This is a genomic window from Corallococcus exercitus, assembly GCF_042231735.1.
GTDB classification, from domain to species: domain Bacteria; phylum Myxococcota; class Myxococcia; order Myxococcales; family Myxococcaceae; genus Corallococcus; species Corallococcus exercitus_B.
On the sequence record NZ_CP102577.1, the window covers coordinates 7,074,320 to 7,187,373 of the forward strand.

General features: G+C 71.3%; 101 protein-coding genes (2 of these 101 running past the window's edge). 60 read left to right on the forward strand and 41 right to left on the reverse strand.

The features are described 5' to 3' along the window. The 7 genes from NR792_RS28360 to NR792_RS28390 all read right to left on the reverse strand — a co-directional run. Positions 1 to 37 carry the start of a sugar phosphate isomerase/epimerase family protein gene (locus NR792_RS28360; protein ID WP_375755824.1) on the reverse strand. The gene continues 815 nt to the left of window position 1, outside the view, so only the first 37 of its 852 coding nucleotides appear in the window; its start codon is at positions 35 to 37; the stop codon falls past the left edge of the window. Between the two features lie 3 nt (positions 38 to 40). Next, entirely contained in the window at positions 41 to 1,516 is a 1,476-nt protein-coding gene (locus NR792_RS28365; protein ID WP_375755825.1) for a YcaO-like family protein, read from the reverse strand. Then, complete coding sequence (locus NR792_RS28370) at positions 1,513 to 2,346, reverse strand: hypothetical protein (RefSeq protein WP_375755826.1); 834 nt, start codon at positions 2,344 to 2,346, stop codon at positions 1,513 to 1,515. The genes NR792_RS28365 and NR792_RS28370 overlap by 4 nt, the downstream gene beginning before the upstream one ends. Beyond that, positions 2,337 to 3,371, reverse strand: a complete 1,035-nt coding sequence (locus NR792_RS28375; protein ID WP_375755827.1) for a Gfo/Idh/MocA family protein — start codon at positions 3,369 to 3,371, stop codon at positions 2,337 to 2,339. The genes NR792_RS28370 and NR792_RS28375 overlap by 10 nt, the downstream gene beginning before the upstream one ends. 43 nt (positions 3,372 to 3,414) lie before the next feature. Further along, entirely contained in the window at positions 3,415 to 4,347 is a 933-nt protein-coding gene (locus tag NR792_RS28380) for a hypothetical protein (RefSeq protein WP_375755828.1), read from the reverse strand. Positions 4,348 to 4,351: 4 nt separating this feature from the next. Next, positions 4,352 to 5,578 (reverse strand): inositol-3-phosphate synthase, encoded by a 1,227-nt coding sequence (locus tag NR792_RS28385; RefSeq protein ID WP_375755829.1) that lies wholly within the window; start codon positions 5,576 to 5,578, stop codon positions 4,352 to 4,354. A 200-nt stretch (positions 5,579 to 5,778) separates the two neighbouring features. After that, complete coding sequence (locus tag NR792_RS28390) at positions 5,779 to 7,221, reverse strand: MATE family efflux transporter (protein WP_375755830.1); 1,443 nt, start codon at positions 7,219 to 7,221, stop codon at positions 5,779 to 5,781. Positions 7,222 to 7,309: 88 nt separating this feature from the next. Here NR792_RS28390 and NR792_RS28395 point away from each other — a divergent pair, with 88 nt between their 5' ends. Beyond that, on the forward strand, positions 7,310 to 8,503 hold the full coding sequence (locus NR792_RS28395) for a glycosyltransferase (protein ID WP_375755831.1): 1,194 nt from the start codon (positions 7,310 to 7,312) through the stop codon (positions 8,501 to 8,503). Here the strand turns inward: NR792_RS28395 and NR792_RS28400 are convergent. Further along, entirely contained in the window at positions 8,434 to 9,657 is a 1,224-nt protein-coding gene (locus tag NR792_RS28400; RefSeq protein ID WP_375755832.1) for a glycosyltransferase family 4 protein, read from the reverse strand. The two genes, NR792_RS28395 and NR792_RS28400, sit on opposite strands and share 70 nt — an antisense overlap. A gap of 185 nt (positions 9,658 to 9,842) precedes the next feature. Between NR792_RS28400 and NR792_RS28405 the strand changes: the two genes are divergently transcribed. After that, entirely contained in the window at positions 9,843 to 10,238 is a 396-nt protein-coding gene (locus tag NR792_RS28405; protein ID WP_375755833.1) for a phage holin family protein, read from the forward strand. 36 nt (positions 10,239 to 10,274) lie between these two features. After that, positions 10,275 to 11,087, forward strand: coding sequence for a hypothetical protein (locus NR792_RS28410; protein WP_375755834.1), 813 nt, complete (start codon positions 10,275 to 10,277; stop codon positions 11,085 to 11,087). Here NR792_RS28410 and NR792_RS28415 read toward each other — a convergent pair whose 3' ends face one another. After that, complete coding sequence (locus NR792_RS28415; protein WP_375755835.1) at positions 11,088 to 12,134, reverse strand: pirin family protein; 1,047 nt, start codon at positions 12,132 to 12,134, stop codon at positions 11,088 to 11,090. A gap of 254 nt (positions 12,135 to 12,388) precedes the next feature. Here NR792_RS28415 and NR792_RS28420 point away from each other — a divergent pair, with 254 nt between their 5' ends. The 7 genes from NR792_RS28420 (at position 12,389) to NR792_RS28450 (ending at position 18,612) form a co-directional block, all read left to right on the forward strand. Then, complete coding sequence (locus tag NR792_RS28420) at positions 12,389 to 13,396, forward strand: hypothetical protein (RefSeq protein ID WP_375755836.1); 1,008 nt, start codon at positions 12,389 to 12,391, stop codon at positions 13,394 to 13,396. 69 nt (positions 13,397 to 13,465) lie between these two features. Beyond that, positions 13,466 to 14,461, forward strand: a complete 996-nt coding sequence (locus NR792_RS28425) for a hypothetical protein (RefSeq protein ID WP_375755837.1) — start codon at positions 13,466 to 13,468, stop codon at positions 14,459 to 14,461. Positions 14,462 to 14,530: 69 nt separating this feature from the next. Beyond that, the gene (locus NR792_RS28430; protein ID WP_375755838.1) at positions 14,531 to 15,448 is read left to right on the forward strand and encodes a hypothetical protein; all 918 of its coding nucleotides are present in this window, start codon (positions 14,531 to 14,533) and stop codon (positions 15,446 to 15,448) included. A 64-nt stretch (positions 15,449 to 15,512) separates the two neighbouring features. After that, positions 15,513 to 16,505 carry a hypothetical protein gene (locus tag NR792_RS28435; RefSeq protein ID WP_375755839.1) on the forward strand — a complete coding sequence of 331 codons (993 nt, stop codon included), beginning with the start codon at positions 15,513 to 15,515 and terminating at the stop codon, positions 16,503 to 16,505. Further along, the gene (locus tag NR792_RS28440) at positions 16,502 to 17,188 is read left to right on the forward strand and encodes a hypothetical protein (RefSeq protein ID WP_375755840.1); all 687 of its coding nucleotides are present in this window, start codon (positions 16,502 to 16,504) and stop codon (positions 17,186 to 17,188) included. Before NR792_RS28435 ends, NR792_RS28440 begins: the two co-directional genes overlap by 4 nt. Positions 17,189 to 17,200: 12 nt before the next feature. Beyond that, complete coding sequence (locus NR792_RS28445; RefSeq protein WP_375755841.1) at positions 17,201 to 17,605, forward strand: hypothetical protein; 405 nt, start codon at positions 17,201 to 17,203, stop codon at positions 17,603 to 17,605. 2 nt (positions 17,606 to 17,607) lie between these two features. Further along, a complete protein-coding gene (locus NR792_RS28450) occupies positions 17,608 to 18,612 on the forward strand; it encodes a hypothetical protein (RefSeq protein WP_375755842.1) in 1,005 nt (334 codons plus the stop codon). Here NR792_RS28450 and NR792_RS28455 read toward each other — a convergent pair. Further along, positions 18,609 to 18,995, reverse strand: coding sequence for a serine/threonine protein kinase (locus NR792_RS28455; protein WP_171413405.1), 387 nt, complete (start codon positions 18,993 to 18,995; stop codon positions 18,609 to 18,611). The genes NR792_RS28450 and NR792_RS28455 overlap by 4 nt on opposite strands. Before the next feature lie 286 nt (positions 18,996 to 19,281). Between NR792_RS28455 and NR792_RS28460 the strand changes: the two genes are divergently transcribed. After that, a complete protein-coding gene (locus NR792_RS28460; protein ID WP_375755843.1) occupies positions 19,282 to 20,760 on the forward strand; it encodes an ATP-binding protein in 1,479 nt (492 codons plus the stop codon). 102 nt (positions 20,761 to 20,862) lie between these two features. Then, a complete protein-coding gene (locus tag NR792_RS28465; RefSeq protein WP_375755844.1) occupies positions 20,863 to 21,474 on the forward strand; it encodes a hypothetical protein in 612 nt (203 codons plus the stop codon). 8 nt (positions 21,475 to 21,482) lie between these two features. On the opposite strand, the gene NR792_RS28470 is transcribed toward NR792_RS28465, so the two are convergent. After that, positions 21,483 to 21,848 (reverse strand): response regulator, encoded by a 366-nt coding sequence (locus tag NR792_RS28470; protein ID WP_375755845.1) that lies wholly within the window; start codon positions 21,846 to 21,848, stop codon positions 21,483 to 21,485. A gap of 77 nt (positions 21,849 to 21,925) precedes the next feature. Further along, on the reverse strand, positions 21,926 to 22,309 hold the full coding sequence (locus tag NR792_RS28475) for a helix-turn-helix domain-containing protein (RefSeq protein ID WP_375755846.1): 384 nt from the start codon (positions 22,307 to 22,309) through the stop codon (positions 21,926 to 21,928). Between the two features lie 205 nt (positions 22,310 to 22,514). Between NR792_RS28475 and NR792_RS28480 the strand changes: the two genes are divergently transcribed. From NR792_RS28480 to NR792_RS28490, 3 genes are all read left to right on the forward strand, one after another. Further along, positions 22,515 to 24,185, forward strand: coding sequence for a GDSL-type esterase/lipase family protein (locus NR792_RS28480; protein ID WP_375755847.1), 1,671 nt, complete (start codon positions 22,515 to 22,517; stop codon positions 24,183 to 24,185). Further along, the gene (locus NR792_RS28485; RefSeq protein ID WP_375755848.1) at positions 24,182 to 26,524 is read left to right on the forward strand and encodes a serine hydrolase; all 2,343 of its coding nucleotides are present in this window, start codon (positions 24,182 to 24,184) and stop codon (positions 26,522 to 26,524) included. The genes NR792_RS28480 and NR792_RS28485 overlap by 4 nt, the downstream gene beginning before the upstream one ends. A 768-nt stretch (positions 26,525 to 27,292) precedes the next feature. Continuing rightward, positions 27,293 to 28,183 (forward strand): YIP1 family protein, encoded by an 891-nt coding sequence (locus tag NR792_RS28490; RefSeq protein ID WP_375755849.1) that lies wholly within the window; start codon positions 27,293 to 27,295, stop codon positions 28,181 to 28,183. Between the two features lie 30 nt (positions 28,184 to 28,213). Here NR792_RS28490 and NR792_RS28495 read toward each other — a convergent pair whose 3' ends face one another. Further along, complete coding sequence (locus tag NR792_RS28495; RefSeq protein WP_375755850.1) at positions 28,214 to 29,281, reverse strand: hypothetical protein; 1,068 nt, start codon at positions 29,279 to 29,281, stop codon at positions 28,214 to 28,216. A 271-nt stretch (positions 29,282 to 29,552) separates the two neighbouring features. Here NR792_RS28495 and NR792_RS28500 point away from each other — a divergent pair, with 271 nt between their 5' ends. The 4 genes from NR792_RS28500 (at position 29,553) to NR792_RS28515 (ending at position 32,838) form a co-directional block, all read left to right on the forward strand. Beyond that, entirely contained in the window at positions 29,553 to 30,374 is an 822-nt protein-coding gene (locus NR792_RS28500) for a hypothetical protein (RefSeq protein WP_375755851.1), read from the forward strand. Further along, on the forward strand, positions 30,371 to 30,841 hold the full coding sequence (locus NR792_RS28505) for a hypothetical protein (RefSeq protein ID WP_375755852.1): 471 nt from the start codon (positions 30,371 to 30,373) through the stop codon (positions 30,839 to 30,841). The genes NR792_RS28500 and NR792_RS28505 overlap by 4 nt, the downstream gene beginning before the upstream one ends. 41 nt (positions 30,842 to 30,882) lie before the next feature. Next, on the forward strand, positions 30,883 to 31,134 hold the full coding sequence (locus NR792_RS28510) for a hypothetical protein (RefSeq protein ID WP_375755853.1): 252 nt from the start codon (positions 30,883 to 30,885) through the stop codon (positions 31,132 to 31,134). A gap of 135 nt (positions 31,135 to 31,269) precedes the next feature. Beyond that, positions 31,270 to 32,838: a serine hydrolase gene (locus tag NR792_RS28515; RefSeq protein ID WP_375755854.1), complete on the forward strand. Its 1,569-nt coding sequence runs from the start codon at positions 31,270 to 31,272 to the stop codon at positions 32,836 to 32,838. 21 nt (positions 32,839 to 32,859) lie between these two features. Here NR792_RS28515 and NR792_RS28520 read toward each other — a convergent pair whose 3' ends face one another. Then, positions 32,860 to 33,516, reverse strand: a complete 657-nt coding sequence (locus NR792_RS28520; protein ID WP_375755855.1) for a metallophosphoesterase — start codon at positions 33,514 to 33,516, stop codon at positions 32,860 to 32,862. Positions 33,517 to 33,604: 88 nt separating this feature from the next. Then, entirely contained in the window at positions 33,605 to 34,465 is an 861-nt protein-coding gene (locus NR792_RS28525) for a transcriptional regulator (RefSeq protein WP_375755856.1), read from the reverse strand. Between the two features lie 314 nt (positions 34,466 to 34,779). On the opposite strand from NR792_RS28525, the gene alr reads away from it, so the two are divergent. Beyond that, entirely contained in the window at positions 34,780 to 36,009 is a 1,230-nt protein-coding gene (alr, locus tag NR792_RS28530) for an alanine racemase (protein WP_375755857.1), read from the forward strand. Positions 36,010 to 36,013: 4 nt separating this feature from the next. Here the strand turns inward: alr and NR792_RS28535 are convergent, their stop codons facing one another. Further along, positions 36,014 to 37,042 carry a lysophospholipid acyltransferase family protein gene (locus NR792_RS28535; protein WP_375755858.1) on the reverse strand — a complete coding sequence of 343 codons (1,029 nt, stop codon included), beginning with the start codon at positions 37,040 to 37,042 and terminating at the stop codon, positions 36,014 to 36,016. Between the two features lie 269 nt (positions 37,043 to 37,311). Between NR792_RS28535 and NR792_RS28540 the strand changes: the two genes are divergently transcribed. Then, positions 37,312 to 39,900 (forward strand): M1 family metallopeptidase, encoded by a 2,589-nt coding sequence (locus tag NR792_RS28540; RefSeq protein WP_375755859.1) that lies wholly within the window; start codon positions 37,312 to 37,314, stop codon positions 39,898 to 39,900. A gap of 83 nt (positions 39,901 to 39,983) precedes the next feature. On the opposite strand, the gene NR792_RS28545 is transcribed toward NR792_RS28540, so the two are convergent. Further along, positions 39,984 to 40,736, reverse strand: coding sequence for an enoyl-CoA hydratase (locus NR792_RS28545; protein ID WP_375755860.1), 753 nt, complete (start codon positions 40,734 to 40,736; stop codon positions 39,984 to 39,986). A gap of 11 nt (positions 40,737 to 40,747) precedes the next feature. Next, the gene (locus tag NR792_RS28550) at positions 40,748 to 41,659 is read right to left on the reverse strand and encodes a ribose-phosphate diphosphokinase (protein ID WP_375755861.1); all 912 of its coding nucleotides are present in this window, start codon (positions 41,657 to 41,659) and stop codon (positions 40,748 to 40,750) included. 136 nt (positions 41,660 to 41,795) lie between these two features. On the opposite strand from NR792_RS28550, the gene NR792_RS28555 reads away from it, so the two are divergent. The 4 genes from NR792_RS28555 (at position 41,796) to orn (ending at position 44,822) form a co-directional block, all read left to right on the forward strand. Beyond that, a complete protein-coding gene (locus tag NR792_RS28555) occupies positions 41,796 to 42,482 on the forward strand; it encodes a phosphoribosyltransferase (RefSeq protein WP_375755862.1) in 687 nt (228 codons plus the stop codon). Positions 42,483 to 42,547: 65 nt separating this feature from the next. Then, a complete protein-coding gene (locus NR792_RS28560) occupies positions 42,548 to 43,003 on the forward strand; it encodes an archease (RefSeq protein ID WP_375755863.1) in 456 nt (151 codons plus the stop codon). Continuing rightward, positions 43,004 to 44,206: an OsmC family protein gene (locus NR792_RS28565; protein WP_375755864.1), complete on the forward strand. Its 1,203-nt coding sequence runs from the start codon at positions 43,004 to 43,006 to the stop codon at positions 44,204 to 44,206. 64 nt (positions 44,207 to 44,270) lie between these two features. Continuing rightward, positions 44,271 to 44,822 carry an oligoribonuclease gene (gene orn / locus NR792_RS28570; protein WP_171413422.1) on the forward strand — a complete coding sequence of 184 codons (552 nt, stop codon included), beginning with the start codon at positions 44,271 to 44,273 and terminating at the stop codon, positions 44,820 to 44,822. A gap of 10 nt (positions 44,823 to 44,832) precedes the next feature. On the opposite strand, the gene NR792_RS28575 is transcribed toward orn, so the two are convergent. Both NR792_RS28575 and NR792_RS28580 read right to left on the reverse strand, forming a co-directional pair. Next, the gene (locus NR792_RS28575) at positions 44,833 to 45,204 is read right to left on the reverse strand and encodes a response regulator (protein WP_375755865.1); all 372 of its coding nucleotides are present in this window, start codon (positions 45,202 to 45,204) and stop codon (positions 44,833 to 44,835) included. A 198-nt stretch (positions 45,205 to 45,402) separates the two neighbouring features. Then, a complete protein-coding gene (locus NR792_RS28580; RefSeq protein ID WP_375755866.1) occupies positions 45,403 to 46,950 on the reverse strand; it encodes a class I adenylate-forming enzyme family protein in 1,548 nt (515 codons plus the stop codon). Positions 46,951 to 46,988: 38 nt separating this feature from the next. Here NR792_RS28580 and NR792_RS28585 point away from each other — a divergent pair, with 38 nt between their 5' ends. Next, complete coding sequence (locus tag NR792_RS28585; protein ID WP_375755867.1) at positions 46,989 to 47,537, forward strand: hypothetical protein; 549 nt, start codon at positions 46,989 to 46,991, stop codon at positions 47,535 to 47,537. A 6-nt stretch (positions 47,538 to 47,543) separates the two neighbouring features. Here NR792_RS28585 and NR792_RS28590 read toward each other — a convergent pair whose 3' ends face one another. Continuing rightward, positions 47,544 to 48,647, reverse strand: a complete 1,104-nt coding sequence (locus tag NR792_RS28590) for a hypothetical protein (protein WP_375755868.1) — start codon at positions 48,645 to 48,647, stop codon at positions 47,544 to 47,546. A 219-nt stretch (positions 48,648 to 48,866) separates the two neighbouring features. Between NR792_RS28590 and NR792_RS28595 the strand changes: the two genes are divergently transcribed. From NR792_RS28595 to NR792_RS28615, 5 genes are all read left to right on the forward strand, one after another. Then, entirely contained in the window at positions 48,867 to 50,111 is a 1,245-nt protein-coding gene (locus NR792_RS28595) for an efflux RND transporter periplasmic adaptor subunit (RefSeq protein ID WP_375755869.1), read from the forward strand. After that, positions 50,108 to 50,854 carry an ABC transporter ATP-binding protein gene (locus NR792_RS28600; RefSeq protein ID WP_375755870.1) on the forward strand — a complete coding sequence of 249 codons (747 nt, stop codon included), beginning with the start codon at positions 50,108 to 50,110 and terminating at the stop codon, positions 50,852 to 50,854. The genes NR792_RS28595 and NR792_RS28600 overlap by 4 nt, the downstream gene beginning before the upstream one ends. A gap of 20 nt (positions 50,855 to 50,874) precedes the next feature. Continuing rightward, a complete protein-coding gene (locus NR792_RS28605) occupies positions 50,875 to 53,295 on the forward strand; it encodes an ABC transporter permease (RefSeq protein ID WP_375755871.1) in 2,421 nt (806 codons plus the stop codon). Between the two features lie 30 nt (positions 53,296 to 53,325). Further along, complete coding sequence (locus NR792_RS28610) at positions 53,326 to 54,744, forward strand: sigma-54-dependent transcriptional regulator (RefSeq protein ID WP_375755872.1); 1,419 nt, start codon at positions 53,326 to 53,328, stop codon at positions 54,742 to 54,744. A 188-nt stretch (positions 54,745 to 54,932) separates the two neighbouring features. Then, the gene (locus NR792_RS28615; RefSeq protein WP_375761706.1) at positions 54,933 to 56,243 is read left to right on the forward strand and encodes a PAS domain-containing sensor histidine kinase; all 1,311 of its coding nucleotides are present in this window, start codon (positions 54,933 to 54,935) and stop codon (positions 56,241 to 56,243) included. Here the strand turns inward: NR792_RS28615 and NR792_RS28620 are convergent. From NR792_RS28620 to NR792_RS28640, 5 genes are all read right to left on the reverse strand, one after another. Continuing rightward, positions 56,212 to 56,721: a hypothetical protein gene (locus tag NR792_RS28620; RefSeq protein ID WP_375755873.1), complete on the reverse strand. Its 510-nt coding sequence runs from the start codon at positions 56,719 to 56,721 to the stop codon at positions 56,212 to 56,214. The two genes, NR792_RS28615 and NR792_RS28620, sit on opposite strands and share 32 nt — an antisense overlap. A 144-nt stretch (positions 56,722 to 56,865) precedes the next feature. Next, positions 56,866 to 58,149 (reverse strand): hypothetical protein, encoded by a 1,284-nt coding sequence (locus NR792_RS28625; protein ID WP_375755874.1) that lies wholly within the window; start codon positions 58,147 to 58,149, stop codon positions 56,866 to 56,868. Position 58,150: 1 nt separating this feature from the next. Further along, on the reverse strand, positions 58,151 to 60,931 hold the full coding sequence (locus tag NR792_RS28630) for a TonB-dependent receptor domain-containing protein (protein ID WP_375755875.1): 2,781 nt from the start codon (positions 60,929 to 60,931) through the stop codon (positions 58,151 to 58,153). A gap of 205 nt (positions 60,932 to 61,136) precedes the next feature. After that, positions 61,137 to 62,420, reverse strand: coding sequence for a hypothetical protein (locus NR792_RS28635; RefSeq protein WP_375755876.1), 1,284 nt, complete (start codon positions 62,418 to 62,420; stop codon positions 61,137 to 61,139). 1 nt (position 62,421) lies between these two features. Next, the gene (locus NR792_RS28640; protein WP_375755877.1) at positions 62,422 to 65,196 is read right to left on the reverse strand and encodes a TonB-dependent receptor domain-containing protein; all 2,775 of its coding nucleotides are present in this window, start codon (positions 65,194 to 65,196) and stop codon (positions 62,422 to 62,424) included. A gap of 411 nt (positions 65,197 to 65,607) precedes the next feature. Here NR792_RS28640 and NR792_RS28645 point away from each other — a divergent pair, with 411 nt between their 5' ends. The 11 genes from NR792_RS28645 to NR792_RS28695 all read left to right on the forward strand — a co-directional run bounded on the left by NR792_RS28645 (position 65,608) and on the right by NR792_RS28695 (position 78,079). Further along, complete coding sequence (locus tag NR792_RS28645) at positions 65,608 to 66,717, forward strand: GRAS family protein (protein ID WP_375755878.1); 1,110 nt, start codon at positions 65,608 to 65,610, stop codon at positions 66,715 to 66,717. Continuing rightward, positions 66,714 to 67,205 carry a CinA family protein gene (locus tag NR792_RS28650; protein ID WP_375755879.1) on the forward strand — a complete coding sequence of 164 codons (492 nt, stop codon included), beginning with the start codon at positions 66,714 to 66,716 and terminating at the stop codon, positions 67,203 to 67,205. The genes NR792_RS28645 and NR792_RS28650 overlap by 4 nt, the downstream gene beginning before the upstream one ends. 84 nt (positions 67,206 to 67,289) lie before the next feature. Continuing rightward, positions 67,290 to 67,691, forward strand: coding sequence for a hypothetical protein (locus tag NR792_RS28655; protein ID WP_375755880.1), 402 nt, complete (start codon positions 67,290 to 67,292; stop codon positions 67,689 to 67,691). Between the two features lie 12 nt (positions 67,692 to 67,703). Continuing rightward, a complete protein-coding gene (locus tag NR792_RS28660) occupies positions 67,704 to 69,029 on the forward strand; it encodes an AHH domain-containing protein (protein ID WP_375755881.1) in 1,326 nt (441 codons plus the stop codon). A gap of 48 nt (positions 69,030 to 69,077) precedes the next feature. Further along, a complete protein-coding gene (locus NR792_RS28665; protein WP_375761707.1) occupies positions 69,078 to 70,286 on the forward strand; it encodes an imm11 family protein in 1,209 nt (402 codons plus the stop codon). Between the two features lie 23 nt (positions 70,287 to 70,309). Further along, positions 70,310 to 71,635 carry an AHH domain-containing protein gene (locus NR792_RS28670; RefSeq protein ID WP_375755882.1) on the forward strand — a complete coding sequence of 442 codons (1,326 nt, stop codon included), beginning with the start codon at positions 70,310 to 70,312 and terminating at the stop codon, positions 71,633 to 71,635. 12 nt (positions 71,636 to 71,647) lie between these two features. After that, on the forward strand, positions 71,648 to 72,877 hold the full coding sequence (locus tag NR792_RS28675) for an imm11 family protein (RefSeq protein ID WP_375755883.1): 1,230 nt from the start codon (positions 71,648 to 71,650) through the stop codon (positions 72,875 to 72,877). Positions 72,878 to 72,900: 23 nt separating this feature from the next. Beyond that, positions 72,901 to 74,226, forward strand: coding sequence for an AHH domain-containing protein (locus NR792_RS28680; protein WP_375755884.1), 1,326 nt, complete (start codon positions 72,901 to 72,903; stop codon positions 74,224 to 74,226). A gap of 48 nt (positions 74,227 to 74,274) precedes the next feature. Further along, on the forward strand, positions 74,275 to 75,483 hold the full coding sequence (locus NR792_RS28685) for an imm11 family protein (protein ID WP_375761707.1): 1,209 nt from the start codon (positions 74,275 to 74,277) through the stop codon (positions 75,481 to 75,483). Positions 75,484 to 75,506: 23 nt separating this feature from the next. Beyond that, positions 75,507 to 76,832 carry an AHH domain-containing protein gene (locus tag NR792_RS28690; protein ID WP_375755885.1) on the forward strand — a complete coding sequence of 442 codons (1,326 nt, stop codon included), beginning with the start codon at positions 75,507 to 75,509 and terminating at the stop codon, positions 76,830 to 76,832. A 161-nt stretch (positions 76,833 to 76,993) separates the two neighbouring features. Then, positions 76,994 to 78,079, forward strand: coding sequence for an imm11 family protein (locus NR792_RS28695; RefSeq protein ID WP_375755886.1), 1,086 nt, complete (start codon positions 76,994 to 76,996; stop codon positions 78,077 to 78,079). On the opposite strand, the gene NR792_RS28700 is transcribed toward NR792_RS28695, so the two are convergent. Both NR792_RS28700 and NR792_RS28705 read right to left on the reverse strand, forming a co-directional pair. Next, a complete protein-coding gene (locus NR792_RS28700; protein WP_375755887.1) occupies positions 78,080 to 78,706 on the reverse strand; it encodes a hypothetical protein in 627 nt (208 codons plus the stop codon). Beyond that, the gene (locus tag NR792_RS28705) at positions 78,706 to 79,629 is read right to left on the reverse strand and encodes a fatty acid desaturase family protein (protein ID WP_375755888.1); all 924 of its coding nucleotides are present in this window, start codon (positions 79,627 to 79,629) and stop codon (positions 78,706 to 78,708) included. The genes NR792_RS28700 and NR792_RS28705 overlap by 1 nt, the downstream gene beginning before the upstream one ends. 105 nt (positions 79,630 to 79,734) lie before the next feature. Between NR792_RS28705 and NR792_RS28710 the strand changes: the two genes are divergently transcribed. The 4 genes from NR792_RS28710 to NR792_RS28725 are packed head-to-tail and all read left to right on the forward strand — an operon-like array spanning position 79,735 to position 86,158. After that, on the forward strand, positions 79,735 to 82,584 hold the full coding sequence (locus NR792_RS28710; protein ID WP_375755889.1) for an FG-GAP-like repeat-containing protein: 2,850 nt from the start codon (positions 79,735 to 79,737) through the stop codon (positions 82,582 to 82,584). Between the two features lie 4 nt (positions 82,585 to 82,588). After that, positions 82,589 to 83,350: a hypothetical protein gene (locus NR792_RS28715; protein ID WP_375755890.1), complete on the forward strand. Its 762-nt coding sequence runs from the start codon at positions 82,589 to 82,591 to the stop codon at positions 83,348 to 83,350. A gap of 19 nt (positions 83,351 to 83,369) precedes the next feature. Beyond that, positions 83,370 to 85,013 (forward strand): GH3 auxin-responsive promoter family protein, encoded by a 1,644-nt coding sequence (locus NR792_RS28720; protein WP_375761708.1) that lies wholly within the window; start codon positions 83,370 to 83,372, stop codon positions 85,011 to 85,013. Further along, a complete protein-coding gene (locus tag NR792_RS28725; protein WP_375755891.1) occupies positions 85,010 to 86,158 on the forward strand; it encodes a Rieske 2Fe-2S domain-containing protein in 1,149 nt (382 codons plus the stop codon). The genes NR792_RS28720 and NR792_RS28725 overlap by 4 nt, the downstream gene beginning before the upstream one ends. Here NR792_RS28725 and NR792_RS28730 read toward each other — a convergent pair. After that, the gene (locus tag NR792_RS28730; RefSeq protein WP_375755892.1) at positions 86,155 to 86,532 is read right to left on the reverse strand and encodes a hypothetical protein; all 378 of its coding nucleotides are present in this window, start codon (positions 86,530 to 86,532) and stop codon (positions 86,155 to 86,157) included. The two genes, NR792_RS28725 and NR792_RS28730, sit on opposite strands and share 4 nt — an antisense overlap. Before the next feature lie 44 nt (positions 86,533 to 86,576). Beyond that, complete coding sequence (locus NR792_RS28735) at positions 86,577 to 87,632, reverse strand: DapH/DapD/GlmU-related protein (RefSeq protein WP_375755893.1); 1,056 nt, start codon at positions 87,630 to 87,632, stop codon at positions 86,577 to 86,579. 222 nt (positions 87,633 to 87,854) lie between these two features. Here NR792_RS28735 and NR792_RS28740 point away from each other — a divergent pair, with 222 nt between their 5' ends. Next, entirely contained in the window at positions 87,855 to 89,291 is a 1,437-nt protein-coding gene (locus tag NR792_RS28740) for an MATE family efflux transporter (RefSeq protein ID WP_375755894.1), read from the forward strand. 3 nt (positions 89,292 to 89,294) lie between these two features. On the opposite strand, the gene NR792_RS28745 is transcribed toward NR792_RS28740, so the two are convergent. The 3 genes from NR792_RS28745 to NR792_RS28755 are packed head-to-tail and all read right to left on the reverse strand — an operon-like array spanning position 89,295 to position 92,401. Continuing rightward, positions 89,295 to 90,401, reverse strand: a complete 1,107-nt coding sequence (locus NR792_RS28745) for a GNAT family N-acetyltransferase (protein ID WP_375755895.1) — start codon at positions 90,399 to 90,401, stop codon at positions 89,295 to 89,297. After that, positions 90,398 to 91,180: a hypothetical protein gene (locus tag NR792_RS28750; RefSeq protein ID WP_375755896.1), complete on the reverse strand. Its 783-nt coding sequence runs from the start codon at positions 91,178 to 91,180 to the stop codon at positions 90,398 to 90,400. Before NR792_RS28750 ends, NR792_RS28745 begins: the two co-directional genes overlap by 4 nt. Positions 91,181 to 91,186: 6 nt before the next feature. Next, positions 91,187 to 92,401 (reverse strand): AAA family ATPase, encoded by a 1,215-nt coding sequence (locus NR792_RS28755; protein ID WP_375755897.1) that lies wholly within the window; start codon positions 92,399 to 92,401, stop codon positions 91,187 to 91,189. Positions 92,402 to 92,553: 152 nt separating this feature from the next. Between NR792_RS28755 and NR792_RS28760 the strand changes: the two genes are divergently transcribed. From NR792_RS28760 to NR792_RS28770, 3 genes are all read left to right on the forward strand, one after another. After that, on the forward strand, positions 92,554 to 92,817 hold the full coding sequence (locus NR792_RS28760; RefSeq protein WP_207053345.1) for a GlsB/YeaQ/YmgE family stress response membrane protein: 264 nt from the start codon (positions 92,554 to 92,556) through the stop codon (positions 92,815 to 92,817). A 212-nt stretch (positions 92,818 to 93,029) separates the two neighbouring features. Further along, complete coding sequence (locus tag NR792_RS28765; RefSeq protein ID WP_375761709.1) at positions 93,030 to 93,848, forward strand: FKBP-type peptidyl-prolyl cis-trans isomerase; 819 nt, start codon at positions 93,030 to 93,032, stop codon at positions 93,846 to 93,848. A 214-nt stretch (positions 93,849 to 94,062) separates the two neighbouring features. Then, on the forward strand, positions 94,063 to 94,896 hold the full coding sequence (locus tag NR792_RS28770) for a dienelactone hydrolase family protein (protein ID WP_375755898.1): 834 nt from the start codon (positions 94,063 to 94,065) through the stop codon (positions 94,894 to 94,896). Between the two features lie 29 nt (positions 94,897 to 94,925). Here NR792_RS28770 and NR792_RS28775 read toward each other — a convergent pair whose 3' ends face one another. Continuing rightward, positions 94,926 to 95,552 carry a CAP domain-containing protein gene (locus tag NR792_RS28775; protein WP_375755899.1) on the reverse strand — a complete coding sequence of 209 codons (627 nt, stop codon included), beginning with the start codon at positions 95,550 to 95,552 and terminating at the stop codon, positions 94,926 to 94,928. A gap of 114 nt (positions 95,553 to 95,666) precedes the next feature. Between NR792_RS28775 and NR792_RS28780 the strand changes: the two genes are divergently transcribed. The 3 genes from NR792_RS28780 to NR792_RS28790 all read left to right on the forward strand — a co-directional run bounded on the left by NR792_RS28780 (position 95,667) and on the right by NR792_RS28790 (position 97,584). Continuing rightward, positions 95,667 to 95,879: a hypothetical protein gene (locus tag NR792_RS28780; protein ID WP_375755900.1), complete on the forward strand. Its 213-nt coding sequence runs from the start codon at positions 95,667 to 95,669 to the stop codon at positions 95,877 to 95,879. Positions 95,880 to 95,887: 8 nt separating this feature from the next. Next, a complete protein-coding gene (locus tag NR792_RS28785; RefSeq protein ID WP_375755901.1) occupies positions 95,888 to 96,565 on the forward strand; it encodes a tetratricopeptide repeat protein in 678 nt (225 codons plus the stop codon). Positions 96,566 to 96,645: 80 nt separating this feature from the next. Then, positions 96,646 to 97,584, forward strand: coding sequence for a hypothetical protein (locus NR792_RS28790; RefSeq protein ID WP_375755902.1), 939 nt, complete (start codon positions 96,646 to 96,648; stop codon positions 97,582 to 97,584). Here NR792_RS28790 and NR792_RS28795 read toward each other — a convergent pair. From NR792_RS28795 to NR792_RS28810, 4 genes are all read right to left on the reverse strand, one after another. After that, positions 97,578 to 98,231 (reverse strand): CAP domain-containing protein, encoded by a 654-nt coding sequence (locus NR792_RS28795; RefSeq protein ID WP_375755903.1) that lies wholly within the window; start codon positions 98,229 to 98,231, stop codon positions 97,578 to 97,580. The two genes, NR792_RS28790 and NR792_RS28795, sit on opposite strands and share 7 nt — an antisense overlap. A gap of 87 nt (positions 98,232 to 98,318) precedes the next feature. After that, positions 98,319 to 99,647, reverse strand: a complete 1,329-nt coding sequence (locus tag NR792_RS28800; RefSeq protein ID WP_375755904.1) for a DUF1552 domain-containing protein — start codon at positions 99,645 to 99,647, stop codon at positions 98,319 to 98,321. Next, complete coding sequence (locus NR792_RS28805) at positions 99,644 to 101,287, reverse strand: DUF1592 domain-containing protein (RefSeq protein ID WP_375755905.1); 1,644 nt, start codon at positions 101,285 to 101,287, stop codon at positions 99,644 to 99,646. The genes NR792_RS28800 and NR792_RS28805 overlap by 4 nt, the downstream gene beginning before the upstream one ends. Before the next feature lie 315 nt (positions 101,288 to 101,602). Beyond that, positions 101,603 to 103,744, reverse strand: a complete 2,142-nt coding sequence (locus tag NR792_RS28810; protein ID WP_375755906.1) for a M3 family metallopeptidase — start codon at positions 103,742 to 103,744, stop codon at positions 101,603 to 101,605. Positions 103,745 to 103,915: 171 nt separating this feature from the next. Here NR792_RS28810 and NR792_RS28815 point away from each other — a divergent pair, with 171 nt between their 5' ends. The 5 genes from NR792_RS28815 (at position 103,916) to NR792_RS28835 (ending at position 108,995) form a co-directional block, all read left to right on the forward strand. After that, on the forward strand, positions 103,916 to 104,809 hold the full coding sequence (locus NR792_RS28815) for a hypothetical protein (protein WP_375755907.1): 894 nt from the start codon (positions 103,916 to 103,918) through the stop codon (positions 104,807 to 104,809). Between the two features lie 18 nt (positions 104,810 to 104,827). Further along, positions 104,828 to 105,205: a hypothetical protein gene (locus NR792_RS28820; RefSeq protein ID WP_375755908.1), complete on the forward strand. Its 378-nt coding sequence runs from the start codon at positions 104,828 to 104,830 to the stop codon at positions 105,203 to 105,205. A gap of 12 nt (positions 105,206 to 105,217) precedes the next feature. Next, positions 105,218 to 105,754, forward strand: a complete 537-nt coding sequence (locus NR792_RS28825) for a hypothetical protein (protein ID WP_375755909.1) — start codon at positions 105,218 to 105,220, stop codon at positions 105,752 to 105,754. Positions 105,755 to 105,929: 175 nt separating this feature from the next. Continuing rightward, positions 105,930 to 107,390, forward strand: coding sequence for a DHA2 family efflux MFS transporter permease subunit (locus tag NR792_RS28830; RefSeq protein WP_375755910.1), 1,461 nt, complete (start codon positions 105,930 to 105,932; stop codon positions 107,388 to 107,390). 153 nt (positions 107,391 to 107,543) lie between these two features. Further along, on the forward strand, positions 107,544 to 108,995 hold the full coding sequence (locus NR792_RS28835) for a sialidase family protein (protein ID WP_375755911.1): 1,452 nt from the start codon (positions 107,544 to 107,546) through the stop codon (positions 108,993 to 108,995). Positions 108,996 to 109,136: 141 nt separating this feature from the next. Here NR792_RS28835 and infC read toward each other — a convergent pair whose 3' ends face one another. Continuing rightward, positions 109,137 to 109,886 (reverse strand): translation initiation factor IF-3, encoded by a 750-nt coding sequence (gene infC / locus NR792_RS28840; protein ID WP_375761710.1) that lies wholly within the window; start codon positions 109,884 to 109,886, stop codon positions 109,137 to 109,139. 278 nt (positions 109,887 to 110,164) lie between these two features. On the opposite strand from infC, the gene NR792_RS28845 reads away from it, so the two are divergent. Both NR792_RS28845 and NR792_RS28850 read left to right on the forward strand, forming a co-directional pair. Continuing rightward, on the forward strand, positions 110,165 to 111,349 hold the full coding sequence (locus NR792_RS28845; protein ID WP_375755912.1) for a trypsin-like serine protease: 1,185 nt from the start codon (positions 110,165 to 110,167) through the stop codon (positions 111,347 to 111,349). Between the two features lie 108 nt (positions 111,350 to 111,457). After that, positions 111,458 to 112,060 carry a transglycosylase SLT domain-containing protein gene (locus NR792_RS28850; RefSeq protein WP_375755913.1) on the forward strand — a complete coding sequence of 201 codons (603 nt, stop codon included), beginning with the start codon at positions 111,458 to 111,460 and terminating at the stop codon, positions 112,058 to 112,060. Positions 112,061 to 112,171: 111 nt separating this feature from the next. On the opposite strand, the gene NR792_RS28855 is transcribed toward NR792_RS28850, so the two are convergent. Further along, positions 112,172 to 112,423, reverse strand: coding sequence for a hypothetical protein (locus tag NR792_RS28855; RefSeq protein WP_375755914.1), 252 nt, complete (start codon positions 112,421 to 112,423; stop codon positions 112,172 to 112,174). Between the two features lie 233 nt (positions 112,424 to 112,656). Further along, on the reverse strand, positions 112,657 to 113,054 hold the 3' portion of the coding sequence (locus tag NR792_RS28860) for a hypothetical protein (protein ID WP_375755915.1). 91 nt of this gene lie beyond the right edge of the window; only the last 398 of its 489 coding nucleotides appear in the window; its start codon lies off the right edge, out of view; the stop codon is at positions 112,657 to 112,659.

Genomic DNA, 113,054 nt, shown 5'->3' on the forward strand with positions numbered 1-113,054 from the left:
ACACGCCGTTGGTGTTGTACGCGAAGCGCAGCGCCATGGCTCACTGCCCCCCGAAGCGACGGCTGGCGAGCACCTTCGGCACCGCGTGGCGGTCCGGCTCCCGGTAGAGCGCGTACAGCCGCCCCACGCGCGCCTCCGCCAGCCGCACGTTGAACCAGACCGGCCCGCCCAGCCGCTCCTCGGCCTCCGGCGTCAGCCGCACCGGCTGCGCTCCCGGCGGCGGCGCCCCGAAGCCCACCAGCGGGTCACGCCGCTCCAGGAGCCGCGCCACGTTGCGCTCGCCCACGCGGTAGTACGTCATCGTCTCCACTTCCAGCCCCGGCACCAGCGCTTTCACCACGTGCACCTGACGGCCCGGCGGCGACAGGTCCGCGACCAGGACGTCGAAGCCCGCCGCGTGCAGCTGCCGCACGACGTGGTCACACCGCAGCGACGGGTCCTCCACCACGGGCGAGCGGGGCAGGTCCTCGAAGCGCACCTTCTGGCGGACCATCAGCGTGCACGCCGTCAGCTCGCGCAGCGCCGCGGCCGGCATCCGCGCCCACTCCACCATCGCGTTGAGCGCGCGCGGCTCCTCCGCGTCCAGGTCCACCTGCGGCACGAAGCGGTCCATGTATTCCGGCGTCGCGACCCGGGCCACCTCGCTCAGCGGCCCGTGCATGAACGCCTTGCGCGCGCGCGAGCAGGCGTACTCCAGCAGCGCCTTGCGCAGCGCCCGGTCGCGGTCCGGGTCCGCCGCCTCGCCGCACGCCGTCACCATCAGCGGCTGGTCCCCCACGGACAGGTCTCGGCCCACCACGTACAGGTTCACCATGCCGAAGTCCGTGCTGGCCAGCTTCGCCATCACCTCCACGCCCGCGCGCCGGTAGCGCGCCAAGAGCTCGCGCACGTCCGGCGCCAGGTCCGCGGTCTCCAGGTCCAGCAGCACGCCCTGGTCCATGGCGCGGTACATGAGGCCGTTGCCGTCGCGCTGGAGCAGCTCCAAGAGGCCGTGCGCCAGCGCCTGGGGCCGCGTCAGCCCCGCGCCCTGGCCGTTGGTGATGGGCGTGATGAGCGGCGCCTTCCCCTGCAGCTGCCCGGGGTGGATGGCGACGTACTCCTCCGGCACCAGCACCCGCTCGCCGGTGGCCAGCCGCTGCACCTCCACCCAGACGAGCGGCAGGTCGGGCGTGTACGGACTGCCCGCGGGCAGCCCCAGCGTGAGCGGATCCGCCACCGCCGTGGGGCCCCGCGCTCGCACCAGCGCCGCGTAGCTGCCGTGCACGCGCGGCATCCGCTGCATCGCGTACTCGCAGAAGGTCTCCTCCACCAATTCACCCAGCGCGCCCACGCGCGCCTCGTCGTCCGTGCGGCCGTAGCCGTTGCCGTGCAGCACCGCGCCCGGACCGTCGCCGAGCCGCAGGCTGGCGGAGGCCACGGGGATCCCCAGCCGGTCGATGGGGTCGATGCGGAACATCTGCAGGGCGCCGGTGGACACGGCGTGGTGGTAGGCATCCAGGGCTCGGGCAAGGCTCATGACAGTTCCTCCAAGGGCAGGGGACGGGTGTGCGGCATGCCCGCGAGCAGCCGGTCGAACAGCGCCAGCGCGTGCTCGCGGGTGACGCCGCGCGCGAACTCGAACGGGGTGAAGACGTTCTGGAACGGGAGCTGCTTGAGCACCGCGCGGTAGCGGCGCAGCTCGCCGTGGCTCAGCGGAATCGCGTAGTGGAAGCCCTTGTGGCACGACAGCCCCGTGGGCCTGCCCCGCGCGTCCAGGTCCACCTTCAGCGCGTCGCCGCAGAACAGCGAGCGGGTGCGCGCGTCGTACAGCACCGTCTGGCCCTCGTAGTGGCCCCCCACGCAGTGCAGCGTCAGGTCCGGCGCCAGCTCATGCTCGTCATCCACCGGCCAGCGCACCTGGAAGGCCTTGCTGTACTGCACCGCGTCCCGGTGCAGCACGAGCAGCGGGTCGAAGCGCTCCTGCAGCTGCCACAGCGCCCCGAAGCCGTGCGGGTGCGAAGCGGACAGCACCTGGAGGCCGCCCATCACCTCGATGAACTCCAGCGCGGGCCGCGAGTACCAGGGCGCGCCCTCGAAGGCGACGTTGCCCTCCGGCCTGCGCAGGAACCACCCCGTGGAGCCCAGGCCGAAGGGCGGCGTGCAGGAGAAGCCCCAGATGCCGGGCACCGTCTCCTCCCAGCGCGTGGACAGCCGCTCCGACACCTGGCCCGCCGTCTGGAACTCCCAGCCGTCGCGCGGCAGCGCGTTGCGCACGTCCAGGCAGGTGGGACAGCCCGTGGGGGGCTCGCTGGGGAAGCCCGGCTGCCACGTGCCGCAGTGGGTGCAGGCGTAGCGGGTCAGTGACATGCCGGATACGCCTTCCCGTCCTGCGTGGCCTGCGTCAGCAGCCCCACGAGCCGCACGTCGCGCTCCGGCGCGTACGGCTGCGGGCGGCGCTCCAGCACGCACGCGGAGAAGGTCTCCAGCTGGTTGAGGAAGGGGCTGCGGTCCTCTTCCGGCGACAGGTGGAGCCACGTCTCCTCGCCCGTCCTCGCGTCGGTGAGGGACAGGGAGCCGCCGGGCGTCTGGCCCATGGTCTTGTACGCGAGCGCGCGCGCCTTCGTGCCGATGAGCTCCAGCGTGCGCCGGGGGTACGCGTCCGGGCAGTTGTAGGCCACCTGCAGCAGGCCCAGCGTGCCGCTCTTGAACTGGCCCATCAGCACCGCGCCATCGTCCACGGCGTAGTCGTGCACGCGCCGCTGCGTCATGGCGGTGAGCGACTCCCACTCGTCGCCCAGCACCACCTCCAGCAGGTCCAGGCCGTGCGGCGCCAGGTCGATCATCGCGCCGCCGCCGGCCTGCTCCGGGTCGATGCGCCAGTTGTCCGGCGTCCAGTCCGCGGGCAGCCAGCAGGCGTAGTGGATGCGCGCCTGGGTGATGGTGCCCAGCACGCCCTCCTTCACCAGCGTGCGCAGCTTGCGGTGCGCCGCGTGGTGGCGCTGGTCGAAGGCGGTGGCGTAGTGCACGCCCGCGCGCTGGCACGCGGACACCATGCGCAGGCCGTCCCGGGGCGTGACGGCCATGGGCTTCTCACACAGCACGTGCTTGCCCGCCGCCGCGCACGCCTCCGTCATCGCCGCGTGCAGGTGGTTGGGCGTGGCGATGTAGACGGCCTCCACGTCCTTGTCCGTCAGCACCGACCCCAACGCCGTATACCGGGCGACGTCGTCCGCGGGGATGCGCAGCAGCGCGTCCACGTTCGCGTCGCACAGCGCCACCAGCCGCGCGTTGCTCGCGCCCTGGAGCGCCGGGATGACGTAGTCCCGCGCCACCCAGCCACAGCCCACCACCGCCCAGCCCAGCTTGCGGGCCTTCGGCTTCACCTCGAACATGGTCACCGCCTCTTTCGGAAGGTTCAGGAAACCGCCGCCCGCTTCAGGGCCACACCCCGGCGTCACGCAGCACGCCGTTGCCGAACGCCTGGAGGGGACCGGGGTGGATGAGCTCCAGGTCCTCCATGGCCTGGCGCAGGGTGAAGCCCGCGGCTCTCGCGTGGGCCTCCAGCTCCAGCACCCGGTCCAGCGCGTCCGAGGCGTTGAAGGCGCGCGCCTCCGCCGAGTCCACGTTGCCGGTGAGCGCCAGCGCCTGCCGCACGACGCCGGCCAGCCGCTCCGGCAGCGTGGCCAGGGCTGCTTCCGTGAGGCGCTTCATGACGGGCTCCAGCAGGTCGCCCAGCAGGGCCTCGCCGCCGTAGCCCGCGTCCGGCAGCGCGGCGTTGAAGAGGTGATGCGCCAGCCCCGCCACGAAGGGCAGGGCCGGGGACGCGCCGAAGCACGGGGCGACGAGCACCGCGCCCACCGCCACCGCGTAGCAGTGGTCCGCGTGGCCTTCCTGCGGCGAGACGATGATGCGCGGCCGGCCGGGGAACGTGGCCCCGGCGCGGGGTTGATGCACCAGCCGCTCCACGAACCGGGGCGGCGGCGCGTGACACGCCTCCTCCGGCGTCCGCGCGAGCGCCGCGGACAGCTGCTCGCGCAGCCGTGGCTCCAGTGGCCGGGAGACCGCCTCCAGCCCCCGGCCCAGCACCCGCAGCGCCTCCCGCGGGGACAGCCCCGCCCGCTGGAGGACGTCCAGGTCCAGGCCGCCCAGCCGCACCGCCGCCACCGCGCGCGCCGTCTCCCGCAGCGCCACGGTGCTCGGGTCCAGGCCGGACGCCAGGGCCGCCCACGCGCGACGGAAGCCGTGCGCCGCCAGGCCGTCCGGGTGGTCCGGGGTGCGGATGCGTTTGAGGTCCATCAGCTCCGAGAGGAGCGGACGGAGCTCCGCCAGACGGCTCGGCGCCGCCGTGTCGAGCGCGGGTGCGTTCATGGCCTCAGCCCCTGATGCGTTCCGGGGTGCGCTCCGCCTGCCGCACGCGGCCCTGGGAGAGCCACGCCATCAGGCGGCGCTGCTGCTCCGGCATGGCGTGCTCCACGGGCTGGCCGTCCTGCGACATGGGGGCCTTGAAGAAGCAGCCCAGCGCGTCGATGACGCCGCCTTCACCCCGGCGCTTCGCCAGGTCCAGCGTGCGCGCCAGCTCCACGACCAGCGGCGCGGCGAGGATGGAGTCCTTGCAGAGGAAGTTGAGCTTCAGCTGCATGGGCTGCCCGAGGAAGCCCGTCACGTCGATGTTGTCCCAGGCCTCCTTGTTGTCCCCGCGCGGGCGGTAGTACTGGATGGAGACGACGTGGTCCTGGACCTTGTAGCCGAGGATGCTGTCCAGCGCGGCGCCCTTGGTGTCGAGCTTGTTCTGCCGCGACGCCGGGTCGTTGAGGGCCTCGCCGTCGCGGTTGCCCAGGATGTTGGTGGAGTACCAGCCGTCCACGTGCAGCGCGCGGTCGCGCAGCGCGGGCGCGAGCACCGTCTTGAGCAGCGTCTGCCCCGTCTTGCCGTCCTTGCCCGCGATGGGCGCGCCGGTGCGCTTCGCCAGCAGCAGCAGCGCGGGCACGTCCGCGGCGACGCTGGGCGTGAAGTTGGCGAACGGGATGCCGTCCACGATGGCCGCGTACGCGTAGAGCATCGCGGGGCCGATGTCCGGGTCGTTCGCGTCCAGGGCCTTCTCGAAGGCCTCCGGCGTGGCGAACTCCGGACGGGTGAGGTCCACGGCCTTCTCCGTGGAGGCCAGGTTCACCACCACCACGCGGTCCAGCTGCTCGCGCTCCTTGAAGCGCAGCAGGTCCTCGCGGATGGCCTGCACCTGCTCACGCAGGGTGCGCGCCTTCTTCGTCGCGGTGCCCACGACGTTCTTGCAGAACCGGGCGTTGGAGGCCGCGGGCCAGGGCCGCATGCGCCCCAGCGTGGGCGCCACCGCGTCCAGCTGCGCCTCCGTCAGCACCGCGTGGTTGCGCGCCGCGTGCGCCAGGTCGTCCTCGAACAGGTCCCAGCCGCCGAACGTCAGCGCGCCATAGTCCACCAGCCCCATGCCCTTCGCGTCCGCCAGCGGCAGCCCCCGCGTGTCCACCCGCCCCCGGCGCAGCAACTCCATGCCCGCCACCGCCGTCGTCGCCACCGCGCCACCCAAGCCCACCACCGCCACGCCCAGCCGCTCGTTGCCCGCCATGTGTGAAGCCCCTCCCCAACCGTGGATCCCCATGCCCTCGCGGCGACACGTTGGAGGCACCCCGGGGTGAGGGGAGCTCCGTGGCTGGAGGCGCTTGAGCGCACCCACCCGCTGCGAGAGTTTCGGGAAAGTCCGCACTCCCCGGGGGCTTTCAACTCAGCCCCCGGGCGGTATGGACTGTCGGCTGGTGGAGGGCGGTCTCAGACGTGTCGCAGCTTCCACCCGCCGCGCCGGAAGAGGGCGGCGCTGGCCAGACCGAGCGCGCCGTAGGTGACGGCGATGGCGATGAACGCGCCCGACGGGCCCAGGCCGAGCGGATGGGAGAGGACCCACGCGAGCGGCAGCTGGAGGCCCCAGGAGAACAGGGCGTTCACCACGGTGGGGGTGGTGGTGTCCCCGGCGCCGTTGAAGGCGTGGGGCAGCACGGTGACGAAGGCGTAGAGGGCCAGGCTGCAGCTGACGATGCGCAGGCAGTGCGCGGCGTGCTGGGCCACCTCCGGCTCCGTGGTGAAGCGGTGGATGAGGGGCTCCGCGAAGAACAGGAAGCCCACCGCCACCACGCCCAGGAACGCGAGCGTGTAGAAGCTGGCGCGCCACGCGGCCCGCTCCGCGCGGTCGGTGTCGCCCGCGCCCAGGCTCTGGCCCACCAGCGTGCCCGCCGCGTGGGAGAGGCCCCACGAGGGCTGCTGCACGAAGAGCAGGATGCGCATGGCCAGCGTGTAGCCCGCGAGCGCGGTGCTGCCGAAGGTGGCGACAATGCGCATCAGCACCAGCCAGCTGGACATGCCCAGCAGCGACTGGAGCGTGGCGCCTCCCGACAGCTTGAGCAGCGAGCGCAGCGTGTCCGGCTCCACGCGCAGGTGGCGGCGGCGCAGTTCCAGACGTCCGCTGCCCTTGAGCAGGCGATACACCTGATACACCACGCCGGTGGAGCGGCCGAGGGTCGTGGCCAGCGCGGCGCCGGTGACGCCCATGGCGGGCACGGGGCCCAGGCCGAAGATGAACAGCGGCGCGAGCACGATGTTCACGGAGTTGGCCAGCCACAGCGCGCGCATGGACGTGGCCGCGTCCCCCGCGCCGCGCAGGACGGCGCTGATGAGGAACAGCAGCATGATGATGGGGAAGCCGCCCAGCATCAGCCGCGTGTAGCCCACGCCGTGCTCCACCACGCCGGGCGCCGCGCCCAGCACCATGAGCAGCGGACGCGCGAAGAGGGCGCCGGCGAGCGCCAGCGGCACGGACAGCGCGAGCCCCAGGCCCAGCGTCTGCACGGCGGCGCTCGCGGCGCGCTCCGGGTCCTTCTGCCCGATGCGCCGGGCGATGAGCGCGGTGGCGCCGATGGACAGCCCCAGCGGCACGGTCTGGAAGAGCGTGAGCACGGACTCCGTGAGGCCCACGGTGGCGATGGCGTCCGCGCCCAGGCGCGACACGAAGAGCACGTCCACCAGCGCGAAGACGGACTCCATCACCATCTCCAGCACCATGGGCACGGAGAGCAGCAGGAAGGCGCGATCCACGGGCCCGGTGGCCAGGTCCTCGGTGGAGCCCTTCACCGCCAACCACAGGGAGGCAAGGAGGCCCTTGGAACCCGAGGTGGAAGGGGAGGCGTCCGGGGAGAGGGATTCAGTCGGGGGTTGCGTCATGGATTGGGCGTTGCAACGGGACACCTTGCGCCTTTCATCCCTCGCGGTTCCCCGCCTGCCGGCGCGCGCGGCCGGGTAGATTCAGGGCATGGCCTCCGGTCCCCGCGTCCTCCTCCTCGCCGAGCGCTTTCCCCCCGACATCGGAGGGCTCGCCCGCAGCGGCGCGCGCACCGCGGGCTCGCTCGTGCGGCTGGGCGCACGCGTGGACGTGGTTGCGTGGACGCGCACGGCGCCGCCGGGGGCGCTGGAGACGGTGCAGGACGCGGGGGACGTGTCGCCGTTCGCGAAGGGCGTGACGCTGCACCGGCTGGGGTTGTTCGGCAGCGCGGACCTGTCCATGCAGCACACGCTCGATGTGCTCGGCCACCTGCACGCGCGGCGCAGGTATGACCTGGTGTGGGGGCACTACCTGTTCCCGCCGGGCTTCCTCGCGGTGGTGTTCGCGCAGAGCGCGGGGCTCAAGTCCGTCATCAGCGCGCGGGGCAACGACGTGGATCAGCTGATGTTCCCGCCGGGGGACTTCGCCCGCCTGCTCTGGACCCTCCAGCGAGCGGACGTGCTCACGGCCGCGTCCGCGGACCTGGGCCGGAAGATGGCGATGCTGCTGGGGCGCGACCCGGGCGTGGAGGTCATCCCCAACGCGGTGGACACGGCGCTGTTCTCACCGGGGCCGGCGGACGCGGCCCTGCGCGAGCGGCTGGGCATCCCGCCGGGCGAGGCGGTGCTCGGCTTCTCCGGGGAGCTGCGCCACAAGAAGGGGCTGCCGTTCCTCTTGTCCGCGCTCACGGAGGTGCGCCGCGTGCGGCCCGCGTGCCTGCTGGTGATTGGCGAGGTGCGCGCCCGGGACGCGGAGCACCTGGTGGCCTACCGCGCGGAGCATCCGGAGGACGCGGCGCGCATCATCATCTCCGGCGCGCTGGAGTCCCCGGCGCTCATCGCGGAGCACCTGCGGCTGTGTGACGTGTATCTCCAGCCGTCCTTGTGGGAGGGCATGCCCAACGCGCTCCTGGAGGCGATGGCGTGCGCGCGGCCGGTCATCGCCAGCGACGCGGGCGGCATCCCGGAGGCGGTGGAGTCCGGGGTGGAGGGCTTCATCGTGGAGAAGGCCCTGCTCAACCACCTGGGGCAGGCGTGCCTGGACGTGCTGGGGATGCCCGAGGCGAAGCGCGCGGCGCTGGGCGCGGCGGCGCGAGCGCGCATCGAGGCGGGCTTTCAGGCGGACGCGGAGGCCGCGGTGTTGACGCGGGTGCTGACGCGCGCGATGCCCAGGTCGTCCGAGTAGGCGTTCACGAGCGCTTCCTGCGCGCGGCCCCACGGGAAGTCGCGTTCGATGCGGGTGCGGGCGTTGGCGCTGAGCGCGGCGCCGAGGGCGGGATTCGCGACGAGGTCCTTCACGGCCTCCGCGATGGCCTTGGGGGAGCCGGGGCGGATGCGGAAGGCCTCGGTCGCTTCGGCGAGCGCGCGCACCACGGGCAGGTCGCTGACGACGACGGGCGTGCCGGTGGCCATGGCCTCCAGGAGCTTCAGCGGGCAGCAGCCCTGCACGCAGTTGCGGTCGTTCACGGGCAGCGGCACGAGCACGACGTCACAGGCGTGGTGCAGCCGGGCCAGCTCTTCCTGGGGCAGGGGTTCGAGGATTTCGACCGCGCCCTGGAGCACGAGGTCGCCGCAGCGGTCCAGGAGGGCGCGGCGCGCGTGCTTGCGCAGGGGGCCCACGAGGGTGAGCGTCACCGGGAGGTCGCGGCGCAGGAGGCGGCAGGCCTCGATGGCGTGGTGCACGCCCTGCCACGCGGTCATGGTGCCGCTGTAGAGCATGCGCAACGGGCGCCCGGCCTCCGGGGGGCGTGGGAGCGCGTAGCGGAACACGTCCAGGTCCACGCCGTTGGGGATGACGCGCAGGCGCTTGGGGTCCGCGCCGCGTGACACCAGGTGTTCGGCGGTGACGGCGCTGGGGGTGACGAGGAGGTCCGCGGCCTGGAGACAGGCCTCTTCCTGGGCGAGCAGCTTGCGCATCAGCTCCGCGTCATCGGCGACGTCGGGGTGGTGGTACTTGAGTTCGATGGAGGGCAGGCCGTTGACCTCGTAGACGAGGGCATCGGTGAGGGCGGCCTTGCGGCGGGCGATGGGGTAGCCCTCGAAGATGGAGCGGACGTGGACGACCTTCGCGCGCGGCCGGCCCTGCCACCACGCGCCCAGGTGCGAGCGGAACGTCAGCGCCTGGGCGACCAGGTCTTTCCCGCGGGCACCCAGCGGGTGGTAGGTGACGTGGGGACCCAGGGCAGGCGGAGGAGCGCCCGGCGCGTCGCCGATGGCCACGAGGTCCACCGGGCCGAACGCGGCGCCCAGGGCCTCCACGAAGGCGCGGATGTGCACGGCGGCGCCCTTGGGCGCGGGGAAGCGGTCGAAGGACGCGTAGACGATTCCGGAGGTGCCCACGGCCCGGTGCTACCGCGACGGCGGCCCGGCGGCAAACGGGGAGCCGGTCCGCACCGGCGCGTCGCTCAGCACCCTCGTCACAACGTAGCGGACCTGGTTCTCGCTGCCCCGCCCCCCCTGCCGCGCGCTTCCGGCGGTGCGGTCCTAGTTTTTCCCCAAGGACCCTCAACCCACCGGAGCGCTCCATGGACGAGCAGAAGCAGCAGGCCGGGCAGCCGCAGCAGCGCCCGTCGCTGATGTCGACGATCTTCACGCAGGGCAAGCGCATCCTCAAGAAGGAGGCGGAGCTCGCCCGTCAGGACTTGAAGGAGGACGCGAAGAACACCGCGAAGAGTTCGCTGTTGCTGGGCGCGAGCGCGTGGATGGGGATGACGGGGGTGAGCGCCCTGATCATCGCGGCGGCCCTCGCGCTGCCGAAGCGGCCCGTCAAAGGCGCGCTCGTGATTGGCGGTGTGCTGGTGGGCGGCTCGCTGGGCATCGGGCTCACCGGGCTGCGCACCCTGCCTCACAAGCCCCTGGGCCGCTCCCGCGAAGGGCTCCAGACGATTGCCTCCACCGTCGGGGAGCAGCTCACGCACTGAACAGGGGACTTGAAGAGCTCGGGTAGACTGGTGCGCATGCTCATGAGCTCCGTGGTGATGGTGGCGCTGCTCACGGCCGCGCCTGCTCCCAAGTCCCAGCCTCTCACGTGGAAGGTCACCGGCTCCGACGTCACGTTCGAGATGTCGTCCAAGGACCTGCGCACGCTTCGCGACGGCAAGGAGGTCTTCGGCCTCCAGTCGCGCAAGAAGGACTTCCTCGCCAGCGTCACGGAGGGCGTGGACGCCACGCAGGACACGTCCAACTGGGAGGCCTCCCAGTCCTTCACCGTGCTGTCCGTGGTGGGCCCGTGGGTGAGCTACGAGGACTCCAACGGGGGCTACACCGGGGGCGCGCACCCGTACGCGAGCCGCATCTACGTCACCCAGGACGTGACGAAGGGCAAGGACGCCTTCAACCTGCTGGACGTGTTCCCGGAGAAGGACGTCCTCAAGGCCCTCAAGGCGGACGGCTACGTGCGGAAGTACATCGGCGACGACCCCCAGGCCTTCCAGGACGCGAAGACCGTGGAGGCGCTGCTCCAGAGCCTGCAAGCGGGCGAGGACTGCGTGGGCTTCGAGTACGGCCTGGACAACGTGAAGCGCTCCGTCGCCTTCCATCACCTGGAAGGCGACAAGGTCGCCGTGCGCATCTCCTTCGGCTACGCGGCGGAGGTGTGCCGCGGGAGCATGTACGTGGTGGGCCTGCTGCTGCCCATCCCCGCGGCCCTGAAGCCCGCCCTGGAGCGCGCCAGCACGCGCCAGGAGGGCTTCCTCATGAAGGACGCGAAGACCGTCAAGGCGCCCACGGTGGGCTTCAACTGGGATGGCGCCAAGCCGAAGAAGCCCTGATCAGGCCGGCCGCTCGACGTGGCCGTCCGCGTGCCGCGCGAAGCGGCCTTCCTCTCGCGCGTGCACCGGGTCGTGGCTGGGCCAGGGCCAGCCGCCGAAGCCCGTGCGCTGGTAGTCCGCGAAGGCCTGCTGGATCTCCTGCCGCGAGTTCATCACGAACGGGCCGTACTGCACGACCGGCTCGCCGATGGGCTTGCCCTGGAGCAGCAGCAGCTCCGCCGTCTCCGGGCCGTTCTCCAGCACCACGTCCACGTCCGCGCGCAGCTCGATGGCGTTGCGCACCGGCACGGCCTTCCCACCCACGCTCAGACGCGAGCCCAGGAAGAAGTAGAGCATCCGGTTCGTGCCGCGCGACGCCGCGGGCAGCGTCCAGCGCGCGCCCGGCTCCATCTTCAGCGTCCAGATGGCCACGTCCGCGTCCGGGTTCGCGGCCCAGGACTTGGGCGGCGGGGGCGGCGCCTTCACGTCCCGCAGGTTGCCCGCCACCACGGTGATGTGCGTGGTCCGGCCCGCGTCATCCTTCGCCTCGTGGCGCGGGATGACGTGGTCCCACAGCATGGAGAAGTGCGCCTGCACCATCTTGTTGGCGCGCGGCAGGTTGAGCCAGATCTGAAACAGCTCGATGTGGTTGCCCTGGTCCTGCTTGAGCAGCGGGAACATCTCCGAGTGGTTGATGCCGCCGCCCGCGGTGAGCCACTGCACGTCGCCCCCGCCGAAGCGCGCCGCCGCGCCCAGCGAGTCCGAGTGGTCCAAGAGCCCGTTGCGCACGATGGTCACCGTCTCGAAGCCCCGGTGCGGGTGCTGCGGGAAGCCCGGCACCACGGTGCCGTGGTACATGTTCCAGCCGTCCCGCCCCGCGAAGTCCTGGCCGATGTCCCGGCCCGCGAGCGACGCCTTCGGTCCCAGCTGCTCGTTGCCCTGGGGATAGCGGTCGTCGTGGTGCACGCAGAAGAGGAACGGATCCGGCGTCCGCCACGGGGTGGGGGAGGGCCCGAGTGGATCCACGCGGACAATGGCTTCCGGTTGCTGCGCCTGCTGCTGACTCATCTTCGACTCCTCTGCCTTTCCTGCGCCGCGTGAGCACCCCGCGGCAGCAGTGGTGATGCCCGCCGCCGCGATGAGTTTCAGCGCCGCTCTCCGGCTCACTTCGTCCACGGTCCACCTCGCGCCCGATGCCGTTGGGGCCGCTCCATCCTACCTAACAGCCCGCCTCCCCCGGCGCCCGCCGCGTGGCCTCCGGGCCCTTCGGCTAGCATGGCCCCGCCCGCGTGCCGGGCACGGCATCACGGTGAGGAGCGCGCGTGGCGACCGGTGGTGAGAAGGACCCCGCGTGGAACACCGTGGAGCTGCGTGCGCCCGTGGAGCAGGTGCTGCGCGACCTGGACGCCATCCCGAAGGCCTGGGCCAGGACCCGGAACAGGCGCCGGGCCGTGACCTTCACCGTGCTGGGGGGCGTGGCCCTGTGCGCCGTGGCCGGGGGAGTCCTCTCCGGCGGCGTCGCCCTCCTGGCCATGCTCCTGGCGTTCGGGCTGGCGGTGGGCCTGCTGTTCCACCGTCTGGGGTGGACCGTCCCCCTCCACGAGCAGTGGATGCCCGCGTTCGCCCCGGACCGCCGCCGGCTGCTCGCGGTCCGCGTGCTCCAGCGCCTCCAGGGAGACCTCCCGCCGGGGGCGCCCGTGCACCTGCGGCTCGTGCCGCTGCCCCGGCCGAACGGGCCCGGGTCGGGGGCCTCCCGTCCGTCCTACTGGACCGAGCGCCCCGCGGATGGGCTCGATGCGTGGCTGCTGCTGGAGACGCGGCTGGCGGATGGCGCGCACCTGCGCCTGCGCGCGGTGGAGCGGCGCAGGCACCGGCCCACCCGCTGGCAGGGGAGGGACGCCCGGTACCTGAGGACCAAGGCCCGGGACGTGCTGTTCGTGGACGTCCAGCTGCGCGTGAAGCCCCGGCGGCATCCCCTGCTCGCGTCGCTGACGGAGGCCCGGGCCCTTCCCGCCGTCCGCCTGCCCCGCGACGTGAAGCTCCAGCGGCTGCGCATCGCGGAGGACCGGCTCCGGCTGCGGGTGCGGCTGGCGGACCCCTACTGGGTCGCCGTGGTGCCCAGGGAGGTCCCGGGCGCGAAGCGCGGGCCGTACCACGGGCCGGACGTGTCCCGCACGGTGACGCTGATGCTCCTGAGCCTCTACCAGCTGCTCCACGTCGCCCGGTTTCCGCTGTCACCGCCCGCACCGCCACCGCCCAAGCCCGTCCGCGCGCCGCTCGCGAAGCCGGAGCGGGGCCGCAAGAAGCGGCGCGGCCGCAACGCGGTTTGACCGTCGTTCGCGCGGGCCCCTACGCTCGCGCACGGTCCGCCCGACGGGCGTCGCAGGGAGTCCACCGCCTTGGCGGTCAACGTCAGCCGTTTCCACGAAGTCTTCCGCTACCAGTCCCGCGCTCCGGTGCCGGAGCTGCTCGAGGACCTGGAGGTCCTGGGCGGACTGGACGCCCGCGCGGAAGCGCAGCGCAGCGCCCTGGCGTGGGGCGGGGGGCTCACCGGGATTGTCGGCGGGGCGATGGCCCTGCTGTGCTACGGCGCGTGGGCGGGCGCGGAGAACGCCGCGGAGCCGTTCTCCGACGAGGGCATGCAGCTCTTGAAGGTCGTTGCCCTGGTGGGCGTGACGCTGCTCGCCGTGGGCCTCTTCCTGTTCCTCTGGCGTTTCGCACTCAAGGATCGCGACCTGGACAACCGCCGCTACGGGCTGGCCCAGGTGCTGCTCAAGCGCCTCCAGGTGGACCTGTCGCCGGACGCGCCGGTGCGCCTCAAGCTGGACCTGCGCCCGCCCGACCTGCTCGAGAAGCGCGTGAAGCAGGACATGGTGGGCTGGTGGAACACGGGCTTCTTCGTCGACCCGTGGTTCATGCTGGAGACCCGGCTGGCGGACGGCACCTTCCTGCGGATCCGCATGGTGGAGCGGCTCCAGAAGCGCGAGCGCTCCAAGACGAGCGCCAGCGGCAAGTCGCGCACCAAGACCAAGCGCAAGGGCTCCGCGCGGCTGGAGGTGTCCGTGCGCGTGAAGCCGGAGCGCTACCCCGGCCTGGAGCGGCTCAAGGCCCGCGCCACCGCCGCCACGCGCCTGCCCCGGCGCGTGGAGCTGGAGCGGGTGCGCGTCGCCGTGGACCGGCTGTCGCTGCGCGCCCGGCTGTCCGATGAATGGGTGGCGCGGCCGGAGAAGGTCGCGGGCGATCCAGAAGCGCCCGCCTTCTGGAAGCAGGCGCTGGAGAAGGACGACGCGTCCCGCACCGCGACGATGATGCTCCTGAGCCTCTACCAGGTGCTGGGCTACGCCCGGCGGCGCGCGAAGCAGCAGGCGGCGCGCGGACGCCGCAGGTCGGTTTGACCTGCCCGGGGGCGACTTCTACGCTCCCGCGTGGCTTCTTCCGCTGACCGTTGAACAAGGCCCTCCACCGTGGCGATTGATTCCTCCGAATTCCAGAAGACGTACGTCTACGAAACCCGCGGCCCGGTGGTGGACGTGCTGGCGGACCTGAAGACGCTGGCGGGACTGGACGCGCGGGCGGAGCAGAAGCGGCGCGGGCTGTGGATCGCCGCCTGGGGCTGCATGGCCTTGGGCGGGGTGTTCATCTTCGTGCCGTTCGTGTGGCTGCTGGCCCTCGCGAGCCTGGCGACTGGAATCGCCCTCTTCATCATCCGGGCGCGCATGGGCCGCACGGACCTGGACAACCGGCGCTACGGATTGCTGGCGACGCTGCTCCAGCGCTTCCAGGTGGACCTGGACGTGAACGCGCCCGTGGACGTGAAGCTGGACCTGGCCCCGCAGGATGACGCGCGCAAGTGCGTGGGCAAGACCAAGCGGGGCCGGTGGGACTGCGAGGACTTCACCGACGCGTGGCTGTCCCTGCACGGCCGCTTCGCGGACGGCACGCACCTGCACCTGTCCATGGTGGAGCACCTGCAGAAGCGCAAGCGCTACGGCCGCGGCAGCAGCGGCAAGACGAAGCTCAAGACCAAGCGCAAGGGCAAGACGCTGCTCCAGGTGGGGCTGCGCGTGAAGCCGGAGCGCTTCCCCGGACTGGCGGGCCTGCGCGCGAACGCGAAGCAGGCCGCGCGGCTCCCCCCGGGCGTCGTGCTGTCGCGGCTGGACGTGGCGGAGGACCGCCTGTCGATGCGCGCCGTGCTGGACCAGGAGTGGGCGGTCCTGACGACGAAGCCCGCCCCTCCCGAAGGCAAGGCCCCCGCGGGGCGGGCTCCTCCCGCGCGCCAGGACGCCGCGCGCGCCGCGACGATGATGCTCCTGAGCCTCTACCAGGTGCTGGGCACCACGCGCCGGCGGAGCGCGCCGCCGGGCCGCCAGCAGCGGGTTTGACCTGTCCGGAGGCGCCTCCTACGCTCGGTCGCGAACCGCTCCCGCTGGACAAGGCTTCCCTCCCGTGCCGCTCGACCTCGAAGCCTTCCAGAAGACCCAGGTCTACCAGCGGCACGCGACCGTGGCGGAGGTGCTGGAGGACCTGCGAAGAATGGAGGAGCCGCCGCCCAGGCCCCCGCTGAACGCGTTCCAGCTTGGCGCGCGCGTGGGGACGGGGCTCCTCGTGGCCGGCGTGCTGGGCCTCGGGGTCCGTGGCTTCGTGCTGGAGGGGCCTCACGCCGGGCTCATCCTCCTGTTCATCGGGATGATCCTCGGCGGCTTCGTGACGCTCGTGGTGTCCAAGGTGTTTGGGATGGACCTGGAGCTGAAGGCGGGGGGGCCGCGTTGGGTGGAGCCCCAGATGGCGCAGCGCCGCCGGCTCGTGGCCACGCTGCTCGAGCGCTTCCAGGTGGACCTGCTGAAGGACGCGCCCGTGGACGTGAAGCTGGACCTGACGTCCGCCGTGGAGGGGCACAAGCGCGTCCACCTGGAGAACCAGGGGCCCCGGACCCAGCAGGACTTCGTCGACCCGTGGCTGTCCCTGCAGGGCCGGTTCGCGGACGGCACGCACCTGCACCTGACCGTGGTGGATCAGGTGCGCACGCTCCAGCGCTCGAAGGTCAGCGCGAGCGGCAGGCTGAAGACCAAGGCCCGGCGCAACGGGGTCAGCCTGATGCAGGTGGCGCTGCGCGTGAAGCCGGAGCGTCACCCCGGGCTCCTGGCCCAGGAGGCGCGCGCACGGGACGCCGTGCGGCTGCCCTCCGGCGCCCGGCTGAAGCGGGTGCGTGTGGCCGAGGACCGGGTGGAGCTGCGCGTCCTGCTGGACGAGGACTGGGTGGCCCAGGCCCCCAAGGCCCCGGAGCCGTCCGAGGTGCAATCGGGCAGGGCGCCCCGGCCGCAAGCGCCTTCGAAGCCAGACGCGTCGCGCACCGCGACGATGATGCTCTTGAGCCTGTACCAGGTGCTCAACCACTCCCGCTCCCAGGGCCAGCCCGGGGCCATGAGGTCCACATCGTGAAGCTTCGTGTCCTGTTCCTCGTGGGCCTCGGCCTGTCCGGTGCCCTGGCCTGTTCGCAGGGGGCTCCCGCCTCCGGCGCTCCGCCCACGCAGGCGATGTCCGCCACCGCCGCCGCTTCGGCCGCCGAGCCGCATGCCGAGCCGAAGGAGGCCGGCGCCAAGCTCAAGTTCAAGGACGGCGACGACCGCGAGCGCTTCTCGCTCAAGCCCAAGGATGACGGCGCGAAGCTCGTCGACGGCGAGGACCAGGAGCTGGCCCGCTACAAGTGGAAGGGCGGCGAGCTCAAGGTGTCCGGTCCGGACGACGCGGTGCTGGCCTACGTCACGGGCGGCCCGGACGCGTTCCAGGTGAAGGACGCCGCGCGCTCGGCCGTGCGCTACACGCTGACGCGCGAGGGCGCCGGGTGGAAGCTCACGGACGCACAGGGCGCGGTGCTCTACACGGTGGCCTCCGACGGCGGAGGCGCGTCCGTGAAGGGCGCGTCCGGCGCGGAGGAAATCCACGTGAAGGTGCGCGACGGCAAGCTGTCCCTGCGCGACCCGTCCGGCAAGACGCTGCTCGCCACCAAGCAGCCGGTGTCCCCGGACGCCGCCGCGTGCCTGGGCTTCTCCTCGCTGGACCTGCCCGTGCGCATGGCCCTGCTCTTCCGCCTCCAGTCCCCCGCGGGCGCCGCGTCGCCCTGAGCCTTCAACGCCATGTCCCCTTCCTTCCCGTCCGCCGAGCAGTGTCTGGAGACCTCCGGCTTCCTCTTCTCCCACCCCTGTGAGCGCGGGGCGTCCACGCAGTGCATGCGCTGCCAGAAGCCCATCTGCGCGCTGCACCTGCGCATGCTCGACGGCGAGGAGACGGTCTGCGTGACGTGCGCGCGCACCGCCGACAACGGCGACGAGAACCGCAACCCGGACGACACCAGCCCCGACGAGGACGACCCCAGCTACTACTACGAGGACTACGGCTACTACGGCCGGGACGCGTGGCGCGGCTCCGGGTCGTCGTCTTCGTCCTCGGGCCGCGACACCAACGACTTCACCGAGGCCGACGGCGAGAGCGTGCGGCGCGAGGACGACGCCTCCTTCGAGGAGGACCTGGGCGGTAGCTGAGCGTGGCCGCGCGACGCCAGCACTGGCGCCTCTACGCGCTCGGCGGAGGCCTGGGCCACCTGACGCGCGCGGCGGCCCTGGCCCGCGCGGCCGTGGCCCGGGGCCACCGGGTGGAGGTCCTCACCAACAGCCCGTTCGCCCCCGGCCTGCCGCTGGAGTCCTGGCTGGGCCCCGGCGCCACCGTGCACCGCGTGGACGCGCGGCTGGACAAGCCCGCCACCGTGGCGGCAGTGGGCGCGTGGCTCGCGGAAGGAACGCCGGACGTGCTGGTGGTGGACACCTTCCCCCGGGGGCTCGCCGGTGAGCTGGTGGCGCTGCTGCCCACGGTGCCAGCGCCGCGCGTGCTGGTGCACCGCGACCTGAACCCCGTCTACGTGGAGCGCTTCGACGTGGCCCGCGCCGTGGACGCGTTCGACCTGCTCGTCGTGCCCGGGGAGGACGCGCCCTTCGCGCACCACCCGCGCGCGGTGCGCACGGCGCCGTGGCTGCTGCTGGACGCGGACGCGCTGCTGCCCCGCGAGCAGGCCCGGCGGAGGTTGGGCGTGGAGGACGGGGACGCGCGGCCCGTGGTGGCGGTGATGGGCTGCGGCCGTCCGGAGGAGGTGGCGGAGGCCGGGGCGACCGCGGAGCGGCTGCGTCTGTCGCTCGGGGGGCGGGCGGCGGTGCGGTGGCTCGTTCCCACGGACCACGCGTCAGGGTTGGCGCTCTGGCCGGCGCTCGCGGTGCTGCGGGGCGTGGACGTGCTGGTGGGGGCGGGCGGCTACAACACCGTGCAGGAGGCCCGGGCCACCGGGACGCCGCTGGTGGCCTGGGCTCGGTCCCGGCTCTATGACCGGCAGGCCCTGCGGCTGAAGGAGGCGGAGCGGGTGGGGGACGCGGCGGAGCTGGAGACGAAGGTCGCGTCCCAGCTCCAGCTCCTGCTCCAGGAAGGGCCCCGCGCGCGGCCCGCTTCCTGGATCAACGGCGTCCACGCGGCGGTGGAGGCCATCGAGCGCGTGGCGCGCTAGTGCTTGAAGCCCTGGTGGCCGGCGACCGGCTCGATGCCGTGGGCCATGATGAAGTGGTACAGCACCTGCGGGTCCTCCTTCGGGCCGCCCATCAGCTCCGCCAGGAAGTGCCCCGCCTGAGGATCCGCGTCCGGATCCGGGGAGATGGTGACCTCGGAGATCTCCCGGCCCACCATCACCATCTCGCCCACCAGCGACTTGCCCTTGATGAGCTGGAGGACGTGCTGGCGCTCCTCTTCCATCAGCATCCAGTGGAAGTCGTCATGGTCGAACAGCGTCATGTCGGGGGAGCCACAGCGCAGGATGCAGTTGGTGTGCTCCTGGAGCCAGCGCCAGAAGGCATCGAAGTTCAGCGTGCGGGCCGGTGGTGCGAGCAGATCCATCGGGTGACCTCTTCAAGCAGGGCGGGGGCGCCCCGACGACCGGGGGAGGGCGCATCGAGCCGCGTTGTCCGTGCTGACTAGCATGGCCGGGCCTCGGGGGGCCGGCTCCTTTTAGGGGCGATGTCGGGCATGGGCCTGCCCGCATCCGGAGTGCGAATCCACGATATCGGACGCTTGTTGGTTTCCTCAGGAAGAGGGCGGCGACCAGATGGGTTGGCGCGGGTCCGGAGGGAGGATGCCCGAACATGACCAGGCACGTCGGCTGGAGGCCCGCACAGGAGGCGCGATGAGCCTGCGCGCCTTCTTCTCCGCCGTGGTGGGTGGATTGGTACTGCTCACCGTGGTGGCCGCCACCCTGCTCGTGGTGCTGACCACCGCCCTGGAGCGGATGGCTTCCACGCTGAGTGAATCCGTGGAAGGCGTCCGGCAGGCCGAGGAGCTGGAGGTGGACCTGCTCGTCCACTCGCGCCTCGTGATGCTGCCGGGTGCTCCCCTGGTGGCGGACCCGTCGCGCGGGCGCTCGCCGCGGCAGATCGAGTCCGACTTGCGCCGCCAGATGGTGGAGATGTTCGGCACGGCCTCCACCCAGGAGGAGCGCCAGGCGGTGGCGGAGGTGCAGTTGCAGGTGTACGCCTACCTGCATGCGCAGCAGGCACCGCTGGGGGAGGGGAACTCCGCGGCCCAGCACGACGCGGCGGCCATGGCGTCGCTGGACGCGGCGCTGCGCTCGCTGGAGCGGCTCATCCAGATCAACGTGGACCAGGCGCAGGAGGCCCGGCACAGCGCGACGTACTGGAGCGAGGTGGCCAACCTGCTGGGGCTGCTGCTGGGCCTGCTGCTGCTGACGACGCTGGGGCTGGGGGTCTTCTGGCTGCGGCGCTTCGCGCTGCGTCCGGTGACGGCGCTGCGGCACGCGATGGCCGGCTTCGGCCGGGGCGGGCGGCACCTGCGCGCGCCCGAGCAGGGCCCGCTGGAGATCCGCGACATGGCCCACACCTTCAACGAGATGGCGGACAGCCTCACGCACCAGCAGGAGCAGCAGCTGGCGTTCCTGGCCGGCGTGGCGCACGACCTGAGAAACCCCCTGTCCGCGCTGAAGCTGTCCACGGCGCTGACGGGCCGCGGAGAGGTGACGCCGGAGCGGATGCAGCGCACGCTGGCGCTGGTGCGCCGGCAGGTGGCGCGCCTGGACCAGATGGTGGGGGACCTGCTGGACGCGACCCGCATCGAGGCCGGCAAGCTGGAGCTCCAGCCGGAGGTGCGCGACACGCGCGAGCTGGCGCGCTCCGTGGTGGAGCTGTACCAGTCCGGCGACTCCGGGCACATGCTGGAGCTGGTGGTGCCGGACTCCCCGGTGCTGGTGCGCGCGGACCCCGCCCGGCTGGAGCAGGTGCTGAACAACCTGGTGAGCAACGCGCTCAAGTATTCCCCCTCGGGCAGCCGCGTGGAGGTGTCCGTGGGCGGGGACGCCGGGCACGTGGTGGTGTCCGTGGCGGACCAGGGCATCGGCATGTCGCCGGAGGACCTCAAGAACCTCTTCGTCCCGTTCCAGCGCGCGGGCAACGCGAAGCAGCGCGCCCCGGGCGTGGGGCTGGGGCTGTCGGTGTCGCGGCGGATCATCGAAGCGCACGGCGGCCGCATCGAGGTGGAGAGCCAGCCCGGCCAGGGCTCCGTGTTCCGCGTCCACCTGGCCCGGGTGTCCTCCGCCGGACCGCCGGAGCCGCCCGCGCCCACCGAAGAGGAGGAGCCCACCGCGGTGCACTGAGGGCGGAGGCAACCGTTGCCTGAAGCGTGCCCGGGTGACGCGGAGGGATGCGCCCGGACAGGGCAGGGCGTACCTTGCGGCCCCATGTCAGGAGCCGTCTGGATGATGAAGCGTTCCCACCGGGCCGTGCCGCTGGCCGCCGCCCTGCTGGTGCTGGGAGGGTGCGCGGGGCGCACCCAGACCGAGCCCCCCGTGACCGCCGCCGAGCCCGTGCGGGAGGCGCCGTCCTCCGTCGTCCAGTCGCAGGAGGGTGGCTTCAGCGTGACGTTCCCCGGCCCCGTCACCGAGGAGCGGCGCGTGCAGCCCACGGACGTGGGCGAGGTGACGCTGCACACGTTCATCGCCGCGCGCACGCAGGAGGACACCGCCTACTACGTCTCCTATACGGACTTCCCGCTCGCGGCCGTGGCGCAGGTGAGCCCGCGCGAGGTGGTGGACCGCGCCAGCCAGGGCGCGCTGGAGGCCCTGGGCGCGACGGCCATCTCCGCGAAGCCGCTGGAGATGGAGGGCGGCTTCCCGGGCCAGGAGGTGGGCGGCGTGTCCGGTCCGCGCCGCCTGCGGGGCCGCTTCTTCATGGTGGGCCCTCGGCTGTACCAGCAGCTGCTGCTGCACCCGGAGGGGCGCGCGCCCCGGGACGCGGACCGCTTCTTCGACTCGTTCCGGCTGGACCCGGGCGTGGCGGGGCGGCTGGGGCAGCGGACGACCGGCGGCTGAAGGCAGCTTCAGTGCAGCGGGTGTACGAACCGGCGCACCCCGGCGAGCAGGGCCTCGCGGTCGAAGGGCTTGGAGAGCACCTCGCGGATGGCGGGGTGGCGCTCCTCGCTGGAGCTGATGGCCACGACGGGCACGTCCGCGAGGCGCGGCTGGTGGGACAGGGCGTCCAGGAGCCGCCAGCTGTCCTTGCGCGGCGTCCACATGTCCACGAGCACCAGCGCGGGGAGCGGGTGGGCTTCCAGCCAGGAGAGGGCCTCTTCACCGGTCCCCGTGGCGATGACGGTGTGCCCTTCGGCGTGGAGGATTTCCACGAGCGCGTCGCGCAGGTCGCTGTCGTCCTCGACGAGGAGGAGGGTGGGAGGCGCGCGGCTCATGTGCCCCGACCCATAGGGCAAACGCGGACGGGGTGACAGGGAACATCTGCCGGGTGCGACCGGCACGGTGGCGCGCTTCAGCGCTCGTCGAACATGGCCTGGAGCACGCGCCACGCGAGCTTCAATTCGGAGCCGGAGCGGCTCGCGAGGAAGTCGCAGAGCTCCGCCACGCCGTCGGTGCGCTCCGACTCGAACGAGTGGAAGAGGGTCTTCAGCGACACGTCCAGCCCCACGGACAGCTTGCCCAGCGTGTCGAGCGACGGAGAGAAGGCGCCGCGCTCGATGCGGCGGATGGCGTCCACCGACAGGTCGCTGCGCTCGGCGAGCGCCTCCTGCGTGAGCGAGCGGCTGTTGCGCATGCGGCGCACGTGGTCGCCAAATCGCCGGTGGAGCTTCGTCCACGTTGTGAGCCGGTTCTTGCCCATATTCGCGGCGGATAATCTGGGGGCGCGCCGCGCCATGTGAAGGGACCTTGTTCGCGGTCGGACCCTGCATTCGCGCTGGGGCGCTGGAAAAACCGGCCTTCCCGTCGGGCGCGCGGGGAGGGCGTGTGATGCAGGACGGATACAATGTCCGGGAAGCCACGCCGGGGCGGCCCGCAAGGCGGCCAGGCGTGGGGTCCAGAACATGCGCGCCCCCGGGCTTTCGTCTACGCTCGCGGGCCACATGAAGGTTCCCGATGTCTCGCGGGGGCTCCGGCGAGCGGGGTTGCTCGCTGTCCTGGCGGGGGCGCTGCTCCCCGGGTGCGAGTCCCGCACACCCCCTCACCGGTTTCCCCTGACGACGCCCCCCGCGACGGACTCCGTGCCGCCGCCGGAGGAGAGTGCCGCGCGCCCCGCATCCACGGAGGCCACGTCCGCGCGGCCCGCGTCCGCGGAGGCCACGTCTTCCGCGCAGCGCTTGTCGGGTGAGGCGGGGTCTTCCGCTCGGCCTGCGTCCTCGGAGGCCACGCGCGAGCTGGCGGCGGTCGCTGCTCCCTCGGTGGTGCCTGCGTCCGCGAGCGTGTCCGCGCCGGCCCGGAGCACGGGGCGCTCCGCGTTTCGCGCCCTGCCGCCCACCACCGAGCGCGCCGGACACCTGCACGCGCTGGCCACGCGGCTGAAGGCACCGGGCGGTGCGGTGGAGGCGCCGTGCCTGGAGCCGCGTGACACCGGCTGCGCGCGGTCCGCGCTGACGCCGTTCTTCAGCGCGCTGGACGGGCTCCTGGAGGGCACGGCGAAGACGCCCACGGTCGTCGCCGCGTTCGGCAACTCGCTCATCGCGGGGGACCGCATCGTGGACGTGGTCCGCGACGAGCTGACGGCGGGCTTCGGCAACGCGGGCCGGGGCGCGCTGCTGGTGGACCGCATGGCGCCCTACGGTGGACGGTCGCGCACGGCCGCCGTGAGCAACGGCTGGCAGCCGCGCACGCTGGGCGAGCTGCGCGCGCCGCCGCACCCCTTCGGCATCACCGGCGTGTACCACGTGGCCACCGGGAACCGGGCCCGGGGCCGCTTCAAGCTGGACGGCGAGCCGCGTGGAACGCTGTGGTGGAAGGACGTGAAGGGCGCGGGCCGGCTCGTCGTGTCCGTGGACGGAGCGGTGCTCGCGCGCACGGAGCCGCAGGGGGACGGTGCCAGCCGCACCACGTCCTTCGACCTGCCCGCGGGCGCGAAGTGGCTGGACGTCACCGCGGAAGGCAAGGGCGCCATCGTCCAGGGCGTGGTGCTGCAGCAGGACGCGCCCGGCATCGTGCTGGACATGCTCGGCGTGCCGTCCGCGGATGCCACGCTGTATGGCCGGCTGGAGGAGGACGCGCTGAAGTCGCAGCTCCAGCAGCGCGACCCGAAGCTGCTGCTCTTCTTCCTGGGTGGCAACGAGTCCAAGCGCCTGGAGTGGAAGCGCACGGACCTGCCCACCGTGCGTCAGGACCTGGCCGTGCTCCTGCGCCGCGCCCGCGCCGCCGCGCCCGGCAGCGCGTGCATGGTGGTGGGCCCCATGGACGCGGTGCAGGACGGCCACGCGAAGGGCAAGCCCCTGAAGCAGCGGCCGTTCCTGGAGGCCGCCATCCAGGCCGAGCGCGAGGTGGCGCTCGCCGAGGGCTGCGGCTTCTTCAACCTCTACACGGCGATGGGCGGCGCGGGTTCGCTCGTGCGCTTCCATCAGGCGGGGTTCATGCACGACGACCTGGTGCATCCGCGCGGTCAGGGCCTGGACCTGCTGGGACAGCTGGTCGCGGACGCGCTGCTGGCGGGCTGGGTGAACGAAGGCGCGGTGTCCGCACCGGCGCTCACGTCCTCGCGAGAGGATGCACCGGCGGGCAGTGGAAGCGGCCAGACCGCGGAGGCAGTGCCATGAAGCGGCTCTTCGTCGCGCTGTGTTTGTTGTTGGAAGCAGGGCCCGCGTTCGCGCAGGCCCCCGTCGCGACACAGGCGCCCGCGTCGAGCGGGTCCGCCGCGCTGAAGCAGGATGCGGCACCGAAGCCGGAGGCCGCGCCGTCCGGGCCCGGCGCGAAGCCCGCGACCCCACCGGAGTCCAGCGCGAAGGTCGCGCCGGAGCCGGGCGCGAAGGCCTCCGAGTTCCCACCGGAGGTGCAGCGCGCGCTGGACGCGCTGGTACGCGCGGACCTGAAGCAGGGCCCCACGGCGGGCCTGTCCGTGGGCGTGATGCGCGGCGGTCAGCGGTGGATGAGCGGCTACGGTTACCGCGACCTGGCGAAGAAGCTGCCGGCCACGGTGCGCACCACGTACCGCATGGCGTCCATCACCAAGTCCTTCACGGCGGTGGCCGTGATGCAGCTGGCGCAGGCGGGCAAGCTGGACCTGGACGCGGACATCCACACGCTGGTGCCCGAGTACCCGGTGAAGCAGTGGCCGGTGACGGTGCGGCAGCTGTTGGGCCACCTGGGCGGCGTGCCCACCTACGACAGCCCGAGCGCCGGCAACAACACGAAGCCGGTGACGACGAAGGAGGCCATCGCGATGTTCTCGGACCGGCCGCTCATGTCGGAGCCGGGCACGCGCTACCTGTACACGACGTGGGGCTTCAACCTGCTGGGCGCGGCGGTGGAGACGGCCTCCGGCCAGCCCTACCGCGAGTACCTGCGCGACCACGTCTTCGGGCCCGCGAACATGAGCCACGCGGACGTGGACGTGCTGAGCACGCGTGACGCGCAGCAGGCGGTGGGCTACCGCGTGGTGGGCGCCGCGCTGAAGCCGTCGCGCTTCCTGGACGTCACCAGCCGCTTCGGTGGCGGCGGCACGCGCGCGACGGTGGAGGACCTGCTGGGCTTCGCTCGCGCGGTGCTGGACCACACGCTGGTGACGCGCGAGACGATGGGCCGCATGCAGGCGACGATGGTCACGCGCGACGGGCACATCACCGACTACGGCATGGGCTTCGCGACCTATCCGCTCCGGGGCCACTACATCGTGGCGCACGCGGGCGGGCAGCCGGAGACGACGACGCTGCTGGTGCTGCTGCCGGCGGAGGACACGGCCATCGCGCTCGCCACCAACGTGGAGGACGAGGCGAAGCGGCTGCGCCGGCTGTCCCTCCGGTTGATGGAGACGGTGCTGGACGAGGGCGCGCCGGGCCGGAGCGGCCACTTCACGGACCCCGTGGACGCGGTCGTGTACGAGGGCATGGGGCGGCTGGCGAGCTACGGGCTCGCGTACCACGACTGGGCCACGCGCGGGCCGGGCACGCTGCCGCCGGAGACGGACCTGGCGGGGGCGTTCACGAAGGTGTCGGCGCTCTTCGACCGGGCGGCCATCGCCCGGGACGGCCGGGGCGCGATGGAGCGGATCCGCGGCGCGCACGAACCGCGTGGCGAGTCGCTGTTCATCCGCGTGGGCGCGCACATGGCGGCCACGGTGGAGAAGGCGATGGGCGCGGAGCGGCTGCGCGCGTACCGGACGCAGGGCGCGGCGGGCTTCTTCGCGGACTACCTGGCCGCGTGCGAGACGCTGAAATGTCCGGAGGCGGAGCGCTTCAGTCCGACCGTGCGGAGCGACGTGGCCCGCTTCGTCGCGGGGTGGAAGCGCGCGGAGGTGCCGGCGCTGCGGCGCTCCCGGCTGGAGGCGGTGAAGGACCCGGAGCGGCTGTGGCCCGCGCTGAAGGAGGCGGCGGTGCGCGCCCCCGAGGTGCGGCCGGACTACACGGACGAGCTGCTGACGCTGGCGGACCGCGCGAAGCGGAAGCCGATGGACCGGATGCGCTGGCTGGAGCGCGCGACGGAGCTGCATCCGGAGTCGATGGACGCGCACCTGGCGCACGCCGTGGGGTTGATGGAGGCGGCCCGGGAGCCGGAGGCGATTCCGCACGTGCGCGAAGCCTTCGAGACGCCGGAAGGGTCGCTGGTGCTGTCGCCCGCGGGCTTCCTGAGGCGGCTGCTGGACACGCGTTCGCCGAAGGTGGCACGGGGCATCTTGCGAGCGGCGGTGACGCTGCACCCGGACGCGCCGGAGCTGTGGGACGCGCTGGCGAAGCGAGAGCGGGCGCTGGGTGATGCAGGCGCGGCGAAGACGGCGCTGTCGCAGGCGAAGCGGGCCCGTCAGGCCCGAGCCGCGCAGGAGGCCCGGGCCCCGAAAGCGACCGGCGTCATGGTACCGGCTGGGAGCGCGCCGGCCCAGGACAAGGCGGGGAGCACGTCCCCCTCGGTGCCGGTGGATCCGGAGACGGCGCCGGAGCCTTGATTCACGCGCACCCGGCGTAGCGGGGAGGCACCTCTCCGAGGCACGCCCCGCCCGCCATGGCTTCCAAACCTGTCCGACAGTCGGACAGGTTTCCGCCGCCCGAGCCCCGGTCACGACGGGTAACGAGGCTGGCCCGCCACGGTCCTCCAAACCTGTCCGACAGTCGGACAGGTTCCGCGCCACCCAGGCCTCGGTCACGGCAGGTGCCGAGGCCGGCCCGCCATGGCTTCCAAACCTGTCCGACAGTCGGACAGGTTTCCGCGCCACCCAGGCCTCGGTCACGGCAGGTGCCGAGGTTGGCCCGCCGGGGTCCTCCAAACCTGTCGGACAGTCGGACAGGTTTCCGCGCCACCAGGCCTCGGTCACGGCAGGTGCCGAGGCTGGCCCGCCGGGGTCCTCCAAACCTGTCGGACAGTCGGACAGGTTTCCGTGGCCCGACGCCCCCAGTCCCGGCGGGTGCCGAGGTTGGCCCCTGCGGTCCTCCAAACCTGTCGGACAGTCGGACAGGTTTCGCGCCACCCAGGCCTCGGTCACGGCGGGTGATGAGGCTTGCCAGGCGCGGTCCTCCAAACCTGTCCGACAGTCGGACCGGTTCGCGGAGTGCGCAGGGCGACGGGGAGCCCCCTCGGCGTTCTCATCTTCTCATCCAGGTGGACGGCCTTCCTGTCCGAGCGCTTGGAGATCGGGTCACGCGTCCACTCGTGCGGTGCGTCCGGTCCCCTCGGTCGCGTGCGTGACGGAGCCCGGGCCGTGCGAGGATGCGCGGCGATGACGCCTTCCTGTCCTTCCTGTCAGGCCCCCTTCACCCCCGGCGCGGAGACGTGCGAGCGGTGCGGGGCCTCGCTGCTGGTGGCCTCAACCCCTGGTAGCGCCGAGCCCGTCTGCGCCGTGCACCCCGAGTGGCGGAGCGTGGCCACGTGCCCGCGCTGTGGCGCGTTCGCCTGTGCCCGCTGCCTGCGCCAGGGCCCGGAAGGGGCCATCTGCGTCACCTGCCATGAGCGCGAACCCCTGGGCCAGCTGCCGTGGGACCAGCGCGAGCAGCTGGGCACGCTCAAGGCGTTCTGGCGCACGTGCTACGGCCTGTTGATGCAGCCCACGGCGACGCTCCGGGGCGTCAACCCCGACGCGCCCGTGAGCAGCTCCATGACGTTCGTGTTCCTGTCCGCGATCGCGGGCTTCCTGACCACGGGCATCGTCTACACGGCCATCATCGGCATCATCCTGGGACTGGTCCCCCAGGCGGACAAGGGTGTTGAGGATCCGGAGGCCATGAAGCTGTGGATGACGGTGGGCATGGCGGCCTGGACGGTGCTGATGCCCTTCGTCAGTGCCGGCATGACGCTGGCCAACGCGGGCCTGGACCACCTCATCCTGCGCATGGGCGGCGTGGAGCGCGGCTTCTCCGTGACGATGCGCGCGCACGCGCTCTCGCAAGCGCCGTACATCGTCGGCGTGATTCCCTTCGTCGCCGTGTACGCCGCGCCCTTCTGGGCGATGGGACTGCGCGCCTTCACCTACCGCTCGCTGCACCGCACCAGCTGGGGCACGGCGCTGGCGGGCGCGCTCCTGGTGCCCGTGCTCTCCTGCTGCCTCTGCGGCGGCTTCTACGGCGCCCTCATGTTCGCGGCCTTCAATAACGGCCTGGGAGCGCAGGGCTGAGCGTCATCCGCGCGGCCGAAGCCCTGGCGACTACGGCTGTCCGGACTCCGCCGTGGCCCCGTGCGGCACCAGCGAACCCGGCTCCGGCCAGAACCGCGCGGCCCGGAAGCCGTTGAGCGCCGCGGCGAGGCGCCGCGAGCCCAGGTCGTAGACGCGCACCTGCGTCGCGCCCGTGAGCAGCAACAGGTCCCCGCGCGCCATCGCGCGCACGAGGCTCTGGGCGGGCAGGGCGAGGCCCTCGGGTTCGGCGAGGTGGCCGTCCTCCACCTCCCAGCGCACCGGCATCATCAGCGCGGTCTGCTCGCCCGCGGTCCGCCACGCGAACAGCGGGCCGCCCCGCGACTCCATGCGCGCCCAGCCGCCGAACACGTCGTGCCCCCGGTGCGGCACCACCGCGTCGAGCCGGGCCGCCTCCTGGCTGCCCTCGTCCAGCCCCTGCGCCACCAGCGCATCCGGGTCCCCGGCCACCGTGGAGGACACCAGCATCTCCGCCGTGGCGAGCGCGAACACGGCGTCCGCGTCACCGCGCGTGGCCACCGTCTCGATGCGCTTCCATGCCCCCGCCTCCAGCCGGTACGCGTGCGCGAGCCCCGCGCCCTCGTCCAGCTCCGGGAGGGGGATGCGCCGGCCCTCGAAGAGGAAGGCACCGTCGCGCCGCACCAGCTCGCCCGTGTGCGCCGTCAGCGCCACCAGCCGCCCCACCGAGTCGAACCCCACCGCGTCCGTCACCCCCTCCTCCGGCAACAGCTGCGCCGCGCCCTGCCCGGACGTCAGGTCCACCGTCCACACGCGCCCGGGGCCCCGCGCGCTGCCAGCCGGGTCCCGCACCGCCGCGTGCTTCCCATCCGCGCTCCACGCGAGCTGAAGCCCGTCACACGCCGCATCCACCGTCACCAGCGCCCTGCGTCTGCCGTCCGACTCCAGGCGCAGCCACGTACAGCCCGACGGCGCCGCGTCCTGGAGCACCGACAGGGAGAACGGCGCCGTCTTCACCGGCGCCACCTCCGGCGCGGGAGTCGCGGCCGGCGAAGCCTCCGGGGGCTTCTGACAGGCACTCACGAGGAGCAGGGCGCTGATGAGGTTCGAGGTGCGGACCATGTTGAACTCCTCCCGGAAAAAAACGATCTCCATGGAATATGGCAGAGCCCCAGGTGCGTGCGGAAGACACCCGAAGCCCACATCAGGAGGGCCGGAGTGAATCCTTCAATTCCTGTTCAAATTCGTCATCTCGCGTCATCACGTAAAAACTAGGAAACGCGGCTTTCCACTATGGACCCTTGAGAGGCTTTGGTCGTATCCAGGACAGACATCCCTCCCCGCCTTCCCTGGCGCTCGTCAGCAGCTTCGCGAGCGTCTCCAGAGGTGTCACATGGTGACTGTCGAGCTGGATATCTTCTCGGGGCGTCCCAATCCGCGGTGGGCGTTGACGGAGCGCGAGGCCCGGCAGCTGACGGAGCGCATCCGCGCGGACCGGTCGCTGCTGCTGCCGCTGGACGCCGACACGGGCGGCCTGGGCTACCGGGGCTTCATCGTGCGCGCCGAGGACACCGGCATGGCGGACGACTGGAAGCGGCTGGGCCTGCCGCCGGTGGTGCGCCTGGGCGGCGCGTTCCAGCCGGAGGCGGCGGAGAGCTCGCGCTTCCTGCTGCACTCGGCGGAGAGCGCGCGGTTGGACTTGCGTGACCCGGGCCCGGTGCTGGCGGAGGCGGAGTCCGTCATCCTCCAGTCCCAGGACGTGCAGGGCGTGATGACCATCTGCAATCCGGCGGCGCTCACCAGCGACACGGACTTCAGCTTCTGGAACGGGGCCTCGTACCAGCCGTACAACAACTGCTACAACTTCGCGAGCAACCTGCGCACCAACACCTTCGCGCAGCCGGGCCGCGCGGCCGGGGCCATGTACGCCAGCATCAACTGCACGGCGGTGGGCACCGGGGCGGTGCGGGACGGATGGCAGACGTCTTGCCGGGCGGATGCCAACTACAACGTCTGTCTGGTCATCTGGCCGAACTACGACTACCACTGGTACCGCTACTGCGCGAACAGCCACTGGTGCCACAAGCCGGGCGGGACCGCGGCGCGCAACACCGACAACGCCGGCCAGCTCATCCTCAACCCGGAGACGGCCAACCGCGGCGGCTACACGGTGTTCTGCGGTTACTACCGCGGCTACAACGTGACGGTGTCGTGAAGCGGGCACCGCGAGGCGTCTGGCTGGCGGCGGGCCTGGGGCTTCTGGGAGCCTGGGCCTGCGCGACGGGCGGTGCTCCGGCGGACGGGCCGGGCGCGGAGGAGAAGACCATGGCGTCAGCGGCTCGGGCGAGCGTGGAAATCTTCAGCGGCCGGGAGCCGCCCACCTGGCCGCTGTCCGACGACGAGTCGCGCGCCCTGCGCGAGGCGGTGGACGCGCTGCCGGAAGGAACGCGGCCCCTGCCCGACGTGGGGCTGGGCTACCGGGGCTTCACGGTGACGTGGGCGGACGGCGCGCGGGCCACGGTGTACCGCGACGTCGTGGAGCTCGTGGCGGGTGGCCGCACGCAGCTGCGCGAGGACACGCCGCGGGCGGTGGAGGAGCGGTTGTTGTTGGGGTCCAGGCCGCACCTGGACCCGGAGCTGTTCAAGGTGGTGGCGTCACAGGTGCAGGCTGCTCAACCCTGAAGCCCGAAGAGGGCGGGGCTTTTCAAGCGAAGGAGCGTGTCATGTCGGGAGACTCGAACCGCCGGAACTTCCTCAAGGCGATGGGTTTGACCGCCGTCGCGGCCGTGGTGCCCGTGGGGCTGGGTGCCGCCAGCGTGGCCGGCGCGGCCCCGGCGGTGTCCGGAGGCTCGGGCGCGCTGGAGCTGTGGCTGCTGGACACCGGCGCGGGCGTGCTGGACGCGGGGCTCTACGGCTCCGCGCGGCAGGACCTGGTGGCGTCCGTCCAGGCGCGCGGCGAAGCCCTGCCGTACTGACGACACCCCGCGCGCGTCATGGCGAAACCATGACAGACAGAGGGACGGGCCAAGGCCCAAAGGCAGTCATGACTTCGTAGGTTGACCTCCTGGCTTCCGCGGGTCCCCTCCCGCGGGTCAACCCCGGAGTCCGTCATGCCCCAAGCCGTCCCTCGCTTCGTCCCGGTGTGTTTCCTGGGCTGTACGGCGCTCGCCCTGCTCACGGCGGCCGACGCACCCAGGGCCGCCCCGCCGCCCGGCACGCAGTGGACGGCGCGGCCCGCCGAGTCCGCCCGCATCGCGCGGGTGGAGGCGAGCCTCGCGCCGCTGGTGCTGCCAGGGGAGAAGCCGCAGGCCCTCTCCGTGCAGCGCTGGATGGACCTGTACCGCATCCCCGGCCTGAGCCTGGCGGTGTATGACCGGAACGCGCTCGTGTGGAGCAAGACGTATGGCGTGACGCAGGCGGGGGGCAAGGAGCCCGTCACGCTGGAGACGCTGTTCCAGGCCGCGTCCGTGAGCAAGCCGGTGACGGCGATGGCCGCGCTGCGCGCCGTGGAGCAGGGCCGGGTGTCGCTCGATGCGAACGTCAACGACGCGCTGAAGTCCTGGAAGGTCCCCGACAACGACTTCACGCGCGAGCAGAAGGTGACGCTGCGCCGGCTGCTCAGCCACGGCGCGGGGCTCACCGTGCACGGCTTCCCCGGCTACGGCGTGGGCGAGCCGCTCCCCACGCTCCCGCAAATCCTCAACGGCGAGAAGCCCGCGAACACGGAGGCCGTGCGCGTGGACACGGTGCCGGGCACGGAGAACCGCTACAGCGGCGGCGGCTACGTCGTCGTCCAGCAGCTGCTGACGGACCTGACGAAGAAGCCCTTCCCCCAGCTCATGAAGGAAGCCGTGCTGGACCCGGTGGGGATGAAGCACAGCACGTTCGAGCAGCCGCTGCCCCCGGCGCTCGCGGCGCGCACGGCCGCGGGCACGCGCGCGGGCGGTGAGTCCGTGGAGGGCCGCTGGAAGGTCTACCCGGAGCTGGCGCCCGCGGGGCTCTGGACGACGCCGTCCGACCTGGCGCTCCTCCAGCTGGAGGTGGCGAAGGCGAAGGCCGGCAAGTCGAAGCGCGTGCTGTCGCAGGCGATGACGCGGCAGATGCTCACGAAGCAGTCCGGGCCATACGGGCTGGGCTTCATGCTGGAGGACGGGCCGGAGCGCTTCGGGCACGGCGGGTGGAACGACGGGTTCACCGCCACGGTGATGACGCTGGGGGACAAGGGGAGCGGCGTTGTGCTGATGGCCAACTCGGACAACGGCGTGCTGCTCTTCGAGCGGCTCATCGCGAGCATCGTCACGGAGTACGGCTGGCCGCCCCTGCCGGACCACCTGAGGTCGCCGGTGATGACGGCGGACCTGCTCTCACGCGTGAAGGGCGCGGACGCGGTCATCGCCTGGGCGCGGAAGGCGAAGGGCGAGGGCCTGACGTCGCGGGTGCTCAACCACGTGGGCTACGGGTTGTTCATGTCCGGGAAGGTGGAGGACGGCCTGAAGGTCTTCCAGGAGAACGCGGCCCTCTTCCCAGAGGACGTGGAGGCGCAGGACGGCCTGGGGATGGCCTACATGAAGGCCGGCAAGAAGGCGGAGGCGCTCGCCGTGTACCAGAAGCTGCTCAAGGCGGATCCGAAGAACGCGAGCGCGCTGGAGGCCGTGAAGACGCTGGGCGCGAAGCCCTGAGCCCCGGCGCACGGCCCGCGCCTACAGCGCCATGTACGCGCGGGCCGCCGGCACGGAGTAGAACCGGCCCTCCGGCAGGACGTACGCGGTGAGCTTGCCGCCGTAGACGCAGCCGGAGTCCAGCCCCACCGCGAACGGGTGCTTCTGCAGGCCGCGCATGGCGTCGTGGCCGAAGATGACCAGCTCCGGGCCCTGCCACAGGCTGCCCCAGGGCGCGCCCGCCTCCAGCCGCTTCGACGGCGTCCCGTCCGCCGCGATGCTGCGCAGGTTGAAGAGGAACTCCTCCTTCTGCTCCGTCAGCGGCACCCCCGGCACCAGCCCCGCGTGCACCGCCAGCGCGTTGAGGTCCGGGAAGTGGAGATAGGAGGGCAGCTTCTCCATCCAGGCCCAGTCCTCGGACGCCAGCGTGTCCAGCACCTGGCGGTGCTCCGGCTTGAGCTTCTTGCCCTTCGCCGCGTGTCCCCCGTGCCAGCGCAGCACGTGCGCGTCGTGGTTGCCCTTCACCGCATGGAAGCCGTGCTCGCGCGCCCGCCGCACCACGCCCGCGGAGTCCGGCCCCTTCGCCACCAGGTCGCCCACCAGCACCACCCGGTCGCCGGGCTTCCAGTCACACGCCTTCAGGAGCGCGTCCAGCTCGGCGGAACAGCCGTGCACATCTCCGATGAAGAGCGTTCGCATCTCCCTCCTCTTTAACGCACTGTCCACGAATGCCCTGCCCGGATTCTCGGGCGCCTCGCGTGAGGACGGGCGCTCGCGCGCCGCGTTACTACTCGGCCTTCGTGCGCAAGAGCCGGCTCAGGCTCACGTCCAGCTGGCTGGAGATGAGCCGCAGCACGCTGTCCAGCTGCGAGCGCGTCAGCCGCAGCCGCTCCGTCAGCCGCTGCCGCGTCCCGTCCAGCAGCTCCTCCTGCGCGCCCACCACCCACCGCGCCGCCGTGGAGCGGTGCACGCCGTAGAGCGCCCCCAGCTGGTCGATGCCCAGCCCGTCCAGGTACTTCAGCCGCAGGAAGTTGCGCTGCCGGGCGGAGAGGGCCGCCAGCGCCGCCTGGAAGGACGCGGTGAACTCCGCGCGGTACGTCTGCTTGAGGTACGCCAGCTCCGGGTCGTCGCCGGGCGCCACCAGCATGGACAGGTCGCCGTCCTCCGAGTGCGCCTGCCCCGAGCGCTGGCGCTGCCAGTCCAGCGCCAGCCACAGCGCCGCCGCGCGCACCCAGCCCGCGAGCGGCCCCGTGCCCGGGTACGCCGCCAGCCGCGCCGGGGCCTCCGCGCTGCCCACCAGCATCCGCTGCCGCAGCGCCTGGCGGACCTCGTCCAGCCCCGCCGGGGGCAGCTTCAGCCGCGCCACCGCCGCGTCCACCTCCGGCATCAGGCGCTCCTCGAACGTGGCCAGCGCCGAGGGCAGCCCGTCCGCCGCCGCCCGGGCCAGGTACACGTCCGCCATGTGCAGCCTGCCCCAGGCCTCCTCGTGGCCGTCCGCGGGCACCAGCCGCGCCAGGTGCGCCGCGAAGCGCGGGCCCTCCAGCGGGATGCCCGGCCAGGACTGCCGGGCCGCGTCCAGGGCCTGGGCCAGCCGCTCCTGGAGGACGGAGAGGGCGCCTGCCGCCTCCGTCTTTCCTCGGGCGGTCATGAAGGCCTGGGCTAGGGGCAATTCCGGGGATGCCACGATAGGGGACATTACCACCGGCCCCTGTCGCGCCGCCGGGTCACCCGTCATGTCGCGCACGAAGTCCCACCCGTCAGGTGTCCCCCGGGACACGCTCCGGGCCGCGCGTGTCCACCCGAGCACGCCCGCCCGGCCGTGCGGGGCTCCCCCCTTGCCACCCTCGTCCGCCCGAGCGGCATCCAGCCCCCTGTGGCCCTCCGGCCACGGCCGCCCATGGCCTGCGCTTTGCTGGTAGAGGCGAGGCGGCAGGGGACGTTGGCTGGTGCGGAGGTGTGAACGTGGATGGAGTCGGTGGTGGGCTCGGTGGTGGGCTCGGAGTCGGGCCCGGTGACGCGGTGTACTCCTCGTGGCTGGAGGTGAGCGCGTCCCACTTGAGGCACAACGTGGCGGCGTTCCGCGCGCTGGAGTCCTCCGGCCCCACGCCCCGGGCGCTGGGCGCGGTGCTCAAGGGCAACGCCTACGGCCACGGGCTTCAGCAGGTGCTGCCCCTGGTGCACGCGGGCGTGGACGTCCTCTACTTCATCGCCCCGCAGGACGCGCTCACGGTGCGCGCGCACGAGTCCGCGCACGGCCTGCCCGCGCGGCAGGTGGTGGTGCTGGGCGCGGTGGCTCCGGAGGAGGCCGTCGTGCTGGCGCGCGAGGGCATCGACGTGGTGGTGGCGGACCGCTCCTGGGCGGACGCGGTGCCGGCCTTGCGCGCGGCGAAGCTGACGCGCCCCCTGCGCGTGCACGTGCACATCGACACGGGGCTGGGCCGCGAGGGCTTCACGTTGGATCAGCTCCCGCGCGAGACGGCGTTCCTCGCGGACGCGCCGGACGTGTTCGAGCCGGTGGGCGTGCTCAGCCACTTCGCCAACACGGAGGACGTGACGGAGCAGGGGTACGCGCTGGCGCAGCTGGACGCGTTCGAGACGGCGCTGCGCCACCTGACCGCGCAGCTCCAGCCCGCGAAGCCGCTGCAGCGGCACATCGCCGCGAGCGCCGCGGCGCTGGTGCTGCCCCGCGCGCGCTACGAGGCGGCGCGGGTGGGCATCTCGCTGTACGGGCTGTGGCCCTCGCCGGAGACGCGGCTGTCGGCGCGGCTGGTGCTGGGGGAGCTGCCGGTGCTCAAGCCGGTGCTGTCGTGGCGGTGCAGGAGCCAGGTGGTGAAGTGGCTGCCGGCGGGCGCGTACGTGGGCTACGGCTGCACGTACCGCTGCCCGGAGCCCACGCGCCTCGCCGTATTGCCGGTGGGCTACTACGACGGCTATCCGCGCCTCGCGTCCGGCAAGGCGCACGTGCTGGTGAACGGGCGGCGGTGCGCGGTGCTGGGCCGCGTGATGATGAACCACCTGATGGTGGACGTGACGCGCGCCACGTCCGACGAGCGCCCGGTGACGGCCACGCTCCTGGGCCGCGACGGAGAAGAGTCCGTGTCCGCCGAGTCCCTGGCCGGCTGGGCGCAGACCATCCACTACGAGCTGGTGACCCGCCTGGGCGCGCACCTGCGCCGCGTCGTCGTGGAGTAGCGCGCTACTTCGGGCCTTCCGTCAGGCCCGGCGACGGCGCCGTCACGACCGCCGGAGGCTGCACCTTCCAGCGGCGGTGCAGCCACAGCCACTGCTCCGGATGCCGGCGGATGGCGCGCTCCATCGCCGCCGTCACGCGCGCGGTGTGCTCGGTGATGGGGTCCGCGCACTCGCCGGGCTTCGGCGGGAGGATGGGGCCTTCCACCTCCAGCTTGTATCTCGCGCCCGGGCCCGGAGGCCGCACGCCCATCACCACGAACACCGGCACGCCCGTGCGCTCGGCGGCCACCGCCATGGCGGGCGTCGTGGACGCGAGCCGGCCGAAGAAGGGCACGAACACCGCGGACTTCGCGGGCAGCGCCTGGTCCAGCAGCATGTACGCGGACTCGCCGCGGTTCACCGCGTCGGTAATCTCCTGGATCGCGCCCTTCGGGTAGATGAGCCCCGCGCCCGCGCCCAGCCGGTTCACCGCGATGCGCGTGTTCAGCGCGCCCTTGAGCGGACGCACCAGCGCGTTGAGCGGGATGCCCCAGCGGATCAGCATCTGGCCCACCAGCTCCCAGTTGCCGAAGTGCGCCGTCACCAGCAGCGCGCCCTTGCCCGTGGCCACGTGCGCCTTGAGCGCCGCGAACGCCTCCTCGCCCACGATGCCCTGCTGGTCCCAGTCCGGCGTCATCCGGTCCCCGGACGGCAGCGACTCCACCACCACGCGCGCCATGGTGAGGTACGCGCCACGCGCGATGTCGCGGCGCTCCGCCTCGCTCTTCTCCGGCAGCGCCTGCGCCAGGTTGTCCAGCGCCACCTTCCGGCGGATGCCCAGCGTGTAGGCCAGGCTCGCGACGAAGCGAGCCAGCGCATCCCGCGCCGCCGGTGACAGCCACGTGAGCAGCGCCCAGACGCCCCGCGTCAGGAACGCCACGACGGGGCCCGGCGGCGACCCGATGATGCGGCGCAGGTGCTCTGGAGGCCTTTTCCCCTCGGGAGGGGTGTTCGTTTGCGATGGCAGCGGATGCGAGGAGAGGGGAGCGGACACGGCGGCGCACTCCATCGCGAACACGACCTGACAGCAAGGCCACGCGCCGCTCGCTCGTCGCTACCCTGCCCGGCTGCTCTGGTCCACACTGCGCGGCCATGCCCAACCTGCTCCGTCCGGTGGCCCTGGCCACCGCAACCTTCCTTGCGGCATGCGGTGCCCGTCAGGGTAACGCTCCCGCTCCTGGTGCCGTTGAAACGCCGCCCGCCGTCTCCGGGCCTGGCGCTGCCGCCGCACCCACGCCCCCCAAGCTGCGGCTGCCGGAGGACGTGCGGCCCACCAAGTACGCCATCGTGCTGAAGATGGACCCCAAGGCGGACGCCTTCGAAGGCACCGTCGACGTCATGCTGGAGGTGGCCAAGGCCACGAACGTCATCTGGATGCACGGCAAGGGCCTCATCGTGAAGGAGGCCACGCTGGAGCAGGGGGGCGTCACCCAGACGCTCAAGGCCACCTCCGCCGGCGAGGACTTCCTCGGCCTGACGCTGGACAAGCCCCTGGCGGTGGGCGGCGCGAAGCTGCACCTCACGTACACGGGCACCGCGTCCGAGCGCGAGACGTCCGGCGCCTTCCGCGTCAACGAGGGCGGCGACTGGTACATCTACACGCAGTTCGAGCCGCTGAGCGCCCGCCGCGCCTTCCCGTCCTTCGACGAGCCCGGCTTCAAGGTGCCGTGGCAGCTCACCTTCCACGTGCCGGAAGGCAACGTGGCCGTCACCAACACGCCGCAGCTGGCGGACGAGAAGGGCGCGGACGGCTGGCACATCTACCGCTTCGCGCCCACGCAGCCCCTGCCCAGCTACCTCATCGCCTTCGGCGTGGGCCCGTTCGACTTCCTGCCCGCGCGCGACGCGGGGCAGAAGCAGGTGAAGACGCGCATCATCACGCCGCGCGGCCGGGCGAATGAAGGCGCGTGGGCCGCCAAGGTGACGCCCGACATCCTGGAGCGCCTGGAGACGTACTTCGGCATCCCGTACGCGTACGAGAAGCTGGACGTACTCGCGGTGCCGCTCATGGGCGGGGCCATGGAGAACCCGGGCCTCGTGACGTTCAACTCGCGCCTCATCCTGGCGAAGCCGGAGGAGGACTCCGTGGGCCGCCAGCGCGCGTTCGCGAACGTGCAGGTGCACGAGCTGGCGCACCAGTGGTTCGGCGACCTCGTGACGATGGCGTGGTGGGACGACCTGTGGCTCAACGAGTCCTTCGCCTCGTGGATGACCCCGCGCATCGTGGAGTCGTACCAGCCCACCTGGGACGCGCCGGTGGAGCGCGTGCAGGAGCGCAACAGCGCGCTGGACGCGGACAGCCTGGTGGCCGCGCGCTTCATCCGCCAGCCCATCCAGGACGCGGGTGACATCCGGAACGCCTTCGACGGCATCACCTACGGCAAGGGCAGCGCGGTGCTGGCCATGGCGGAGACGTGGCTGGGACGCGACGTCTTCCAGAAGGGCATCCAGCGCTACATCCGCGCGCACGCGGGGAAGAACGCCACCGCGAAGGACTTCCTGGACGCGCTGTCGCAGGAGTCCGGCAAGGACGTGGCCGAGGTGATGAACAGCTTCCTGGACCAGACGGGCGCGCCCTTCATCACCGCCACCCTGCTGTGCGACGGCGGCAAGCCGCGCGTGGCCCTCACCCAGCAGCGCTACGTGCGCCTGGGCTCCAAGGCCCCGGAGGCGCAGTCCTGGAAGGTGCCGGTGTGCGTGAAGTACCCGGGCGCCGGCAAGGAGGCCACCGCGTGCACGCTGATGACGGAGGCGAAGGCGGAAGTGCCGCTGCCGGAGGCCAAGGCGTGCCCGGCGTGGGTGTTCCCCAACGCGGACGGCGCGGGCTACTACCGCATGCGGCTGGCCGACGACACGCGCGCGAAGCTGATGAAGTCCGGCCTGACGAAGCTGTCCCGCGCGGAGCGCGTGGTGCTCTTGAGCGACTCGCTGGCGCTGGCGCAGGCGGGGCTCATGCCCGCCGCGGAGGCCCTGCCGCTGCTCACGGGCGTGGCGGAGGACCCGGACCGGCAGGTGCTGGAGGCGGGCCTGGAGCTGATGGACCTGGTGTCGTCGCGGCTCATCCCGGAGGCGCAGGACGCGGACCGCGCCCGCTACGTCCGGGACACCTTCGGGCCGCGCGCGCGCAAGCTGGGCTTCAAGCCGCGCCCCGGTGAGAGCGAGGACCTGCGCCTCTTGCGCCCGCGCCTGCTGGAGCTGGCCGGCAACGAGGGCAACGACCCGAAGCTCGTCGCGGAGGCGCGCACGCTGGCGGACCAGTGGCTCAAGGACCGCAAGGCCGTGGCGCCGGACGTGGTGGGCGCGGTGCTCTCCATCGCGGTGGAGCACGGGGACGCGGCCCTGCACGCGAAGCTGCTGGAGGCCCTGCGCGGGGAGAAGGACCGCTACCAGCGCCAGCAGCTGCTGGGCGGCCTGTCCCACGTGACGGATCCGAAGCTCGTGAAGGCGAACCTGGAGCTGCTGCTCGACCCGAAGCAGGACATGCGGGAGAACCTGTGGCTGCTCTTCGGCGCGTCGCGCGACCCCCGCACCCGTGACACCGCGGTGGAGTTCGTGAAGGCGCACTACGACACGCTGGTGGGCACCGGCGACAAGCCGGGCCTGATGCCGGAGGGCATGGGCTCGCGGCTGCCGTACATGGCCGCCGGCTACTGCGACGCGGGCAAGCGCCAGGAGGTGGCCGCCTTCTTCGAGCCGCGCGCGGACAAGGAGCCCGGCTCCGAGCGCGTGCTGCGCCAGGTGCTGGAGATCGTGGACCAGTGCATCGCGCTGAAGGAGGCCCAGGGCGCGAGCATCGGGGCGTTCCTGACCGGCAAGCCGAAGACGCCGCAGGCGCCGCCCGCGCCCCGGTAGGGCGCATGAAACGACGCCGGGTCCGCGCGCACGTGCACGCGGACCCGGTGGTGGTGAGGCCTTCGTCGTGAAGGGGACGGGGACTACTTCCGGCCGCGCGACATGAAGGACATGAAGGCTTCCTTGGCCTCGTCGGAGGCCAGGCGCTGGACGAACTCGGCGCCCTCGCGCTTGAGGGCGGCCTCCACCTGCTCACGCAGGGGGCCGCGGATGAGCGCCTTGGTCACCTTCAGCGCTTCGGCGGGACGCTGGGCCAGGGCGCGGGCGCGCTCGGTGGCCACGTCCTTCAGCTGCGCCTCCGGGACGGCCTTGTTGATGATGCCGGCGCGCAGCGCGGTGGCCGCGTCGAAGGGGTCACCGAACAGCAGCAGCTCCGACGCCAGCGCGAAGCCCGCCGCGCGCGGGAGCAGCAGGCTGCTGGCGCCCTCCGCGCACAGGCCCAGGTTGACGAAGGGCATGCTGAAGCGCGCCTTCTCCCCGGCCACCACGTAGTCACAGTGCAGGAGCATCGTGGTGCCGATGCCCACCGCCGCGCCCTCCACCGCCGCGAGCACCGGCCTGGCCATGCCCGCCAGCGCGCGCAGGTAGCGGAACACCGCGCTGTCCTCGCCCGTGGGCGGGTGCTCCAGGAAGTCGCCAATGTCGTTGCCCGCCGTGAACGCGCCGCCCGCGCCGGACAGGAGCACCACCCGCACGTCGTCGCGGCGGTCCGCCTCCAGGAGGGCGGCGGTGGCGGCCTCGTACATGGCGTGGGTGAAGGCGTTCTTCTTCTCCGGCCGGTTGAAGGTGACGGAGAAGACCCCCGCGTCGAGCTGCGTCAGAAGCGTGTCGGACATGGCCGGGCAGCCTAACGCGCGTCGGGCCGCAGTGCGCGCAAGAGCAGCGGGGCCAGCGTCACCACCTGGTGGGGAAAGGGCAGGCCCTGGCGCGGTTCCACACTGTCCGTGCTGACCAGCCGCTTCACGGGCACGCCGTGCAGGCGCTCCAGCGCGGGGCCCACCAGCAGGGCGTGCGTGGTGGCGAGGATGAAGTCGTCCACGCAGCCCTCGCCCTTGAGCTCCTTCGCCGCCGCCGCCAGCGTGCCGCCGGTGGACACCATGTCGTCCACCAGGATGGGGCGCATGCCGCGCACCTGGCCCAGCAGGCCCAGCGTCTCCACGTCGTTGCCGCTCAGCCGCGCCTTGTGCACCACCGCCCACGGGCGGCCGAGCAGCTTCGCCAGCGCCTCCGCCCGCTTCACCGCGCCCAGGTCCGGCGCCACCACCACGGTGGTGTCGGTGACGTGGGGGCGCAGCGCGTCCGCCAGCAGCGGCAGCGCGGACAGGTGCTCCAGCGGAGCGCCGAAGCAGCCCTCCAGGGCCGGGTTGTGCAGGTCCACGGTGAAGACGCGCGTGAAGCGTCCGTGGGACAACATGTCGGCCACCAGCCGGCCGCCCAGGGGCTCGCCGGCCCGGGCCCGCCGGTCCTGGCGCGCGTAGCCGACATAGGGAATCACCGCCTCCATCGACGCCGCGCCCGCCCGCCAGCACGCGTCCGCGAGCAGGAGCAGCTCCAGCAGGTGCTCCCCCACGGGCGGGGTGGAGGACTGGAGGAGGACGACGCGGCGGCCGCGCACCTCCTCCGGGGGCACCTCGATGTGCAGTTCTCCATCCGGGAAGCGCTCCATCTTCACCCCCACGGGGGCCGCGCCGGACGCCTGGGCGAGCGCACGGCCGAGGTGGGGACTGGCACTGCCGACGACGAGGGCGAATGGCGTCATGAGGCCACACCCTAGCGCGGGATTCGCTCGCGGTGCCCTGGCCTCCCGGGCATCCCGCCAGCTGAGCCACTGTCCGCGCCTCCGCCGCCGCGCTCCGGAGGGAAGAGCACCTTGTCGGGGGATGGGAGGCTTTCCGATGCGTTTCCGGGACAGGGCGGAGGCGGGGCAGAAGCTCGCGGGGGTGCTGACGCCCTACCGCTCCGGGGACGTGTGCGTGCTGGGGCTGACGCGCGGGGGGCTGCGCGTGGCGTACGAGGTGGCCCGGGCGCTGGAGAAGCCCCTGGACCTGTGGGTCGCGCGCCGGCTGCACGTGCCAGGCAGCCGCCTCACGCTGGGCGCGGTGACCGAAGGGGGCGGGCTGTATCTGGACCCCCAGGCCGCGCACCAGGCGAAGGTGCCGGGGGAGCTGCTCCAGCGCCTGGTGCACGACGAGGTGGACGACGTGGAGCGGCAGGCCCGCCAGCTGCGGGGCGGCCTCACGCCGCGCATCCGCGGGTGCACGGTGCTGCTGGTGGATGACGGGATGGTGACGGGCGCCACCGTGGCCGCGGCGCTCCTGGGGCTGCGGCAGCAGGGCGTGCGCCAGAGCGTCGTGGCGGTGGGCGTGGCGACGCCGCGCGCGCTGGAGCTCGCCCGGGGCCGCGCGGACGCGGTGCACGCGCTGACGCTGGACCCCGCGCTGCGCGAGGTCTCCGACGCCTACGACGCCTTCCCCGCGCTCAACCAGGACGACCTGCGGCGCTGGCTCATGCGCGCCCGGGAGGGCGGCCCCGCGCGGACCGGGAGCGTGGCGCCGGACGTGGCGGGCGGGTGGTGGTTCTGACGGGCCGCTCACAGGGCCCGGCGCGGGAGCGGAAGCAGGGAACGACGAGGACACGAGGAGGACGTATGGACGTTGAAACCGTGCATGCGGAAGACCGCAGGCCCCGGACGCACTGGGAGCACTTCACCCACGAGGAGCTGCTCGGGGTGCGGGGCGTGGGCCGCTCCATGGAGCAGGCCTTCGAGATGGCGGCGCTCGGGCTCTCCGCGCTGGTGACGGACCCCCGGAGCGTGGATGCGCACGAGGAGCTGGAGGTGGCCTGCCAGTCCGCGGACCATGACCAGCTGCTCGCGGACTGGCTGCGGGCGGTGGTGGGCGCGATGGCCGGACGGCGCCTGCGCTTCCAGTGCTTCGTGGTGCGCCTGGACGGGCTGAACCTCTTCGGCCACGGCTTCGGCGAGCGCTCGGGGCAGGCGCGCCACGGCCTCCACGTGGCGGTGACGGGCGCATCGCTCACCGGGGTCTCCGTGCGCCAGGGGCCCGAGGGCGTGTGGATCGCCGAGGCGCTGGTGGACTTCTAGATGCCCGTGCGGGAGGTCCAGTTCCCGGGCGGCGCGGGACGGCTGGAGTTGCCGCCCGGCGCGCCCGCGGCGAGCGCGGTGCTGGTGTCGTGCTTCGCGTGCCTGGGCCGCTCGCCCGGGCCGGAGGCGCTGGCGCGCGCGCTGGTGTCGCGGGGCTTCGCCGTGCTGCGGCTGGACTTCACGCAAGTGCCCCTGGGCCTCCCGGCGGCCGAGCACCCGGACACGCTCCCCAGCGTGGACACGGTGGTGGCCGCGTCGGCGTGGCTCTCCTCGCGCGCGCCCGCGCCCCGGCTGCTCGTGGGGCACAGCCTGGGCGGCACGGCGGTGGCGGCGGCGCTGCCCCGGCTGCCGGACGTGGCGGCCGTCGCGCTGGTGAACGCCCCCGCGGGCGCGAAGGACGTGCTCGCGCTCCTGCCTCCCCGGGAGCGCGAGGCCGGCGAGGGCGAGCTGCACCTGAAGCCCGGCCGGCTGAAGCTCCAGCGCGGCTTCCTCGCGGCCATCGACGCCGGCGCGGTGTCGAAGGCGCTGGGCGCGTTCCCGGGCGCGCTGCTGGTGATGCACGCGCCGGAGGACCGCTACGTGGGCCTGGACAACGCGCGCCGGCTGGCCACGTGCGCGCGGCGGCCCGCGAGCCTCGTGATGCTGGACGGGGCGGACCACTTCCTCTCCCGCCCGGCGGACGCGGGCTTCGCGGCGGACGTGCTGGGCCCGTGGGCCGTGCGGCACATCGCCGCCCTGCGCGAGCGCGCGGAGCCCCTGCCGGAAGGGGAGGTGGAGGTGCGCGAGGCGTCCGAGGGAGGGCTGGCCCAGGACATCCGCGTGGGGCCGCACTGGCTGCGCGCGGACGAACCGCTGGCGCTGGGAGGACAGGACTCCGGGCCCACGCCGTACGGCCTGCTGGCGGCGGCGCTGGGCGCGTGCACGTCCATGACGGTGCGCATGTACGCGGACCGTCAGGGCTGGCCCCTCACGCGGGTGCGGGTGCGCCTGTCGCACGACAAGGTGCACGCGAAGGACGGCGCGGAGTGCGAGTCGCGGGTGGGGCGCGTGGACCGGCTGGAGCGGCTCGTCCGGCTGGAGGGGCCCCTGACGGAGGAGCAGCGCGCGACGCTGCTGCGCATCGCGGACCTGTGCCCGGTGCACCGCACGCTCGAATCCAAGGTGGACGTGCGGACGCGGCGGGACGATTCGTCCACGGAGTGAGTGCGCGGGGGCTTGGGGCTGCTATAGGGACGTCTCCTCCCTTCTCGACAAGGATTCTTCGGACATGGCTTCCCGTGACACCCGCCTGGTGTGGCTCGACCTGGAGATGACGGGTCTGGATCCGGAGACCTGCGGCATCATCGAGGTGGGCGTCATCGTCACCGGCCCGGACCTGCGCCCCCTGGGCGAGTTCGAGCGCGTCATCTGGCAGCCGGAGGAGATGCTCCAGCGCATGGAGCCCGTCGTGCGCGACATGCACACGAAGAACGGCCTCCTGGAGAAGGTGCGCGCGTCGAACACGTCCCTGCGCGTGGCGGAGCGCGAGGTGACGTCCTTCATCGCGGAGTTCTGCGACCTGGGCGAGGGCATCCTCGCGGGCAACTCCATCCACACGGACCGGCGCTTCCTCATCGACCACATGCCCATGGTGGACCGCTACCTGCACTACCGCATGGTGGACGTGACCAGCCTCAAGGTGCTGGTGCGCGCCTGGTACCCGGCGCTGGTGGAGCCGCGCAAGCCGCCCAGCGGGCACACCGCGCTCGCGGACCTGCGCTCCAGCATCAGCGAGCTGCAGTACTACCGGGACATCCTCTTCCGCGCGACGCCGGGCTGACGGGAGCGCGCTACGCGCGGAGCCGCTCCTCCGAGGGCAGCTGCTTCGCGATGGTGCCCAGCAGGTCGTCCAGCTCGAAGGGCTTGGCCAGGAAGTGCGAGCTGGCGCGGCGCTCCTCGTCCGTGAGGCGGCCCGCGCTCATCACCACCACGGGCAGGTCCTGCAGGTCCGGATGGGCGCGGATGCGGCGCAAGAGCTCTCCGCCGTCCATCACCGGCATCATCAGGTCCAGGAGCACCAGGTCCGGCTTGGAGGCCAGGAGCCGCTGGAGGCCCTCGTCGCCGTTGTAGGCGGTGACGATGTCGTACCCCTCCAGGGACAGGATGTCCTCGAGCGCCTCCACGATGGCGAGCTCGTCGTCGACGATGAGCAACCGCTTCATGCGGGGACCACCTCCACCGCGCGCACGTCGCCCGGCGCTCCCGCGGGCCAGGAGGCCGGGGGCGGATGGGTCGGAATGCAGGCTGGGTGGGACTTCACGCGGTGGCTCCGGTTTCTCTTGCCGGAGAAGGTAGGGCCTCCCGCGATTTCGGCCAGTGGACGATGTGGGTTCTGTTGGGTGGATGGCGGCGGATGTGTCCTAGGAGGCAGCCAGGCGCTCCTTGAGGACGTGTTTCTGGACCTTTCCGAGGGCGTTGCGGGGCAGGGCGTCGGTGAAGACGACGCGGCGCGGCTTCTTGAAGGCGGCGAGCCGTTCGCGGCACCAGTCCACCAGGGCCTGGGCGTCGGTGGGGGCGCCGGGGTGGGGGACGATGACGGCGACGACCTGCTCGCCGAAGTCCTTATCGGGCAGGCCCAGCACGGCGGCCTCGGCGACGGAGGGGTGCGCGGCGAGGACCTCTTCGACTTCGCGGGGATAGATGTTGAAGCCACCGCTGATGATGAGCTCCCGGGCCCGGCCGGTGATGCGCAGGAATCCGTCGGGGTCCCACTCGCCCAGGTCGCCGGTGCGGAACCAGCCGTCGGCGTCGAAGGCGTCCTGGGTGGCGTCCGGGCGGCGCCAGTAGCCGGTGAAGACGTGGGGGCCGCGGACCTCGATTTCGCCCGTCTCGCCGCGGGGCAGGGGCTGGCGGGAGCGCACGTCCACGACGCGGGCCTCCTGGCCGGGGAAGGGCATGCCCACGGTGCCGGGGCGGCGCTCGCCGTCATAGGGCTGGGTGGTGTTCATGAGCGTCTCGGTCATGCCGTAGCGCTCCAGGATGCGGGCGCCGAAGCGCGCCTCGATGTCCAGGCACAGCTGGGGGCTCAGGGGGGCGGAGCCGGAGACCCACAGGCGCAGGGGGTGCGGCGTCACGCCGGTGCGGCGGGACTCCTCCAGGAGGCGGCCGTACATGGTGGGCACGCCGAAGAAGAGGGTGAGGGACGCGTCGTCGTGCAGGGCGGTGAGCGCTTCGGAGGCGACGAAGCGGCGGCGCAGGTCCACGCTGGCGCCGGTGAACAGGGTGCCGTGGAGGCCCACCATGAGGCCGTGCGTGTGGAACAGCGGCAGGGTGAGCAGCAGCCGGTCCGCGTCCGTCCAGCGCCACGCTTCCGTGACGGCGCGCACGTTGGCGAGCAGCTGCCGGTGCTGGAGCATGGCGCCCTTGGAGCGGCCGGTGGTGCCGGACGTGTAGCCCAGCACGGCGAGGTCCTCCGCGCGAGGCAGCGGCAGGTCCCCGGTGGAGGCCGAGCCCTGTTCCACGATGGCGTCGAAGGCCACGGTGGGAAGGGACGCGGGGAGGTCCGGAGGGGGCGGCTCCACGGTGATGAGCCATTGCAGCGACGACAGCTGGTCGCGAAGCGGAGCCAGCTCCGAGGCGCCCGAGGTGCCGGTGACGCAGACCTTCACCTCCGCGTCGGAGAGGATGTGGGCCAGCTCCACCTGCCGGTACGCGGTGTTGACGAGCACGGCGACGCAGCCCGAGGCCTGGACGCCGAGCCAGGTGATGACGAACGCGTCACTGTTCTCCAGGAAGAGTGCGACGCGGTCCCCGGGAGCGAGCCCCCGGGCCTTGAGTCCGCGAGCGAACGCGCTGACGGCTTCCGCGAGCTGGCCGCGCGTGTAGCGCTTTCCCTCGAAGGAGAGCAGCGGGCGCGCGGGCTCACGACGGGCATGGTCCAGGAACACTTCAAGCAGGGAGGCCGGCATGGCGCGCGAGCCTACCCGGGACGGGATACGCTGGGCGCATGTCCGTGCGTCGGCGGGTGCTGCGGGTGACAGGGCTGCTCATGAGCCTGTCGTGTTCCACGCCACAGCCCACGCCCATCACCTTCCCTCCGTTCTTCGCGCAACCCGCTGTCTCGCTGGGGGCGGCAGGCACGGTGTACGAGCTGGATGGCGACACCCTGCGGGCACTCACCGTCGCCACTCGGGACCTGCTTCCGCCCCAGGACACGACCGTGTCCTGTGGGAGCCGCTGGGAGTCCCAGCAGTACCGGGTCGTCCGGCAAGGCGACGTCATCTTCATTCGCATCGACGAAGATCCCAGGGCGTGTGGCCGCACGCAGCCTGCGCTGGATTCGGGGGCGAGCTACGCCATCCACCGGGACGGCCGGATCCTCCGGCGGCTCATTGACGGCCAACCTGATGCTTCAGCGCATGCGGATGCCGGTGTGCCTTCCACGCTGGGGGAGCCCGGGGCCACGTCCCTGGATGCGCTGGGCGACGGGCCCTCACCGTTCCTGCCGCTCTCCTGGCAGGACGCGGGCACTCCAGGCCCCGCGCCCTCCAGGTAACACCGCTCAGAACACCGACACGCCCAGGGTGACGCTGGCCAGGAAGCCGCCGTGCTGGGTGGCGGCGATGTCCAGGTCGTCGAGGAAGTTCGGGTCGCGGTTGTCCGACGTGCGCCAGTTGTCCTCACGCAGGCGGAAGCCCCAGCCCACGCGCAGCCCCAGGTACATGGGGCCCATCGACTGACGCATGCCCACCGCCAGCGTCGCCACCGGCGTGAGCAGCTTCTCCGTCCTGAACTCCTCCGTCTCGTCGTTGAAGGTGAGCGTGGTCGTCGACGTGCCGCCCATGTTGAAGCTCATGCCTCCCTCCAGGAACGGGCTCGTGCGCACCTCGCCCAGCGGATACAGGCGCACCACCGGCCCCACCCGGAAGCCCCAGGCGCCCGTGCCGCCGCTCAGGTTCAGGCCCAGCACCGGCGCCACCCGGTACTCCAGCTCACCGCCGAAGATGCCCGAAGGGCTGTTGAAGCCCAGCGCCACACCCAGGTCCAGGTTCGTCCGGCCACCGCCCCGGCGCGGCGCCTCATCCTCCTGCGCGCGCCCCGTCGAGTCCTGGCCCATCCCCTCCGCCGCCGGCGCGTCCGACCGCTGCGAATAGCCCTCCCAGTTGGCGTCAGCGCCCGCCTCCCCCGCGGAGGCCACCGGCACCTCCGCCGCCGCCACCACCGGCACCTCCGCGCTCGCGGCCTCCAGCTTCTGGGCCTCCGCCAGCAGCGCCTGCGCCATCGCCACGGAGCCCTTGTCGCTCAGGCTGGGATTGACGAACTCGTACGCCAGCGTCTTGGTGCGCACGGGCTCATGCGTCGTGGCCAGCCGATACGTCAGCCGGTACTTCTCCCCGGCCCGCGTCACCTTCGCGCTCAGCGTCAGGTCCGGCGCGCCCTCATTCCGCGCATCCATCAGGATGGCCTGCGTGGAGGACGTCTTCAGCGCCTCCTCGATGCCGTAGCGCGTCCGCTCCGCCACGGTCGCCGCCGCCAGGCCCGCGGCATCCACGTCGCTGCCCACGTCCTTGAGCTGGAGGTACAGGGCGTCGGCCAGGGCGGAGAACGGCAGCAGGGTCGCGGCCAGCAGCAGGCTGGCGCGCGCCCGGAGAGCGGTGGAGCGCATCGGGGTGTTCCTCGAAAGTGTGTGGGAATTGAATCGAGCAGGCAGACGGCCTGACACTGTTTCTATTCACCCCCAGCGCACCTGCTCAAGGTGTCCGCTTCTGGGACGCGCCTTTCGCGCAGGCGGGCAACGCGGCCGGCCCTCCCGCCGCCATCCCCCTGTTTCCAGGCACTTGCCCCGGCTCGAAGCCCTGGCACGCGGCTCGCTATGGTCCGGACCGTGGACATCCCGAAGGTTCGTACCCCGCGACGCAAACCCTACCTCCTGGCGGCCCTGGGCCTCGCCGTGCTCATCGCGGTGACGGTGGGCCTCTCCCGGCTGCGCCCCGCCGCGCCCACCGTGGACAAGGCCTCGGTGTGGCTGGACACGGTGAAGCGCGGCCCGCTGGTGCGCCAGGTGAAGGGCACCGGTTCGCTCGTGCCGGAGTCCATCCGCTGGCTCACCGCCGACACCGCCGGCCGCGTGGAGCGCATCCACGTCCGGCCCGGCGCCACCGTCACCGCCGGCACGCTGCTCCTGGAGCTGTCCAACCCGGACGTGCAGCTCCAGGCCCTGGAGGCCGAGCGTCAGCTCGCGAGCGCCGAAGGCGACTTCCTGGAGCTGCGCGAGCTGCTCCAGACGCAGCGGCTGTCCCAGCAGGCCGCCGTGGCCGCCCTCGCCACCGAAGCCGCCGACGCCACCCGCCGCTCCCAGGCCAACACCGCGCTGTTCGAGAAGTCCTTCGTCGGCGACCTGGAGACACGTCAAATCCAGGAGAAGGCGCAGGAGGTCGGCCAGCGGCTGGAGCTGGAGCGCCAGCGCCTGGAGGTCATGTCCCAGAGCCTGCGCCAGCGCCTTTCCGCGCAGCAGGAGCAGGTGGAGCGGCTGAAGGCCGTGGCGCGCTTCCGCCGCCAGCAGGTGGAGTCCATGAAGGTGCTGGCGGGCGAGGACGGCGTGCTCCAGGAGCTGCCGCTGGAGCTGGGCCAGTGGGTGACGCCCGGCGTGCTCCTGGCGAAGGTGGTGAAGCCGGAGCGGCTCAAGGCGGAGCTGCGAATCGCGGAGACGCAGGCGCGCGACATCCTCCCGGGCCTGAAGGCCCAGGTGGACACGCGCAACGGCATCGTCGAGGGCACCGTGGCGCGCGTGGCGCCCGCGGCCAGCCAGGGCACGGTGCGCGTGGAGGTGTCGCTGCCGGAGAAGCTGCCCAAGGGCGCCCGGCCGGACCTCACCGTGGAGGGCACCGTGGAGCTGGAGCGGCTGGACAACGTGCTGTCCGTGGGCCGTCCGGCGGGGGCCCAGGCGGAGAGCACGCTGACGCTCTTCCGGCTGCTGCCGGGCGGCGACGAGGCGGTGCGCATCCCCGTGAAGCTGGGCCGCGGCTCGGTGAACGCGGTGGAGATCGTGCAGGGACTTTCGGAAGGCGATCAGGTGGTGCTGTCGGACATGACCGCGTGGGACGCGGTGGAGCGCGTGAGGCTGCGATGACGACGACGATGACGAACGACAGCGAGGCGAAGGCCGTGGCCCCGGGCGCGGTGCCGGGCAAGGCGCTGCTCCAACTCGACGGGCTCACCAAGGTGTTCGAGACGGAGGAGGTGGAGACGCACGCCCTCTCCAACATCCAGCTCACCATCCGCCAGAACGAATGGGTGGCCATCGTGGGCCCGTCCGGCTCCGGCAAGTCCACGCTGCTCGCGGTGCTGGGCCTGTTGGACACCGCCACGCGCGGCAGCTACCTGCTGGATGGCAGGAGCGTGCTGGACCTGTCGCCCACGGACCGGGCCAAGGTGCGCAACCAGCACATCGGCTTCATCTTCCAGAGCTTCAACCTCATCGGCGACCTCACCGTCTTCGAGAACGTGGAGCTGCCGCTCACCTACCGGGGGCTGCCCGCGCAGGAGCGCAAGCAGCGCGTGGAGCGGGCCCTGGAGCGCGTGGGCATGGCGCACCGGGCGCGGCACCTGCCGGGGCAGCTGTCCGGCGGTCAGCAGCAGCGCGTCGCGGTGGCGCGCGCCGTGGCGGGAGACCCCCTCATCCTCCTGGCGGACGAGCCCACGGGCAACCTGGACTCGAAGAACGGCGAGGCGGTGATGCAGCTCTTGTCCGACCTGCACAAGGCGGGCTCCACCATCTGCATGGTGACGCACGACCCGGCGCAGGCGCGCATCGCCACGCGCACGGTGAGCCTCTTCGACGGCCGCGTCGTGCAGGACGAACAGCTTCGCTGAAAAAGGAGGGGGCACGGACCATGGGACACCTGCTCGGCGACCTGCGCTACGCGTGGCGCTCCTTGAAGAACGCGCCCGGCTTCGTGGGGGTGGCGGTGCTGACGCTGGCGCTGGGGATTGGCGCGAACAGCGCCGTGTTCAGCGTGGTGAAGGGCGTGCTGCTCACACCGCCGCCCTTCGCCCGGCCGGAGCAGCTGGTGATGCTGGCCCCGAACTTCGACGCCTTCGGCCTCAAGGAGGTGTCGAACTCGGTGCCGGAGTACCGCGACCTGCTCACGCACACGCGGGCCTTCGCGTCGCTGGCGGCCTTCCGGCCCGACAACATGACGCTCACCGGTGGGGAGTCCCCCCGGCGCCTGCACGTCGTCGCCGCCACGGCGTCCTTCCTGCCCACGCTGGGCGTCGCGCCGGTGCTGGGCCGGGGCTTCACCCAGGAGGAGGAGACGCCGGGCCAGGACAAGGTCGTCGTGCTGTCGGACGCCGCGTGGCGCGCCCACTTCGCGAAGGACCCGGAGGTGCTGGGGCGCACGCTGCGGCTGGACGGCGTGCCGCACACGGTGGTGGGCGTGCTGCCCCCGGGCGGCGTCTACCCGGAGGACACGGAGGTGGTGCTGCCCTTCGCGCCCACGCCGGAGCAGGCGGAGGAGTCCCGGCGCGGCAACCGCTTCCTCAGCGTGATGGCGCGGCTCAAGCCCGGGATGACGCTGGACGCGGCGCGCGCGGACCTGGTGCGCATGGGCACCGCGCGCCCCCCGGACCTGGTGAGCAAGTACCAGCGGTGGGGCTGGTCCATGAGCGTGAAGTCCCTGGAGGACCAGGTGGTGGGCGGCGTGCGCGGGACGCTGTGGCTGCTCTGGGGCGCGGTGGGCTTCGTGCTGCTGGTGGCGTGCTCCAGCGTGGCCAACCTGCTCCTGGCGCGGGCGGTGGCGCGGGGCCGCGAGGTGTCCATCCGCGCGGCGCTGGGCGCGGGCCGGGCGCGGCTGGTGGCGCAGTTCCTGACGGAGAGCGTGGTGCTGTCGCTGGTGGCGGGCGCGGTGGGGCTGCTGCTGGCGCTGTGGGGCACGGACGCGCTGGTGGCCACCGTGGGGGAGAGCCTGCCGCGCGCCCAGGGCGTGAAGCTGGACGTGGCCTCCGTGCTCTTCACCCTGGCGGTGTCGGTGCTCACGGGCGTGCTCTTCGGGCTGGTGCCCGCGCTCCAGGCCAGCCGGGTGGACCTGCACGCGGCGATGCGCGAGGGCGCGCGTGCCACGGGAGGCCACCGCACGGGCCGGCTGCGCGCGGCGCTGGTGGTGGCGCAGGTGTCGCTCGCGCTGGTGTTGCTGGTGGGCGCGGGGCTGTTCGTGAAGAGCTTCCTCGCGCTCCAGCGCGTGGACGCGGGCTTCGTGTCCGACGGCGTGCTCACCGGGGACCTCGCGCTGCCCAAGGTGCAGTACCCGGACCGGGCCCGGCAGGCGGCCTTCCAGCAGGCGCTGCTGCCCCGGCTCCAGGCGCTGCCGGGCGTGGAGTCCGCGGGGCTCACGAACGTGCTGCCGCTGGGGGGCTCCACGGACAACAGCTTCGACATCGAGGGGCGCCCCCGCCAGCCGGGCGAGCAGTGGAAGGCGGTGGAGTTCCGCGCCGTCACGCCCGGCTACCTGCACGCGCTGCGCGTCCACCTGCGGCAGGGCCGGCTGCTGGAGGACTCGGACGCGCCGGACGCGCCGTGGGCGGTGGTCATCAACCGCTCCTTCGCGGACCTCTTCTGGCCGAAGGGTGACGCGCTGGGGCAGCGGGTGAAGCTGCACGGCCAGGACATGCAGTGGGCCACGGTGGTGGGCATCGTGGACGACCTGCGCGAGTGGGGCCTGGACGTGCCCGCGCGTCCGGCCGGGTACTACGCCCTGTCGCAGCTGCCGTCCGGGTACATGGGCCTGGCGGTGCGCGTGAAGTCGGGGAACCCGGAGGCGCTGCGCACGCAGGTGGAGGCGGAGGTGCGCGCGGTGGACGCGGACCTGCCGCTGTTCGACGTGTCCCCGCTCACGCGGCGGATGGACCAGTCCACGGGCCCCCGGCGGTTGTCCGCGCTGGTGATGGGGCTGTTCGCGGGCGTCGCGTTGCTGCTCGCGTCGCTGGGGCTGTCGGGGGTCATCGCCTTCTCGGTGTCGCAGCGCACGCGGGAGCTGGGCATCCGCATGGCGCTGGGCGCGGCGCGGGGGGACGTGCTGCGGCTGGTGCTGGCGCAGGGCCTGCGGCTGTCGCTCACGGGCGTGGCGGTGGGGCTGTGCCTGTCCTTGGGGCTGGCGCGGCTGTTGGGCTCGCTGCTGTACGGCGTGTCCGCGGGCGACCCGTGGACATTCGGCGGGGTCGCGCTGCTGCTCACCGGGGTGGCGCTGGGGGCGTCGTGGCTGCCTGCCCGGCGGGCGACGCGCGTGGACCCCATCATCGCGCTCCGGGCCGACTGACGCTCCCTCTTTCTGGCACAGTTCCGCCCCGTGGTGTCCCCCGTGTCCGAACCCGCCGCCTCCTCTCCGCGCCCCACCCGCGTCCTCGTCGCCGACGACCAGCCGGACGTGCTGGAGGCGCTGCGGCTGCTGCTCAAGCGCGACGGCTACACGGTGGTGAGCGCGCAGTCCCCCGCGGGCGTGAAGGCCACGCTGGACGCGGAGGACGTGGACCTGGTGTTGATGGACATGAACTACGCGCGCGACACGACGTCCGGGCGCGAGGGCCTGGACCTGCTGGGCGAGCTGCGCGCGCGGGACGCGCTGCTGCCCGTGGTGGTGATGACGGCGTGGGGCAGCGTGGAGGGCGCGGTGGAGGCCATGCGCCTGGGGGCTCGCGACTACGTGCAGAAGCCCTGGGACAACACGCGGCTGCTGGCCACGCTGCGCACGCAGCTGGAGCTGTCCCGGGCGCTGCGGCGCAGCCGGCGGCTGGAGGAGGAGAACCAGCACCTGCGCCGCGAGCAGGGCGGCAACTCCCCAATGGTGGGCGAGTCGCGCGCGATGCAGCCGGTGCGCCGGCTCATCGAGCGGGTGGCGCCGTCCTCGGCGCCGGTGCTGGTGACGGGCGAGCACGGCACGGGCAAGGAGGTGGTGGCGCGGCTGCTCCACGCGGCGAGCCCGCGCGCGGACCGGCCCTTCGTCGCGGTGAACTCCGGCGGCCTGTCCGAGGGCGTCTTCGAGAGCGAGCTCTTCGGTCACGTGAAGGGCGCCTTCACGGACGCGAAGACGGACCGCATCGGCTGCTTCGAGCTGGCGGACGGCGGCACGCTCTTCCTGGATGAGATTGGGAACATGCCGCTCACGCAGCAGGCGAAGCTGCTGCGGGTGCTGCAGACGGGGGAGCTGCACCCGGTGGGCTCGTCGCGGACGCGGCGGGTGGACGTGCGCGTGGTGAGCGCGACGAACGTGGACCTGGGCCGGGCGGTGGTGGAGGGGCGGTTTCGCGAGGACCTGCTCTACCGGCTCAACACGGTGGAGGTGCAGCTGCCGCCGCTGAGGGAGCGGCGCGAGGACATCCCGTTGCTCGCGGCGCACTTCCTGGCGGCGCAGGGCCAGCGCTACGGGCGTCCCCACATCCACCTGGCGCCGGGAGCGCTGGAGGCGCTGCTCGCGTATCCCTGGCCGGGCAACGTGCGCGAGCTGGAGCACGCGGTGGAGCGCGCGCTGCTGATGGCGGTGGGGGACCGGGTGGAGGCGGAGGACCTGCTGCTCAAGAGGGCAGGGCCCGCGAGCGGGGGGGCCACGCGGCTGGAGGAGATGACGCTGGAGGAGGTGGAGCGCTACCTGATTGAGCGCGCCCTCGGCCGGCACGACGGCAACGTGAGCGAAGCGGCGAAGGCGCTGGGCCTGTCGCGCAGCGCGCTCTACCGGCGCCTCCAGTACTACGGCATCAAGGGCGCCAGGTGAAACGCAGCCCCCCGGCACCGCACGACCCGGGCGTCACGACGCACGAGGATGAGCGGCAGGCGCGGGCACCGCACGCTCCAATCGCCACGACGCACGAGGAGGAGCGGCCTGCACCCCCGGCGCACGACTCGCGCATCACGACGCACGCGCGCGTACAGAAGGCGCCGGTGCCGCACGACCTGCGCGTGATGTGGCTCGCGGTCCTCGCGGGACTGCCCGCGGTCATCGTGTCGCTCGCGCTGCTGTGGACGGGGGACTTCACCGCGAAGGTGCGCTGGACGCTGTCCGTGCTCGTGGTGGGCTTCCTCGTCGGAGCCTGTCTGGCCGTCCGTGAGCGCGTCGCGCGGTCCCTGCACACCGTCGCGGGGCTGCTCGCGGCGCTGCGCGAAGGGGACTACTCCGTGCGCGGCCGGGGCGGACGCGTGGGGGACCCCCTGGGGGAGGTGATGCTGGAGGTCAACGCCCTGAGCGCCACCCTGCGCGAGCAGCGCCTGGGCGCGCTGGAGGCCGGCGCGCTGCTGGGCCAGGTGATGGAGGCCATCGACGTCGCCGTGCTCGCCTTCGACGCCTCCGGCACGCTCAAGCTGGTGAACCGCGCGGGCGCCCGGCTCGTGGGCCTGCCGCGCGCGCAGCTCCTGGGCCAGCGCGCGGAAGCCCTCGGCTGGGGCGAGCTGCTGGAAGGCCCCGCCCCCCGCCGCCTCACGCGCGTCTTCGCGCAGCAGGACGGCGGCCCCTACGAGCTGTGGCGAGGCACCTTCCGCGAGGGCGGCCAGCCCCACCAACTGGTCGTGCTCACCGACCTGCGTCTGGCATTGCGCGAGGAGGAGCGCGAAGCCTGGCGCCGGCTGGTCCGCGTGCTCAGCCACGAGATCAACAACTCCCTCACCCCCATCCAATCCATCGCGGACGCCCTCCGGGACACCGTCGCCCAGGTGCCGCGCCCCGCGGACTGGGAGGAGGACACCCGTCACGGGCTGGGCATCATCGCCCGCCGGGCGGAAGCCCTGTCGCGCTTCATGTCCGCCCACGCGCGGCTCGCGCGCCTGCCCCCGCCCACCCTGGGGGCCGTCGAGGTGGAGCCCTGGGTGCGGCGCGTGGTGGCCCTGGAGCCGCGCCGCCCCGTGGCCGTGCGCCCCGGCCCCGTCCTCACCGTGTCCGGAGACGGAGACCAGCTGGACCAACTCCTCATCAACCTGGTGCGCAACGCCGTGGACGCGGTCCTGTCGGAAGGGGGCTCGGGCGGTGTCTGGGTTTCCTGGGCGGTGCACGCGCCCGGCGCCGTGGAGGTCTGGGTGGAGGACGAGGGCCCCGGCCTCGCGGACACCGCGAACCTCTTCGTGCCCTTCTTCACCACCAAGCCGCAGGGCAATGGCATTGGCCTGGCGCTCAGCCGGCAGATCGCCGAAGCCCACGGCGGCAGCCTGCGCCTGGAGAACCGCACCGACGGCCGGGGCTGCCGGGCGAGGCTCAGGCTCCCGCTGGACGCTCCGCGCCCGTGAAGTCCTTCTTGGCGGACGCGGGCTCGGGAGCGGCGGGAACGGCGTCGGGTTCGGGGACCGGCGCGGCCAGCCGGTAGAGCAGCGCCGTCGCCGCCCAGAAGAACAGCACGCTGAAGCCCACGTGGATCCACCCCGCCCCGTACCCCTGCTGGAGCGAGCGAGGCAGCGCCTCCCCCATGACGAAGCCGCCCAGCCACTGGCCCAGCCAGCACAGCGCCGTCACCCACAGCACGCGCTGCCACGACGCCACCCGCGTGCCCCCCAGGGCATACCGGTGCAGGGCCCACAACACCCCCACCGCGCAGCCCCACAGGGCCAGGCGTGTCAGCGACAGCCCCTGGTGCACAGGACCTGACGGGTTGAGCTCCAGCACCCCGAAGGCCGGCGCCAGGATGAGCACCTGCACCAGCAACACCCGGCGCACCCGCTCCGTCAGTCCCTTGAGGAGCTGCCCATACGTCCAGGTCAGCGCAATCATGGGGCCCTCCCTCGGGCACGAATGAGCGGAGCTGCACGAGAAGAACGGCTCAGCCTTTATTTCTTGATTAATTGGGTTGGACTGGACTCCCGGGCTTCATCCCACCCAAGCAATCTCCGGGGGTTGGAGGGACTCCCGCAATGACTATTCAAAGATGGACAGCTCGGAGAGGGTATAGAACTCAGCGGGTGGGGCGCTGCCGTCGTAGATAAGGGATTCCACGGACAGCCGCACGAAGCGCACGGGCCCGGTGCTGGACAGGGGCACGTCCTGGAAGACCGGCTCCTGGACGCCCAGGGCGAGCAGCCCGTCTCCATAGGGAGAATCTCCCCCGGCCGCCTCGGTGTAGAAGCCGAACCGTGAATCGCGCAGGTTGCGCTCCAGCGCGCTCATGTCCCGCAGCAGGACGCGCGCCAGCGGTTGCCATTGCTCCGCGTCCGCGCTGCCCTCCAGGACGAGCCAATCCTTGCCACCCCCACCCTGAAGGTATTTCAACCCACGCACCACTGCCCTGCGGGGCAGGCCGGGCTGGGGCAGGGTGATGACGACGCTGTGGAAGCGGGGGTCGGCCTCCTCCTTCCAGAAGTCCACGGGGGTGAGCAGGCCATCCGTCCATGGACAGACATCCGGGAAGGACGGCTCGCACGTCGCGCCGCGGCTCAAGGGGCGCAGCGTCCCCGCGGGCAGCGGCTCGGCGCCGGTGCGCCACTCCTGCCGGAAGTCCACGGAGCTGGACTCGCCCCCCAGCGGGGAGAACAGCCACGTGCCCACGCTGGCGGCGCGCAGCTGCACCTGGGGCGCGGCGAAGTCCTCCAGCACGTACGGGCTGGGAGTCCATGGGGAGACCGTGCCGTTCTGGCGCCAGAGCAGCCCGTCGCCGGCCGTGACCCAGAGCAGGGGCACGGGGTCGGTGGGCAGCAGGGGGATGAACGTCCCGTCCTCGGCGAGCAGGTCCAGCGTCCGCGCCGTCTCCGGCAGCGGGGGCGCCGGGGGCGCGGGCGGGAAGGCCACGGTGGGGCCCTGCTCGCTGGTGCCCACGAGCGGGTGGGCATCCCAGGGCTGGAGCGTGGGCAGCTCCACGTCGTCCTGCATGTAGAACGACAGGAAGGTCCCGCTGCCGTCCGCCTCCAGCGGCAACGCCGCCCGCAGCCGGTGGAGGGCCCGGGAGTAGACCTTGTCGATGACGACGTCCCCGGAGAGCAGCTCGAGGCTGTAGTCGCCGGAGGACTCGGTGGTGGCGGTGCCGAACGGCTGGAAGACGTCCTCCCCTTCCTCCATGCGCTCGATGGGCAGCGTGAAGCCCGCGCGCGGCGTGCCGTCCCGCTGGAGCACGCGGCCGTAGGCGAAGATGGGGTCCTCGGGATAGCGCTCGCAGCCCGCGGTGGCGAAGGCCAGGAGCCCCAGGGAGGTGACGAGTGCGCGTCGCATGTCAGTAGGTCGCCTTGAGCCCGAAGAGGGGGAGGATGACGGGGATGCGGACGGGGGAGCGCACGGGGCGGACGTCCTTGTGGGGAGAGCCCTCGTAGTCGCCGCCCTCGAAGCGGTAGTCGTAGGCCACCACCTCCTGCTGCGCGGAGAGGTTGAGCACGTCGAGCGACGCATCCAGGGTGAAGTCCTGGTAGGCCCACGACTTCGCGATGCGCGCATCCACGCGGAAGAACGACGACAGCCGCTGCGTGCGGTCCAGGTCCTGCCGCACCCATTCGTTCATGCCGTTGCCGTCCGTCACCCAGCGCTGCGTCTGCGAGGTGATCTGCCCCGTCTCCGGGCGGCCGGTGTTGAAGTGCACCACCGTGCCCACGGTCCAGTTGTTGCCGAACTTGTAGCTGAGCGCGGCGTTGAGCGTGTGCGCCTGCTCGAACGCGAAGGGCAGCGTGCCCTCCACCGTCTCCAGCACCCGGTTGTCGTCGCCGATGCGGGCGAAGCGCGCCTTCCGCTTGCTCTGCAGGAAGCTGTAGGACACCCAGCCGAACCAGTTGCGGCCCAGTGGATGGCGGGCCATCAGGTCGAAGCCGTAGGCGTAGCCGGTGGTGGCGGGGTCCTCGCCCAGGCCGCCCCGTCGCCGGCGGTTCTCCGCCACGTCCACCAGGTCGAACTCCACGGCGCGGGACAGCGGGTTGAAGTACGCGTCCGCGCTCAACTCCAATCCCTCGAAGGCCTTCCACTCCGCGCCCACGTCGAACTGCGCGCCGGACTGGAGACCGTAGCGCAGGCCCGCGGTGTCGATGGCGGGCACGTGCACGAGCACGGTGGGAGGCTGGTGGAACAGACCCGCGCCGCCCTTGAGCGTGAGGGTGTCCGTCAGCGAGTGGCGCACGGACAGACGCGGCTCCACCGCGGTGAAGGTCATGCCCGGCACCAGGTGGTACGCGTCCACGCGCAGGCCCGGCGTCACCACCCAGCGGTCCGACGGCTTCCAGGTCGCGGATGCGTACGCGCCGGAGAAGGTGGCCAGCGCGCTGGGCCGCTTGAGCGGATCCGCGTCGTCAGAAGGGCGCCAACCCGGAGGCCGCGCGGTGCCGATGAGCGTGGTGGCGGAGCGGCGGTGCTCCACGTCCGCGCCCACGGCCAGGTCCAGCGAGGACGTCAGCGCGCGGCGCCACCCCGCGCGAGCGGCGAGGCTCACCTGGCTCAGCCCGTACTCGCCCACCTTCTCTCGGGCCAGGGTGCCACCGGTGTCCCGCGTCTGCTCGCCGTTGAGGCCCAGGCCGTCCCAGCCCAGGGTGACGCCGAGCTCGCCCTCGCCGTCCGCCACGGGGTGCGTGCCGCGCAGGTCGATGCGGTGGAAGCGCGACACGACGCCGCCGCCATCCGCCCCCACTTCCATCGTCGGCGAGATGCCCACGTCATCGGAGCTGCCCAGTGCGAACAGGCGCAGGCGGCCCCGGCCCACCTTCTGCTCGACGCGCGCCTGGTAATCCCAGAAGCCCGCGTGCAGCTGCTCCACCTCCTCGCTCTGGAAGGCATTGGCCGCCAGCGAGATGAGCAGCGCGGAGTAGCTGAAGCGGCCCGCCAGCGTGACGCTGGTGCCGGTGGACTCGAAGGGCTGCTCGATGAAGCCGCCCGCGTTGAGCAGGTCCGCGTACGCGGTGAAGTGCAGCCGGTCCTCGCGAGGACGGCTGAGGCGTCCCTCCACCGCGCCGCCCAGCACGCGGCCGTACTGCACCGGCGGCGAGCCTGGATAGAAGTCCACGGTGTCGATGAAGTCCGGGTGCACCACCGCGGGCCCGAGCAGCAGGTGGTACAGCATCGGGATGCGCACGCCGTCCAGGAAGAAGCCCGTCGCCGCGGGCTGGCTGCCGCGCACCACCGGGTAGCTGATGCCTGACGCGAGGCTGCCCACGCCCGGCATCAGCATCACCACGCGGAACGGGTCGCCGAGTGTGCCGGGCACCTCGCGGATCTCCTGCTCATGCAGGCTGATGCGGGTGACCTCCGTGCGGGGACGTTCGTCGCGCACGACCGTCTCGTAGGGATTCACCTCACGAGGCTGGAGCCGATAGACGACCTGAAGTGTCTGACCTTGCGTCAGCGTTTCATTGAACGTCGTCGTCTCATGGCCCGGTGCGCGGATCTCCAGCGAGTGCGCGCCCGGGGGCACGTCCAGCGCGAAGCGGCCCTGCGCGTCCGTGGTGGCTGCGGGCTGGAGCGCGCCGTCCAGGAAGAGGGCGGCATCCACCAGGGGCCTGCGTGTCCCTCGTGCGCGCACCTCGCCGGTGAGGCGCGTGGTGGAGGCGGGGACCTGCACGGGTGGCGTGAAGCGGTAGACGAACGGCAGGCGCACCGCCACGGGAGTGCCGCCCAGCGTGGCCGGGGTGAAGCGCAATCCGGGTGCGGCGGCGAGCGCCGCGTCGGTGAGGCGGGCTTCCGCGGCGGCGCGCACCACCTTCGCTTCCGCGACGCGGCCCTCCACGTCCACCAGCAGCTCCAGCTCCACCTCGCCCGGCGTGCCCTCCAGTCCTTCGGGCCACGCGGCGGGCGCGTCGGTGGTGAGGCCGGGGGGCACGAGCGTCGTGTCACCCGCGTCGGCGGAGAGGCCCAGGCGCGCGGCGTCCTCGGCGGAGAGGGCCTGGCCCGCGTCGGTGGCATGGACGTCCACCTCCACGGCGCGAGGCTCGCTGGTGCCAGAGGGGACGCCCTGCGCGCGGGCGGTCGCGCCGGACAGCAGCACGAGGGCCAGCACCAGGGGGACGGCACGGGGGAGGGACATGGGCGGGCGCTTCAACACCGGACCCCTACGAAACTGTCACTCGCATTCATCGGGTTCTGTCACGGGCGTCCGAAGCTTCCCCGGCCCGGAGCGGAAGTCGGCGCATGAAACCATACGGCGGGGGCGCCCGTTTCGGGTGGGTGTTTTCACGCGGAGGCCCGGGCCCGCCGTGCATCCGCGCACAACCCGTCCCAGCTCCAAGGGACTACTCGAAGATGGACAGCTCGGAGAGGGTCTGGAGCTCCGTGGGTTGGGGGGAGCCGAAGTAGTCAATGGACTCCACGGAGAGCCGCACGAAGCGCACGGACTCCGTGGTGGTGAGGGGCACGTCCTGGAAGACCGGCGCCTTCCTGCCCAGGGGAAGCGACCCATCGCCGTAAGGGGAGTCGCCGGTCGGCTGGACGTTGTATCCGAACTGGGTGTCGAGCAGGGTGCGCTCCAGCGGGGTCAGGTCATGGATCGTGACGCGCGCCAGGGATTGCCACTGCGTACCGTCCGCGCTGCCCTCCAGGACGAGCCAATCCCTGCCCTCCGGTCCCGGCACGTAGCTCAGCCCACGCACCACCGCGCGGCGGGGCACGCCCGGCTGAGGCAGGGTGATGACGGCGTGCTTGATCCGTGGAGTTCTTGGCGCCTGGGGGAAGTCCACGAGCGTGAGCAGGCCATCCGTCCATGGACAGACACCGGGGAAGACCGGCTCGCACGTCGCGCCGCGGCTCCAGGGGCGCAGCGTCCCCGCGGGCAGCGGTTCGGCGCCGGTGCGCCACTCCAGCCGGAACTCCAGGGAGCTCATCTCGCTGACCAGCGGAGAGTAGATCCACGTGCCGGAGCTGGCGGCGCGCAGCCGGACCTGGGGCTGGGCGAAGTCCTCCAGGACGTACGGACCCGGCGTCCACGGGGAGGTCTTCCCCTCCTGGCGCCAGAGCAGCTCGCCGCCGGACGTGACCCACAGCAGGGGCACCGGGTCGGTGGGCAGGACGGGGATGAAGCCCCCGGTGGTCGTGTCCTCTATATCCATCGTGGCCGCCGTCGCCGGCTGGGCAGGCGGAGGGGGCGCGGGTGGGAAGGCCACGCTGGGACCCTGCTCCCCGATGCTCACGGCCGGGTGCGCGTCCCAGGGCTGGAGCGTGGGCAGCTCCACGTCGTCCTGGAAGATGAACGACACGAAGGCGCCGCTGCCATCCGCCTCCAGGGGCAGCGATATGTTGATCCGGTTCATGTCCCGAAAGGCATACGTATCGGTGACGGCCTCGCCGTAGAGCAGCTCCAGGATGAACTCGCCGGACGGCTCGGGGGTGACGGTGCCGAAGGGGTGGAAGACCCGGGTTTGATTATCGATGCGCTGGACGTCCAGCGGCTCGCCGGAGTGCGGGGTGCCGTCCCGCCGGAGCGCGCGGCCGTACGCGAAGACAGGGTCCTCGGGATAGCGCTGGCAGCCGGTGGTGGCCGAGACCAGGAGCGCCAGGGAGGTGACGAGTGCGCGTCGCATGTCAGTAGGTCGCCTTGAAACCAAGGAGGGGGAGGATGACGGGGATGCGGATGGGGGCCCGGGTGGGCTGGGGCTTCTGGGGCACCGAGCCGCTGAACTCGGACTCGAGGCGGTACTCGTAGGCCACCACCTCCTGCTGCGCGGAGAGGTTGAGCACGTCGAGCGACGCATCCAGCGTGAAGTCCTGGTAGGCCCACGACTTCGCGATGCGCGCGTCCACACGGAAGAACGGCGCCAGCCGCTGCGTGCGGTCCAAATCCTGCCGCACCCACTGGGACGAGCCATCCGGATTCGTCACCCAGCGCTGCGTCTGCGAGGTGATCTGCCCCGTCTCCGGGCGGCCGGTGTTGAAGTGCACCACCGTGCCCACGGTCCAGTTGTTGCCGAACTTGTAGCTGAGCGCGGCGTTGAGCGTGTGCGCCTGCTCGAACGCGAAGGGCAGCGTGCCCTCCACTGTTTCCATCACATGGTTGTCATCGCCAATGCGGGCGAAGCGTGCCTTCCGCTTGCTCTGCAGGAAGCTGTAGGACACCCAGCCGAACCAGTGGCGGCCCAGCGGGTGACGGGCCATCAGGTCGAAGCCGTAGGCGTAGCCGGTGGTGGCCGGGTCCTCGCGCACTGCGCCCCGGCGGCGCCGGTTCTCCACCACGTCCACCAGGTCGAACTCCACCGCGCGAGACAGCGGGTTGAAGAAGGCATCCGCGCTCAGCTCCAGCCCCTCGAAGGCCTTCCACTCCGCGCCCACGTCGAACTGCGCGCCGGACTGGAGGCCGTAGCGGAGGCTCGCGGTGTCGAAGGCGGGCACGTGCACGAGCACGGTGGGAGGTTGGTGGAACAGACCCGCGCCGCCCTTGAGTGTGAGGGTGTCCGTCAGCGTGTGGCGTACGGACAGGCGAGGCTCCACGGCGGTGAAGGTCATGCCCGGCACCAGGTGGTACGCGTCCACGCGCAGGCCCGGCGTCACCGTCCAGCTCTCGAACGGCTTCCAGGTCGCGGAGGCATACGCGCCGGAGAAGGTGGCCAGCGCGCTGGGGCGCTTGAGTGGATCCGCTTCATCGGTGGGGCGCCAGCCCGGAGGATTCGCGTTGCCGGTGAGGGTGGTGGCGGAGCGGCGATGCTCCACGTCCGCGCCCACGGCGAGCTCCAGCGAGGACGTCAGCGCGCGACGCCATCCCGCGCGAGCGGAGAGGCTCACCTGTCGCATCCCGTACTCGCCCACCTTCTCACGGAAGAGCGTGCCACTGGCATCGCTCCGCATCTCCTCGCCGGTGAGGCCCAGGCCGTCCCAGCCCAGGGTGACGCCGAGCTCGCCCTCGCCCTCCGCCACGGGGTGCGTGCCGCGCAGGTCGATGCGGTGGAAGCGCGACACGACGCCGGCCCCTTCCGCCTTCCTGCGCGGCTCCGGCGCGATGCCCGCGTCGTCGGAGCTGCCGAGCGCGAACAGGCGCAGGCGGCCCCGGCCCACCTTCTGCTCGACGCGCGCCTGGTAGTCCCAGAAGCCCGCGTGCACCTGGTCCACGCCTGACAGGACCTGGGTCGCCAGCGAGAGGAGCAGCGCGGAGTAGCTGAAGCGGCCCGCGAGGCTGACGCTGGTACCGGTGGATTCAAAGGGCTGCTCGATGAAGCCGCCCGCGTTGAGCAGGTCCGCGTACGCGGTGAAGTGCAGCCGGTCCTCGCGAGGACGGCTGAGGCGTCCCTCCACCACGCCGCCCAGCATGCGGCCGTACTGCACCGGCGGAGCGCCCGGATAGAAGTCCACGGTGTCGATGAAGTCCGGGTGCACCACCGCGGGCCCGAGCAGCAGGTGGTACAGCATTGGGATGCGCACGCCATCCAGGAAGAAGCCCGTGGCGGCGGGCTGGCTGCCGCGCACCACCGGGTAGCTGATGCCTGACGCGAGGCTGCCCACGCCCGGCATCAGCATCACCACGCGGAACGGGTCGCCGAGTGTGCCGGGCACCTCGCGGATCTCCTGCTCATGCAGGCTGATGCGGGTGACCTCCGTGCGGGGACGTTCGTCGCGCACCACCGTCTCGTAGGGGTTCACCTCACGAGGCTGGAGCCGATAGACGACCTGAAGTGTCTGACCTTGCGTCAGCGTCTCATTGAAAGCCGTCGTCTCATGGCCCGGGGCGCGGACCTCCAGCGAGTGCGCGCCCGGGGGCACGTCCAGCGCGAAGCGGCCCTGCGCGTCCGTGGTGGTGGCGGGCTGGAGCGCGCCGTCCAGGAAGAGGGCGGCATCCACCAGGGGCCGCCGTGTGCCGCGTGCGCGCACCTCGCCGGTGAGGCGCGTGGTGGAGGCGGGGACCTGCACGGGTGGCGTGAAGCGGTAGACGAACGGCAGGCGCACCGCCACGGGAGTGCCGCCCAGCGTGGCCGGGGTGAAGCGCAATCCGGGTGCGGCGGCGAGCGCCGCGTCGGTGAGGCGGGCTTCCGCGGCGGCGCGAGTCACCTTCACTTCCGCGACGCGGCCCTCCACGTCCACCAGCAGCTCCAGCTCCACCTCGCCCGGCGTGCCCTCCAGTCCTTCGGGCCACGCGGCGGGCGCGTCGGTGGTGAGGCCGGGGGGCACGAGCGTCGTGTCACCCGCGTCGGCGGAGAGGCCCAGGCGCGCGGCGTCCTCGGCGGAGAGGGCCTGGCCTGCGTCGGTGGCGTGGACGTCCACCTCCACGGCGCGAGGCTCACTGGTGCCAGAGGGGACACCCTGCGCGCGGGCGGTCGCGCCGGACAGCAGCACGAGGGCCAGCACCAGGGGGACGGCATGAGGGAGGGACATGGGCGGGCGCTTCAGCACGGGACACCTCCCAGGCTGTGACCCGGGTTGATCCCGGAGGGCCCTGCCGCGACGCGGGCACCGCATGCACACATTGACTTGATCCCTGGCGTCCGAGGCTTCCCCGGCCAATTCCGGAAGTCGGTTCGCGATAGGCATACGTCCCGGGAGGGGAATCCCGGCTGTGCCTTCTGACGCGGAGTCTCCGGGCTCCCACATCCGGAGGGATTCGTCCTCGCCAGTCCCTGCCACTCCCCCCGCTCCGCGCCAGTCCGTCCGTGGGGGCCGGCACGCTGTGCACACGCGCACGGCCCCGTGTCCCGAGGTGCCGCCCCCTGGAGCCGCGACAAGAGCGGTCGTTACACTTTTTCATGTCGAGCAGAAGCCACGGCCACGGCTTCGCGGGGAGGTCGCATGCGCACGCCGAAGGACGAACTGCTGCTCCGGGCGATGGACCATGCGTTGTCAGCGCGAACGGTGGCGGCGGTGGAGGCGCTGGCCGAGCTCTATCGGTTGCTGGACGCGGAGCGCATCCCCGAGGACGAGAACTACGCCGTCTTCGCCACCGCGTTGTCGCGCAGGTTGGAAGGTGCGACAGGGGCGCTGCATCCGTACCGGGCCTCGGAGGTGGACGGAGGCGCGCCGCAGATTGAGTTGTTCCGGCGGTTGATGAAGCACCTGCCGCTGGCGTCCGCGGCGGACGCGGTGGCGAACGCGCTGCTCGCGGACTTCCTGCGGGGACACGCGGAGGCGACGCTGCTGGACGTGGGCATCGGGCAGGGGCGGCAGGAGTGCAACCTGCTGCGAGCGCTGGCGAAGGCGGGCGCGCTGCCCCGGCACCTGACGGTGGTGGGCGTGGACCCCAGCGGCACGAGCCTGGTGGAGGCGCGCGACGCGGTGCTGGCGGTGGCGGAGGAGGTGGGCCTGTCGCTGGAGTTCGTGAAGCTGGAGTCGCCGGTGGAGGACCTGGACGCGGCGACGTGGGCGGCGCTGCGAGGCGTGAAGCGGCCGCTGGTGGTGAACGCGGCGTTCGCGCTGCACCACGTGGCGGAGAAGGAGACGTCGGGCATGGAGGCGCGCGACGCGGTGCTCTCACGGCTGTCGTCGCTGGGGCCGGTGGGGGTGGTGCTGTGCGAGCCCCACGTGGATCACCACCGCGCCCCGGCGCGTGAGCGGTTGATCAACGCATGGCATCACTTCTCCCGCGTGTTCCAGTTGCTGGATACGCTGGAGGTGCCGGGCGCGGAGCGGCGCGCCATCAAGCGGTTCTTCGGCCGGGAGGTAGACGACATCGTGGGCACGGTGAATGAGTCGGAGCGGTGCGAGCGCCATGAGCCGGCCACGGCCTGGTGGGAGCGGTTGCAGCGCGCGGGCTTCACGTCGCGACGCGGGGTGGCGGAAGTGCGCCCGGGTGAGGTGCACCCGGCGGTGGGGCTGTATGTGGAGGAAGGCACGGTGGGCATCACCTTCCGGGGTGACGTGCTGGTGTCGGTGCTGGCGGCGGTGCCGAGGGAGGGCGCGTGAGCGAACTGGAGGCGTTGGCGCCGCAAGTCATTGCGAGGTGCCGGGAGGCAGGGGTGCGGCTGGTGTTGGCGGAGGCGTGCACGGGCGGGCTGCTGGCCGCGGCGCTGACGGAGGTGCCGGGGGCGTCGGCGGTGGTGGAGCGCGGGTTCGTGCCGTACTCGAACGAGTCGAAGGGCGAGCAGCTGGGAGTGCCGCTGGCGCTGTTGCAGGCGCACGGGTCGGTGAGCGCGGAGGCGGTGGGCGCGATGGCGGCGGGGGCGCTGGAGCGCTCGTGGGCGGACTGGGCGGTGGCGGAGACGGGCATCGCGGGGCCCGGGGGAGGGACGGAGGCGAAGCCGGTGGGGCTGGTGTTCATCGCGGTGCAGCGTCGCGGAAAGGCGGCGGTGGTGGAGCGTCACCGGTTTGAAGGGGACCGGCGGCAGGTGCGGAGGCAGGCGGTGGTTCGCGGGTTGACCCTCCTTCTGGAGCAGCTCGACGTGGAGTCCTGAATAGGGGGCTCATCCCTCCGGACGTTGGCACGTTGACGCCGGATGGGAGAGAAGGGTCGACGCAGTCTCACGAAGGGGGCCTCGATGTATCGAATCGACGTGGACCGAGCGGAATCCATCGTGAGCTTCGCGCTGGAGGGCTACATCCGGCTGGAGGAGATGGAGCGGTTCGTGGTGGACCTGCGCGCCGCGACGGACGAGGTGGCGGGGCAGCCCATCAAGATTGAAGCGGACCTGCGCACGTTCCGGCCGGCGTCGCCGGAGGCCGCGGACCTCATCAAGCGGGTGCAGGAGTACGGGCTGCGCTCGGGGGTGACGCGGGTGGCGGAGTTGGTGCAGAACCAGATCGTCGCGTTGCAGTTGAACCGGGTGGCCTCCGGAAGCGGGACGGACAAGATCCTCCGCCGCTTCTGGCAGGAGTCCGCGGCGCGAACCTGGCTGAAGCACGGAGACACGGAGGAGCTGGGAGTAGCGCTGCAGGGCTGAGCGAGCCCGGACATGCCAGCGCGCTGGCTGTGCGTGCTGTGGGCGCTGTTCGCGACGGGCTGCGCGACGTCACGGACGTGGCGGCTGGACACGGGAGAAGGCCGGGCGCGTGAGTACACGCCGCGCACGGACACGCGGCCCGTGGCGCTGGACGGAGACACCTTCGAGGAGACGGTACGAGCGCTGGCGCGCGATGCGCCGGTGTCGGTGCAGCCCAGGAGGGAAGCACTCCGGTTGTTGAATCCCAGAGAGGAGCGTCCGCGAGCCTCGCTGGGCGTCGTCTCCGTGGTGGACCCGAGGCAGGGCCGCGTCCGCGTAGCGCAGGGTGGCACGGAGTTGGAGGCCGCCTACGGACGCTGGTGCGTGCGCAAGCGGCTGTCCGGGGACTGCCTGCACCTGTTGGACAGGAGCCTGACGCTGGATGAGGAGGGCAAGCGGACGCTGGCCTTCCGCATCGCGTTGGACTCGGTGTGGGAAGAGACGGCCGAAGCCCTGGAGGGGATGGTGGACCCCGAGGCAACGGTGACGCTGCTGGTGATGACGGGAGCGGTGTACTTCAGCCTGTGGCTGGTACCGGAGCCGCTGCTGACGAAGGGAGTGGCCGCGACGCTGACGGTGGCGCTGATTGCGTACCTGGGCTGGGACACGGTGTGGAGTCTCATCCAGGGCTGGAGGGTGCTGGCGGCGGAGGTGAAGGAAGCGCGGACGTTCGACGGCCTCCGGGACGCAGGAGAGAAGTACGGCGAGGTGATGGGCAAGCAGGCGGCACGGGCCTTCGTGATGCTGGCAATGGCGGCGCTGGGAGGCACGGCACAGACGCTGGCGACGAGGGTTGCAACGCTGCCCGGCTCGGCACAGGCCGCGCTGGTAGGAGCGGAGCAAGGAGGCTTCCGGCTGGTGGCCGCGGCGGAAGTCTCAGCGGTCGCGGTGTCCGCGAGTGGCGAAGTGACCATCGCGCTGGCGCCCAACGCGGTAGCGATGTCCGCCAAGGGGCCGAACGTCCCGGTGCCGGTCGAAGTCCGCGTGCACCACATCGCCACGAACAAGTGGTGGGAAGCGACGCGCGATGGTGGCCCATGGTCACCCAAGTTCCAGGAACTCTTCGACCGTGCGGGGATGTCCCTGGATGACGAGGTGAACACGGTCCGTGTCCGGGGGCATCAAGGTCCGCATCCTCGGGAGTACCATGAAGAAGTCTACACCAGGCTGAGTGACGCTTTAGGGCGGTGTCGAACCATCGTGAGCTGTAGGGATGCGTTGGTAGAGGAACTCCAAATCCTGGGCGGGCAGATCTCCAAACAGAACACCCGGCTCAACTTGCTTGTCACCCAACCCTGACGCACAGGAAGGCTGATTCCGATGCGGTACTTCAAGCTTCTCGACGACATGGAATTGAATGATCGCTGGTTGCCGGGTGAGGCCACGAATGCTCAGGGGCAGGAAATTGATGACATCTGGCAGTTCGCGGATGGATGCCCGATTCAGTTCCATGAGCGTGTTCGGATTCCCATCAGTCATCCGGGAAGGATCGTCGACTTCTCCGTGACGAGTGTCGGTGGTGCGCCTGTTGTGCATCGGAGAGTCGCGAGCGTGTTCACGGAGTTGGCACCTGACGAGGTCCAGGTCATCCCGGTTGATGTCGACGGACAATCGGAGCCCTACTTCATCCTCGTCGCGACACGGACCATTCGATGCATTGATGATCAGCAGTCCGCGGAGGTGCTGTACTGGAAGCCCGAAGATGGGCGGCCGGAGAAGGTTGGGAGATACAGGTCGGTCATGGGCATGCGCATCGACCCGACGAAGGTGGGCAACGCGAAGGTCTTCCGTCCCTGGGGCTGGACTGGCGTGCTCATCGTCTCCGAGGACATCAAGGATGCGTTGGAGCGCTCGGGCGCTACGGGGATGGCGTTCAGGGCAGTCACGGGCCCCAGCGAAGTCAGCCCCGAGCAGCGTGAACACAACCGCAAGCTCCAGGCCCTCTACGAACGGTCCACGACGCCCCGCGAAGCCTTCTGGCACACGCTGGGCACCATGGACGACAACTTCGTCATCCCCATCGTTGTCGGAGGCGGCTGGCCTGCGAGGAGCGAGATCTGGCGCGTCATCCACCGCCCCAACGGGCGCACCCTCTTCGTGACAGATGGCCTCTCCAACTTCTTCGCTGACAAAGCGGAACCCTCCGTGGGCTTCGGCCTGGAGCTCGCGCTCGAGACCGATGAGGCCGTGGAGAACGTGGCGAAGAGCTGGCAGCAGCTCCTGCTGGAGCGCATCGCCAACGAGCTCGTGGGCCACGAACACCTGCGTGAACCCGCGAGGACCGGCATCCTCTCCATGGAAGTGGACGGAGAGCGCATGCCCGAACCCCTCCTGACCAAGGACGGCCGCGTCGCCGTGCTCCTGGGCATGGACACGCCCACGCTCCCCAGTCACTTCACGATGCCGGACGGACAGGTCCGGCTCGTCACCGTGAAGACGCTGATGCCCCGGGAGCTCACGTACCTGCTGGAGCATGGCCGCGAGGAGCTGCTCCACCGCTTCAACCAGTCCCCCCCCGGCCACCTGTCCAAAGCCTGGCGCCAGTCCGTCGTGTAGCAGCCGAACCCAGGAGGCAGTTCATGCCGCTGCGCTGGCTGTGCGTGCTGTGGATGCTGCTGGCTACGGGCTGCGCGACGTCACGGACGTGGCGGCTGGACACGGGAGAAGGCCGGGCGCGTGAGTACACGCCGCGCACGGACACGCGGCCCGTGGCGCTGGACGGAGACACCTTCGAGGAGGCAGTGCGGACGCTGGCACGCGATGCGCCGGTGTCGGTGCACCCCCGGAGGGAAGCACTCCGGCTGTTGAATCCCAGAGAGGAGCGTCCGCGAGCCTCGCTGGGCGTCGTGTCCGTGGAGGACCCGAGGCAGGGCCGCGTCCGCGTAGCGCAAGGAGGCACGGAGCTGGAGGCCGCCTACGGACGCTGGTGCGTGCGCAAGCGGCTGTCCGGAGACTGCCTGCACCTGTTGGACAGGAGCCTGACGCTGGATGAGGAGGGCAAGCGGACGCTGGCCTTCCGCATCGCGTTGGACTCGGTGTGGGAGGAGACGGCCGAAGCCCTGGAGGGGATGGTGGACCCCGAGGCAACGGTGACGCTGCTGGTGATGACGGGAGCGGTGTACTTCAGCCTGTGGCTGGTACCGGAGCCACTGCTGACGAAGGGAGTGGCGGCGACACTGACGGTGGCGCTGATTGCGTACCTGGGCTGGGACACGGTGTGGAGTCTCATCCAGGGCTGGAGGGTGCTGGCGGCGGAGGTGAAGGAAGCGCGGACGTTCGACGGCCTCCGGGACGCGGGAGAGAAGTACGGCGAGGTGATGGGCAAGCAGGCCGCGCGGGCTTTCGTGATGCTGGCAATGGCGGCGCTGGGAAGCACGGCGCAGACGCTGGCGACGAGGGTGGCAACGCTGCCCGGTTCGGCACAGGCCGCGCTGGTAGGAGCGGAGCAAGGAGGCTTCCGGCTGGTGGCCGCGGCGGAAGTCTCAGCGGTCGCGGTGTCCGCGAGTGGGGAAGTGACTATCGCACTGGCGCCCAACGCGGTGGCGATGTCCGCCAAGGGGCCAAACGTCCCGGCTCCCGTCGAAGTCCGCGTGCACCACATCGCCACGAACAAGTGGTGGGAAGCGACGCGCGATGGCGGCCCCTGGTCGCCCAGGTTTCAGGAACTCTTCGATCGTGCGGGCATGTCTTTGGATGACGAATTGAACACGGTCCGTGTTCCCGGACATAAGGGCCCGCATCCTCGGGAGTACCATGAGGCCATCCTCAAGAGATTGAAGACGGGCTTGGGAAGATGTCAGAGCATCGCCCAATGTCGAAGCGCCCTGACGAGGGAACTCCAGAATTTGGGACGGGAGATTCTGCGGCAAGGCACAGACCTTCATGACTGGGTTGTTCGCAACTGAGAGATGGAGCCGATGATGATGCGGTACTTCGAGTTGCTGGACGACATGGACATCCAGGATCGCTGGCTGCCAGGCGAGGCGACGAACTCCCAGGGGCAGGAGATCGACGACATCTGGCAGTTCGCGGATGGATGTCCTGTCCAGCTCAAGGAGCACCTCCAGATTCCCATCTCTCATCCAGGCGCGCTCCTGGATTACGCGACGACGAGCGTGGGTGGGACCCCTGTTGTTCACCGGCGGGTCGCGAACATCTTCAGCGAACTGGCACCGAATGACGTGCAGGTCATTCCTGTCGAGGTTGAGGGGCAGACCGAGCCGTACTTCATCCTCGTCGCGACACGGAACATCCGATGTATCGATGATGAGCGCTCCGGCGAGGTTCAGCTCTGGCATCCGGAAGATGGACAACCCGACAAGGTGGGAATGTATCGGGCTGTCTCCCGCATGCGCATCGACCCGGCGAAAGTCGGCGATGCCAAGGTCTTCCGACCCTGGGGATGGACCGTTGCGCTGATCGTCTCCGAGGACATCAAAGATGCAGTGGAGCGTGCCGGAGTCACGGGGATGAGGTTCGAGGAAGTCACGGGTCCCAGCCCTGTCAGCCCCGAGGAGCGTGAACACAACCGCAAGCTCCAGGCACTCTATGACCGGACCGAAACAGCCCGCACCGCCTTCTGGCGCACCCTGGGCACGCTGGATGAGAAGGCCATCCTCCCCATCGTCGTCGGAGGAGGCTGGCCCGCGAAGCGGCAGGTCTGGCGCCTCATCCACCGCGCCGAAGGGCGCACCCTCTTCGTGACGGACGGCCTCTCCGACTTCTTCGTGGAGGCCGCGGCGCCCTCCGTGGGTTTCGGTCTGGAACTCGCACTCGAAACAGACGAGCCCCAGGCCAGGTGGCCCGTGACGCTGCTGGAGCGCATCGCCAACGAGCTCGTGGGCCACGAACACCTGCGTGAACCCGCGAGGACCAGCCTCCTCTCCATGGAAGTGGACGGAGAGCGCATGCCCGAACCCCTCCTGACCAAGGACGGCCGCGTCGCCGTGCTCCTGGGCATGGACACCCCCACACTCCCCACCCACTTCACGATGCCGGACGGACAGGTCCGGCTCGTCACCGTGAAGACACTGATGCCCCGGGAGCTCACGTACCTGCTGGAGCATGGCCGCGAGGAGCTGCTCCACCGCTTCAACCAGTCCCACCCCGGTCACCTGTCCAAAGCCTGGCGCCAGTCCGTCGTGTAGCAGCCGAACCCAGGAGGCAGTTCATGCCGCTGCGCTCGCTGTGCGTGCTGTGGATGCTGCTGGCTACGGGCTGCGCGACGTCACGGACGTGGCGGCTGGACACGGGAGAAGGCCGGGCGCGTGAGTACACGCCGCGCACGGACACGCGGCCCGTGGCGCTGGACGGAGACACCTTCGAGGAGACGGTACGAGCGCTGGCGCGCGATGCGCCGGTGTCGGTGCAGCCCAGGAGGGAAGCACTCCGGCTATTGAATCCCAGAGAGGAGCGTCCGCGAGCCTCGCTGGGCGTCGTCTCCGTGGTGGACCCGAGGCAGGGCCGCGTCCGCGTAGCGCAGGGTGGCACGGAGTTGGAGGCCGCCTACGGACGCTGGTGCGTGCGCAAGCGGCTGTCCGGAGACTGCCTGCACCTGTTGGACAGGAGCCTGACGCTGGATGAGGAGGGCAAGCGGACGCTGGCCTTCAGAATCGCGTTGGACTCGGTGTGGGAGGAGACGGCTGAGGCCTTGGAGGGGATGGTGGACCCCGAGGCAACGGTGACGCTGCTGGTGATGACGGGCGCGGTGTACTTCAGCCTGTGGCTGGTGCCGGAGCCACTGCTGACGAAGGGAGTGGCGGCGACGCTGACGGTGGCACTGATTGCGTACCTGGGCTGGGACACGGTGTGGAGTCTCATCCAAGGGTGGAGGGTGCTGGCGGCGGAGGTGAAGGAAGCGGAGACGTTCGACGGCATCCGGGACGCGGGAGAGAAGTACGGCGAGGTGATGGGCAAGCAGGCGGCACGGGCCTTCGTGATGCTGGCGATGGCTGCGCTGGGAGGCACGGCACAGACGCTGGCGACGAGGGTTGCAACGCTGCCGGGCTCCGCGCAGGCCGCACTGGTGGGAGCGGAGCAGGGAGGCTTCCGGCTGGTGGCCGCGGCGGAAGTCTCAGCGGTCGCGGTGTCCGCGAGCGGCGAAGTGACCATCGCGCTGGCGCCCAACGCGGTAGCGATGTCCGCCAAGGGGCCGAACGTCCCGGTGCCGGTCGAAGTCCGCGTGCACCACATCGCCACGAACAAGTGGTGGGAAGCGACGCGCGATGGTGGCCCATGGTCACCCAAGTTCCAGGAACTCTTCGACCGTGCGGGGATGTCCCTGGATGACGAGGTGAACACGGTCCGTGTCCGGGGGCATCAAGGTCCGCATCCTCGGGAGTACCATGAAGAAGTCTACACCAGGCTGAGTGACGCTTTAGGGCGGTGTCGAACCATCGTGAGCTGTAGGGATGCGTTGGTAGAGGAACTCCAAATCCTGGGCGGGCAGATCTCCAAACAGAACACCCGGCTCAACTTGCTTGTCACCCAACCCTGACGCACAGGAAGGCTGATTCCGATGCGGTACTTCAAGCTTCTCGACGACATGGAATTGAATGATCGCTGGTTGCCGGGTGAGGCCACGAATGCTCAGGGGCAGGAAATTGATGACATCTGGCAGTTCGCGGATGGATGCCCGATTCAGTTCCATGAGCGTGTTCGGATTCCCATCAGTCATCCGGGAAGGATCGTCGACTTCTCCGTGACGAGTGTCGGTGGTGCGCCTGTTGTGCATCGGAGAGTCGCGAGCGTGTTCACGGAGTTGGCACCTGACGAGGTCCAGGTCATCCCGGTTGATGTCGACGGACAATCGGAGCCCTACTTCATCCTCGTCGCGACACGGACCATTCGATGCATTGATGATCAGCAGTCCGCGGAGGTGCTGTACTGGAAGCCCGAAGATGGGCGGCCGGAGAAGGTTGGGAGATACAGGTCGGTCATGGGCATGCGCATCGACCCGACGAAGGTGGGCAACGCGAAGGTCTTCCGTCCCTGGGGCTGGACTGGCGTGCTCATCGTCTCCGAGGACATCAAGGATGCGTTGGAGCGCTCGGGCGCTACGGGGATGGCGTTCAGGGCAGTCACGGGCCCCAGCGAAGTCAGCCCCGAGCAGCGTGAACACAACCGCAAGCTCCAGGCCCTCTACGAACGGTCCACGACGCCCCGCGAAGCCTTCTGGCACACGCTGGGCACCATGGACGACAACTTCGTCATCCCCATCGTTGTCGGAGGCGGCTGGCCTGCGAGGAGCGAGATCTGGCGCGTCATCCACCGCCCCAACGGGCGCACCCTCTTCGTGACAGATGGCCTCTCCAACTTCTTCGCTGACAAAGCGGAACCCTCCGTGGGCTTCGGCCTGGAGCTCGCGCTCGAGACCGATGAGGCCGTGGAGAACGTGGCGAAGAGCTGGCAGCAGCTCCTGCTGGAGCGCATCGCCAACGAGCTCGTGGGCCACGAACACCTGCGTGAACCCGCGAGGACCGGCATCCTCTCCATGGAAGTGGACGGAGAGCGCATGCCCGAACCCCTCCTGACCAAGGACGGCCGCGTCGCCGTGCTCCTGGGCATGGACACGCCCACGCTCCCCAGTCACTTCACGATGCCGGACGGACAGGTCCGGCTCGTCACCGTGAAGACGCTGATGCCCCGGGAGCTCACGTACCTGCTGGAGCACGGCCGCGAGGAGCTGCTCCACCGCTTCAACCAGTCCCCCCCCGGCCACCTGTCCAAGGCCTGGCGCCAGTCCGTGGTGTAGCAGCCGAAACCAGGAGGCAGTCCATGCCGCTGCGCTGGCTGTGCGTGCTGTGGGCGCTGTTCGCGACGGGCTGCGCGACGTCACGGACGCTGCGGCTGGACACGGGAGAGGGCCGGGCGCGTGAGTACACGCCGCGCACGGACACGCGGCCCGTGGCGCTGGACGGAGACACCTTCGAGGAGACAGTGCGGACGCTGGCGCGCGATGCGCCGGTGTCGGTGCAGCCCAGGAGGGAAGCACTCCGGTTGTTGAATCCCAGAGAGGAGCGTCCGCGGGCCTCGCTGGGCGTCGTCTCCGTGGTGGACCCAAGGCAGGGCCGCGTCCGCGTAGCGCAGGGTGGCACGGAACTGGAGGCCGCCTATGGACGCTGGTGCGTGCGCAAGCGGCTGTCCGGAGACTGCCTGCACCTGTTGGACAGGAGCCTGACGCTGGATGAGGAGGGCAAGCGGACGCTGGCCTTCCGCATCGCGTTGGACTCGGTGTGGGAAGAGACGGCCGAGGCCCTGGAGGGGATGGTGGACCCCGAGGCAACGGTGACGCTGCTGGTGATGACGGGAGCGGTGTACTTCAGCCTGTGGCTGGTACCGGAGCCACTGCTGACGAAGGGAGTGGCGGCGACACTGACGGTGGCGCTGATTGCGTACCTGGGCTGGGACACGGTGTGGAGTCTCATCCAGGGCTGGAGGGTGCTGGCGGCGGAGGTGAAGGAAGCGCGGACGTTCGACGGCCTCCGGGACGCGGGAGAGAAGTACGGCGAGGTGATGGGCAAGCAGGCCGCGCGGGCTTTCGTGATGCTGGCAATGGCGGCGCTGGGAAGCACGGCGCAGACGCTGGCGACGAGGGTGGCAACGCTGCCCGGTTCGGCACAGGCCGCGCTGGTAGGAGCGGAGCAAGGAGGCTTCCGGCTGGTGGCCGCGGCGGAAGTCTCAGCGGTCGCGGTGTCCGCGAGTGGCGAAGTGACCATCGCGCTGGCGCCCAACGCGGTCGCGATGTCCGCGAAGGGGCCGAACGTCCCGGCGCCCGTTGACGTCCACGAGCATCACATCGCCACGAACAAGTGGTGGGAGGCCACGCACAACGGCGGCCCGTGGTCGCCCCAGTTTCAGCGGTTCTTCGACCGGGCGGGGATGTCCCTGGACGATCCCGCGAACAAGGTTCGTGTCCCAGGCCACAAGGGTCCTCATCCCGAGGAGTACCACCGAAGAGTGGCCTCCCGGTTGAACGAAGCCATGGAAGACTGTGGCAGCATCCTGCAATGCCGCGAGGCGCTCACGAACGAACTCCGCCGGCTCGCCAGCGAGATCTTGGATACGGGCACCAAGCTCAACAAATGGGTCACGAAGTCATAGCCGGGCGGGAGGCCCTCGTGGCGATGCGGTACTTCGAGCTGATCGACGATGTGTATGCCCCCGATCGGTGGTCACTGGGGGATCCACTCGATGCGTCTGGCCGGGAGGTCGCCAATCCGTGGATGTTCAGGAAGGGTGAACCCGTCAGCCTGGATTCGCCCTTGAAGATCCCGGTCGACCATGCGGGTCAGTCATTGGACTTCACGCTGGCGGGCATCGGTCTGGCGCCCGTCATTCAGGCTGAAGCGGCAGCCATCCTGACCCGGCTCGCCCCGGACGATGTTCAGCTGCTCCCCGTGACGGTGGGTTCAGAGCCCGGACCTCACTTCCTCGTCAACGTGCTCCGTCTCGTCAGATGCATCGACGACGAGGCTTCGGAAGAGGTGCAGTACTGGAAGCCCGAGGATGGACGGCCGGAAAAGGTGGGGAAGTACAGGGACGTCTCCGGCCTGCGCATCGACCCGGCCAAGGTGGGTGACGCCAGGATATTCCGCACCTGGGGATGGACCGTTGCGCTCATCGTCGCCGAGGACATCAAGGAGGCGCTGGAGCAGGCGAACATCACAGGAGTGACGTTCAGGGAAGTCACGGGCCCCAGCGAGGTCAGCCCCGAGCAGCGTGAACACAACCGCAAGCTCCAGGCCCTCTACGACCGGACGGAAACAGCCCGCACCGCGTTCTGGCGCACCCTGGGCACGCTGGATGAGAAGGCCATCCTCCCCATCGTCGTCGGAGGAGGCTGGCCCGCGAAGCGGCAGGTCTGGCGCCTCATCCACCGCGCCGAAGGGCGCACCCTCTTCGTGACGGACGGCCTCTCCGACTTCTTCGTGGAGGCCGCGGCGCCCTCCGTGGGCTTCGGTCTGGAGCTCGCGCTGGAAACCGACGAGCCCCAGGCCAGGTGGCCCGTGACGCTGCTGGAGCGCATCGCCAACGAGCTCGTGGGCCACGAACACCTGCGTGAACCCGCGAGGACCAGCCTCCTCTCCATGGAAGTGGACGGAGAGCACATGCCCGAACCCCTCCTGACGAAAGACGGCCGCGTCGCCGTGCTCCTGGGCATGGACACGCCCACGCTCCCCACCCACTTCACGATGCCGGACGGACAGGTCCGGCTCGTCACCGTGAAGACACTGATGCCCCGGGAGCTCACGTACCTGCTGGAGCATGGCCGCGAGGAGCTGCTCCACCGCTTCAACCAGTCCCACCCCGGCCACCTGTCCAAAGCCTGGCGCCAGTCCGTGGTCTGATCACCGCATCCCGACCACCAGCCACACGGCCAGCGCCCCATACAGCGGCACGTTGAGCGCCAGCGTCAGCCGGTTGATGCGCCGGAACCGCGCCTGCTCCGCGTCCGCGAACCACACGCCGTCCTCGCCCGTGGTGCGTCCCTCCACGGCCTGATGGAACAGCGCCGCGTAGGCCACCTCCACCACCAGGGTCACCAGCACCAACCCCACGAGCGCCAGCGCCCAGACGTCACGCCCATCGAGCACCCCGGCCCACTTCTCCCCGGTGTACACGAGCCCCGCCCCCACCAGCGCGATGCACCCCAGGTCATGGCCCACGCCATACGGCGGCCGCCAGTTGCGCGACACGTAGAGCATGTAGAGCTCCGCGGCCCCGCGCAGCCACATGGACACCGCGAAGGCCCCCAGCACGATGCGCGCTTCCTCGGGCACGGCCGCATCCACCGCCACCAGCGGGCACACGAGGAACCAGAGGAACACCGCGTACAGCAGCCACGCCATCTTCGGCCCGGAGATGCGCCCGCCCCGGCCGCCCTGCGCGTTCTGCCGGCGCCGGAACATCACCGCCGCGCTCGCGCACGCCAGCAGCGCCAACCCCAACAACACCCGCGTCGACGAAGAGAGCATCAGTAGGAACGGGGCCGGGGATAGTGGTGGGGAAACCGCTCGACGTACCACGCGCGAAGCCGGGGCAGGTGCGTGAGGGACACCTGGGGATGCAGGTGATGCACCACGTGCATCCCCACATACCGGGGCGCCAATCCCAACCACCCCAGCCATCCCAGCCCATGGTCACGCGTGCACGCGAACACATCTTCCAACGTCCGTCCCCGCACGGGCGCGGCGGTGTGCTCCGCGAGCAGCCGGTGCGCGTTGAGCCCCGACGCCACCAGCAGCGGCACCGCATACCCCCACAGCACCGCGGAAGGCCACCGCACCGCCAGCGCCAGCACGCCCAGGTGGAACAGCACCTGCCCACCTTCCGCCCGGGCACACGCCGCCACCTCCGCGTCCCGCGTGAGCACGCGTCCGGAGCGGTCCTGCAGGAACGCGCGCGCATACGCCGTGCGCAGTGAAGGCAGCCCCCACGCGCACAGCCCCACGGGCCCGCGCAGCACCCAGCCGGGAATCACGCCCACGAGCAGCACCCATCGCCACGCCGTGCGCAGCCGGCCGCCGTCCGGAGGCTTGCGGTAGGGATCCGACGGGAGGCCCGCATCGCGGTGGTGTCGAAGATGGTGGTAGCGCATCGCCGCCAGCGTGGACGCGACCGGGTAGCCCGCGACGGCCTCCAGCAGACACAGTCTCCATTCGCGTGTTCGCGAAGACAGGTGGACCGCGTCATGAAGCAGCACGCCCAGCGCGTGCAGCCGTCCCGCGACGACGAGCACCGCCAGCGGCGCGAGCACCGGAGGAGCCCACGCCATGACCGCCCACCCCAAGGCCATCCCCGCCCACTCGACGGCCGCCAGGCGCAGCAGGCCCGAAGGCGTGGCCGGAACGAGCAGCTCGCGAGGCACCGCCGCGCGGCGAGGCAGGGAGGAGGACATCGGGCGCCAGGACTCCACGCATGGCCGCCGGACGCAAGCCCCGTGCGGATTGGACACCTGGAGACGGGCACGGCACGCTCCGCGCGTGCACCGGGACGGTCAATCATGAGTGTGGATGTGCCGACGACGCCGGCCCTCGCGGGCACGCGTGTGGAGTGGGGCGGCTGGGTGTTCCCCCGCTGGAACGACCCGAGGCTGCCCTTCGCGGCGCTGCTCACGCTCTACGGCGTGCTGGGCTTCACCTTCTTCGGCTTCAACCGCAGCCCCGGGCAGATGGCCTTCCTGGTCGTCTCAGGCACGCTGCTGGACGCGGTCCTGGGCTGGGTGCTCAAGCGGCGCAAGGAGCTGCCGCTCTCCGCGTACATCTCGTGCTGTTCGCTGGCGCTGCTGCTGAACTACTCGCACGCGAGCACCCTCCTGTGGCTGCCGGTGTGGCTGGCCATCGGCTCCAAGTACGTGCTGACCTTCCAGGGGCGGCACGTCTTCAACCCGTCGATGTTCGCGGTGGCCGTGTCGCTGCTCACCACGCGCGAGCTCATCACCGCCGCGCCCGCCTACCAGTGGGCCAACGGGGAGGTCGCGCTGTCGGCCTTCATCGTGATGGCGGCGCTGGTGCTGTTCTTCTTCCGCGTGGGGCGCGGCTGGCTGGTGGTGAGCTTCCTGTCCTTCTACGCGCTCCAGACGGCGCTGCGCGCATTCATCCTCCGCCACCACCTGCCGCCGGAGGTGCTGTTCCTGGGCACGCTCGGCGCGCCGTCGTTCTTCATCTTCGTCTTCTACATGCTCACGGACCCCGCCACGTCACCGGGGACGCGCAAGGCGCAGGTGGGGGTCGCGCTGGCCATCACCTGCGTGGACCTGGTGCTGCACCTGAAGGAGAGCGTCTACACGTTCTTCTACGCGGCGCTCACGGTGGCCACCTGCCGCTTCGTGTTCATGCACGCGCGCGAGCTGTGGCGCACCCGGGGCGCTTCGCTGCGCCAGCTCCTGGCCCCGGACGTGCTCCGGCGCGTGGGCGTGGTGGGAGGGCTCGGGGCGGTGCTGGCCACGGGCTACTCGGTGACGGCGGCGCAGGGGACGCGGCAGGCGCCGCTCGCGTTCCACCTGGATGCACAGGACGTCACGCAGGCGGGCCTGTCCTCCCAGATGGGGCACACGCTGGAGGAGCTGGATCCGCGCGTGGCCCATGTCGCCAAGTGGCTGGTGGCCGTAGGCGACGCGGTGGCCACCGGGGACTTCGACGGGGACGGCAAGCTGGACCTGTTCCTCACGCACCCGCTGGGCACGCCGGAGCACCACGCGGGCCTCTACCGCAACCTGGGCGGGCTGCGCTTCGAACGCGTCGCCGTGCCCGCGCTGGAGCGCTTCGCCACCCGCTACAAGGAGGAGGGCCTGGCGGGCGGCGGGACGTTCGTGGACTGGGATGGGGACGGGGACCTGGACCTCGCGGTGGCGGTGGCCTTCGGGCCGGTGCGCCTCTTGCGCAACACGCTGCGCGAGACGGGCACGGCGGGCTTCGAGGACGTGACGCAAGCGGCGGGCGTGACGGACCACGCGGTGAGCCTGGGGCTCACGTTCCTGGACTACGACCGTGACGGGCACCTGGACCTGCTGGTGCTCAACGCGATGACGACGCACCTGCCGGACTACCCGGCCCCGGCGCCGCCGCTCAACCTCTTCCAGCTGCCCGAGCCGGAGTACGAAGGCGACCGGCGCATGCTGCGCTTCATGCACGACGGCTGGCACAACGCGAACAACGGCGGGCGCAACGCGCTCTACCGGGGCCGCGGCGACGGCACGTTCGAGAAGCAGGACGTGGAGGCGCTGGGCCTGAAGGAGACGCACTGGTCGCTCGCGGTGAGCACGGTGGACCTGAACCACGACGGGTGGACGGACCTCTACGTGGCCAACGACTTCGGACCGGATGACGTCTACCTGAACGAGGGAGGGCGGCACTTCCGCCACCTCGTGGGGCAGCGCTTCGGGGAGGTGGGCCGAGACACGTACAAGGGCATGAACGCGAGCGTGGCGGACTTCGACCGCAACGGCTGGTTGGACGTGTACGTGTCCAACGTGCACCACTCGCTCCAGGCGGAGGGCAGCCTCTTGTGGATGGTGGGACCGGGCGAGGACGCCTTCGTGCCCCGCTTCAAGGACGAGGCCACCTTCCGGGGCGCGCTGAACGAGCGCCGCTTCGGCTGGGGCGCGGCGGCGGGGGACCTGGACGCAGACGGATGGCCGGACCTGGTGCAGGCCAACGGCATGGTGGACGCGCGCCTGGACGCGCCGAGGTGGCGCATCCCGGAGGGACAGCGCAACGACTACTGGTACGTGAACCACAAGCTGATGCAGTCAGGCCCGGAGGTGCACACGTACGCGGACAAGTGGGGCGACATCCGGGGCCGCGTGCTCTACCCGAACGAGGCGCGCCGCGTGTACCTCAACCTGGGTGAAGCCCGGCCGGGGCACTTCGTGGACGTGGCGAGAGAGGTGGGCATCGAGGCGCCGGACAACTCGCGCGGCGTGTTGATGGCGGACCTGGATGACGACGGCGACCTGGACGTGCTCATCACGAACCAGCACGCGCCGGTGTCGCTGTACCGCAACACGCTGCGAGCCAGCGCCACGGACGCGAAGCCGGACGCGCACTTCGTGGGCCTGTCGCTGGTGGGCGACGGTCAGCGCACGCACCGGAGCGCGGTGGGCACGCGCGTGGTGGTGTCCTACGAACAGGACGGCCAGCGCGTGGAGCAGGTGCGCGAGGTGGGGCTGATGGGCGGCTTCTCCGCGTCGGCGGATCCTCGGCTGCACTTCGGCCTGGGCCGTCACGCGGGGCCGGTGAAGGCGGTCATCCACTGGTATGGCGCGCAGCCGCAGGAGGTGACGTTGGAGGCGGACCGCTACCAGGAGGTGCGCCAGCCTCCCGCGCCCACGGCTTCTCGGGGAGGGCCTTGAGGCGATGCTCTCCGCGATGAAGGGCAGCACGGTGCGGCGCGAGGACCTGGACGCCGGCACCCGGGCTCGGATGCTGGCGCTGATGCAATGCTGTTACGTGGGCGTGAGCGCGGAGCGCTTCCACGCGGACCTGGACGCGAAGCAGTGGGTGTTCCTGCTGCACGCCCGGCGCACGCGGGAGCTGGTGGGGTTCAGCACGGTGCGGGTGGCGGAGGAGGACGGGGCGGAGGTGCTGTACTCGGGCGACACGGTCATCCATCCGGACTGGTGGGGGCATAAGACGTTGCAGGTGGTGTTCGGCCGGTTGTTGCTCGCGCGCAAGCTGCGGCGGCCGTGGAGGCCGCTGTACTGGCTGCTGCTGTCGGGCGGATACAAGACGTACCTGCTCGCGGTGAACTACTTCCCGCGCACGCACCCGCGACGCGACTGGATGCCGCCGGAAGGGCGCTCGGAGTTCCTGCGAGGGTTGGCGACGCGGTGGTTCGGCGCGCAGTACGACGCTGCGAAGGGCACGCTGCGCTTCGACGGCGCGCACTACCGGGTGCGGGACGGTGTCTCGCCCATCGACCGCGACGCGGCGGCCCATCCGCACATCGCCTACTTCGCCGAGCGCAACCCCGGCCACGCCGAGGGCGAGGAGCTGGTGTGTCTGGTGGAGATCCGCGGCTGGGACCTGGCGAGGGCGCTGGCGAGAAGCGTCTGGGGGCAGCTGCGCCGCTGGGCCCGCCGCGAGCGCGACGCTTCACGGGTCGGCGTAGGGACGTGACGTGCTGACTTCCCGCACGATGCTGTCCGCGACGATGGCTGCACTGACGCCGTCAGCGCTGCGCTTCCGTCATGCGCTGCGCGAGCCAGAGGCCGCGCAGGAGGAATGTCTCATGCGCATCCTCCGCGCCGTGGAGGGCACGGCCCAGGCGGGCCGGGTGCCGCACTTCGGGCGCATCCGCACGGCTCGCGATTTCCAGGACGCGGTGCCGGTGTCCACTCCGGACACGGTGGCGGAAGACGTGGAGCGCATCGCACGGGGAGAAGCGCGGGTCCTCACGCGTGAGCCCGTGCTGCGCTTCGAGCTGTCCGGTGGTTCCTCCGGCGCGTCCAAACGGGTGCCGGTGACACGGGGCATGCTGCGCGAGTTCCAGCACGCGCTCGCGCCCATGCTGCACGAGGTGTTCCTGCGCCGTCCCGCAGTGCGCGAGGGCCCCAGCTATTGGTCCATCTCCCCACTGGGCCGCAGACAGCACCGGACGGCGGGTGGCATCCCCGTAGGCTCGGCGGAGGACAGCGCTTGGTTCCCGCGTCCGTTGCAGCCGTTGCTCTCGCGCGTCTTCGCCGTGCCGGGCACCGTGGGACAGGCGCCGCACGTCGAGCCCTGCCGTTACGTGACGCTGTGGTTCCTCGCGCGGAGCTCGAACCTGTCGCTGATCAGCGTCTGGAATCCCAGCTTCCTCACGCTCCTGATGGACGCACTGGAGCGCCACGGCGAACGGCTCACGGAGGACCTGGAGCGCGGCACGCTGCGTCCTCCCGAGCAGGACGCCGAGGGTGCACCCGTGCCTGAAGACCCCGCCTGGACGGCGCTCGTCCAGGGCCTCCAGGGAGTGCGTGACACGTCCAGGGCCCAGGTGCTGCGCGCCGCCTTGCGAGAGGGCCTGCCCTCCGCTCGCGCGCTGTGGCCGGGGCTCGCGCTCTTGAGCATGTGGACGGACGCCCAGGCCGCGCACGCCGTGGTCGGCGCATGCCGCCGCTTCCCGGGCATCGAGGTCCAGGGAAAGGGCCTGCTCGCCACGGAGGGCGTCATCACGGTGCCCCTCTTCGAAGCACCCGCGCCGGTGCTCGCGGTCCGGAGCCATTTCGTCGAGTTCATGGATCCGGAGCATCCCGACACACGGCCACTCCTGGCACACGAGCTGACGGCGGGCCGCACCTACGCGGTACTCCTCTCCACGTCCGGTGGACTGCTGCGCTACCGGCTGGGGGACCTCGTCCGAGTGGAGGGCTTCGTGCACGCGACGCCCTGCCTGCGGTTCCTCGGCCGGGCGGACGCGGTGTCGGACCTCGTCGGTGAGAAGCTCTCCGCCGCCCGGGTGGGCACGGTGCTGGACGCCGTGCTGGGCCACACGCGGCCCGCCTTCGCCATGCTCGCGCCGGAGTGGGGGGCACCGCCGGCCTACCGGCTGTTCCTCGAAACGGATCAGCCCTCCGACGCCATCGCCGCGAGCGTGGAGCGCGCCCTGTGCGAAGGGCACCATTACCGCTACGCACGGGAGCTGGGGCAGCTCGGCCCCGTGAGCGCGGTGCGCGTGACCCAAGGCGCACGACGCTACGAGGCCCGGTGCATCCAGCTGGGTCAGCGCGCGGGGGACATCAAGCCCGTGGACCTGCACCGCCAACCCGGTTGGACGGAATGGTTCGCACGAGGGACGTCATGACGGTGCGCACGGTGGACCTGGACGCGGAGGCGGACCTTGCCCGCTGCGGCGCGCTGAAGGACTTCTGGTACGTGGCGTGTCTCTCCACGGAGCTGCCCGCGAACAAGCCCCTCGCGCGCACCGTGTTCGGGACGGGGCTGGTCCTCTTCCGGGGACCGGACGGCGCTCCCACCGCGCTGCGCGACCGCTGCCTTCACCGCAACGCGCGCCTGTCGAAGGGCGACGTGTTCGACGGACGGCTCGGCTGCCCGTATCACGGCTGGGTCTACGACGCGTCCGGCGCGGTGGTGGAGATCCCCGCGCTGGGCCCTCCTCAACGCGGCGAGAAGCTGGACGTGCACGCTTGCGCGCACGAAGGCCTCAAGCCCGCACCATGCGACCTGGGACGGCTCGCTCGCTTCCCCACGCGAGAGCAGGACGGGCTCGTCTACGTCTACCTGGGCGCGGACGTGACGCAGGCCCGCGCGGAGCCCTTCCGGGTGCCGTACTGGGGCGAGCGCGGCTGGACCGTCTACTTCATGGTGACGCGCTTCGCGAACGGCGTGACGAACCTGGTGGAGAACTTCATGGACGTGCCGCACACGTCCTTCGTGCACCGGGGTTGGTTCCGCAACCCCACGCGCAAGCGCGTGCCCTCCACCGTGAAGCGCCACGCGGGCCGCGTGCGGATGACCTACCACCAGGAGGAGGACGCGCTCACGGGCCTGGGGCGGCTGTTCAACCCGCGCGGCCTGCCGCTCGTGCACACGGACGAGTTCATCGTCCCCAACGTCACGCGCGTGGACTACCAGTGGGGCGACAGCGGCTTCGCCATCAACTCGCAGTGCACGCCCATCGGGCCCACGGACTCGCTCGTATACACGGCCATCAGCTACCGGCTGCCGGTGGACGTGCCAGGTGCGTGGGTGGGCCGCGCGCTGACGCCGCTGGTGCGCTGGTACACGCGGCAGGTCATCCAGCAGGACGTCGTCATCATGGAGACGCAGCGCCAGGGGCTGACGGACGGTCCCGGCGGCGGCGTGTACTCCGGCACGGAAGCGGACCTGCACCACGCGGACATCGAAGCGTACCGCCGCTGGCTGCGCGACGGCGCGCACGGCCCCGGTCCCGAGGACGCCGAGCGCGACGTGGTCTTCTGGGTCTAGACCGTGCCGGCCTGCGCCTCCTCGGAGCCCGAGGAGGGAAACATCGCCAGGTAGTACCCGGAGAAGAAGGTCGCCCCCAGGAAGAACCCGTGGAGCAGTTCCTGCGTGAGCGCGAAGGGCGGCGCGGGAAGGTGCTCATGCAGCCACATCAGCGTCGCGACGGCATTGGACGCATGGCACGCGGCCGCCACGCCCAGCGCGATGCAGAGGTGCCCCACCAGCACCCACGTGTTGGCGGCGGAGGTCACCCACGAGGCGAAGACCCCCATCCGCGCGAGGATGCGCGGGTACACGAACTTCCGGAAGAGCGCCCCACAGGCCAGCCCGAGCAGCAGCGGGCCCGCGATCTCGATGATTGATTGGACCGGATCCATGGCCCGCGACCCTGCCAGAGGACGCACGGTCCGTGCAAATCCGCTCACCCCATGCGTCGCAGGCCCGGCAGGTCCTCCGGTCGCAGCACCCAGCGCGGCGGCTCCGGCGGTGACGTGCGCGTGCCCACCTGCGTCGCGGGGAAGCCCTCCACCAGCGCGTAGTCCGGGAACACCGCGCGCGCCTTCACCAGGCTGCCGGCGCCCACGTGGCAGCCCTTCCCCAGGTGGCTGCCCTCGCAGAGGATGGCGCCGGGCTCCACCACCGTGCCCGCGCCCAGGTTGCACGCGTGCAGCACGCAGCCCGGGCCCACCACCACGCCCTCGTCCAGCACCAGCATCGTGTCCGGCTGCAGGTGCAGCACCGTGTTCTCCAGGATCTGCACCCGCGCGCCAATGCGCACCGGCCCGTTCAGGTCGCCGGTGATCTTCACCCCCGCGCCGATGATGGCCCCCGCGCCGATGACCACGTCGCCGGACACCTCCGCGGAGGAGAAGAGGGTGGCGGTGGGGTGGACGAAGGGGTGACGGTCACGAAAGGCGTACAGCTGTCCCATGGGGGCGTCCTCGGCGCGGTCGCGCGCGGAGAAGGAAGTCAATGGAGCCAAGGGCAGTGACAGGTCACCGCCCCGGCGCTGCTGCAGGTGGGCCAGGTCCTCCGCGGAGAGCATCCGCAAGACCTGTCCCGGCCGGCCCAGCACCACGGATTGATCCGGCACGGTCATGCCGGGCGGCAGCACCGTTCCCTCACCCACCAGGCAGCGGTCACCCAACGTCGCGCCGGGCATGAGGATGGCGCCGTCGCCAATGTCGCACAGCGACCCCACACGTGCGCCCATCACGAGCGAGCGCGGACCGAGCACGGTCTTCTCGCCGATGGACGTGGGGCGCTCAGGGGTGCCCACCACCACCGCGTCCTCGCGCAGCGTGGAGAAGGCTCCCAGCGTCACGGAGCCTCCCACCGAGCGCACGACGGCGCCCCGCGAGATGATGGCCCCGGGCCCCACTTGCGTGGTGCCCAGCAGTCGCGCGGACGAGGCCAGGGTGAAATGAGGACCTACCGCGGTGGGCAGGAGGGAAGCGGTCGCGGGTGAGGGACTCATCGGGATGCAGCAAGCTACTCCCGGCGTTCCCAGCGGCATGTTGTCCCGAGGCGCGACCCGCCGTCCGGCAGCCAACGCTCGCTCGCTGCCTCGACGGGGGTGGGTGCCGCACCTTCAGATGTCAGGAGTGGGTGGCAGGGTGCGTAGGAAGCCGCGTCGCTGGGCGCCACGTGTGGGCGTTTCGCGCTAGGAAGTCCCCTCGCTCTCGAAAGGCCTCACCCCGTGGAAGAGACACCCCTGGCGGACCGGAACGCCCAGGTCCCCGCGCCCGTGGACAAGGGTGCCTGGACGCTGGTGAAGGAGGCCCTGCACGGCACGGAGCAGGACCTGACGCGGCTGCCGCTCGGGCGCGCCATCTTCCTGCTGGCCGTGCCCATGGTGCTGGAGATGTGCATGGAGTCGGTGTTCGCCGTCGTGGACGTTGCCTTCGTCGGCCGGTTGGGCGCGGAGGCGGTGGCCACGGTGGGGCTCACCGAGGGCATCCTCACCCTCATCTACGCCGCGGGCATGGGCCTGAGCATCGGCGCCACGGCGATGGTGGCCCGCCGCATCGGAGAGAAGGACGCGGACCGGGCGGCGCGCACGGCGGTGCAGGCCATTGGCCTGGGGGTGATCATCTCCACGGTGCTGGCGGTGGCGGGCATCGTCTTCGCCCGGCCCATCCTGGCGGCGCTCGGCGGCTCGCCGTGGGTGCTGGAGCACGGCGTGGGCTACACGCGCGTGATGATGGGCGGCGTGGTGAGCATCCTGCTGCTCTTCCTCATCAACGCCATCTTCCGGGGCGCGGGCGACGCGGCCATCGCGATGCGCGTGCTGATGCTGGCCAACGGCCTCAACATCGTGCTCGCGCCGTGCCTCATCTTCGGGTGGGGACCGTTCCCGGAGATGGGCGTGGTGGGCGCGGCGTGGGCCACCACGCTGGGCCGCAGCGCGGGCGTCGCGTATCAGCTCTACCGGTTGATGCGTTCAAACGGCCGGCTCCAGGTGCGGCGCGAGCACGTGGCGCTGGAGCCCGCGACGATGCTCGCGATGCTGCGGCTGTCCGGCGCGGGCATGGTGCAGGCGCTGGTGAGCACGACCAGCTGGGTGGTGCTGGTGCGCATCGTGTCGACGTTCGGCAGCACGTCGCTGGCGGGCTACACCATCGCCATCCGCATCGTGATGTTCGCGCTGCTGCCCGCGTGGGGCCTGGGCAACGCGGCGGCCACGCTGCTGGGGCAGAGCATGGGCGCGGGGGACCCGGACCGGGGCGCGAAGGCGGTGTGGCTCGCGGGCCGGTACAACCTGATGGTGCTGGGCAGCATCGGAGTGCTGTTCTTCATCTTCGCGCATCCCTTGCTGCGGTTCTTCACGACGGACCCGGCGGTGGTGGACGAGGGCGCGACGGCGCTGCGCGTCTTCTCCCTGAGCTTCTTCTCCGCCGCGTACGGCATGGTCATCACCTCCGCGTTCAACGGAGCGGGGGACACGCGGACGCCCACGCTCATCGACCTGGGGTGTCTCTGGGTGCTGGAGCTGCCGCTGGCGTGGGTGCTGGCAAAGCCGCTGGGCCTGGGCGCGGTGGGGGCGTACCTCGCGGTGCCGGCGGCCTTCGCGGCGATGTCCGTGCTGGGCATCGTCCTGTTCCGGCGAGGGCGCTGGAAGACGCGCATGGTGTGAGCGTCAGGGCAGGCAGATTTCAAAGCCGGTGCGTCCCCCGGGGAAGGTCCTCGGGGGGCGCGAGGCGGGCGTGACGGCGTAGAGGTGGAAGTCCAGCCGCCGCTGAATGAAGCCGTCGAAGGCGGAGGCCAGTGGGTCTCCGGCGTCCTGCTGCACGGTGAAGAAGTGGAAGCCCTGGCCGTGGAACGCGGCGTAGACGGCATCCAGCAGCGCGCGCAGGACAGCGGGGTCCTCCGAGGGGATGCTGGTGTTGCAGAGGTAGAAGTAGCGGAAGTCGCCGCCGGGCGCGGGCAGGCGGGGCGCGCCGGTGACGGTGGCCAGCGCGTTGAAGCCCCGGCGCACCCACTTCATGCCGCCCCGGTACGCGAGCACGCGGTAGCGCTTCACGGCGTCGGGGTTCCACGCGGAGGTGCAGCCGACCAGTTGGCCCGCCGGGTCGAACGCAAGGAACGAATCCTCCACGCGAAGCCCCGGCCAGCGCGCGAGCCGGTGCTCCAGTTCGCCGGTGTCATAGCGGTAGCCGAAGGGGCGCGAGCGGTGGTCCGAGTCCAGCAGCGCGGCCATGGCGGGCACGTCCGAGGCGGTGGCCCGGCGCACGGTGTAGCGGCCGCGGCGCGGCTTGCGGCGCAGGACGAACTGGACGGAGACGGCGGAGAACGCGCGCATCAGGTGGTAGTGCGGCTGCGCTTCCCGCGAGGCGGCGCGGCGCACGAGCGCCTGGAGCGCGGCGGCGTTGGAGGCCATGACGGCGGTGAGGAAGACGTCCACGCCCAGGCGGCGGGAGGTCTCCTCCAGGACGGGCCCATAGAACCGGGCCAGGCCCCGGGCGCGGCGCGCGGAGAAGCGGGTGCGAAGGTCCCCCAGGTAGCCCACGCGGCAGGGCCGGCCCTCCAGCCAGCCGTCGCGGACGTGGATGGCGCCCATGCCGTCCAGGCGGGAGGGTTCCCCGTGGGCCCAGACTTCGGCTTCACCGCGCTGCATGGCGAACAGGCCGAAGTAGTCCGGCGACCGCTGCGTGCTGAGCACCAGGTCCCCGGTCATGGGCACATCGCCGAACAGGTCCAGCAGCGCGGCGTTGTCGTCCCGGGTGGCACGGCGGAGGGGGCTCATGAGGCGGGGTAGGAGAGTGCTTCGACCAGGGCGGTACAGGCGCGGAGGCGTTCCACGGACTCGTGGAAGGAGCGCTCGGCGAGCCAGACGTCTTCTGCTGGGAAGGACTTGGAGAGCGTTTCGTTGTGGTGGTCTGCCACGCACTGTCCCATCACGACCTTGGGTTGGTGGACTTCATCAAGCCGAGCGCGGTCCGTGGTCCATTTCGCGATGAGTTGTGCGTGCTCGTCGGAGTCGTGCCTGCCCTGACAGAGAGGATGCAGCTCGTTCGTTGCCTGATAGAGCCAGGACTCCATGCTGTAGCAGGGGGACAGGATGAGAAGGCGGTTCAATGCGGCCTCAACCTGCGCTGTTGTCAGTGAAGGCCGCGCTCGCGGATTGATCGGAGGCGCGCCTTCGCCCTGAAGGATGCGGCGGACGCCACTCCGGATGATGGTCTCGAACTTCTGCCGGTTCTCGCTGCCCTCGCGCTTGCTCCACACCCGGTCCGTGTCGAAGTGGAAGACCACGAACCCGGCTGGTTCCAGTAGCCGTGTCGCGATTGCTCCGAGCAAGACAACCGTGTTCCGAGTGGGAGGGTGCGCCTTCCATTGGTTGGCATGGATGGCATGCAGTGCGCGATCGTTCTCGGGAAGCGGCTCAATCCGAACACGGGCTGGGTTCAAGTCGACGCCCACGACCACGAGCTTGAGTGCTTCCTTCAAAATCCGCTGGAGCGTTGGCTGCGCCTGACGACCAGAATCCTCGGTCAGGGCGAGGATGCGAGCACGGGCTGCCATGACACGTCACCAAAGGCCCTTGGTGAGCAGGATGTCCGAGACGCGTTGGATCCCGGTCTGGTAGGCGAGGAAGAAGGACTCAGCTTCGTCTTCAGTGAGATTGCGCCAGATGAGTTGCGCATCCGCAGCGCTACCGGTGCGTTCACAAATAATGAAAGTGTGGCGAACCTCTTCAAGGCTCTCAAAGCGCAAGAAGTCCAGCAGTAAAGGATTTTGGCTTGTCAGAAATGCTTGGCGGTCCGAGATTTCGTCAAGGCATGCCGATATCCACTCGTGATGAAGGCCGTTCACAAGCTCGTCCGCGATGACTATGTCCGGTGATGCATCGACATGGGCAAAAAAGGCAAGTAGCCGCTTCTGACCGTAGCTGAGCCACTCGTGGGATACTTCCTCGTCCGCGCGCCTGAAGAAGAATTTTAGATTGCTCAATCGAACGGTATGGCGACCTGACTCCAAGTTGAAGCGCTCGACGTCGAATCTTGCTGTAGCGGAGTCGTACCCAAGTTTCACGGCGGTACGATCGAGAAATGGGAATGAGAAATTTGTTGAATTGCCTTCTGGAGCCGGCGCGAAACTCAGGTCGACCATTGAGAATGGAAGAGCATCAAAAATCCACTTTCCACTAGGAACGTCTAGATGTCCCTCGATCTTGAATAGCTCGTTGAAGCTTTCAAGGCTTTCGTCCATTCGTCCTGCTGTCTTGACGTATGAGTCCATGAGCATTCTGCTCAGGAAGGGTGCGTTTTTGTTTCTGTCTGCTGAGAGGATTGAGAAAATTGAGAGGATTGGGTTGCGATAGGGGCCGCGCGGGGCGCGTATTTGTAGGTCTTTGGCTTCGAGTGCGACTTCGTTCGACTTTAGGTCTGCCTTGAGGAACGATTTGCCTGCGTGCTTGAAAAGCAGCGCATCTGTCTGATGGAAGCTTGATTGAAGGCTGCGCTCGCGGTGCCCAATGTTGAGCGGAAGAGTTGGCTCCTCAAGCCGTTTCCTCAGCGTCGACTGCTCAAATTCAGTGTCTCCCGTGACAGATATATGCGTGTCGAGAGATTCATCTGGAACTGGTTCGTCGAAAGTACCTAGTAATGTCGACAGCAGGCGCAGCAGCGTCGTCTTCCCTGCCGCGTTCTTCCCCAGCACCACATTGATCCCCGGGCGGAACTCCAGCGTCGTCGGCTTGACGTTCCGGAACTTGTTGATGGTGAGCCGCGTCAGCTTGTTCATCGTGGTTCCGCCCGGTGCGCCAGAGGGCGCTGTAGGGTCGAACGACCGCACCACACGCCCCCCTCCAGGGTCAAGAACACCTCCACCGCACTTCCGCCCCCGCCTGCCCTACGCCACATTGCGGACCGGACACGCTGCATCGGGAGGACGTCATGGGGCTGTTGGGGTGGATCATCTTCGGCTTCTTCGCGGGGCTCATTGCCCGGGCCGTGCTGCCGGGGAACCAGCGCCTGGGGTGCATCGGCACCACGCTCCTGGGCGTCGCCGGGGCCTTCGTGGGCGGCTTCCTCACGTCCGTCTGGCGGGGCACGAACTGGCGCGACCCGGAGCCCACTGGCTTCGGCGGTGCCATCCTGGGCGCCATCGTCCTGCTCCTGGTCTCCCAGGCCGCCTTTGGCGGGCGCTCCTCCCGGTAAACCCCTCTCCCGGGCCCCTGGCCGGGAATCCGGGGCCGTCCCGCCGGTTTGGGGGGCCGGCGGCCGGTTGTCCTACCTGCGCGGGTCCCCTTCCGGGGAAAGCACGGTTCCCAAGAGGATGCCGGGCACTTTCTGTAGTACACCGCGCCCCCAGGCATGCAGCGGGGGGCGGTCGGCCGCCGCTGAGCCAAAGGAAAGGCGACGACATCATGATGAAGAAGACGATCCTGATCGCGGCGATGCTGAGCCTGACGGCCTGTCAGGGCCAGAACGCGAAGCCGGGCGAGACCTCCGCCACCGGCACCACGACGGCGGGCGCCGCCGGCGCTCCCCAGACCGAGGAGCAGAAGACGCTGTACGCGCTGGGCCTGTCCATCGGCCGCAGCATCAGCGTGTTCGACATGACGCCGCAGGAGCTGGAGTTCGTGAAGGCCGGCCTCACCGCCCAGGTCACCGGCCAGAAGTCCGACGTGGACCTGGAGACCTACGGTCCCAAGCTCCAGGACCTCGCGCGCGAGCGTTCGCTGCGCAAGGCCAACGCGGAGAAGGAGAAGTCCAAGGCCTTCCTCGACGAGAAGGCCAAGGAGACCGGCGCCCAGAAGACCGAGTCCGGCCTCATCTACAAGGAGACCCAGGCGGGCACCGGTGCCCAGCCCCAGGCCTCCGACGTCGTGAAGGTCCACTACAAGGGCACGCTCTCCGACGGCAAGGAGTTCGACTCGTCCTACAAGCGCGGTGAGCCCACGCAGTTCCCGCTCCAGGGCGTCATCAAGTGCTGGACCGAGGGCCTCCAGAAGATGAAGGTCGGCGGCAAGGCGCAGCTCGTGTGCCCCTCCGACATCGCCTACGGCGACCGCGGCGCGCCCCCGAACATCCCCGGCGGCGCCGCCCTGGTGTTCGAGGTGGAGCTCCTGGAGATCGTGAAGCCGCCCGAAGGCGCCCCCGGCATGCCGGGCATGCCCGGTGGCGCGCCCCCGGCCCCCGGCGCGAAGCCGCCCCCGGCCGCCAAGCCGCCCCCGGCGACGAAGTAGCCACCACCTCCCCCTCGCGGGAGCGGTGAGAACGAGGGCCGACGTGGGGGATGCTCCCTCGCGCCGGCCCTCTTCGCGTTCGGCCTCCAGCGCTTCGTCCGGAGCTTCAACGCACTGGCGCCTCCGCCCTCACCGCGCTACGCCCGGAAGCGCACGCGGAAGCGGGCCGGGAAGCCCGGGCCCGGAAAGGACACGGACGACGATGAGGCCGGACATGAAGAGGCTCACGTGGGTGCTGGCGGCGGCGCTGATGCTGGGCGCCTGCGCGACGGGCAGGCCGGCGGAGGTGGCGCGCACGCCGTCCGCCACGGGCGCCGTCTCCGAGGAGGAGTTCAAGGCCATGCACACCCTGCGCAAGGACGCCGCCCCCGAGCGCAAGGGCCAGCAGGTGGAGCTGTCCGACGGCTCCAAGGCCTACCTGACCCTGCCGCCGAACGCGAAGGGCCCCCTGCCCGCCATCATCGTCATCCACGAGTGGTGGGGCCTCAACGAGCACGTGCAGGCCTGGGCGGACCGGCTGGCGGCGGAGGGCTACGCGGCGCTCGCGGTGGACCTCTACCACGGCAAGGTGGGCACCAACCCCGACGAGGCGCTCGCCCTGGTGAAGCAGGTGGACGCGGACCAGGCCACCAAGACGCTGCTGGCCGCGCACGCGTTCCTCAAGGGCGACCCGCGCATCCAGGCCCCGCGCACCGGCAGCATCGGCTGGTGCTTCGGTGGCGGCTGGTCACTGCGCACCGCCATGGCCATCCCGGAGCTGAGCGCGGCGGTCCTCTACTACGGCCACCCGGTGACGGACCCGCAGGAGCTGTCCACCATCAAGGCGCAGGTGCTGGGCATCTTCGGCACGAAGGACAAGTCCATCCCGCCGGAGACGGTGCAGGCCTTCGAGAAGGCCCTGGCCGAGGCCAACGTGCGCAGCCGCGTCGTGGAGTACGACGCGGACCACGCCTTCGCCAACCCGTCCGGCGCCCGCTACGACGCGCGCGCCGCAGCGTCCGCCTGGGCGGAGACGTCCGCGTTCCTCGCGCGCACGCTCAAGCGCTGAAGGTTCGCGGGAGCAGGGGCCAGCGGCCCTCAGTACGGACGCTGGCCCGGGTAGTTGCCCGGGGGCGCGTAGTTGCACACCCAGAAGTCCCAGGTGGTGCCGCCGACAGGCGAATTGCCGGTGCAGCGCTTCGTGGCGCAGCCCAGGCGGCGCGTGTTGCGCCACACCACCTGCGTGTAGTGGCCGCACTTGCCGGCACCCGCGCGGCAGGTGTTGCTCGCGTAGTCGTAGTCCGCCGCCTCGCTCACCCAGTCCTGCACCGCGCCCTTCGCGTCCCAATGCCCCGGCGTGGCGGCGGCGATGTTCTCCCCCGCGTTGCCCCGGCCGGCGTTGTGGTCGTAGATGCATTGGTCCGCCCACTTCTGGGCGACCTCCGCCACCGCGGGGTCCCACGTGAGCGGCTCCAGCGCGGGGGACGGCGTGGGCTTCGCGGCGGCGCGGGCCGCGTTGTGGGCCTCCAGCATGTCCCGCGCGAACTGCGTCAGCTCCACGGTCCCCGCGTCGGTGCCGGTGCCACCGTCTTCCTGAAGGCCTCCATCGAGCCCCGCGTCCGCGGTCGAGTCGTCCGGGTCCCCATCAGGGATGCAGGCGAGCAGGAGGAACGGGGTGAGCAGCGCGGCGGCGGACAGGGGGCGGAAGCGGGAAGGGCGTCGCATGGGAGGGATTATCCGCGCGCGGGTGGGTGTGCGGGCAAGCGGACAGGGAGGCTGCCGGGATGGGGAGGGCCCGGTGCCCCGTGCTAGGGTCGGGACCCGGTCAGGAGACGCGACATGAGCCACGACGAATCCCGCGCGCGGAAGATCCAGACAGCCCTTGAAGGGAACGATGAGTTCAGCACCTTCTCCATCGACCCGGACATCAAGAAGCTGAAGATGAAGCTGGACCTCCAGTCCCAGGCGCAGCAGCAGCAGTCCGGCCGCCCGGAGACCGCGCCCAGGTCGGGCATGTTCATGCGGCTGTTCCACAAGATGTTCCGGGGTTGAGGGGCACGATGGCGAAGGAGTCCTACCGCGCGCAGTGGGAGCGCTCGCGGGCGTATCTGGAGACGGGGGACCTGGGGCTCGCGCTCCAGGAGCTGCGGGACGCGCTGACGCTGGCGCCGGACGACGCGGTCCTCTGGGAGGAGATCTTCAACCTGTCGCTGCTCGGGGGGCTCACGCAGAACGCCCTGGCCGCCGCGCTGCGGCTGCGGAAGCTGGAGCCGGAGAACCCCAACTTCATCGGCCTGCACGCCATGGCCGCGCTGCTCGCCGGCAAGCTGACGGAGGCCCTGCCCCTCTTCGAGGAAGTGCTCCGGCGCGACCCGGAGTCGGTGGAGGCCCGCAGGCAGCTCGCGCGGGCGCTGGACATCGCGGGCCAGCGCGGCCGCGTGCGCATGCTCCTGGAAGAGGCCGTCGCGCGGGCGCCCACGGACACGGGCGCGCCCAACGACCTGGCGGTGCACTACCTGGAGCACGTTCCGGAGGAAGGCCCGGCGCTCGCCCAGCGTGTGCTGGCCCCGGTGCTGGAGGCGCACCCCGAGGACCCCACCACGCACTTCAACCTGGCGCTGGCGCTGCGCCTGGGGGAGCCGGCGAAGGCCCGCCACCACGCGGAGCAGGTCCTCAAGGGGAGTGACAAGGAGCTGCGCACGAAGGCCCAGCAGCTCCTGACGATGATTCCGGCCTGAGCCCGGGTCAGGATGCGCCGGGCACCCGCGTCCCCGGCGCCATGGATTTCCAGAGACAGACCCTGAAGACCCCCGGCGCCGTGGCCTCCCTGTGCTGGAGCGGCGACGCGCTGGTGGACCCGGTGGGCGGAATGGTGCGCTACGGCCTGGACGGCGGCACCGACGACCCGCACGTGCGCTACGCCTACCGCTTCGACCGCGCGGTGGTGTCGCCCGACGGCCGCTACAGCGTGCTGTACGAATCGCTGGGGACGGCGGGGCTGCTGCTCGAAGGCACGCGCGTGGTGCGGCAGCTCATGCGCGACTTCTACCAGGCGCACGTCCACGACTATCCGGTGGCCCTGCACACGCTGCCCAGCGGACGCACGCTGCTCGCGCACTGCCCGGAGTCGTACTGCGTGGTGGAGCTGGAGGACGCCGCCACGGGCGAGCGCCTCACGAAGCGCGACAACACGCCCACGGACATCTTCCACTCGCGGCTCCAGTTCAGCCCGGACGGGCGCTACCTGGCGAGCGCGGGGTGGATCTGGCACCCGGTGGACGCGGCGTCGGTGTTCGACGTGCCCCGCGCGCTGGAGGAGCCCGCGTCGCTGGACAGCGCCGAGCTGATGGAGGGCGTGGAGAACGGCATCTTCCTCACGTCCGTGGCCTTCGGGGCGCGCGACACGCTCGTCTTCGTGCGCATCGAGGAGTCCCGTGATGACGCCGCGTTCTTCCTGGGCACGTACTCGCTCACGGAGAAGAAGGTGCTGTCGGAGGTGGAGCTGGAGGAGCCCGCGGGCCCGCTGATGGTCGTGGACGCGGAGCACGTGGTGGACTTCTTCGGCCACCCGAAGCTCGTGTCCCGCGCCACCGGCCGCGTCGTGCGGCGCTGGGAGGACCTGGACACGGGGAAGGTGCTGGGCAGCATGCGCAGCCACCTGCCGCCCCCGCCTCCCTTCGCGATGGACGCCGCGCACCGCCGCTTCGCCGTGGGCACGGCGAGCGGCATCGAGGTCGTCACGCTCGCGGCTCAGTAGGGCTTCTCGCCCACCCAGTTGCCCGGCGGCGCGTAGTTGCACACCCAGAGCTGCCACGTCTTCACGTTCCCGCCGAAGGGCGAGTTCTTCGTGCACAGCCGCGTCGCGCAGCCCACCGCCTTCGTGGTGCGCCACACCACCTGCGTGTAGTGCCCGCACATCTTCCCGGCCTTGCACTTGCCGGAGGCGTAGTCGTAGTCAGCGGACTCGTCCGCCCAGCCCTTCACCACCTGCGCGGTGGTCCAGGTGTCCGGCGTCGCGGCGGCCAGGTTCTCTCCGAAGCTGCCCCGGTCCGGGTTGTGCTCGAAGCGGCACTCCTTCACGTAGGCCTCCGCCTTGCGCGCCGCCTCGTCGGACCAGGTGAGCGCGGGCAGCGCCGGCTTCGGCGTGGGCCGCGAGGCCTTCGCCCGCGCCTCGTTGTGCGCGGCCACCATGTCCCGCTTCAGCTCCGCGGCGGACGGCACCGGCTTGCGCGTGCCCTCCGGCGGCTTCGGCGTGGCCGAGGGGACCTTGCGCGCGGCGGCGTTGGCCGCGGCCTGCTTCGTGGAAGAGGACACCGGGCGCTGCGCGTTCGCGCTGGAGCCACAGCCGAGCAGCGGGGCCAGCAGCAACACGGCGAGTCCGCGAGGGAACACAGGAAGGGCCATGCGCGGAATCATTCCGCATGCGCGCCCCGCGTGCAGCCGAACTGAGCGGGGCAGGCGGCCCCCGGGGTGCCCGAGCGCCTTCCTGCCCTACGCGCCCAGGCCAGGCAGGGGCCCCGTGCCGTCGTCCCCGAAGGTCGTCGCGGGCACGCCGAACATGTTGAGCAGGGAGATGTAGAGGTTCGCCAGCGGCTGGCCCTCGTAGCGGAGGTGGCGGCCCGGAGCGATGGCGCCGCCCGCGCGGCCCGCGAGCAGGATGGGCAGGTTCTTGTGCTCGTGCATGTTGCCGTCGGCGATCTCACTGGAGAAGTACACGGCGCTGTGGTCCAGCAGCGTCCCGCCCTCCTCCTGCACGCCCTTCATGCGCTGGAGGAGGTACGAGAACTGCTCCACCTCCCACTTGTCTATCTTCACCAGCGCGTCGTAGTTGGCCTGGGCCTTCTGGTGGTGCGAGTACGCGTGGTGTTCACCGGACAGCCCCAGGAACGAATACACGCGCTGACTGCGCGCGTTGCCCAGCATGAAGGTGCACGTGCGGGTCAGGTCGCACTGGAACGCGAGCACGATGAGGTCCAGCATCGCCTTCGTCTTCTCGCGCACGTCCTCGGTGTCCGCGGGCGCCACGGCGGTGCCGCACGTGGGGCCGGCGCCGTCCATCGCGTTCACGCGCAGCTCCAGCTCGCGCACGCCGGTGAAGTACTCGTCCAGCTTGCGCCGGTCGGTGGTGCCCAGCTTCCCCTGGAGCGCCTTCGCGTCGTCGCGCACGGAGTCGATGATGCTCAGGCCGTACGCCTTGCGCTTCGCCAGTTCCTCCTGCGTGACGCCCGGGTCGAAGTCCGCGAACAGCCGCTCGAAGGCCGCGCGGGGCTTCGTCTCCTTGGGCACGGGCGTGGACGGCCCCGCCCACGCGATGTTGTTCGCGTACGGGCACGCGTAGCCGGAGTCGCAGTTGCCGATGCCCCGGCCCTGGTCGATGCCCAGCTCCAGCGACGGGTAGCGCGTGTGCTTGCCCACCGCGTTCGCCAGCACCTGGTCCATGGAGATGCCGGTGCGGATGTTGGTGCCCTCCGTCTTGCGCGCCTTCACGCAGGACAGGAACGCGGCCGTCGCGGCGGCGTGGTGGCCGTCGCCATCCGGCCTGCCGGGCAGGTTGTCCACGCCGCTCAGCACCAGCACGTCCCCCTTCACCGGCGCCAGCGACGCGAGCGTGGGCGTCAGGGACCACTCCGCGCCCACGCCCCCGGGCGTCCACTTGGGCATGTGGATGCCGCAGGGCGTGTAGAAGGCCACGAAGCGGCGAGGGGCCGCAGTGGCGGCGCGCGCCGTGCGCGGGCGCATGACGTCCAGCAGGGGCAGCGCCATCAGCGCGCCCATGCCACGCAGGAGCGTGCGGCGGGACAGGGCAGGGGTGCGGTTCATGGCTTGGGTCCCTCCGCCTCGCCACGCCGCTGCAGGAACGCGCCGCTGCGGACGATGGCGAGGATGTAGTCGGTGAGGCGGCCGCCCCGGCCTTCCGCCTGCTGGGAGATGTCGCGCACGGTGCAGCGGTCCTCTGCTTCCGCGCCGCGCCCGAGCGCGTACGTGAGCAGGTGGCGCGTCATGCACGCGGACAGGTCCGGGTCCTGCTTCACCACCGCGCGCAGCTCCACCACGCCCTGGAACGTCTTGCCCCCGGGCAGCTCGCCGCTGGAGTCCACCTGCGCGCCGCCTTCCTCCTTCGTGCGCCAGCGGCCCACCGGGTCGAAGTTCTCCATGCCGAAGCCCAGCGGATCCATCAGCGTGTGACAGCCCGAGCAGCCCGGGTTCGCGCGGTGCTCCGCCATGCGCGCCTTGATGTTCAGCGTGGGGTCCACCGCCGGGGCCAGGCCGCCCGCGTCGGGCGGTGGCGGGGGCGGCGCCTTGCACAGCAGCTGCTCCAGCACCCAGACGCCGCGCTTCACCGGGGACGTGCGGTCCGGGTTGGCGGTGACGGTGAGCAGCGAGCCCTTCCCGAAGAGGCCCGCGCGCTCCGGGTGGTCCGTCAGCTCCACGCGCGTCATCGCGGTGGTGCCCGGCTTGGGCAGGCCGTAGTGCGCCGCCAGCCGGTCGTTCACGTAGGTGAAGGGCGCGTCCAGCAGGTCCTTGAGGCGGTGGTCGCCGGTGATGAACTCGTGGAAGACGAGCTGCATCTCCTGGCGCATGGCCTCGCGCAGCGGTTCGTCGAAGCCGTAGCGCGACACCGGCTGGGCGAAGTCGAGCGCGCGCGTGTAGAGCCACTGGCCCGCGAAGTTGTCCACCAGCGCGCGGGCCTTGGGGTCCGCCAGCATGCGCCGCACCTGCGCCTCCAGCACCTCCGGCTCGTGCAGGTGGCCGGCCTCCGCCACCTGGAGCAGCGCCTCGTCCGGCATGCTGCTCCAGAGGAAGTAGGACAGGCGGCTCGCCAGCTCCAGGTCGCTCACGGGGTGCGGCGCGGTGGACGTGGGAGAGGGGTCCAGCTCCACGCGGAAGAGGAAGTGGGGCGACACCAGCACCGCGCGCAGCGCCAGCTTCACGCCCACCTCCGGCGCGTCACCGTGCCGCCGGGCCAGCGTGACGAAGGCGACCAGGCGCTCCACCTCCTCGGCGGTGACGGGCCGGCGCCAGGCGCGGCGCGCGAAGGTCTTCAGCAGCTGGCGCGCGCACGGCTCCGGCTGGGCGGGGTCGAGCACGCAGGCCCCGAACGCGCCCCGCGCCCACGCGGCCTCCACCAGCGCCTGCGCCGCGTGCGAGTACTTCTCCATCAGCAGCGGGGACATGCTGAGCACGTCCGCGTTGTTGTCGAAGCCGAAGCCGTGGTCGTCCGGCGGGAACTCGCTCGCGGGCGAGCCCGTGTCGCCCAGCAGGTCGCGCACGGTGTTGTCGTACTCCGCGCGGTTGAGGCGGTGCAGCGTGACGCGGCCCGGGTCGCGCACCGCCGAGCGGCACTGCGCGTCGTGCGGATCCGTGGGGCCGCCGGGCGCGTCCGGCCCTGGCAGCACCCGTGCCTTGGGTGGAGAATTGTTGCAGCTCGCGGCCAGCACCACCGCCGCCGCGAGGCCCATCCTCCGCCATCTCCGACCACAGGCCGTCACCGCGTGCACGCCTCCTCCGGGCCTCGAAAGGGCCCCGGTGGGCGCGCTCCAAAGCAAGACCCTCACCAGCCCGGACGTGACGACAGGCCGACGCCCGGCTCCGTCCCCGGGGTGGGGATGGGCACGCGCGGGGGACAGGGTGGGGAAGGGGAGTTCCGCGACCGGGCAGTGCCTGGGTTCGCGAAGGCACCGCGCGCCGACGCCTGCCCCGGAGGGCGGGTCAGGCGGCGCGGCACTCCCGGAAGCAGGCAGGACGTCCGGCCCGCTTCCGGGGATGCGACCGCGCTACTTCGTTTCCTTCGCGGTGCCCGTCGTCTTCGGGGCGCCGTCGAGGTACGCGCGGTAGGCCTCGAAGGCGTACGGCCGGCCGAGGAAGTCCTTCACCTGCTCCGCGGCGGGCTTGGAGCCGCCGGGCTCCAGCACCGTCTTGCGGTAGTGCATGGCCGTGTCGCGGTCCAGGTAGCCGGTCTCCTGGAACTTCGACTCCAGGTCCTTCGCGATGACGGAGGACCAGAGGTACGTGTAGTACGCGGCCGAGTACCCATCCAGGTGCCCGAACGCGAGCTCGAAGTGGGTGCCGTCACGGTACTCGTGGCGGAAGGGGGACAGCTTCTTCTGCAGCTCCGCGAGCACCGCGGTCGTGTCGAAGCCCGGCGCGCGCGAGTAGTACTGGAGGCTCACCGCGGACAGGAACAGCTGGCGGCGCGCGAACAGGCCCTGGCCGAACTCCTTCGACGCGCGCAGCTTCTCCACCAGCTCCGCGGGGATGGGCTCGTTCGTCTCGTGGTGCTTGGCGAAGCTCTTGAGCACCTCCGGCTGCTCGGCCCACTGCTGCAGCAGCATGGACGGCGTCTCCACGAAGTCGCGCTCCATGGAGATGCCGGAGATGGGCGTCCACTTCTGGTGGCCGGAGAAGATGGTGTGCATCAGGTGGCCGAACTCGTGGAAGAACGTCCCCACCTCGTCGTGCGTCATCAGGTCGCCGGGGCGCGGGAAGTTGCACACCAGCACGGCCTCCGGCAGCCGCTTGCCCTGCTCACCCGTGACCAGGTCGAACTGCGCCGCGTGCTTGTACTTGTCGTCGCGCGGGTGCATGTCCAGGTAGATGCGGCCCAGCGGCTTGCCGTTGTCCACGACGTCGTACGCCTCCACGTCGGCGTGCCACGTCTTCGCGTCCTTCACCGGCTGGAAGGCCACCCCCCACAGGCTGGAGGTGATGCCCATGACGCCGTCCTTCACCCGCGCGTACTCCAGGTAGGGCCGCACCGCCTGCGAGTCGAACCCGAACTTCTCCGCGCGCAGCCGGTCCTCGTAGAAGTCCTGGTCCCAGGGCTCCACCACGGTGGCGCCGCGCACGTCCTTCTTCTTGCGCGCCAGCAGGTCCGCCATCTCCTTCTTCGCGCGGGCCTCCGTGGCCTGCGCCAGCTGGTCGATGAAGTCCGCCGCCGCCTGCTGCGTGCGCGTCATGCGCGTTTCGGTCGTGAAGGCCGCGTAGCTGTCGTAGCCCAGGAGCTTCGCCAGCGCGTTGCGCTTCTCGATGAGCTGCGCGAGCACCGCCTGGTTCTTGGGGAACGCGCGCTGACGGTAGGTGCGCCACAGCTTCTCGCGCGCCTTCGCGTTCTTCGCGTACGTCATGAACGGGAAGTAGTCCGGGTAGTTGCTGGTGATGACCACCTTGCCGTCCGCGCCGGGCGCGTGCGCCTTCTTGTAGTCCTCCGGCAGCCCGTCCAGGTCCTTGGGCGTGAAGGCCACGCTGCGCGTGTCCTCCGCGATGTTCTGCCCGAACTGCTGGCCCAGCTTGAGAATCTCCTCGTTGAGCGTCTTCACCTGGGCGCGCGTGGCCTCATCCCGGTCCACACCCGCGCGGCGGAAGTCCAGCAGCGTGCGGCTCACCCAGTGCTGCGTGGGCGCGTCCGCCTTGGACAGGTCCACCAGCGACAGCGCGTCATAGACGCCGCGGTCCTGCGACAGCGCCACGTTGGCCGCGTCCACCTGCTGCTCGCACTCGCGGGACGCGTCGCGCATGGCGGCGTCCGGGTGCACTTCATGCGTGAGGCTGGAGCGGTTGGCCGCGTTGATGAGCGCCGTCTGCGCCTCGTTGTACGCCTTGAGGACGGCCTGGCCGTTCGTCTTCGGATCCAGCTTCTTCAGCGCGGCCACCTGCGCCTGCGCGCGCTCCAGGTCCGCCTTGCACAGGGCCTTGTAGGCGTCCGGCGTGCCGGCCAGCGGCTCGGAGCCCTTGACGGGCGCCACCTGGGGCTTCGCCGCGTTGGCGGCGACGCGGGCCATGGCCTCGCGGTTCTGGGTGATGCTGCCGTTGGAGCAACCCGTCGCGGCGAGCGCCGCCACCACGGTGAGCGCGGGGATTTTCAAGGGGACTTCCTCCACAAGGGGAACGACCTGCTTCGCGGGCCCGTCATGCCACATCCCCGCCCCTCCGCGCCCGTCCGCCGTGAACAGTCAGCCAGCCCCCCCCGGGACCGTCCGGATGCCCGGGTGCCCCCCTGACGCACCCCGCCTTGTGTCCCGTCCAGCCGGCCGGTAATTCCGCGCTCGCCTCGAATTCTTGGAAGTTGTCCTGGCCGGAGGGTGAAACGGATGCGCAAGGCACTGGGTGGTGCGGTCGCGGCGTTGCTGCTGTGGGGCTGTGGGGGCGCGGGCACGGAGGCGCCGCCGGCGTCTCCCGAGGGGCTGTCACTCACCTCCGGGACGGGGCTGACCGAGGGCACCTGGGCGCACGACGGGCAGACGGTGTCCTTCGCCTCGCGTGAGGTGGAGCCCGGGGTGTACCGCCTGGAGGTGCGCATGCACGGCATGACGCTGACGGGCCTGATGGACCCGGCGTCGGGCGTGTCCACGCTGGACGGCTTCGCGGACGCGAACACGCAGGACACGCAGGTGGTGGACCAGGACCGCCAGGTGCTGAGCGCGTTCTACGGGGCGCTCAACCAGGGGCTGCCGCAGGGTGACGCGGCGGCGCCGGAGGCCATGTACCTGCGCCGCGCGGTGGGCCTGTGGGCGCAGCAGCCCACGAGCGTCACGCTCAAGCGCACCGTGATGGGCGAGCAGGGCCGCGGCTACACGATGCTGTGCAGCTACGCGAAGTGCGGCGGCAGGAACACGGGCAGCTGTGGCGGCACGTACAACTGGTACTCGTACGCGAAGCACGACTGCAACCAGGGTGGCTTCGACAACGCGCGCAACCAGCAGATCGCCCAGCTGGGTGACCACACGACGTGCAGCGGCGACGAGTACTACCTGAACGGCGGCAGCTGGGTGTGCGGCGAGCCGGACCACTGGTCGCGCCCCAAGGTGATGGGCAACTGCTTCGGCCGCTGCGGCGGCGGCTGCGGCGGCGACACCCAGTACACGCTGGACGCCACCAACCACGACGGCTGCGTGCGCAACGGCCACATGCTGGCGTCGGGCTACTGCGATGACCAGTTCATGTCCGCGTCGGACGATGAGCTGTTCGCGCCCAACTGCTACTGAGGCTGGATGGGACGCGCGGTGAGACACGCGGCGGGGGCGGCGGGGCTGTGGCTCGCCGCGCTCGCCGTGCTCGGTTGTCCGTCCACGACGTCCTCCAAGGCGGAGGCCGGGGAGGCGGTGGTGCGCCGCTTCTTCCAGGCCCTGCCGTCGGGGGACTGCGCGGTGCTGGGCCCCATGCTGGTGACCGGGCAGGGCGTGCCTCCGTGCGAGGAGACGGTGGAGGACCTGCGCGAGCACGGCATGGGCCTGGTGGACGTGCTCGACGCGAAGGTGGATGGGCGCAACCCGGACGCGGTGCTCGTGCGGGCGCGCGTGTCGCAGGGAGGAACGGAGCGCTCGGAGCCGTTCCTCTTCCGGGTGGAGCGCCAGGGTGACGGCTGGCGCCTTCGGTTGTAGGGGGGGTGGACGATGCGGAACCGGGAACGGGTGATGCTGGGGAGCGCGGGCGTGCTGGTGGCCGCGCTCGTTGCCGTGCTTCTGCTGTGGCCGGCCCGGGAGGCGCCGTCCCCCTCCGCCGCGTCCCCGGTGCCGAACGCGGGCCCCGGCCCGGTGACGGCGGCCCAGGTCGCGCCGAAGCGCGCCGTGCCGGTGCGGACGCCGGACCCCGCGCCGCCCCACGCCACGGTGGTGCCGCCCGCCCCCGGGGACGTGCCGCCGGAGCCGGAGGTGGCCAACGCGCCGCCGCAAGCCAACGACCCCATCGTGGAGGAGCAGCCCCAGACGGCGCGCTGGAAGCTGGAGAAGACGGAGCACATCGCCACGCTGCTGGGGCGGGACGTGTCGCGGCTGGAAGGCGAGCGGCAGGAGGCGAAGGCGCGCGGGGACAGGGTCCGCGTCGAACAGGTGGACGCGCTGCTCCAGCGCCACCGGGTCCGGCTGGACGAGCTGCGTGAAGAGGCCCGCACCCTGGCCGAGGCCGCCCGGAACGAGCCCCCGGCGCCCTGAGGCCACGAACCTGTCCGACAGTCGGACAGGTATGGACGGTGCCCGCCCGCCTGCCCTCCGGACGGCTCGCCGTGCCCTCTTCACCGGTGAGCCCTCACCGCTTCGCGCTGGGAGTACGAGCGCTTCTGCCGTGCGCCTCCGCGCCTTCACAGGGGCGTGACAGGCGTGGTGCGGCATGCGCATAGAAAAGGACGTGTCCGTTTCCACCGCGACTGCTTCCACCGGGCCCTCCAACACGTCCTCCTCCCGAGGCACCCGGCTGGCCTCCATCGCGGTCGCCAGCGCGCTGTTCATGGAGTTCCTGGACTCCACGGCACTGTCCACCGCGCTGCCCACGCTGTCCGTGGCGTTCGGCACCGACCCCGTCCACCTCAAGCTCGCGCTGACGTCGTACATCCTGGCCCTGGCCGTGCTCGCGCCCGCGAGCGGGTGGATCGCCGACCGCTTCGGTCCGCGCCGCGTCTTCATGACCGCCATGGTCGTGTTCCTCGCGGGCTCCGTGCTGTGTGGCTTCTCCCAGACGCTCGCGCAGCTGGTCCTCGCCCGCACCGTGCAGGGACTGGGGGGCGCGTTGATGACGCCCGTGGGCCGGCTCATCGTCGTCAACTCGGCGCCGCGCGAGAAGCTGGTGTCCGCGATGAGCTGGTTCACCATGCCCGCGCTGGTGGGGCCGCTGTTGGGTCCGCCGCTCGCGGGCCTCATCCTGGGCGTGGCGGACTGGCCGTGGATCTTCTTCATCAACGTGCCGGTGGGCCTCTTGGGCATGTGGGCCGTGGCGCGCTTCGTGCCCCCGCTGAAGCAGCCGGACCCCGGCCCCTTCGACATGAAGGGCTTCGCCATCGCCGTGGTCGCCATCACCGCGCTGATGGGCGCGGCGGAGACGGTGGGCATCGGCCTGGTGCCGTGGCCCGTGCAGGTGGGCATCACGCTGGTGGCGGTGGGGGCGCTCGCCGCCTACGTGCGGCACGCGCTGCGCACGCCGCGCCCGGTGCTCAACCTGCGCCTGTTCCAGGTGGACACCTTCCGCGCCAGCATGGTGGGCGGCGCGCTGGTGCGCATCGGCCTGGGGGCGACGCCCTTCCTCCTGCCGCTGCTCTTCCAGGTGGCCCTGGGCTGGGGGCCGCTGGAGGCGGGGCTCGTCACCATCGGGACGGGGCTGGGCGCCTTCATGTGCAAGCCGGTGGCGCCCGCGCTCATCCGCCGCGTGGGCTTCCGCCAGACGCTCATTGCCTCCAACCTGCTCACCGCCGCGCTGACGGCCGTGCCCGCCTTCTTCGGCCTGGGGACGCCCATCCCGTTCATCATCGTCACGCTCGTGTGCAGCGGCTTCATGCGCTCCCTGCAGTTCACCGCCACCAACACGGTGGCCTACGCGGACCTCCCCAAGGAGGCGGTGAGCAACGGCTCCACCCTCGCGGTGGTGACGCAGCAGATGGCGCTGAGCGTGGGCATCAGCTTCGGCGGCCTGATGCTGCACGTGGCGCGCGGCGGCGGTGACGTGCGCCTCACGCCGGACCGCTTCGTCCTGCCGTTCCTCGCCATTGGCATGGTGTCGTCTCTGGCCGGGCCGCTCTTCCGCCGGCTGCGTCCGGACGCGGGCGAGCACATCGGCGGCAGGGCCGCGGCGCGCGGCTGAAGCGTTCAGCGAACGACGCTCCCCGCGTTGCAAGGCTTCCGCGCGGGCCCTCTTCGAGGAGCAGGCGGGCAGGCGGCGCCTCTTTTTCCCACCTTCTTTCGCCCCTCCCCGCCCACCAGTTTCCCGGCGAGGAATCCAACAGAGGGGGTGGGAATGGGTTGGGCAGCACTCACAGGACTCTTGCTGGCGGGCATGACGGCGGCGACACCGCCCACGGCCATCCCGGTGCGAGGCGGCAATGCGCTGACGTTGCCCGCGCACCGGCACATCGTGCGCGTGTCCCGCAGTGAGGGCTCCGTGCTGCTCACGGCCGTGCAGCAGGGCGGACAGGACGGGCACGGCCTGCGCCTGTTCCGCAGCGACAACGGCGGCGGCAGCTGGAAGCTGGAGGGCGTCATCCGCGACGGCTCCACCTACGACCGCGCGGACCTGGTGGTGGTGGGCAAGGACGTGGCGCTCGTCTACGCGGTGGAGACGCCGGACAGCCAGGGCATCGGCGGCTCCACGTCCCGCGACGTGTACTTCCAGTGGTGGCGCTACAGCGCGTCCAAGAACCGCTGGCTGCCGGACACGCCCGTGCGCGTCTTCGACTCCACCAGCTCCAGCACCGCGTACTACCGCGCGGAGCTGGCGCGCGACTCCAAGGGCCGGCTCTGGGTGCAGGCCTTCTTCCGGGAGAAGGACGCCAGCAACACGCTGGTCATCTCCGTCAGCAGCGATGGCGGCTCCACCTTCCGCACGCAGTCCGCGCTGGCGCGTGACATCTCCAAGCGCGGCGGCGGGCGGCTCATCAGCCTGGGCAGCCGGCTGATGATGCTGTGGAGCTCGCACGACGGCCGCGACACCACGCACTACCGCATTCGCGACGACAGCGCGTCCGTGTCCAGCTGGTCCTCCACGCGCACCGCCTTCTCCGACGGCATCTACCACGGCGCCGCGATGAGCGCGGTGGCGGACGGGAATGGCGGCCTGCACCTGGTCTACAAGGACAACTCCGAGCGGCTGATGTACCGCCGCTTCAACGGCTCCAGCTTCGGCTCCGCGGTGAAGGTGCTGGAGGACGGGGACTGGGCCACGCAGCCCGCGCTCGTGCGCTCGGGCAGCAGCCTGTACGTCTTCTACAACCAGCCGCGCAGCGACGGCTCCGGCTACCGGCTGTGGGTCCGCGCGCTGTCCTCCAGCGGCAAGCCGGGCGCGGGCAAGGAGCTCGCGTCGGTGTCCGGCTTCGCGGGCTACCCGGCGGCGCCGGACGTGCTGCCCTCGGGCGTGCCGCTGGTGTGCTTCTTCGGCATCGAGCCGTCCTCCGGCTCCAGCTACCGGCTGTCCTTCTTCTCCACCAGCGCGTCGTCGCTCAAGTCCCAGGCCGTCGCGGCGAAGCAGGCCCCGGCGGACGACGGACAGGACGTCCACGGCTTCACCGCCACCGGCGGCTCCGGGTTCGAGCCTCCGCAGGACCCCGGCACGCTGGTGAGCGCCGCGGCGAGCCCCTCCCAGCAGGCGATGGCCGCCGGGTGTGGCGGTGCCAGCGCGATGCTCGCGGTGGGCGTGACGTTCATCCTGATGGAGTGGGGCCGCCGCCGGCGCACCCGGGTCCTGCCCGGCTAGCGGGGCAGGGCTTCCCCCAGGGCCTTCCCTGGACGGCGCGGTCCGCGGAAACGAACGCGGGCGGTCTCCCCGGGACACACCCCGAGGGGCACCGCCCGTGGGCGCGTCTCCCGGCGAGGGGAGACGCGAGCGTGCGTGCGGCTACGTCGTCGCGGGCGCGGCGTCCGGCGCTTCGTCCGTGTCGCTGGCGTCGCTGTCGCCACCGCCGTCGGCGTCCACCGGCGCCGTGGAGGCAGCGTCCGCACCCGGCGCACCCGGCGCCTGGGGCTTCTTGCCCGCGCCAGGGGGCGGGGACTTGCGGGCGGCCGCAGCGGCCTGCCGCGCCTGCTCGCGCGCCTTCTGCGCGACCTTGGGCGTGGGGGCCAGGATCATGTACATCTGCCGGCCTTCCATGCGCGGCAGCTGCTCCGCCACCGCCACGTCCTTCAGGTCCTTGATGACGTCATCGAGGATGGCGCTGCCCAGCTCCTTGTGCGTGATTTCACGCCCGCGGAACTGGATGACGACCTTGGCCTTGTTGCCCTCTTCGATGAACCGGCGGGTGTTGCGCACCTTGAACTCGTAGTCGTGCTCCTCCGTCTTGGGACGGAGCTTCACTTCCTTGAGCTGGATGACCACCTGGGTGCGCTTCGCGTCCGAGGCCTTCTTCTTCTCCTCGTACTTGAACTTGCCGTAGTCCATGATCTTGCAGACCGGCGGCTTGGCCATCGGGCTGACTTCGACCAGGTCGAGCGACTCGGAGCGGGCCCGTTCCAGCGCCGCCTCGATGGTCATGACCCCGAGCTGCGAACCGTCGGAGCCCACGACACGGACTTCCCGCGCGCGGATGCGGCGGTTGGTTCTCTGGTCCCGGTTGGGACCCCGGCTGCTGTTTCTCTGTTCGCGAATGATGTGAACATCCTCCAAAAAGGGTTGCAGACCCACCACCCGTGAAGATGTGGCGGGCCACTCGATGTGGCAGTCCCCTCCGGCGGAGAAGGCAGGCAGACAAGCCTTCCGCCCCTCGGGGCAGGGAGACGTGCAACGGACTCTATCCGGTTCACGTCCCCCGGGGGCAAGGTAACGCGGGGCACCCCCCATTCCCATGACCCCTGTTGCCTATGATGCGCCCCATGGCGAAACGGTCCACCGCGTCCGCTCGGCAACCGACAGGATGCCGACCCCCGGGGGTGGTTGCGCTCGCCGCCTCCCTGGTGCTCGGCTGCCTGCCCTCCTGTGGCCCGGCCGCCCCCGAGCCCCCCGGGCAGGCCTTCCACTCCCGGAGTCCGGGCCTCGTCCATGGCACGGACGCCCCCGGGGACGGGGCGGCGGTGGCGCTGGTGGCCCGGCGCACGCGCTGCGGAGGGGAGCCGCCGGTGCTCCTGTGCTCGGGAGCCCTCATCGCCCCGGACGTGGTGCTGACGGCGGCGCACTGCCTGGCCGTCTTCGGGGAGGCGGGCCCCTATGAGGTCTTCCTGGGGCCCACCTTGCTCCCGGAGCCGGGGCCCGGAGGGCGGTTCGTCCGGGTCACCCGGGCGGTGGCCCACCCGGGCTACGTCCCGGCCACGCACGCCTGGGACGCCGCCCTCCTGCGGCTGGCGGTGCCGGTGACGGACGTCCCGCCCTTCCGGCTCCCCGGGGGAAGCGACGTCCCGGTGGCGCCGGGAGACCCGGTGCGGGCGGTGGGCTACGGGGACACGAAGGACGCGTCCCGGCCCTCGGGCCAGCGGCGCCAGGGAGGGCTCCAGGTGACGGGCGTCACCGCCAGCGCCTTCCAGGCCGGCCCCGCTCCAGCCATGACCTGCGTGGGGGACAGCGGGGGCCCGGTGCTGGGCGGCCCGCCCGGGAACGAGGTCCTCCTGGGGCTCACCGTCAGCGGCGACGTGGCCTGCCGGACGGAGGCCGTCCAGGTGCGGGTGGACGCGCTGGGGGACTTCCTCCGCCCCTTCCTGGAGGAGGCTCCACCCCCGGCCCCATCCTCCCCGCTCCCCCTGGACGCACTGTGTCAGGAGGCCTGCGCCGGCGACGCGGACTGTCCCTCCGGGCTGCTGTGCGTGGCCGCGGGGGACGCCCCCGCCCGGTGCCTCCTGCCCGCGCTCCAGGCCGGGACCTATGGCGCGGCCTGCACGGAGGACGCCGCCTGCGGCGCCCGGGGCGTGTGCGCCCGGCTGGAGGTGGACGGCGACGACGCCTGCCGCTGCTTCACCCCCTGCGAGGCCCCCGTCGATCCCCAGACACCAGGGGACGAAACTCCCGGGAGCGACAGCGGGTGCGCCAGCGGCCCCGGAGGCCTGGGCGCTCCACTCGCCGTCCTGCTGGGGCTGTTCTGGCGGCAGGCCCACCGGAAGGTTCCACGAAGTCGGTTCCGGGCATGACTGCGCGTGAAAGCGCCTACAAAACCGCAAGTGTAGGCGAAACTCCGCGACCCCACTTCCGAGAATCAGGCATCGACGTTTTCGGCAATCACAAAGGTCCTTCCCCCCATGGACTACAAGATCAAGTCGGGCGACACGCTGAGCGCGCTGGCCAGGCGCTTCAACACGGACGTGGATTCGCTGGTGAAGGCGAACCCGAACATCACCAACAAGGACCTCATCTACGCGGATGCGACGCTCAACATCCCGGGCGGCAAGGATGAGTTCCAGGCGCAGGGTGCCACCAAGGGGCCGGACCTGACGGGCGGGACGCAGCAGACGCAGGGCTCGCAGGCCGTGGGTGACGTGCCCCCGGGCCAGGTCGGTGATTGGATCAAGCAGGCCATGGACATCCTCAAGGCCAACGGCGTCCCGGCGGACAAGATGAACCCCCAGGACATCGCGAAGATCATCCAGCACGAGTCCAGCGGGAACCCGAACGCCATCAACCTCTGGGACTCCAACGCGAAGAAGGGCACGCCCTCCATCGGCCTGATGCAGACCATCCAGCCGACGTTCGACTCCTACAAGCTCCCGGGCCACGACAACATCCGCAACCCGGTGGACAACATCATCGCCGGCGTCCGCTACTCCATTGCCCGCTACGGCTCCGTGTCCAACGTCCCCGGCATCCAGGGCCTCAACAGCGGCAGCGGCTACGTCGGTTACTGACCGGCGCTCAAGGGCCAGACGCACCGCGCCCCGCGGTGGAAGGCGGTCCCCTCACGAAGAGGGCACTTCCGTCTCCCACGCGGGGCGTCGTCATTTCAGCGGCCTTCGCGCTCAGCCCCCGTGCAGCCGGGACCGGTCGCGCGGGCCGCCCGCGCGCTTGATGTGAATCTGGCTGGGCGCCTTCTTGCGCCCCTTGAGCCCGGTGCCCCGGTTGTTGCGCTTGGGGCCGTGGTCGCCAGCGGCGGGGCCCAGCGTCACGCGCTTCAGGGCCTTCTGCATCATCAACTCTGCCGCGTCGTCACGAGGCAGCGTCTTGCGCCCATTGCTGGCCTGCACACTGGCCTGGGCCGCATGAGGATCCACGCGTCGTCTGTTCTTGATACCTGCCACTCGGGTCCGCACGGACATGAAGTCCTCCTTTGGACTGAGGTAGGGACCCCGGCGGGGTGTTGCCATCCCTGGCGACGGGCGGGACAGGGGCCGCTCCGGGAGCATGCGGAACGCGGGCGCCCGGTGGCGCGGGATGACAGGGAGCACGCGGGCGGCGGCGTCCCAGGGCGGGAATCACGCCGGGCACGGCCGGTACCACGCGGCACTCAGGTGAGGTCTTCGTTGTCGCGGCGGGCGCGCTTCTTCGCCTTGGGCTTGCCGGACTTGCCCGCCGTCTTCGCCTTCGCCTTCTGCTTGCTCGCGGGCTCCGGCGGGAACAGCCAGCCGTCCTCGGGGCGGGGCTGGGAGGCGTTCACCGGCTCGATGTGCTGGCCGCGGCAGCCGCGGCACCAGGACTGCGGACGGCGCTGGCCCCGGCTCATGATGCGGAAGCCGAAGTCCTGCTCCGTGGGCCCCACGTGGCCACAGCGCGGGCAGCGCGTCATGGACGTGGTGCCCGTCTCCTTGGCCTTCTCCCGCCCGTGCTCCACCACCAGCGCCAGCGCGGCGGCGAACCCCAGCTTGCGCTCCGACGGGACGTGGAACTGACGCGCGCGCTTGCCCC

Coding starts and splice junctions, on each gene's coding strand:
- NR792_RS28720 (WP_375761708.1), top strand. CDS start 83,370: ATGCTGTCCGCGACGATGGCTGCACTGACGCCGTCAGCGCTGCGCTTC.
- NR792_RS28545 (WP_375755860.1), bottom strand. CDS start 40,736: ATGTCCGACACGCTTCTGACGCAGCTCGACGCGGGGGTCTTCTCCGTC.
- NR792_RS28670 (WP_375755882.1), top strand. CDS start 70,310: ATGCCGCTGCGCTGGCTGTGCGTGCTGTGGATGCTGCTGGCTACGGGC.
- NR792_RS28690 (WP_375755885.1), top strand. CDS start 75,507: ATGCCGCTGCGCTGGCTGTGCGTGCTGTGGGCGCTGTTCGCGACGGGC.
- NR792_RS28565 (WP_375755864.1), top strand. CDS start 43,004: ATGCCCGTGCGGGAGGTCCAGTTCCCGGGCGGCGCGGGACGGCTGGAG.
- NR792_RS28460 (WP_375755843.1), top strand. CDS start 19,282: ATGAGCCTGCGCGCCTTCTTCTCCGCCGTGGTGGGTGGATTGGTACTG.
- NR792_RS28655 (WP_375755880.1), top strand. CDS start 67,290: ATGTATCGAATCGACGTGGACCGAGCGGAATCCATCGTGAGCTTCGCG.
- NR792_RS28805 (WP_375755905.1), bottom strand. CDS start 101,287: ATGGGCCTCGCGGCGGCGGTGGTGCTGGCCGCGAGCTGCAACAATTCT.
- NR792_RS28715 (WP_375755890.1), top strand. CDS start 82,589: ATGCTCTCCGCGATGAAGGGCAGCACGGTGCGGCGCGAGGACCTGGAC.
- NR792_RS28620 (WP_375755873.1), bottom strand. CDS start 56,721: ATGATTGCGCTGACCTGGACGTATGGGCAGCTCCTCAAGGGACTGACG.
- NR792_RS28745 (WP_375755895.1), bottom strand. CDS start 90,401: ATGAGCCCCCTCCGCCGTGCCACCCGGGACGACAACGCCGCGCTGCTG.
- NR792_RS28480 (WP_375755847.1), top strand. CDS start 22,515: ATGAAGGTTCCCGATGTCTCGCGGGGGCTCCGGCGAGCGGGGTTGCTC.
- NR792_RS28470 (WP_375755845.1), bottom strand. CDS start 21,848: ATGAGCCGCGCGCCTCCCACCCTCCTCCTCGTCGAGGACGACAGCGAC.
- NR792_RS28685 (WP_375761707.1), top strand. CDS start 74,275: ATGGAATTGAATGATCGCTGGTTGCCGGGTGAGGCCACGAATGCTCAG.
- NR792_RS28850 (WP_375755913.1), top strand. CDS start 111,458: ATGGACTACAAGATCAAGTCGGGCGACACGCTGAGCGCGCTGGCCAGG.
- NR792_RS28455 (WP_171413405.1), bottom strand. CDS start 18,995: ATGGATCTGCTCGCACCACCGGCCCGCACGCTGAACTTCGATGCCTTC.
- NR792_RS28370 (WP_375755826.1), bottom strand. CDS start 2,346: ATGTCACTGACCCGCTACGCCTGCACCCACTGCGGCACGTGGCAGCCG.
- NR792_RS28585 (WP_375755867.1), top strand. CDS start 46,989: ATGTCCGTGCGTCGGCGGGTGCTGCGGGTGACAGGGCTGCTCATGAGC.
- NR792_RS28515 (WP_375755854.1), top strand. CDS start 31,270: ATGCCCCAAGCCGTCCCTCGCTTCGTCCCGGTGTGTTTCCTGGGCTGT.
- NR792_RS28795 (WP_375755903.1), bottom strand. CDS start 98,231: ATGGCCCTTCCTGTGTTCCCTCGCGGACTCGCCGTGTTGCTGCTGGCC.
- NR792_RS28395 (WP_375755831.1), top strand. CDS start 7,310: ATGGCCTCCGGTCCCCGCGTCCTCCTCCTCGCCGAGCGCTTTCCCCCC.
- NR792_RS28680 (WP_375755884.1), top strand. CDS start 72,901: ATGCCGCTGCGCTCGCTGTGCGTGCTGTGGATGCTGCTGGCTACGGGC.
- NR792_RS28770 (WP_375755898.1), top strand. CDS start 94,063: ATGAAGAGGCTCACGTGGGTGCTGGCGGCGGCGCTGATGCTGGGCGCC.
- NR792_RS28475 (WP_375755846.1), bottom strand. CDS start 22,309: ATGGCGCGGCGCGCCCCCAGATTATCCGCCGCGAATATGGGCAAGAAC.
- NR792_RS28495 (WP_375755850.1), bottom strand. CDS start 29,281: ATGGTCCGCACCTCGAACCTCATCAGCGCCCTGCTCCTCGTGAGTGCC.
- NR792_RS28575 (WP_375755865.1), bottom strand. CDS start 45,204: ATGAAGCGGTTGCTCATCGTCGACGACGAGCTCGCCATCGTGGAGGCG.
- NR792_RS28390 (WP_375755830.1), bottom strand. CDS start 7,221: ATGACGCAACCCCCGACTGAATCCCTCTCCCCGGACGCCTCCCCTTCC.
- NR792_RS28500 (WP_375755851.1), top strand. CDS start 29,553: ATGGTGACTGTCGAGCTGGATATCTTCTCGGGGCGTCCCAATCCGCGG.
- NR792_RS28750 (WP_375755896.1), bottom strand. CDS start 91,180: ATGGCAGCCCGTGCTCGCATCCTCGCCCTGACCGAGGATTCTGGTCGT.
- NR792_RS28365 (WP_375755825.1), bottom strand. CDS start 1,516: ATGAGCCTTGCCCGAGCCCTGGATGCCTACCACCACGCCGTGTCCACC.
- NR792_RS28755 (WP_375755897.1), bottom strand. CDS start 92,401: ATGAACAAGCTGACGCGGCTCACCATCAACAAGTTCCGGAACGTCAAG.
- NR792_RS28375 (WP_375755827.1), bottom strand. CDS start 3,371: ATGTTCGAGGTGAAGCCGAAGGCCCGCAAGCTGGGCTGGGCGGTGGTG.
- NR792_RS28700 (WP_375755887.1), bottom strand. CDS start 78,706: ATGCTCTCTTCGTCGACGCGGGTGTTGTTGGGGTTGGCGCTGCTGGCG.
- NR792_RS28760 (WP_207053345.1), top strand. CDS start 92,554: ATGGGGCTGTTGGGGTGGATCATCTTCGGCTTCTTCGCGGGGCTCATT.
- NR792_RS28640 (WP_375755877.1), bottom strand. CDS start 65,196: ATGTCCCTCCCTCATGCCGTCCCCCTGGTGCTGGCCCTCGTGCTGCTG.
- NR792_RS28705 (WP_375755888.1), bottom strand. CDS start 79,629: ATGTCCTCCTCCCTGCCTCGCCGCGCGGCGGTGCCTCGCGAGCTGCTC.
- NR792_RS28725 (WP_375755891.1), top strand. CDS start 85,010: ATGACGGTGCGCACGGTGGACCTGGACGCGGAGGCGGACCTTGCCCGC.
- NR792_RS28385 (WP_375755829.1), bottom strand. CDS start 5,578: ATGGCGGGCAACGAGCGGCTGGGCGTGGCGGTGGTGGGCTTGGGTGGC.
- NR792_RS28615 (WP_375761706.1), top strand. CDS start 54,933: ATGTGGCTCGCGGTCCTCGCGGGACTGCCCGCGGTCATCGTGTCGCTC.
- NR792_RS28815 (WP_375755907.1), top strand. CDS start 103,916: ATGCGCAAGGCACTGGGTGGTGCGGTCGCGGCGTTGCTGCTGTGGGGC.
- NR792_RS28590 (WP_375755868.1), bottom strand. CDS start 48,647: ATGCGCTCCACCGCTCTCCGGGCGCGCGCCAGCCTGCTGCTGGCCGCG.
- NR792_RS28605 (WP_375755871.1), top strand. CDS start 50,875: ATGGGACACCTGCTCGGCGACCTGCGCTACGCGTGGCGCTCCTTGAAG.
- NR792_RS28635 (WP_375755876.1), bottom strand. CDS start 62,420: ATGCGACGCGCACTCGTCACCTCCCTGGCGCTCCTGGTCTCGGCCACC.
- NR792_RS28485 (WP_375755848.1), top strand. CDS start 24,182: ATGAAGCGGCTCTTCGTCGCGCTGTGTTTGTTGTTGGAAGCAGGGCCC.
- NR792_RS28675 (WP_375755883.1), top strand. CDS start 71,648: ATGATGATGCGGTACTTCGAGTTGCTGGACGACATGGACATCCAGGAT.
- NR792_RS28735 (WP_375755893.1), bottom strand. CDS start 87,632: ATGAGTCCCTCACCCGCGACCGCTTCCCTCCTGCCCACCGCGGTAGGT.
- NR792_RS28800 (WP_375755904.1), bottom strand. CDS start 99,647: ATGAACCGCACCCCTGCCCTGTCCCGCCGCACGCTCCTGCGTGGCATG.
- NR792_RS28550 (WP_375755861.1), bottom strand. CDS start 41,659: ATGACGCCATTCGCCCTCGTCGTCGGCAGTGCCAGTCCCCACCTCGGC.
- NR792_RS28405 (WP_375755833.1), top strand. CDS start 9,843: ATGGACGAGCAGAAGCAGCAGGCCGGGCAGCCGCAGCAGCGCCCGTCG.
- NR792_RS28830 (WP_375755910.1), top strand. CDS start 105,930: ATGCGCATAGAAAAGGACGTGTCCGTTTCCACCGCGACTGCTTCCACC.
- NR792_RS28580 (WP_375755866.1), bottom strand. CDS start 46,950: ATGCCGGCCTCCCTGCTTGAAGTGTTCCTGGACCATGCCCGTCGTGAG.
- NR792_RS28630 (WP_375755875.1), bottom strand. CDS start 60,931: ATGTCCCTCCCCCGTGCCGTCCCCCTGGTGCTGGCCCTCGTGCTGCTG.
- NR792_RS28410 (WP_375755834.1), top strand. CDS start 10,275: ATGCTCATGAGCTCCGTGGTGATGGTGGCGCTGCTCACGGCCGCGCCT.
- NR792_RS28600 (WP_375755870.1), top strand. CDS start 50,108: ATGACGACGACGATGACGAACGACAGCGAGGCGAAGGCCGTGGCCCCG.
- NR792_RS28625 (WP_375755874.1), bottom strand. CDS start 58,149: ATGCGACGCGCACTCGTCACCTCCCTGGGGCTCCTGGCCTTCGCCACC.
- NR792_RS28520 (WP_375755855.1), bottom strand. CDS start 33,516: ATGCGAACGCTCTTCATCGGAGATGTGCACGGCTGTTCCGCCGAGCTG.
- NR792_RS28785 (WP_375755901.1), top strand. CDS start 95,888: ATGGCGAAGGAGTCCTACCGCGCGCAGTGGGAGCGCTCGCGGGCGTAT.
- NR792_RS28810 (WP_375755906.1), bottom strand. CDS start 103,744: ATGTGGCATGACGGGCCCGCGAAGCAGGTCGTTCCCCTTGTGGAGGAA.
- NR792_RS28780 (WP_375755900.1), top strand. CDS start 95,667: ATGAGCCACGACGAATCCCGCGCGCGGAAGATCCAGACAGCCCTTGAA.
- NR792_RS28490 (WP_375755849.1), top strand. CDS start 27,293: ATGACGCCTTCCTGTCCTTCCTGTCAGGCCCCCTTCACCCCCGGCGCG.
- NR792_RS28510 (WP_375755853.1), top strand. CDS start 30,883: ATGTCGGGAGACTCGAACCGCCGGAACTTCCTCAAGGCGATGGGTTTG.
- NR792_RS28835 (WP_375755911.1), top strand. CDS start 107,544: ATGGGTTGGGCAGCACTCACAGGACTCTTGCTGGCGGGCATGACGGCG.
- NR792_RS28775 (WP_375755899.1), bottom strand. CDS start 95,552: ATGCGACGCCCTTCCCGCTTCCGCCCCCTGTCCGCCGCCGCGCTGCTC.
- NR792_RS28525 (WP_375755856.1), bottom strand. CDS start 34,465: ATGACCGCCCGAGGAAAGACGGAGGCGGCAGGCGCCCTCTCCGTCCTC.
- NR792_RS28660 (WP_375755881.1), top strand. CDS start 67,704: ATGCCAGCGCGCTGGCTGTGCGTGCTGTGGGCGCTGTTCGCGACGGGC.
- NR792_RS28465 (WP_375755844.1), top strand. CDS start 20,863: ATGATGAAGCGTTCCCACCGGGCCGTGCCGCTGGCCGCCGCCCTGCTG.
- NR792_RS28380 (WP_375755828.1), bottom strand. CDS start 4,347: ATGAACGCACCCGCGCTCGACACGGCGGCGCCGAGCCGTCTGGCGGAG.
- NR792_RS28415 (WP_375755835.1), bottom strand. CDS start 12,134: ATGAGTCAGCAGCAGGCGCAGCAACCGGAAGCCATTGTCCGCGTGGAT.
- NR792_RS28730 (WP_375755892.1), bottom strand. CDS start 86,532: ATGGATCCGGTCCAATCAATCATCGAGATCGCGGGCCCGCTGCTGCTC.
- NR792_RS28710 (WP_375755889.1), top strand. CDS start 79,735: ATGAGTGTGGATGTGCCGACGACGCCGGCCCTCGCGGGCACGCGTGTG.
- NR792_RS28665 (WP_375761707.1), top strand. CDS start 69,078: ATGGAATTGAATGATCGCTGGTTGCCGGGTGAGGCCACGAATGCTCAG.
- NR792_RS28560 (WP_375755863.1), top strand. CDS start 42,548: ATGGACGTTGAAACCGTGCATGCGGAAGACCGCAGGCCCCGGACGCAC.
- NR792_RS28445 (WP_375755841.1), top strand. CDS start 17,201: ATGTCCCCTTCCTTCCCGTCCGCCGAGCAGTGTCTGGAGACCTCCGGC.
- NR792_RS28645 (WP_375755878.1), top strand. CDS start 65,608: ATGCGCACGCCGAAGGACGAACTGCTGCTCCGGGCGATGGACCATGCG.
- orn (WP_171413422.1), top strand. CDS start 44,271: ATGGCTTCCCGTGACACCCGCCTGGTGTGGCTCGACCTGGAGATGACG.
- NR792_RS28825 (WP_375755909.1), top strand. CDS start 105,218: ATGCGGAACCGGGAACGGGTGATGCTGGGGAGCGCGGGCGTGCTGGTG.
- NR792_RS28765 (WP_375761709.1), top strand. CDS start 93,030: ATGAAGAAGACGATCCTGATCGCGGCGATGCTGAGCCTGACGGCCTGT.
- NR792_RS28555 (WP_375755862.1), top strand. CDS start 41,796: ATGCGTTTCCGGGACAGGGCGGAGGCGGGGCAGAAGCTCGCGGGGGTG.